This is a genomic window from Nocardioides candidus, from assembly GCF_041321175.1.
Taxonomy (GTDB): domain Bacteria; phylum Actinomycetota; class Actinomycetes; order Propionibacteriales; family Nocardioidaceae; genus Nocardioides.
Window position 1 is genome coordinate 1,071,484 of record NZ_JBGGWC010000001.1, and the last position, 111,775, is coordinate 1,183,258.

107 protein-coding genes, 2 tRNA genes and 2 pseudogenes (2 of these 111 running past the window's edge) are annotated in these 111,775 nt (G+C 71.3%); 59 read left to right on the forward strand and 52 right to left on the reverse strand.

The window, feature by feature from the left end; translation table 11 throughout:
• From nrdR to ACAX67_RS05295, 3 genes are all read left to right on the forward strand, one after another.
• Positions 1 to 245 carry the end of a transcriptional regulator NrdR gene (gene nrdR, locus ACAX67_RS05285; RefSeq protein WP_370702766.1) on the forward strand. The gene continues 250 nt to the left of window position 1, outside the view, so the window shows 245 of its 495 coding nt (coding positions 251-495); the start codon falls outside the window, past its left edge; the stop codon is at positions 243 to 245.
• 123 nt (positions 246 to 368) lie between these two features.
• Positions 369 to 3,263 carry a vitamin B12-dependent ribonucleotide reductase gene (locus tag ACAX67_RS05290; protein ID WP_370702767.1) on the forward strand — a complete coding sequence of 965 codons (2,895 nt, stop codon included), beginning with the start codon at positions 369 to 371 and terminating at the stop codon, positions 3,261 to 3,263.
• Between the two features lie 398 nt (positions 3,264 to 3,661).
• Positions 3,662 to 4,111, forward strand: a complete 450-nt coding sequence (locus ACAX67_RS05295; protein ID WP_370702768.1) for a restriction endonuclease — start codon at positions 3,662 to 3,664, stop codon at positions 4,109 to 4,111.
• 87 nt (positions 4,112 to 4,198) lie between these two features.
• Here the strand turns inward: ACAX67_RS05295 and ACAX67_RS05300 are convergent, their stop codons facing one another.
• The 7 genes and pseudogenes from ACAX67_RS05300 to ACAX67_RS05330 all read right to left on the reverse strand — a co-directional run bounded on the left by ACAX67_RS05300 (position 4,199) and on the right by ACAX67_RS05330 (position 9,442).
• Complete coding sequence (locus ACAX67_RS05300) at positions 4,199 to 5,932, reverse strand: DNA/RNA helicase domain-containing protein (RefSeq protein ID WP_370702769.1); 1,734 nt, start codon at positions 5,930 to 5,932, stop codon at positions 4,199 to 4,201.
• Positions 5,913 to 6,239 carry a nucleotide pyrophosphohydrolase gene (locus tag ACAX67_RS05305; RefSeq protein WP_370702770.1) on the reverse strand — a complete coding sequence of 109 codons (327 nt, stop codon included), beginning with the start codon at positions 6,237 to 6,239 and terminating at the stop codon, positions 5,913 to 5,915. Before ACAX67_RS05305 ends, ACAX67_RS05300 begins: the two co-directional genes overlap by 20 nt.
• A 796-nt stretch (positions 6,240 to 7,035) precedes the next feature.
• Positions 7,036 to 7,326, reverse strand: coding sequence for an RtcB family protein (locus ACAX67_RS05310; protein ID WP_370702771.1), 291 nt, complete (start codon positions 7,324 to 7,326; stop codon positions 7,036 to 7,038).
• Positions 7,327 to 7,432: 106 nt separating this feature from the next.
• A pseudogene (locus ACAX67_RS05315) lies at positions 7,433 to 7,675 on the reverse strand (RtcB family protein); the annotation flags it as partial.
• Between the two features lie 181 nt (positions 7,676 to 7,856).
• Positions 7,857 to 8,093 (reverse strand): annotated as a pseudogene (locus tag ACAX67_RS05320) (RtcB family protein); the annotation flags it as partial.
• 176 nt (positions 8,094 to 8,269) lie between these two features.
• A tRNA-Arg gene (locus ACAX67_RS05325) sits at positions 8,270 to 8,343 on the reverse strand.
• 73 nt (positions 8,344 to 8,416) lie between these two features.
• Complete coding sequence (locus ACAX67_RS05330) at positions 8,417 to 9,442, reverse strand: GIY-YIG nuclease family protein (protein ID WP_370702772.1); 1,026 nt, start codon at positions 9,440 to 9,442, stop codon at positions 8,417 to 8,419.
• A 53-nt stretch (positions 9,443 to 9,495) separates the two neighbouring features.
• Here ACAX67_RS05330 and ACAX67_RS05335 point away from each other — a divergent pair, with 53 nt between their 5' ends.
• From ACAX67_RS05335 to ACAX67_RS05350, 4 genes are all read left to right on the forward strand, one after another.
• Positions 9,496 to 10,449: an ADP-ribosylglycohydrolase family protein gene (locus ACAX67_RS05335; protein ID WP_370702773.1), complete on the forward strand. Its 954-nt coding sequence runs from the start codon at positions 9,496 to 9,498 to the stop codon at positions 10,447 to 10,449.
• A gap of 80 nt (positions 10,450 to 10,529) precedes the next feature.
• On the forward strand, positions 10,530 to 11,297 hold the full coding sequence (locus ACAX67_RS05340; protein ID WP_370702774.1) for a uracil-DNA glycosylase family protein: 768 nt from the start codon (positions 10,530 to 10,532) through the stop codon (positions 11,295 to 11,297).
• Positions 11,298 to 11,473: 176 nt separating this feature from the next.
• Positions 11,474 to 12,298, forward strand: coding sequence for a hypothetical protein (locus tag ACAX67_RS05345; RefSeq protein WP_370702775.1), 825 nt, complete (start codon positions 11,474 to 11,476; stop codon positions 12,296 to 12,298).
• Between the two features lie 103 nt (positions 12,299 to 12,401).
• On the forward strand, positions 12,402 to 13,844 hold the full coding sequence (locus ACAX67_RS05350; protein WP_370702776.1) for a toll/interleukin-1 receptor domain-containing protein: 1,443 nt from the start codon (positions 12,402 to 12,404) through the stop codon (positions 13,842 to 13,844).
• On the opposite strand, the gene ACAX67_RS05355 is transcribed toward ACAX67_RS05350, so the two are convergent.
• Positions 13,818 to 15,389: an NAD-binding protein gene (locus ACAX67_RS05355; RefSeq protein WP_370702777.1), complete on the reverse strand. Its 1,572-nt coding sequence runs from the start codon at positions 15,387 to 15,389 to the stop codon at positions 13,818 to 13,820. The genes ACAX67_RS05350 and ACAX67_RS05355 overlap by 27 nt on opposite strands.
• A 112-nt stretch (positions 15,390 to 15,501) precedes the next feature.
• On the opposite strand from ACAX67_RS05355, the gene ACAX67_RS05360 reads away from it, so the two are divergent.
• Positions 15,502 to 17,076: a thermonuclease family protein gene (locus ACAX67_RS05360; RefSeq protein WP_370702778.1), complete on the forward strand. Its 1,575-nt coding sequence runs from the start codon at positions 15,502 to 15,504 to the stop codon at positions 17,074 to 17,076.
• Positions 17,077 to 17,262: 186 nt separating this feature from the next.
• On the opposite strand, the gene ACAX67_RS05365 is transcribed toward ACAX67_RS05360, so the two are convergent.
• Positions 17,263 to 17,745: a hypothetical protein gene (locus ACAX67_RS05365; protein ID WP_370702779.1), complete on the reverse strand. Its 483-nt coding sequence runs from the start codon at positions 17,743 to 17,745 to the stop codon at positions 17,263 to 17,265.
• A 172-nt stretch (positions 17,746 to 17,917) separates the two neighbouring features.
• On the opposite strand from ACAX67_RS05365, the gene ACAX67_RS05370 reads away from it, so the two are divergent.
• Complete coding sequence (locus tag ACAX67_RS05370; RefSeq protein WP_370702780.1) at positions 17,918 to 19,066, forward strand: N(5)-(carboxyethyl)ornithine synthase; 1,149 nt, start codon at positions 17,918 to 17,920, stop codon at positions 19,064 to 19,066.
• On the opposite strand, the gene ACAX67_RS05375 is transcribed toward ACAX67_RS05370, so the two are convergent.
• The 4 genes from ACAX67_RS05375 to ACAX67_RS05390 form a co-directional block, all read right to left on the reverse strand.
• Positions 19,063 to 19,737: an HNH endonuclease family protein gene (locus ACAX67_RS05375; RefSeq protein WP_370702781.1), complete on the reverse strand. Its 675-nt coding sequence runs from the start codon at positions 19,735 to 19,737 to the stop codon at positions 19,063 to 19,065. The two genes, ACAX67_RS05370 and ACAX67_RS05375, sit on opposite strands and share 4 nt — an antisense overlap.
• A gap of 5 nt (positions 19,738 to 19,742) precedes the next feature.
• A complete protein-coding gene (locus tag ACAX67_RS05380; RefSeq protein ID WP_370702782.1) occupies positions 19,743 to 20,150 on the reverse strand; it encodes a YccF domain-containing protein in 408 nt (135 codons plus the stop codon).
• Between the two features lie 64 nt (positions 20,151 to 20,214).
• Complete coding sequence (locus ACAX67_RS05385; RefSeq protein WP_370702783.1) at positions 20,215 to 20,799, reverse strand: SHOCT domain-containing protein; 585 nt, start codon at positions 20,797 to 20,799, stop codon at positions 20,215 to 20,217.
• Between the two features lie 154 nt (positions 20,800 to 20,953).
• Complete coding sequence (locus ACAX67_RS05390) at positions 20,954 to 22,756, reverse strand: M1 family metallopeptidase (protein ID WP_370702784.1); 1,803 nt, start codon at positions 22,754 to 22,756, stop codon at positions 20,954 to 20,956.
• Between the two features lie 97 nt (positions 22,757 to 22,853).
• On the opposite strand from ACAX67_RS05390, the gene ACAX67_RS05395 reads away from it, so the two are divergent.
• The 3 genes from ACAX67_RS05395 (at position 22,854) to ACAX67_RS05405 (ending at position 26,061) form a co-directional block, all read left to right on the forward strand.
• A complete protein-coding gene (locus ACAX67_RS05395) occupies positions 22,854 to 24,386 on the forward strand; it encodes a serine/threonine protein kinase (protein WP_370702785.1) in 1,533 nt (510 codons plus the stop codon).
• Between the two features lie 11 nt (positions 24,387 to 24,397).
• Positions 24,398 to 25,117, forward strand: a complete 720-nt coding sequence (locus tag ACAX67_RS05400) for an Rv0361 family membrane protein (RefSeq protein WP_370702786.1) — start codon at positions 24,398 to 24,400, stop codon at positions 25,115 to 25,117.
• A gap of 101 nt (positions 25,118 to 25,218) precedes the next feature.
• Positions 25,219 to 26,061 carry a nuclease-related domain-containing protein gene (locus ACAX67_RS05405; protein WP_370702787.1) on the forward strand — a complete coding sequence of 281 codons (843 nt, stop codon included), beginning with the start codon at positions 25,219 to 25,221 and terminating at the stop codon, positions 26,059 to 26,061.
• Here the strand turns inward: ACAX67_RS05405 and ACAX67_RS05410 are convergent.
• Positions 26,049 to 27,125, reverse strand: a complete 1,077-nt coding sequence (locus ACAX67_RS05410; protein ID WP_370702788.1) for an amidohydrolase family protein — start codon at positions 27,123 to 27,125, stop codon at positions 26,049 to 26,051. The genes ACAX67_RS05405 and ACAX67_RS05410 overlap by 13 nt on opposite strands.
• Before the next feature lie 590 nt (positions 27,126 to 27,715).
• On the opposite strand from ACAX67_RS05410, the gene ACAX67_RS05415 reads away from it, so the two are divergent.
• Positions 27,716 to 30,127 carry a putative Ig domain-containing protein gene (locus ACAX67_RS05415; RefSeq protein ID WP_370702789.1) on the forward strand — a complete coding sequence of 804 codons (2,412 nt, stop codon included), beginning with the start codon at positions 27,716 to 27,718 and terminating at the stop codon, positions 30,125 to 30,127.
• Between the two features lie 33 nt (positions 30,128 to 30,160).
• The gene (locus ACAX67_RS05420) at positions 30,161 to 32,323 is read left to right on the forward strand and encodes a molybdopterin-containing oxidoreductase family protein (protein WP_370702790.1); all 2,163 of its coding nucleotides are present in this window, start codon (positions 30,161 to 30,163) and stop codon (positions 32,321 to 32,323) included.
• A 3-nt stretch (positions 32,324 to 32,326) separates the two neighbouring features.
• Here the strand turns inward: ACAX67_RS05420 and ACAX67_RS05425 are convergent, their stop codons facing one another.
• The gene (locus tag ACAX67_RS05425; protein WP_370702791.1) at positions 32,327 to 33,820 is read right to left on the reverse strand and encodes an aldehyde dehydrogenase family protein; all 1,494 of its coding nucleotides are present in this window, start codon (positions 33,818 to 33,820) and stop codon (positions 32,327 to 32,329) included.
• Complete coding sequence (locus ACAX67_RS05430; RefSeq protein WP_370702792.1) at positions 33,817 to 35,442, reverse strand: GMC family oxidoreductase; 1,626 nt, start codon at positions 35,440 to 35,442, stop codon at positions 33,817 to 33,819. Before ACAX67_RS05430 ends, ACAX67_RS05425 begins: the two co-directional genes overlap by 4 nt.
• Positions 35,443 to 35,537: 95 nt before the next feature.
• On the opposite strand from ACAX67_RS05430, the gene ACAX67_RS05435 reads away from it, so the two are divergent.
• The gene (locus tag ACAX67_RS05435; RefSeq protein WP_370702793.1) at positions 35,538 to 36,764 is read left to right on the forward strand and encodes a PucR family transcriptional regulator; all 1,227 of its coding nucleotides are present in this window, start codon (positions 35,538 to 35,540) and stop codon (positions 36,762 to 36,764) included.
• A 41-nt stretch (positions 36,765 to 36,805) separates the two neighbouring features.
• Positions 36,806 to 38,155: a 4-alpha-glucanotransferase gene (gene malQ, locus ACAX67_RS05440; protein ID WP_370702794.1), complete on the forward strand. Its 1,350-nt coding sequence runs from the start codon at positions 36,806 to 36,808 to the stop codon at positions 38,153 to 38,155.
• Between the two features lie 44 nt (positions 38,156 to 38,199).
• On the opposite strand, the gene ACAX67_RS05445 is transcribed toward malQ, so the two are convergent.
• From ACAX67_RS05445 to ACAX67_RS05460, 4 genes are read right to left on the reverse strand one after another with little or no spacing between them, the layout of a single operon-like run.
• Positions 38,200 to 39,333 carry a serine hydrolase domain-containing protein gene (locus ACAX67_RS05445; RefSeq protein ID WP_370702795.1) on the reverse strand — a complete coding sequence of 378 codons (1,134 nt, stop codon included), beginning with the start codon at positions 39,331 to 39,333 and terminating at the stop codon, positions 38,200 to 38,202.
• 2 nt (positions 39,334 to 39,335) lie between these two features.
• Positions 39,336 to 39,917, reverse strand: a complete 582-nt coding sequence (locus ACAX67_RS05450; RefSeq protein ID WP_370702796.1) for a DUF6461 domain-containing protein — start codon at positions 39,915 to 39,917, stop codon at positions 39,336 to 39,338.
• 41 nt (positions 39,918 to 39,958) lie between these two features.
• The gene (locus ACAX67_RS05455) at positions 39,959 to 40,375 is read right to left on the reverse strand and encodes a (deoxy)nucleoside triphosphate pyrophosphohydrolase (protein WP_370702797.1); all 417 of its coding nucleotides are present in this window, start codon (positions 40,373 to 40,375) and stop codon (positions 39,959 to 39,961) included.
• Between the two features lie 9 nt (positions 40,376 to 40,384).
• Entirely contained in the window at positions 40,385 to 41,419 is a 1,035-nt protein-coding gene (locus ACAX67_RS05460) for an ABC transporter permease (protein ID WP_370702798.1), read from the reverse strand.
• Between the two features lie 38 nt (positions 41,420 to 41,457).
• On the opposite strand from ACAX67_RS05460, the gene ACAX67_RS05465 reads away from it, so the two are divergent.
• Complete coding sequence (locus ACAX67_RS05465; protein ID WP_370702799.1) at positions 41,458 to 42,354, forward strand: haloalkane dehalogenase; 897 nt, start codon at positions 41,458 to 41,460, stop codon at positions 42,352 to 42,354.
• A 60-nt stretch (positions 42,355 to 42,414) separates the two neighbouring features.
• On the opposite strand, the gene ACAX67_RS05470 is transcribed toward ACAX67_RS05465, so the two are convergent.
• Positions 42,415 to 43,032, reverse strand: coding sequence for a hypothetical protein (locus ACAX67_RS05470; RefSeq protein WP_370702800.1), 618 nt, complete (start codon positions 43,030 to 43,032; stop codon positions 42,415 to 42,417).
• 22 nt (positions 43,033 to 43,054) lie between these two features.
• On the reverse strand, positions 43,055 to 43,450 hold the full coding sequence (locus ACAX67_RS05475; protein ID WP_370702801.1) for a DUF2237 family protein: 396 nt from the start codon (positions 43,448 to 43,450) through the stop codon (positions 43,055 to 43,057).
• 52 nt (positions 43,451 to 43,502) lie between these two features.
• On the opposite strand from ACAX67_RS05475, the gene ACAX67_RS05480 reads away from it, so the two are divergent.
• Positions 43,503 to 44,048, forward strand: a complete 546-nt coding sequence (locus ACAX67_RS05480; protein WP_370702802.1) for a hemerythrin domain-containing protein — start codon at positions 43,503 to 43,505, stop codon at positions 44,046 to 44,048.
• 33 nt (positions 44,049 to 44,081) lie between these two features.
• Here the strand turns inward: ACAX67_RS05480 and ACAX67_RS05485 are convergent, their stop codons facing one another.
• A complete protein-coding gene (locus ACAX67_RS05485) occupies positions 44,082 to 45,368 on the reverse strand; it encodes an MFS transporter (RefSeq protein WP_370702803.1) in 1,287 nt (428 codons plus the stop codon).
• A gap of 150 nt (positions 45,369 to 45,518) precedes the next feature.
• Between ACAX67_RS05485 and ACAX67_RS05490 the strand changes: the two genes are divergently transcribed.
• Positions 45,519 to 46,286, forward strand: a complete 768-nt coding sequence (locus ACAX67_RS05490) for a methyltransferase domain-containing protein (RefSeq protein ID WP_370702804.1) — start codon at positions 45,519 to 45,521, stop codon at positions 46,284 to 46,286.
• Between the two features lie 48 nt (positions 46,287 to 46,334).
• Here ACAX67_RS05490 and ACAX67_RS05495 read toward each other — a convergent pair whose 3' ends face one another.
• From ACAX67_RS05495 to ACAX67_RS05505, 3 genes are all read right to left on the reverse strand, one after another.
• Positions 46,335 to 46,667 (reverse strand): WhiB family transcriptional regulator, encoded by a 333-nt coding sequence (locus ACAX67_RS05495; protein WP_370702805.1) that lies wholly within the window; start codon positions 46,665 to 46,667, stop codon positions 46,335 to 46,337.
• Between the two features lie 369 nt (positions 46,668 to 47,036).
• Positions 47,037 to 47,531: a hypothetical protein gene (locus tag ACAX67_RS05500; RefSeq protein WP_370702806.1), complete on the reverse strand. Its 495-nt coding sequence runs from the start codon at positions 47,529 to 47,531 to the stop codon at positions 47,037 to 47,039.
• 10 nt (positions 47,532 to 47,541) lie between these two features.
• A complete protein-coding gene (locus tag ACAX67_RS05505) occupies positions 47,542 to 47,910 on the reverse strand; it encodes a hypothetical protein (RefSeq protein ID WP_370702807.1) in 369 nt (122 codons plus the stop codon).
• Between the two features lie 166 nt (positions 47,911 to 48,076).
• Between ACAX67_RS05505 and ACAX67_RS05510 the strand changes: the two genes are divergently transcribed.
• On the forward strand, positions 48,077 to 48,820 hold the full coding sequence (locus ACAX67_RS05510; protein ID WP_370702808.1) for a carbohydrate kinase family protein: 744 nt from the start codon (positions 48,077 to 48,079) through the stop codon (positions 48,818 to 48,820).
• Here ACAX67_RS05510 and ACAX67_RS05515 read toward each other — a convergent pair whose 3' ends face one another.
• Both ACAX67_RS05515 and ACAX67_RS05520 read right to left on the reverse strand, forming a co-directional pair.
• On the reverse strand, positions 48,821 to 49,240 hold the full coding sequence (locus ACAX67_RS05515; protein ID WP_370702809.1) for a hypothetical protein: 420 nt from the start codon (positions 49,238 to 49,240) through the stop codon (positions 48,821 to 48,823).
• Between the two features lie 44 nt (positions 49,241 to 49,284).
• Positions 49,285 to 49,872: a mismatch-specific DNA-glycosylase gene (locus ACAX67_RS05520; protein WP_370702810.1), complete on the reverse strand. Its 588-nt coding sequence runs from the start codon at positions 49,870 to 49,872 to the stop codon at positions 49,285 to 49,287.
• Between the two features lie 55 nt (positions 49,873 to 49,927).
• On the opposite strand from ACAX67_RS05520, the gene ACAX67_RS05525 reads away from it, so the two are divergent.
• Complete coding sequence (locus tag ACAX67_RS05525; RefSeq protein WP_370702811.1) at positions 49,928 to 50,398, forward strand: hypothetical protein; 471 nt, start codon at positions 49,928 to 49,930, stop codon at positions 50,396 to 50,398.
• Here ACAX67_RS05525 and ACAX67_RS05530 read toward each other — a convergent pair.
• The gene (locus ACAX67_RS05530) at positions 50,395 to 51,663 is read right to left on the reverse strand and encodes a phosphodiester glycosidase family protein (RefSeq protein ID WP_370702812.1); all 1,269 of its coding nucleotides are present in this window, start codon (positions 51,661 to 51,663) and stop codon (positions 50,395 to 50,397) included. The two genes, ACAX67_RS05525 and ACAX67_RS05530, sit on opposite strands and share 4 nt — an antisense overlap.
• A gap of 108 nt (positions 51,664 to 51,771) precedes the next feature.
• Here ACAX67_RS05530 and ACAX67_RS05535 point away from each other — a divergent pair, with 108 nt between their 5' ends.
• The gene (locus ACAX67_RS05535) at positions 51,772 to 52,917 is read left to right on the forward strand and encodes a site-specific DNA-methyltransferase (RefSeq protein WP_370702813.1); all 1,146 of its coding nucleotides are present in this window, start codon (positions 51,772 to 51,774) and stop codon (positions 52,915 to 52,917) included.
• A gap of 42 nt (positions 52,918 to 52,959) precedes the next feature.
• Here ACAX67_RS05535 and ACAX67_RS05540 read toward each other — a convergent pair whose 3' ends face one another.
• Complete coding sequence (locus ACAX67_RS05540; RefSeq protein WP_370702814.1) at positions 52,960 to 54,396, reverse strand: WS/DGAT/MGAT family O-acyltransferase; 1,437 nt, start codon at positions 54,394 to 54,396, stop codon at positions 52,960 to 52,962.
• Between the two features lie 142 nt (positions 54,397 to 54,538).
• Here ACAX67_RS05540 and ACAX67_RS05545 point away from each other — a divergent pair, with 142 nt between their 5' ends.
• The 4 genes from ACAX67_RS05545 (at position 54,539) to ACAX67_RS05560 (ending at position 58,896) form a co-directional block, all read left to right on the forward strand.
• Positions 54,539 to 55,837: an FG-GAP repeat domain-containing protein gene (locus tag ACAX67_RS05545; protein ID WP_370702815.1), complete on the forward strand. Its 1,299-nt coding sequence runs from the start codon at positions 54,539 to 54,541 to the stop codon at positions 55,835 to 55,837.
• A gap of 218 nt (positions 55,838 to 56,055) precedes the next feature.
• Positions 56,056 to 57,228, forward strand: coding sequence for an FG-GAP repeat domain-containing protein (locus ACAX67_RS05550; RefSeq protein ID WP_370702816.1), 1,173 nt, complete (start codon positions 56,056 to 56,058; stop codon positions 57,226 to 57,228).
• Positions 57,229 to 57,371: 143 nt separating this feature from the next.
• A complete protein-coding gene (locus ACAX67_RS05555) occupies positions 57,372 to 57,722 on the forward strand; it encodes a hypothetical protein (RefSeq protein WP_370702817.1) in 351 nt (116 codons plus the stop codon).
• Between the two features lie 19 nt (positions 57,723 to 57,741).
• Complete coding sequence (locus tag ACAX67_RS05560; protein ID WP_370702818.1) at positions 57,742 to 58,896, forward strand: DNA polymerase IV; 1,155 nt, start codon at positions 57,742 to 57,744, stop codon at positions 58,894 to 58,896.
• Between the two features lie 81 nt (positions 58,897 to 58,977).
• On the opposite strand, the gene ACAX67_RS05565 is transcribed toward ACAX67_RS05560, so the two are convergent.
• Entirely contained in the window at positions 58,978 to 60,105 is a 1,128-nt protein-coding gene (locus ACAX67_RS05565; protein WP_370702819.1) for a glutamate--cysteine ligase, read from the reverse strand.
• A gap of 33 nt (positions 60,106 to 60,138) precedes the next feature.
• On the opposite strand from ACAX67_RS05565, the gene ACAX67_RS05570 reads away from it, so the two are divergent.
• From ACAX67_RS05570 to ACAX67_RS05585, 4 genes are all read left to right on the forward strand, one after another.
• Positions 60,139 to 61,236 (forward strand): FUSC family protein, encoded by a 1,098-nt coding sequence (locus ACAX67_RS05570; protein WP_370702820.1) that lies wholly within the window; start codon positions 60,139 to 60,141, stop codon positions 61,234 to 61,236.
• A 74-nt stretch (positions 61,237 to 61,310) separates the two neighbouring features.
• The gene (locus tag ACAX67_RS05575) at positions 61,311 to 62,384 is read left to right on the forward strand and encodes a ferredoxin reductase (protein ID WP_370702821.1); all 1,074 of its coding nucleotides are present in this window, start codon (positions 61,311 to 61,313) and stop codon (positions 62,382 to 62,384) included.
• Positions 62,385 to 62,408: 24 nt separating this feature from the next.
• On the forward strand, positions 62,409 to 63,626 hold the full coding sequence (locus tag ACAX67_RS05580; protein ID WP_370702822.1) for a fatty acid desaturase family protein: 1,218 nt from the start codon (positions 62,409 to 62,411) through the stop codon (positions 63,624 to 63,626).
• Positions 63,623 to 64,003 (forward strand): hypothetical protein, encoded by a 381-nt coding sequence (locus ACAX67_RS05585; protein ID WP_370702823.1) that lies wholly within the window; start codon positions 63,623 to 63,625, stop codon positions 64,001 to 64,003. Before ACAX67_RS05580 ends, ACAX67_RS05585 begins: the two co-directional genes overlap by 4 nt.
• Before the next feature lie 312 nt (positions 64,004 to 64,315).
• Here ACAX67_RS05585 and ACAX67_RS05590 read toward each other — a convergent pair whose 3' ends face one another.
• Positions 64,316 to 64,825 carry a DUF402 domain-containing protein gene (locus ACAX67_RS05590; protein ID WP_370702824.1) on the reverse strand — a complete coding sequence of 170 codons (510 nt, stop codon included), beginning with the start codon at positions 64,823 to 64,825 and terminating at the stop codon, positions 64,316 to 64,318.
• 38 nt (positions 64,826 to 64,863) lie between these two features.
• Here ACAX67_RS05590 and ACAX67_RS05595 point away from each other — a divergent pair, with 38 nt between their 5' ends.
• Entirely contained in the window at positions 64,864 to 66,210 is a 1,347-nt protein-coding gene (locus ACAX67_RS05595) for a threonine/serine exporter family protein (protein ID WP_370702825.1), read from the forward strand.
• 3 nt (positions 66,211 to 66,213) lie between these two features.
• On the opposite strand, the gene ACAX67_RS05600 is transcribed toward ACAX67_RS05595, so the two are convergent.
• Together ACAX67_RS05600 and ACAX67_RS05605 are read right to left on the reverse strand one after the other, a co-directional pair.
• Positions 66,214 to 67,056 carry an SDR family NAD(P)-dependent oxidoreductase gene (locus ACAX67_RS05600; protein WP_370702826.1) on the reverse strand — a complete coding sequence of 281 codons (843 nt, stop codon included), beginning with the start codon at positions 67,054 to 67,056 and terminating at the stop codon, positions 66,214 to 66,216.
• Positions 67,053 to 68,582 (reverse strand): flavin-containing monooxygenase, encoded by a 1,530-nt coding sequence (locus tag ACAX67_RS05605; RefSeq protein ID WP_370702827.1) that lies wholly within the window; start codon positions 68,580 to 68,582, stop codon positions 67,053 to 67,055. Before ACAX67_RS05605 ends, ACAX67_RS05600 begins: the two co-directional genes overlap by 4 nt.
• 48 nt (positions 68,583 to 68,630) lie before the next feature.
• On the opposite strand from ACAX67_RS05605, the gene ACAX67_RS05610 reads away from it, so the two are divergent.
• From ACAX67_RS05610 to ACAX67_RS05620, 3 genes are all read left to right on the forward strand, one after another.
• Complete coding sequence (locus ACAX67_RS05610; RefSeq protein WP_370702828.1) at positions 68,631 to 69,224, forward strand: TetR/AcrR family transcriptional regulator; 594 nt, start codon at positions 68,631 to 68,633, stop codon at positions 69,222 to 69,224.
• A gap of 83 nt (positions 69,225 to 69,307) precedes the next feature.
• Entirely contained in the window at positions 69,308 to 69,874 is a 567-nt protein-coding gene (locus ACAX67_RS05615) for an RNA polymerase sigma factor (protein WP_370702829.1), read from the forward strand.
• On the forward strand, positions 69,874 to 70,695 hold the full coding sequence (locus ACAX67_RS05620) for a hypothetical protein (RefSeq protein ID WP_370702830.1): 822 nt from the start codon (positions 69,874 to 69,876) through the stop codon (positions 70,693 to 70,695). The genes ACAX67_RS05615 and ACAX67_RS05620 overlap by 1 nt, the downstream gene beginning before the upstream one ends.
• On the opposite strand, the gene ACAX67_RS05625 is transcribed toward ACAX67_RS05620, so the two are convergent.
• The 4 genes from ACAX67_RS05625 to ACAX67_RS05640 all read right to left on the reverse strand — a co-directional run bounded on the left by ACAX67_RS05625 (position 70,696) and on the right by ACAX67_RS05640 (position 74,409).
• Positions 70,696 to 70,908, reverse strand: a complete 213-nt coding sequence (locus ACAX67_RS05625; RefSeq protein WP_370702831.1) for a hypothetical protein — start codon at positions 70,906 to 70,908, stop codon at positions 70,696 to 70,698.
• A 65-nt stretch (positions 70,909 to 70,973) separates the two neighbouring features.
• Complete coding sequence (rocD, locus tag ACAX67_RS05630; protein ID WP_370702832.1) at positions 70,974 to 72,206, reverse strand: ornithine--oxo-acid transaminase; 1,233 nt, start codon at positions 72,204 to 72,206, stop codon at positions 70,974 to 70,976.
• Positions 72,207 to 72,271: 65 nt separating this feature from the next.
• Complete coding sequence (locus ACAX67_RS05635) at positions 72,272 to 73,684, reverse strand: sensor histidine kinase (RefSeq protein WP_370702833.1); 1,413 nt, start codon at positions 73,682 to 73,684, stop codon at positions 72,272 to 72,274.
• Between the two features lie 2 nt (positions 73,685 to 73,686).
• The gene (locus tag ACAX67_RS05640) at positions 73,687 to 74,409 is read right to left on the reverse strand and encodes a response regulator transcription factor (RefSeq protein WP_370702834.1); all 723 of its coding nucleotides are present in this window, start codon (positions 74,407 to 74,409) and stop codon (positions 73,687 to 73,689) included.
• Positions 74,410 to 74,549: 140 nt separating this feature from the next.
• Here ACAX67_RS05640 and ACAX67_RS05645 point away from each other — a divergent pair, with 140 nt between their 5' ends.
• The 4 genes from ACAX67_RS05645 to ACAX67_RS05660 all read left to right on the forward strand — a co-directional run bounded on the left by ACAX67_RS05645 (position 74,550) and on the right by ACAX67_RS05660 (position 81,237).
• Positions 74,550 to 75,014: a hypothetical protein gene (locus ACAX67_RS05645; protein ID WP_370702835.1), complete on the forward strand. Its 465-nt coding sequence runs from the start codon at positions 74,550 to 74,552 to the stop codon at positions 75,012 to 75,014.
• A 99-nt stretch (positions 75,015 to 75,113) separates the two neighbouring features.
• Positions 75,114 to 79,010 carry an ATP-dependent RNA helicase HrpA gene (hrpA, locus tag ACAX67_RS05650; RefSeq protein ID WP_370702836.1) on the forward strand — a complete coding sequence of 1,299 codons (3,897 nt, stop codon included), beginning with the start codon at positions 75,114 to 75,116 and terminating at the stop codon, positions 79,008 to 79,010.
• A 9-nt stretch (positions 79,011 to 79,019) separates the two neighbouring features.
• Positions 79,020 to 79,637, forward strand: a complete 618-nt coding sequence (locus ACAX67_RS05655) for a hypothetical protein (protein ID WP_370702837.1) — start codon at positions 79,020 to 79,022, stop codon at positions 79,635 to 79,637.
• A 208-nt stretch (positions 79,638 to 79,845) separates the two neighbouring features.
• Positions 79,846 to 81,237, forward strand: a complete 1,392-nt coding sequence (locus ACAX67_RS05660; protein ID WP_370702838.1) for an extracellular solute-binding protein — start codon at positions 79,846 to 79,848, stop codon at positions 81,235 to 81,237.
• A gap of 77 nt (positions 81,238 to 81,314) precedes the next feature.
• On the opposite strand, the gene ACAX67_RS05665 is transcribed toward ACAX67_RS05660, so the two are convergent.
• Both ACAX67_RS05665 and ACAX67_RS05670 read right to left on the reverse strand, forming a co-directional pair.
• Entirely contained in the window at positions 81,315 to 82,586 is a 1,272-nt protein-coding gene (locus ACAX67_RS05665; protein WP_370702839.1) for an HRDC domain-containing protein, read from the reverse strand.
• Positions 82,586 to 83,200, reverse strand: coding sequence for a DUF3000 domain-containing protein (locus ACAX67_RS05670; protein WP_370702840.1), 615 nt, complete (start codon positions 83,198 to 83,200; stop codon positions 82,586 to 82,588). The genes ACAX67_RS05665 and ACAX67_RS05670 overlap by 1 nt, the downstream gene beginning before the upstream one ends.
• A gap of 97 nt (positions 83,201 to 83,297) precedes the next feature.
• Between ACAX67_RS05670 and hemE the strand changes: the two genes are divergently transcribed.
• The 4 genes from hemE (at position 83,298) to ACAX67_RS05690 (ending at position 87,143) form a co-directional block, all read left to right on the forward strand.
• The gene (gene hemE / locus ACAX67_RS05675; protein ID WP_370702841.1) at positions 83,298 to 84,350 is read left to right on the forward strand and encodes a uroporphyrinogen decarboxylase; all 1,053 of its coding nucleotides are present in this window, start codon (positions 83,298 to 83,300) and stop codon (positions 84,348 to 84,350) included.
• A 92-nt stretch (positions 84,351 to 84,442) separates the two neighbouring features.
• Positions 84,443 to 85,855, forward strand: coding sequence for a ferredoxin reductase family protein (locus tag ACAX67_RS05680; RefSeq protein ID WP_370702842.1), 1,413 nt, complete (start codon positions 84,443 to 84,445; stop codon positions 85,853 to 85,855).
• 5 nt (positions 85,856 to 85,860) lie between these two features.
• On the forward strand, positions 85,861 to 86,367 hold the full coding sequence (locus ACAX67_RS05685; protein WP_370703641.1) for an FMN-binding protein: 507 nt from the start codon (positions 85,861 to 85,863) through the stop codon (positions 86,365 to 86,367).
• Positions 86,368 to 86,369: 2 nt separating this feature from the next.
• Entirely contained in the window at positions 86,370 to 87,143 is a 774-nt protein-coding gene (locus ACAX67_RS05690; RefSeq protein WP_370702843.1) for an FAD:protein FMN transferase, read from the forward strand.
• On the opposite strand, the gene ACAX67_RS05695 is transcribed toward ACAX67_RS05690, so the two are convergent.
• Positions 87,140 to 87,928, reverse strand: coding sequence for an NYN domain-containing protein (locus ACAX67_RS05695; RefSeq protein WP_370702844.1), 789 nt, complete (start codon positions 87,926 to 87,928; stop codon positions 87,140 to 87,142). The two genes, ACAX67_RS05690 and ACAX67_RS05695, sit on opposite strands and share 4 nt — an antisense overlap.
• A gap of 41 nt (positions 87,929 to 87,969) precedes the next feature.
• On the opposite strand from ACAX67_RS05695, the gene ACAX67_RS05700 reads away from it, so the two are divergent.
• The 12 genes from ACAX67_RS05700 (at position 87,970) to ACAX67_RS05755 (ending at position 98,216) form a co-directional block, all read left to right on the forward strand.
• A complete protein-coding gene (locus ACAX67_RS05700) occupies positions 87,970 to 89,319 on the forward strand; it encodes a protoporphyrinogen/coproporphyrinogen oxidase (RefSeq protein ID WP_370702845.1) in 1,350 nt (449 codons plus the stop codon).
• Between the two features lie 130 nt (positions 89,320 to 89,449).
• Positions 89,450 to 90,169, forward strand: coding sequence for a hypothetical protein (locus ACAX67_RS05705; protein ID WP_370702846.1), 720 nt, complete (start codon positions 89,450 to 89,452; stop codon positions 90,167 to 90,169).
• Positions 90,170 to 90,216: 47 nt separating this feature from the next.
• Entirely contained in the window at positions 90,217 to 92,268 is a 2,052-nt protein-coding gene (locus ACAX67_RS05710) for a sensor histidine kinase (protein WP_370702847.1), read from the forward strand.
• The gene (locus ACAX67_RS05715; protein ID WP_370702848.1) at positions 92,265 to 92,966 is read left to right on the forward strand and encodes a response regulator transcription factor; all 702 of its coding nucleotides are present in this window, start codon (positions 92,265 to 92,267) and stop codon (positions 92,964 to 92,966) included. Before ACAX67_RS05710 ends, ACAX67_RS05715 begins: the two co-directional genes overlap by 4 nt.
• A complete protein-coding gene (gene hemQ / locus ACAX67_RS05720; RefSeq protein WP_370702849.1) occupies positions 92,963 to 93,688 on the forward strand; it encodes a hydrogen peroxide-dependent heme synthase in 726 nt (241 codons plus the stop codon). The genes ACAX67_RS05715 and hemQ overlap by 4 nt, the downstream gene beginning before the upstream one ends.
• Positions 93,689 to 93,743: 55 nt before the next feature.
• The gene (locus ACAX67_RS05725; RefSeq protein WP_370702850.1) at positions 93,744 to 94,193 is read left to right on the forward strand and encodes a cysteine dioxygenase; all 450 of its coding nucleotides are present in this window, start codon (positions 93,744 to 93,746) and stop codon (positions 94,191 to 94,193) included.
• A gap of 2 nt (positions 94,194 to 94,195) precedes the next feature.
• Complete coding sequence (locus tag ACAX67_RS05730; RefSeq protein ID WP_370702851.1) at positions 94,196 to 94,633, forward strand: rhodanese-like domain-containing protein; 438 nt, start codon at positions 94,196 to 94,198, stop codon at positions 94,631 to 94,633.
• A 21-nt stretch (positions 94,634 to 94,654) separates the two neighbouring features.
• Positions 94,655 to 95,059: a peptide-methionine (R)-S-oxide reductase MsrB gene (gene msrB, locus ACAX67_RS05735; protein WP_370702852.1), complete on the forward strand. Its 405-nt coding sequence runs from the start codon at positions 94,655 to 94,657 to the stop codon at positions 95,057 to 95,059.
• 53 nt (positions 95,060 to 95,112) lie between these two features.
• Positions 95,113 to 95,808, forward strand: coding sequence for a hypothetical protein (locus tag ACAX67_RS05740; RefSeq protein WP_370702853.1), 696 nt, complete (start codon positions 95,113 to 95,115; stop codon positions 95,806 to 95,808).
• 53 nt (positions 95,809 to 95,861) lie between these two features.
• A complete protein-coding gene (locus ACAX67_RS05745) occupies positions 95,862 to 96,563 on the forward strand; it encodes a hypothetical protein (RefSeq protein ID WP_370702854.1) in 702 nt (233 codons plus the stop codon).
• A gap of 31 nt (positions 96,564 to 96,594) precedes the next feature.
• Positions 96,595 to 97,680, forward strand: coding sequence for a DNA polymerase domain-containing protein (locus ACAX67_RS05750; protein ID WP_370702855.1), 1,086 nt, complete (start codon positions 96,595 to 96,597; stop codon positions 97,678 to 97,680).
• Positions 97,677 to 98,216 carry a mycothiol transferase gene (locus tag ACAX67_RS05755; protein WP_370702856.1) on the forward strand — a complete coding sequence of 180 codons (540 nt, stop codon included), beginning with the start codon at positions 97,677 to 97,679 and terminating at the stop codon, positions 98,214 to 98,216. The genes ACAX67_RS05750 and ACAX67_RS05755 overlap by 4 nt, the downstream gene beginning before the upstream one ends.
• On the opposite strand, the gene ACAX67_RS05760 is transcribed toward ACAX67_RS05755, so the two are convergent.
• The 6 genes from ACAX67_RS05760 to pdxY all read right to left on the reverse strand — a co-directional run bounded on the left by ACAX67_RS05760 (position 98,203) and on the right by pdxY (position 102,720).
• On the reverse strand, positions 98,203 to 98,760 hold the full coding sequence (locus ACAX67_RS05760; RefSeq protein ID WP_370702857.1) for a hypothetical protein: 558 nt from the start codon (positions 98,758 to 98,760) through the stop codon (positions 98,203 to 98,205). The genes ACAX67_RS05755 and ACAX67_RS05760 overlap by 14 nt on opposite strands.
• A gap of 9 nt (positions 98,761 to 98,769) precedes the next feature.
• Positions 98,770 to 99,870 carry an ATP-dependent DNA ligase gene (locus ACAX67_RS05765; RefSeq protein ID WP_370702858.1) on the reverse strand — a complete coding sequence of 367 codons (1,101 nt, stop codon included), beginning with the start codon at positions 99,868 to 99,870 and terminating at the stop codon, positions 98,770 to 98,772.
• An 11-nt stretch (positions 99,871 to 99,881) separates the two neighbouring features.
• The gene (locus ACAX67_RS05770; RefSeq protein ID WP_370702859.1) at positions 99,882 to 101,099 is read right to left on the reverse strand and encodes a DUF4032 domain-containing protein; all 1,218 of its coding nucleotides are present in this window, start codon (positions 101,097 to 101,099) and stop codon (positions 99,882 to 99,884) included.
• A 113-nt stretch (positions 101,100 to 101,212) separates the two neighbouring features.
• Positions 101,213 to 101,644: a redox-sensitive transcriptional activator SoxR gene (gene soxR / locus ACAX67_RS05775; RefSeq protein ID WP_370702860.1), complete on the reverse strand. Its 432-nt coding sequence runs from the start codon at positions 101,642 to 101,644 to the stop codon at positions 101,213 to 101,215.
• Positions 101,645 to 101,767: 123 nt separating this feature from the next.
• Positions 101,768 to 101,841 (reverse strand) — tRNA-Thr (locus tag ACAX67_RS05780).
• A 30-nt stretch (positions 101,842 to 101,871) separates the two neighbouring features.
• Positions 101,872 to 102,720: a pyridoxal kinase PdxY gene (gene pdxY / locus ACAX67_RS05785; protein WP_370702861.1), complete on the reverse strand. Its 849-nt coding sequence runs from the start codon at positions 102,718 to 102,720 to the stop codon at positions 101,872 to 101,874.
• A gap of 98 nt (positions 102,721 to 102,818) precedes the next feature.
• Between pdxY and ACAX67_RS05790 the strand changes: the two genes are divergently transcribed.
• Entirely contained in the window at positions 102,819 to 104,471 is a 1,653-nt protein-coding gene (locus ACAX67_RS05790; protein ID WP_370702862.1) for a GMC family oxidoreductase, read from the forward strand.
• Complete coding sequence (locus ACAX67_RS05795; RefSeq protein ID WP_370702863.1) at positions 104,471 to 106,033, forward strand: succinic semialdehyde dehydrogenase; 1,563 nt, start codon at positions 104,471 to 104,473, stop codon at positions 106,031 to 106,033. Before ACAX67_RS05790 ends, ACAX67_RS05795 begins: the two co-directional genes overlap by 1 nt.
• A gap of 89 nt (positions 106,034 to 106,122) precedes the next feature.
• On the opposite strand, the gene ACAX67_RS05800 is transcribed toward ACAX67_RS05795, so the two are convergent.
• Positions 106,123 to 106,566, reverse strand: a complete 444-nt coding sequence (locus tag ACAX67_RS05800) for an Hsp20/alpha crystallin family protein (RefSeq protein ID WP_370702864.1) — start codon at positions 106,564 to 106,566, stop codon at positions 106,123 to 106,125.
• Between the two features lie 101 nt (positions 106,567 to 106,667).
• Between ACAX67_RS05800 and ACAX67_RS05805 the strand changes: the two genes are divergently transcribed.
• Positions 106,668 to 106,991: a MerR family transcriptional regulator gene (locus ACAX67_RS05805; protein WP_370702865.1), complete on the forward strand. Its 324-nt coding sequence runs from the start codon at positions 106,668 to 106,670 to the stop codon at positions 106,989 to 106,991.
• Here the strand turns inward: ACAX67_RS05805 and ACAX67_RS05810 are convergent.
• The gene (locus ACAX67_RS05810; RefSeq protein ID WP_370702866.1) at positions 106,939 to 107,727 is read right to left on the reverse strand and encodes a dioxygenase family protein; all 789 of its coding nucleotides are present in this window, start codon (positions 107,725 to 107,727) and stop codon (positions 106,939 to 106,941) included. The two genes, ACAX67_RS05805 and ACAX67_RS05810, sit on opposite strands and share 53 nt — an antisense overlap.
• Positions 107,728 to 107,755: 28 nt before the next feature.
• Positions 107,756 to 108,463 (reverse strand): uracil-DNA glycosylase, encoded by a 708-nt coding sequence (locus tag ACAX67_RS05815; protein ID WP_370702867.1) that lies wholly within the window; start codon positions 108,461 to 108,463, stop codon positions 107,756 to 107,758.
• Between the two features lie 34 nt (positions 108,464 to 108,497).
• Here ACAX67_RS05815 and ACAX67_RS05820 point away from each other — a divergent pair, with 34 nt between their 5' ends.
• A complete protein-coding gene (locus tag ACAX67_RS05820) occupies positions 108,498 to 108,791 on the forward strand; it encodes a GNAT family N-acetyltransferase (RefSeq protein ID WP_370702868.1) in 294 nt (97 codons plus the stop codon).
• 258 nt (positions 108,792 to 109,049) lie between these two features.
• Here the strand turns inward: ACAX67_RS05820 and ACAX67_RS05825 are convergent, their stop codons facing one another.
• On the reverse strand, positions 109,050 to 110,249 hold the full coding sequence (locus ACAX67_RS05825; RefSeq protein WP_370702869.1) for an alpha/beta fold hydrolase: 1,200 nt from the start codon (positions 110,247 to 110,249) through the stop codon (positions 109,050 to 109,052).
• Between the two features lie 14 nt (positions 110,250 to 110,263).
• On the reverse strand, positions 110,264 to 111,700 hold the full coding sequence (locus ACAX67_RS05830) for an alpha,alpha-trehalose-phosphate synthase (UDP-forming) (RefSeq protein ID WP_370702870.1): 1,437 nt from the start codon (positions 111,698 to 111,700) through the stop codon (positions 110,264 to 110,266).
• A 72-nt stretch (positions 111,701 to 111,772) separates the two neighbouring features.
• Between ACAX67_RS05830 and ACAX67_RS05835 the strand changes: the two genes are divergently transcribed.
• On the forward strand, positions 111,773 to 111,775 hold the start of the coding sequence (locus ACAX67_RS05835) for a sensor histidine kinase (RefSeq protein ID WP_370702871.1). It continues 1,284 nt past the right edge of the window; 3 of the gene's 1,287 nt are visible here — the first part of the coding sequence; its start codon is at positions 111,773 to 111,775; the stop codon falls past the right edge of the window.

Consider the following 111,775-nt stretch of genomic DNA (forward strand, 5'->3'; position numbering starts at 1 on the left):
TCGGCCAGGAGGTCGAGGACCAGCTGCGCCTCGCCGGCAGCCCGGAGATCGCCGCCCACGAGGTGGGCCTGGCGATCCTGGCGCCGCTGCGACAGCTCGACGAGGTCGCCTACCTCAGGTTCGCCAGCGTCTACCGCGGCTTCGAGTCCGCAGCCGATTTCGAGGCAGAAATCGCGCTGATGCGGATGGAGCGAGCGGGCACGGTTGTTGAGAAAGAGGCGACCTTCTCAGCCCCATCGGGCTGACCACAGACCGCCCGGGCAGGGAGTGGGGAAGCTGTCTGCCCGGGCACCAAACTCCGGCTCCGATTCTGTCGGAGCCACGAGCAACACTGGAAACCGACCGCACCCAGCCAGGGGGATTCGCAAGTGACCGAGACCGCCAACTCCGCAACCAGCGCCGCGACCAAGGGGTCGAGCACCGGCCTGAAGATCGAGCGTGTCTTCAGCACCGAGGGCGTGCACCCCTACGACGAGATCACCTGGGAGCGGCGCGACGTCGTCCAGACCAACTGGAAGACCGGCGAGACCGTCTTCGAGCAGCGCGGCGTGGAGTTCCCCGACTTCTGGTCGGTCAACGCGAGCACGATCGTCACGACGAAGTACTTCCGCGGCGCCGTCGGCACCCCTGAGCGCGAGACGGGCCTCAAGCAGCTCATCGACCGCGTCGTCAGCACCTACACGAAGGCCGGCATCGAATACGGCTACTTCGAGACCGACGCCGACGCCGAGCTCTTCGACCACGAGCTGACCTGGCTGCTCGTCAACCAGTACTTCTCCTTCAACTCCCCGGTCTGGTTCAACGTCGGCACCAAGTCGCCGCAGCAGGTGTCGGCCTGCTTCATCCTCTCGGTCGACGACTCGATGGACTCCATCCTCAACTGGTACAAGGAGGAGGGCTTCATCTTCAAGGGCGGCTCCGGAGCCGGCCTCAACCTCTCCCGCATCCGGTCGAGCAAGGAGCTGCTGAGCTCCGGCGGCACCGCGTCGGGCCCGGTGTCCTTCATGCGCGGCGCCGACGCCTCGGCCGGCACCATCAAGTCGGGCGGCGCGACGCGGCGTGCGGCGAAGATGGTCGTCCTCGACGTCGACCACCCCGACATCGAGGAGTTCGTCGAGACCAAGTGGCGCGAGGAGGACAAGATCCGCGCCCTGCGTGACGCCGGCTTCGACATGGACCTGGGCGGCAAGGACATCACGTCCGTGCAGTACCAGAACGCCAACAACTCGGTCCGCGTCACCGACGAGTTCATGCGCGCCGTCGAGGATGGCACCGACTTCGCGCTCCGCGGTCGCAAGACCGGCGAGGAGATCGAGCGCGTCGACGCCCGCGGGCTGTTCCGCAAGATCAGCGAGGCGGCCTGGGCGTGCGCCGACCCCGGCCTGCAGTACGACGACACGATCAACGACTGGCACACCAACCCGGAGACGGGCCGGATCACCGCGTCCAACCCCTGCTCGGAGTACATGTCGCTCGACAACTCCTCCTGCAACCTGGCGAGCCTCAACCTGTTGAAGTTCCTCAAGGAGGACGACACGTTCGACGCGCCGCTCTTCGCGAAGGCCGTCGAGCTGATCATCACGGCGATGGACATCTCGATCTGCTTCGCCGACTTCCCGACCGAGCCGATCGGTGAGACCACCCGCAACTACCGCCAGCTCGGCATCGGCTACGCCAACCTCGGCGCGCTGCTGATGGCGATGGGTCTGGGCTACGACTCCGACGGCGGTCGCTCGATGGCGGCCACGATCACGTCGCTGATGACCGGCACGTCGTACCGTCGCTCGGCGGAGCTCGCCGCGATCGTCGGCCCCTACGCCGGCTACGCCCGCAACTCCGAGGCCCACCAGCGCGTGATGCGCAAGCACCAGGCGGCCAACGACGAGGTGCGCACGCTGCACATCGCCGACGCCCAGGTGCACAAGGTGGCCACCGACGAGTGGGCCAAGGTCGTCGAGCTCGGCAAGACCAACGGCTTCCGCAACGCGCAGGCCTCGGTGCTCGCGCCCACCGGCACCATCGGCTTCATGATGGACTGCGACACGACCGGCATCGAGCCGGACTTCTCGCTGGTCAAGTTCAAGAAGCTCGTCGGCGGCGGCTCGATGCAGATCGTCAACCAGACGATCCCGCGGGCGCTGACGAAGCTGGGCTACGACGAGGAGAAGGTGGAGGCGATCGTCGCCTACATCGCCGAGCACGGTCACGTGGTCGACGCTCCCGGCCTCAAGCCCGAGCACTACGAGGTCTTCGACACCGCGATGGGTGAGCGGTCCCTCAAGCCGATGGGCCACGTCAAGATGATGGCGGCCTGCCAGCCGTTCCTGTCCGGCGCGATCTCGAAGACGGTCAACCTGCCGGAGACGGCGACCGTCGAGGACATCGAGGACATCTACCTGCAGTCGTGGAAGCTCGGTCTCAAGGCCACCGCGATCTACCGCGACAACTGCAAGGTGGGCCAGCCGCTCGCCGACGGTGGCGGCAAGGCCAAGAAGGACGCCGCCGACGCCGAGGCTGCTGCGGCCGACGCCAAGGTCATCGAGAAGGTCGTGGAGAAGGTCGTCTACGCGCCGACCCGCAAGCGCCTCCCGAAGTCCCGCGTCTCGCGCACCACGTCGTTCACCGTCGGCGGTGCCGAGGGCTACATGACCTCGGGCGCCCACGACGACGGCTCGCTCGGCGAGGTCTTCCTCAAGCTCGGCAAGCAGGGCTCGACCCTCGCCGGTGTCATGGACGCCTTCTCGATCGCCGTGTCGATCGGCCTGCAGTACGGCGTCCCGCTCGAGACCTACGTCTCGAAGTTCAGCAACCTGCGCTTCGAGCCCGCCGGCCTCACCGACGACCCCGACATCCGCATGAGCCAGTCGATCATGGACTACATCTTCCGCCGCCTCGCCCTGGACTACCTGTCCTTCGAGGAGCGGTCGATGCTCGGCATCTACTCCGCCGAGGAGCGCCAGCGCCACCTTGAGACCGGCTCCTACGAGCCCATCGAGGAGACCGGCTCCGCGTCCGAGCTCATCGAGAAGCCCGTCGAGGTCCGCGCCGCCGCCGAGCTCGTCGAGGAGGCAGAGGAGGCCGAGATCGTCATCACCGACAAGGCCCCCGACGCCCCCCAGGCCCGGACCAGCGCCGAGCTCCTCGAGCAGATCACCGGGCACGCCGTCGACAGCCCCCTGTGCATGACCTGCGGCACCAAGATGCGGCCTGCTGGTTCTTGCTACGTCTGCGAGGGCTGCGGTAGCACCAGCGGCTGCAGCTGAGGTTCCAGCGCGTACGACGAAAGCGGCGGTCACCGCGTGGCGGTGGCCGCCCTTCCGTCAGTGCGGGGGCGAGGAGCGGTGTGTCGTTCGCGGCGATATGACGCACGTCCTTCGTGACTACAACGTCGGCGGTCCAGACAGCCTGAGTCATGGCCACCATTGCCGATCGGATCCTGGAAGCGATTCGGTTTCGTCCGCTTGACGATGACGTACTTGCAAAGCGCCTCGGAGTGCCCCAACGCCAGTCGATCAATCAGGCAGCGCGACGCCTAGAAGCAGCCGGAGGCTTCAGCGGTACGTCGGGACTGACGGCAAGATTGTTAACGTGCGGTACCGACACCTGCGCCCCGAGGTTCACTAGGGGTTCGCGGGCGAGAAGGGCCTGGAGTACTACCGCGATGCCCGACGTCGAACCGCCAGGTCCTCGTGCAGAGGACCTCCGGATCGTCGCGCGATACGACCAGGGTCCGATCAGCGAGGACGAGGTCAAGGCTGCTGTCAGGGACTACCTAGTCGCAGACGGGTTTGTGGTCGAGGTCGCTTGGGGGCGCTCTCCTGGCATTGACATTGTCGCGACTCGCTCGGACGGACGGCGGCTCGTCATCGAAGTCAAGGCAGAGAAGGGCGTCACGGGCGCTCAGCAGCACAACTACTTCGTCGGGATGCTTGGCGAGCTCGTTCAACGCATGAACGATCCGGCGGCGACATACGGGATCGCCCTGCCCGACAACGGTCAATACCGCGGCCTCGTCAACCGATTGCCGTCCTACGCGCGGGAGCGCCTGGGACTCGTCGTGTTTTGGGTGTCACGTCAGAACGACGCCATCGTCGTAAGGCTCGAGCAATAGGTCCGAAGCATGCCCTGCTCCACCCGTGGGGTCCTCGCGCCATCGGGACGCTGAGGCTTGGCGGCGCCGCTGTGATTCTGCGCTCCGTTACCTGCCACGGGACAGGGGGGAAAGAAATTGGCGAAGGTGCGTGCGCAGCGGCCCGTCAGTGACGTACACGTATGTCCCCAGCATTCCTCGCGTCAACAACACTGCGTAGATGTTCCGGACGTACTGGAGGATGTCGTCGTCGGAGTAGGTGATGCCGAGCATCCGGTTGTTCGTGGTGCCTCGCGGGTCGTGGTAGCTCTGCCGGTCGAAGTAGATGGCACCACGCGCCGGGTCGTAGCGAAGGTCGTTGCCGATGATTACGCCGGCGTAGTTGAGGTCATAGCCCTGGATCGTGTGGATCGAGCCGACCTCCTCGACCGAGGTTGGGGTGTTGACCCAATCGACCTCCGTTGAGTTCCACCGCAGCGCCAAGTCGCCGAGCTGGATGTCGATCGCGCTAGGGTCGCGCTTCGACTTCCAAGGCCAGGCAAAGCCGGCGAGAAGTCGCGCAAGGCCGTGCTCGCTGTTCCGCTGAATGATCTCTTGGCGCATCTTGGCCGGATGGTCGAAGAACCGGAGGTCGTATCCGTCGAAGTGTCGCCGCTCAGTGATCGTGCCCGCGAGGATGCCGCGTACGTACTGGACGTAATCGTCACCAGCGCGGACCCGCATCTGCGAGCTCAGCGGGTAGACGCGGCCGTTGCTCCTGGCGGATTCCACGAGTGCTTGCGTTGCCGCTAGTGGCAGATCTGCCGGCCGGACGGACTGCGCGCCGTCGAGCAGGTACACCTGGTGCTTGCTCTTCATCTCGATCCAATCGAGCTGGGTGATCGAGTAGTCGTCCTCGCCGAACAGGTCGATATTGATCTTGCTGAACATTGTGTTCAGCGGACCGGCGGCTTGGTTCGCTCGCTGGTTGAGCCGGTGAGCCTCGTCGACGATCAGGAGGTCGAACGACTCGGCCGACTGGCCGACTTGGAACGGCGACAGAACCTGGTCTGTCCTGAGTCCTGGCGTCTTACGGAACACGGCCTTGATTGATTGCCGGAGGGACTGTTGCGGTACGACGAGGCCGAAGCGAAGGTCGGTGAGGAGCTCCGGGTAGCCGGGCACGAAAAACTCGGAAAGAAGGCTGTCGCTCTCGGGTGGAGCGCTGACGTCGGCGGTCTTGATGTCGCTGAGAAGCTTCATCAGAAAGATGCCGACTACGGTCTTGCCCGTGCCGGGCGCGCCTTGGATGACGATCCGGCTAGATGCGCCCGACTCTAGATCGTCGAACAAGCCCCGAAGGATGTCCTCTACCGCGATGGCCTGGTCTTGCGTCAGCGCCTTGAAGGGCGACAGCTTGAAGAGGTCTGTGTTCTCGATCTCGCGGAGGGGGCGGGTGAAGGCGCCCCGCCGGCGGAGATCTTCGAATATTGCTTCGAAGGTGCGGCGGTAGCCTGCCCTGCCGTAGTACTCGGCGTTCATGATGCCGTGGTTGCCATTCAGGACCTGGTACTGGCCGTCCCCGGCGAAGAGGCGAATGAGGAACGACTCGAGATCCAGACAGACGGACTTGTTGAAGGTGTCGTCCACCACCACCCGCGCGCCGCGCAGATGCGCCTTCGAGGGCGTCTCCAGGTGTTGCTTGAAGCGGCCGGCGACGTTCAAGGACTCCCCGACGTAGATCTCGTTTGCGTCTGAGAGTGTGTAGACGACTGGCCAGTTCGTGAACCGAGACTCCAGGCGAGACCATGCCGCGATCTCCTCGGCCTTGAACGAGACCTCCTCAATCCGAAAGCTGGTCATACTTGGTGCTCCGCCCCCGAGCCTGATCGACCGGGTACTTCTTACGGGTGACGTCGAGCTTGTCCAGCACGATCTGATCAGGATCCAGCCCGAGACGTGCCGCGAGAAGGTGGCAATACGTCAACACGTCCGCCAGCTCCTCGGCGACCCGTCCGCGGTCCGCGCTCTCGTCCCACTGGAAGCACTCCAACAACTCAGCGGCCTCGATCACCACGCTCTTAGCAAGGTTGGCTGGGGTGTGGAACTGCGCCCAATCACGCTCCTGGACCGCCTCCTGCAGGGCCTCGGCGACCGACCTCTCGTTCATGGTCGCGACCTTAGTCAGAACCATCTTGGCGACAGACCGATTTGAGTCCTTCCTCCCCGAAATGCTTTGGCACCGCCCGGTGGGGAGCCCAACTGTCGGGCCGTGCCCAAGGACCCGGAGACAACCTGTTTGGGTCTTGGGCAGTTTCCCGGACACCGCCGCATCCACGACCTAGCGTCGTCGGTATGAAGCTTCGGCCTACCCGCCTCGCGATTGCTCCGACCCTGGTCGCTGGGCTCATCGTGGCGATCCCGGTCGGGCAGCCGCAGGCCGCAAGCTGACACCCCCGGCTGCGTGTCCGGTGCGGAGTATCGGGAGGTTCACCTCGGGATGGCACGGGGGAACGTGCACCGGATCTTCGACACAAAGGGGCGCAACCTCTTCGAGAACCCGGGTGTGGTTCACAACTCGGCCCGGGAGTACCGCATGTGTGACGCGTTCGCGTCGGCAACCGGGGACACTACGGTGCAGGTCCAGTTCAACAACTACGCCGCCAACGGTGGGCCCCAGCGCGTGGTCTACAAGCAGCACTATTAGGTCTCGCCAGTGCGGTGTTGTCTGGAGTGCGACCTTTACACGCAGGCAACGATTGGTACCCGGACCCGCGCCACCCCTGCTGCGCAACTGCTCAGCAGGGAGGTTCGGCGTGCGGTGACCCTGCGACACCATGTGGGAGCAGTAGGGGATACCGCGACTGCTCGGGTGGCATTCAGCCCTTTACGCACATCAGCGTGGTGAGTTGAGCGACGACCTCGACGAGATCGGTCTGGGCCTCGATGACGGACTCGAGGTCCCTTTAGGCGCCGGGAATCTCGTCGATCACGCCGGCGTCCTTGCGGCACTCCACGCCTGTGGTCTGGGCCTCCAGATCCGCCACGGTGAAGGTGCGCTTGGCCTTCGACCGCGACATCCGGCGGCCTGCGCCGTGCGACGCGGAGCAGTACGACGCCCCGTTGCCCAAGCCGAGCACGACGTACGAGCCGGTGCCCATCGAGCCGGGGATGAGGCCGTACTCGCCGGCGCCCGCCCGGATCGCGCCCTTGCGGGTGACGACCAGGTCGACGCCGTCGTAGGTCTCCTGCGCCACGTAGTTGTGGTGCGCGGAGATCTGCTCGCGGTACTCGACCTCCAGGCCACTCGCGCCGGACCAGGTTGCAGAACAGCGCCATCATGACGGCGCGGTTGCGGGCGGCGTACTTCTGCGCCCAGTAGAGGTCGCGCAGGTAGGCGTCCATCTCCTCGGTGCCGGAGAGGAACACCGCCAGGTCGCGGTCGGGCAGACCGAGGTTGTGCTCCAGGCCCTTGGCCTTGTAGATGTGCCGCTCGGCGATCTCCTTGCCAATGTTGCGCGAACCGGAGTGCAGCATCAGCCAGACCTGGCCTCCGTCGTCGGACGTCAGCTCGATGAAGTGGTTGCCGCCGCCGAGCGAGTCCATCTGCTGCTTGGCCTTCTTCTCGCGGTCCTGCACGTCGTCGTGCAGGCCTCTGAAGCCGGCCCAAAAAGCGGTCCCAGCCGGCGTAGCGGCCGTGGTTGAGCTTGAGGCGGTTCACGTCGGGCATCGACTTGTGAGCCGAGAAGCCGACCGGGATCGCCTTCTCGACCGCGAGCCGCAGCGCGTGCAGGTCGGCGGGGAGGTCCGCGGTCCTCAGCGACGTGCGCACCGCCTGCATGCCGCAGCCGATGTCGACACCGACCGCCGAGGGCGACATGGCGTTCTTCATCGCCACGACCGAGCCGACCGTCGCGCCCTTGCCGAGGTGGACGTCGGGCATGACCCGCAGGCCGTGGACCCAGGGGAGGCGCGAGATGTTGCGGACCTGGCCGACGGCCTTCATCGCGTCAATTGTCGTCATCCTCCTTGGGTCTCGTGACGGTCGCTGCGCGACCTCCTCGACCAACGGTGGTCACGCTGCGCTACGTCCTCGACCAACGGTGGTCCCGCTGCGCGACCTCCTCGCCCAACGGCGGCGGCAGCCTCCTCGACCAACGGCGGTCACCCTGCGCGACCTCCTCGACCGACGGCGGCCAGCACCCCTTGCAGGAGTCGAACCTGCGACCTCCGCTTTCGTAGCGCGGCGCTCTGTCCGGCTGAGCTAAAGGGGCAGGGACGGCGAGCGAAGAGGACGGTAGATGGCGCGCACCAGACCGACCTAGCTGATTCCGAACGGGTGGCGCTTCAGTTCCTGTTCAGGCCGAACTGCCGGGTCATCAGCGCTCGCTTGAAGTGGGCCTCGGCCTTGTCCACCTCGGCGGTCGGCGTTGACGGCCCGAAGACCCGCAGGATGCTCCACTGGAAGTGGCGGGAATGTTCTGCGTCGGCGCCCTTCAGCTCGCGGAGCGCCTTGTTGTTGCCGTGACCGTCGCGGGCATAGGCCGTCCACCTGCTGAGGATGCGTTCGGCGCCGTCTGCTTTGCCGACGTACTGCTTGCCGGTGCTCGTGTCGGTGATCAGATAGATGCCCTGCACGGCTCCCAGCGCCGTGCGCCACGCCTCGTAGCGGGAGTCTTCGAGCATGGTTCTGAGCTCGGAGCGGCTCAGGAGGACGCTGTCGTAGCCCGGGAACGACACGACGTCGGGGTCGGCGATCTCGACGATGGGGAACCCTGCTGCCGATGCCCCCTTCTTCGCCCAGTTGATGGTGTCCTTCGACCACTCGATGACCAGCCGGTTCGCGAGGGAGGACATCACCGTCATCGGGCGAAGGTCGAAGTAGCGGTGAGAGTCCGTCTGCTCCTCGGAGACCTCTCCTCCGTTCTCGAAGGCGCCCCAGTAACGGCAACGACGGCCGCTCTCGGCAAGGAAGTTGAGCCAGAGCCTCGGCTGCTTGCCGTTGAACCTGAGCCCCTGCTCGCGCGCATAGGCCCAGACAGCTTCGTAGCTGGTCTCGCCTCGTCGGAGACCGTCGTCGTTGTACGTATGACGGATGACGAGGACCTCAGCAGGGTCGATGCCGCAGGCACTCATGACGTGGCCGAGGGTCAGGTCGCCTTCGGGCGAGCTCGCACTGGTCATGCAGAGCAGCCTAGGCAGATGACGGTGCAGCCGGTTCGAGCGCCGCTTGACCGGGTCGCTCTGGAGCGCGGCTCTCACGTCAAAGTTCTCCAATGACGCCTGGGTTAGGCGGTTCGGAGGATCGGCACGGTCGCAGCTTGAGGCGGGGACCGTCGTGCCGTCTTCAGAATGAACAAAGTGATCGTCCATGAGTGCGAGTGGAGAGGCCGGGGTTCTGTCGGAGCGTCGACCATGATGGCGACATGACTCCGGAGCAGGTCGACCGCGCTGAAGGTGCTCTGCTGGGTGCCGCGGTCGGCGACGCCCTGGGCGTCCCTTACGAGTTCGGTTCGGCGGAGGTCGGTCGTGACGGCCCGGAGATGCTGGGCGGCGGACTCGGGGACTTCGCGCCGGGGGAGTGGAGCGATGACACAGCGATGCTGTGGTGCATCGCCGACGTTGCGGCGACGGGTGCCGACCTACGGAGCGAATCCGCGCTCGATCAGGTGGCGCGCAATTTCCGTCAGTGGTTCGACACGTCGCCGGCCGACATCGGCATCCAGACCCGGCGAGTGCTCGCCGAAGGCGGTCCCGAGCCAACAGCTGCCGCGTTGGCGGCGACGTCGCACGACCTTCATCGACAGACCGGCCGTACGGCGGGCAACGGCTCCTTGATGAGGACTGCGCCGGTCGCACTCGCCCACCTTGACGACCCGGTCGCGTTGGTCGAGGCGGCGCAACGGGTCAGCCGGCTGACCCACTATGACCCGCTGGCCGGTGACGCTTGCGCCCTGTGGTGCCTCGCGATCCGGCACGCGGTCCTCGACGGCGAGTTCGAGCTGAGGACGGGACTCGAGCTGTTGGCAGGCGACGCTTCCGTGCGATGGGCCGACATCATCGAGGAGGCCGAGCAGAGCGAGCCGGGCAGCTTCACGGACAACGGCTACGTGGTCGTCGCCCTCCAGGCCGCCTGGTCATCGATCGTGCGCACCGATGCCTCCGCGCCCGATCAACACGTCGCGGACACGTTGAGCCGGACGATCGGCATCGGCGTGGACACCGACACGGTGGCGGCGATCACCGGTGCACTCCTCGGCGCGCGTTGGGGGGCGGCGGCCGTTCCGGCTCGATGGCGCGACGCCGTGCACGGCTATCCAGGGATCACGGGCGCAGACCTCGCCGCTCTTGCTCGAACAACCGTGGAGGGCAGGGCATGACCACGCCGACGATCGCGATCGATCGAGGAGCCACCGCTCGACGGATCCGGAAGCTGGAGAGGTACGTCGAGGCCAACCTGTTGTCCGAGGGCAAGTTCATCTGCACCTCGTGCAAGCAGTGTCGAGCCTCCTCTGACAAGGACTACCTGTTCCGCAAAGGCATCATGAGCCACGTCGGACGTCGTTACGACCTCCAGCGCAACGGCCACCCTTTGCGGATCGTGGTCGTCGGGCAGGAGTCCGGGCTGCCGAAGCGCGCCGAGTTCACCGAACGGGTGTCTCTAGAGACGCGCTACCGGCAGACCCTTCAGGTCTCGGGGTTGGAGCGTCGCTTCTACGCCGACGACGGCTTTCCGGGTCGCAACCCGCACATGCGAGGCACGACGACCGCACTGCGACTCCTCATGGGGGTGGGCGCCGGCACCGATCGTGAGAGCGAGTTCATCGAGCCTGCCAACGGTCGGCGTTTCCACCTCTTCGACGGCTTCGCACTCGTCAACCGTCTGCTCTGCTCGACCGGCCCGAAGGACACCAGCACCGGACGCCCGACGCCGACGATGGCCCACAACTGCGAGCGACACTTCAGCGCGACGCTGTCCATCCTCGAGCCCACCATCGTGGTGCTGCAAGGAGGCAAGGTGTCAGCCTGGGCTCGCTCGACATTGCCGCTGGTCAAGGAGCGTTCGCCGCATCTCTACGAGTCGACCCTCGGTGGCAACCGCGTCGTCGTCTGCGCCTTCTCGCATCCATCGGCGCGCGGCGATCAGCGGTGGGGCGAGCGGCCCGATGCGCCGTACGTGAGGGACGTCGTCGAACCGACGATCAAGAATGCCCTCAGGCTCAATTGAGGCGATCACGGAGCCCACCGATTCTGCGAAACCGGAGTCGTAGCCGTCGTCCGGAGGTTAACGTCGGGGCAACCGTGGGGGAGCGGTTCGACGACGACGATGCTCGGGCGCGACGCTCTCTCGGAAGCTATCAACCATGCCGCTCACCCTCGGGTCGAGTGACGTGAGGTCACGCCATGAACGACGACACCGTCCTGCCCCCGCCGCCCCCGGGTGGTCCCGGAGACGGAGCCTCGCACCTCGGCCCGCCGAGGTTCGATCCCTACACCGGTCAGCCGCTCGCGCCGCCGCCAGAAGCGCCCCGGTTCGACCCCTACACCGGGCGTCCGCTCGCTCCGGCGTCGGAAGCTCCGCGCTTCGACCCGGACACCGGCCAGCCGCTCTCGCCGCCGTCTACGCCGGGGATGCCCCCCGCGTCCAACGGACATCGGGCACCGCGTTCGCCGCGACGGAAGGGGCTGATCATCGCGGGCTTCCTGGCGGCGGTGTGCCTGCTGTCCGCCGGTGGCGCAGCCGCGGTCATCCTGTCGAAGCCGTCGGCGGAGGACAAGGCGCACGACCAGCTCAAAGCCGACCAGAAGACCTGTCATGAAGCCGTCGACCCGACTCTCGACGCTCTCGCCACCGTGGATTCGCGACTCGACGTCGGGCTCACGATGGCCGACTACTCGGAGCTGGTCGGTGCGGCCTCGGTCGAGCGCAACCGCCTCGACGAGGACGCCGTCAAGGGGATCGACTTCTGCGAGTCGGCGGTCGAGGGCATCGACGCCGCTCTCTTCTCCTACAGCCTCACCGCGTCGAGCTGGAACGACTGCATCTTCGAGAGCAGCTGTGACCCCGACACCGACCTCGATCTCTCCGAGACCTGGGCCGACGACTCCGAGACCATGGATGCCATCACCCAGGCGCTCGAGGACGGTGAGCCGATCGATCCTGACAGCGACGTCGGGCAGCGGATCGACTTGGTGAGCAGCCTCGACGGCATTTTCGAGGACTCATGACCGCCGGCTGACGGAGTCCGCTCGTCCGCCGAACCCGTGACCACCAGCCGGTCCCGCGGCTATGGTCGCGGTGTCCGGGACCGCCATGAAGTAGGGAAGCACCATGGGGCGCAGGTACAACCCACCGCCGAACTGGCCGAAGCCACCGTCCGGGTGGACACCCCCTCCCGGTTGGAAGCCGGATCCTGCTTGGGGGCCTGCCCCGTCCGGTTGGTCTCTGTGGGTCGATTCCGAGACGAAGCCGCCGCTCAGGATCTTCATCTCCTATCGCCGTAGCGACTGCCAGTCGCAGGCCAATGGGCTGCACGACGGTCTGTCACACCGGCTGCGGGACGCCTCGATCTTCATGGACATCGACTCGATCCCTGCCGGGGTCGACTTCGAGCAGCACATCCGTCGCGAGATCGAGACGTGCGATGTGGTGCTCGTCCTGATCGGTGACAACTGGCTCGATCCTCGTCCGGGGTCGAGCAAGCGCCGCATCGACGAGTCCAACGACTTCGTGCGGCTCGAGATCGAGAACGCGCTCGAGTCGCCGCGGGTCCGGACCATCCCCGTGCTCGTCGAGGGCGCGCGGATGCCGGACATGGAGGAGCTGCCGAAGAGCATCCGGCGGCTCGCGCGCATCAACGCGATCGAGATGGACGACATGCGGTGGAAGTCCGACCTCGAGCGGCTCAGTCGCCTGCTCGTCACCGTGCAGGAGCAGCAGCAATCGGGAGAGCCGCTCGGGAGCCCTGACGTGACGCGGGTCGCGACCGTCGTACGCGAGCCTGCCGCGTCCTCGCGGCCGGTAGCGCAGTATGCGCCGCCACCTCCGCCCCCGCCGGCGGTGGCACACAGCCGACCCATGACCGCGCCGCCACCTCCTCCGACGGCGCAGCGGAGCCCGTGGCAGGCGTTCAACGCCAAGCCGCAGACCGGATGGATCGCCGCGATCCTGCCGCTGGTGACCTGTGGACTCGGCAATTTCGTGCCGCTCCTGCGCGCTGGCCTGCTGCGCCCGCACGATCCTCGCAAGAGGTGGATGCTGATCGGGATCGGAGCGGCTCTGGAGGTGATGGCGATCGTCTCTTTCGTGGTCTTCGAAGCGGCGCCCACCGACAAGGACGGGACGCCGACGGGACCGGTGTCCGGACTGGGAATGGGGATGATCTTCCTGTTCCTCGGGACAGCCGTGACGTTCGGCATCATCTACCGCAACCGACCACCCGAGCTCGACGCGATCGAGGTGGAGATGGCGCGGCGCAACACCCGGGAGCACTACCGGCGGCTCGCCGAGACCAACCCCGGCATGGCGCGCAGCATCAACGTCGGCCGGCCTGACGTGGCCCGTGCGCTCGACGACGCGGGCCTGGTCGACCTCAACATGGTGAGCGCGCAGACGCTGATGCAGTACGGCCGCCTCACCAAGGACGAGGCCGACCGGGTGGTGGAGCAGCGGATGATCGCGGGACGGTTCGTCAACGTCGAGCAGGCCATCACCTCGGCCGAGCTGTCGGAGGGATCGGCGAAGGAGCTACGGGAGCTCGGCGTCGTCACCTGATGGCAGCTGCACCGCGTAGCCGACCCGCGCCAGCATGCTCGGGATCGCCCGGATGGCGTCGCGGTCCTTCTCACGCTCGGGCTCGTCCAGCTCGTCCCAGCTGACGAGGAGCGGGTGGGTGCGCGCGATCGGGTCCTTCGCGCCGGCGCCGTAGGTCCAGCCATCCGCGCGCAGGTCGGCCGCCCAGCGGTCGTGCTCGCGTATCGAGAGCGCGTCGAGCGTCGGGCCGCTGATGCCGAGCGCCGTCGGTGCCTCGCCGTCGTGGAGCGGCACCAAGGTGGCGCCGACCATGCTGAGCGTCTCGGCGACGGACGCGGCGAATCGGCGGTTGGAGACGCGCAGCGACTCCGGGAGCTCGGTCCAGCCGACCAGTGACGGGTTGTGGGCGACCGTGTGGCCCTGGGCGCGCTCCTGCTCGAGGTAGTCGTCGTGCTTCGCGCGGGCCATCAGCTCGATGGCGGAGGCCTGCAGGAAGTCGTCGGCCAAGGACGACGCGGTCGTCGGCACGATCGTCACCCGGTCGGCCAGGTCGCCGAGCAGGTCGAGGAGGGTGTCTGCGGTATCGCCGGTCACCGCGGCCACGACGTGCAGCCGGGGGTCGAGGCGGGCCAGAGCGATGGCGCGCGCCACGCTGCTGTCGGCGCCCCCGTCGGCGGAGCCGCCCACCACGGCGACGGTCGCGTCGGGGTCGTCCAGCTCCAGCTTCACGCCTGCGAGCACGGCCCGGCGCTCCAGGTGCGCGACCACCCGCTCGCGCAGCGAGCCCCCGCCCTCGACGCGGATGCCGGTAGGCCGGCCGCCGGCGCGATCCATGGCGACGTCCACGATGCGGCTCGCGGCGCGGTCCTCGCGGTTGAAGCACTCCACCGACGTGCCCGACGGATTGCGACCGAAGGTCAGCCGGCCGACCTCGAGCCAGAGCGCCGCATCGTCGATCGCGACGTGCACGATCGTGTGTCCGCGCCCCTGCTCGGCCCGGATCGAGCGCACGCGGTCGGCGACGTCGAGACTCACCGCGTCGTTGCCCGTCGTCACGATCACGTGACTTGCACGCTCGACGCGCGCGCGCTCGAGCGTCACCCCCTGGCGTCCGTCGCCGACGACCGTCCGGGCTCCCGAAGCCCGCAAGCCGGGCAGCCGCGGGTGCGCGCGATCCGCCTCGACGACCACCACGCTGTGGCCCTGCGCACGCAGCGCCTCGGCGATGTAGCCCGCCGACGACGACAGCCCGACGACGACCACGTGGTCGCGGGCGAGCAGGGTGATGAGCAACCGCTGGTACTGGTCACGCAGGAACGCCGCCGTCGCCGCCACCGCGGCCGACCCGATCGCGACTGGCGCCAAGAAGCGCGCCACCTCCAGCTCCCACGGCGTCCCGCCCGGTTGCGGCCCGCTGTCGAGGACGAAGAGCTGCAGCGTCCGGTAGAAGGCATCGACCCGCGACATCGACTCCGGACTGGTGCTGTAGGCGATGAAGCCCAGCACCATCGCAACACCGGCGAGCATGCCGCTCCACAGCAACGGACTGGTGCGCAGGGACCGCAACCGCCGTACCTCCCGTCAGACCTGCCGAACTCGAAGACGAACGATACGCAGTGGCCTCCCGAGATCGCTCGTTTCGCGGCGGACTGGCGGGACCGCGACGTACCGTCCGGCCATGGCTCGGAAGAACGACGGCCCTGCGGGGTGCATCGCGGCCGTCATCGTGATCGCGGTCGTGCTGCTGGCGATCTTCTGGCCGTACGTCGTCGCCGTGTGGCTCGTCGAGTCGGCGGGCGGCTCGGATGACTCGTTGACGGCGCGTGTCCTCGGATCGCTGTTCGAGGCCGTCTATCTCGCCATCGTCGCGATCGTGGTGATCGGGCGGCGGTACAAGAAGGAGGCTCAGGTCTCGTCGTACGGCCGCAGCCTCGCCCTCGCCGACGTCCACTCCGACATCCGCGCCGCGGAGGCGCGCATCGCCCTCCTCGAGTCGGTGCAGGGGGTGATGCGCAGTGGTCCTGCCGGTGAGCCGGACGAGCGGATCCCGGCCCGCGAGAGCCTGCTCATGGAGCTGCGCAACGTCGATCTGGTCGAGCCGCGGGTGCAGCAGCGCGGCGCCGTGCCGTGGCCGGTCGCGGTGCGCAACGGATCGCTGCTCGTCAGCGATCGCGCATTCCGGCACGTCTCCGCTCAGGGCAGGGTGGAGTGGCGCCTGGCCAACATCTACGAGCAGTCCGTCGTAGGCACGGACATGATCACGTGGGGAGTGACGAACCGGCAGAAGGTGAGCGGCGTCGGGGGCTCGCCCGCCGTCGTCGATGCCGTCCAGGTGCTCGGAGCATGGGCGGAGGATTACCCGGCGCCACCCGATCGAGCGCTCGCACTGCTGGCCGACCTGCTGCGCGACGCCAAGGGCAGGCTGGAGGACCGGCAGACCGAGCTCGCCAGGGTGCACGCCCGCAAGGACCAGGGTGCCGACGGCGCCGTCGGTACCTTGCACCGCAACCGCGGCATCGTCGCCGGCGTGGTCGGCGTTCTCGTGTTCGGCGGCATGCTCGGCGTCATGTCGGCGTCCGCGTCGGGGGACTCCTCGCAGGAGGCGACCGACAGCTCGGCCGACGACTCGTCGTCCGGCGTCGATCCGTCGCGGCCGGCGAAGCCGGAGCCGTCGAAGGAGCCGAAGGAGCTGAAGTACCTCGTCTCCCACGTCGGCGACGGTGACACCGTGCGCCTGCGCAACGGCGAGGTCGTCCGCCTCGTCGGCATCGACGCGCCCGAGGTGGGAGAGTGCGGCCACGACAAGGCGAGCGACCTGCTGACCGACTTGGTCGAGGGACGACTGGTCTCGTTGACCGAGGCCGACGAGGACCGTGACAAGTACGACCGGCTCCTGCGTTACGTCGACGTCGGCGGCCTCGACGTGGGCCTGCGGCTCATCAAGAAGGGCCTCGCGATCGCGCGCTACGACTCCCGCGACGGCTACGGGCGGCACCCTCGCCAGAAGGAGTACGTCGCCGCCGACCGCGCCTCGAAGGCGTTCACGTGCGCGCCGCCTCCGCCTCCGCCGACACCCAAGCCACCCAAGCACTTCGCCGACCCGCCCTCGTCGAACTGCGCGTCGGGCTACTCGCCCTGCATCCCCGCCTACCCGCCCGACCTCGACTGCGCGGACGTGGACGGACCGATCTACGTGACCGGGAGTGATCCTCACGGTCTGGACGCGGACAACGACGGGGTGGCGTGCGAGTAGCGGACGCTGATGGGCGCGGCGGAGGCACCGCCTGGTAGCAGGACGACCTTTCCCCCATTTGCCCTCGTCGGCTCCGATGTCCGCGGCCGGGCGGCGGCGACGGTCCCGACGATCAACGCCCGATCCGCGGTGGCCCAGGGGCGAAGTCCAGCCTGATCTCTGCTGTGGTGGCGTGGTTTGACGAGCTCAGTCCTCGTCCGCGACGGCCGCGGTCCCGTGCATCTCCCAGACCTGCCTGAGTCCGGCGGTCACCCCCGCCGGCGTACGACGACCGGAGCTGTAGACCTTGCGCCAGCCGAACTCCGGCACCAGCGCCTCGAGCTGGTGGACACCGATCGCGGCCCCGACCGGCACGGCGTCCTGCCACTCGACGTCGACGCAGTGCGTGACGACACCCTGGCGGGCCTTCGCCTCGTCCCAGTGCGGGGCCGGCCAGGGGCGGCTCCGGATGACGCCGCGGGCGACGATGCCGCGGCCCCACGAACCCTGCCGGTAGAGGTACGCCTCGTCGCCGGGCCCGATGTGGTGGACGTGGTTGCCCACACCCCACGTGGTCGCGACCGCCTGCCCGTGCTGGGTCGGCCGGACGATCGCGGCCTCCCACGCCTCCGGGCTCCAGACGTGGGTGTTGTCGGGGCCGGGGTTCCACGTCAGCAGTACGGCGTGCATGGCTCGTTCCTCGGATCTGCCGGCTTCCTCGGGCGGGTGGTCAGGTGCCCGCGGTGGGGCAAGCCAATCAGGCGCGGGGCGTAGGGTCGGCTCACGGGGCGGTCCGCGCCCTCCTCCCGAGGAGTCAACCCATGAGCGACCAGTCGCCGCAGCACCATCCGGCCGAGAAACGATGAGCCTGCTGCGGCTCGGCGTGATCGGCTCGTCGGCGAAGGAGAACGAGTACCGGCTGCCCCTGCACCCGGAGCACATCCCGCACCTGGACGCGGACATCCGGGAGCGGATCACCCTGGAGCACGGGTACGGCGCGCGGTTCGGTGTCGACGACGCCGCGCTCGCCGGACAGGTTGCCGGGTTCGCGTCGCGCGAGGAGATCCTGGCCGACGCGGACGTCGTGCTCCTGCCGAAGCCGCAGCACGAGGACGTCGCTGCTCTCCACCCCGGGCAGGTCCTGTGGGGCTGGCCGCACTGCGTGCAGGACACGGAGCTGACCCAGCTCGCGATCGACCGGGGTCTCACGCTGATCGCGTGGGAGGCGATGAACCACTGGAACAAGGACGGCAGCTATGGCCTGCACGTCTTCCACAAGAACAACGAGCTCGCCGGCTACTGCTCGGTGATCCACGCGCTCGAGCTCGCCGGGCTCACCGGCTCCTACGGCCGCAAGCTGGTCGCGATCGTCATCGGCTTCGGGGCCACCGCGCGCGGCGCGGTCACCGCGCTCAACGCGCACGGTGTGCACTCGGTCGGCGTGCTGACCAACCGGCCCGTCGCCGCGGTCGCATCGCCGATCCACTCCGCGCAGATCCGGCAGATCGAGCAGGCGCCGACCGACGCACCCGGCTACGTCCTCACCGACGAGGGACGCGAGGAGCTGCCGACGTACCTCTCCCAGGCCGACATCGTCGTCAACTGCACGCTGCAGGACCCGAACGACCCGCAGATCTTCCTGCGTACCGGGGACCTGCCGCTGTTCCGTCCCGGCAGCATCATCGTCGACGTGTCGTGCGACGCGGGGATGGGATTCGACTGGGCGCAGCCGACCGGCTTCGACGACCCAACGTTCATCGTCGGCGACAACATCCTCTACTACGCGGTCGACCACAGCCCGTCGTACCTCTGGAACTCGGCGACCTGGGAGAACAGCAACGCGCTGATCCCGTTCCTCCGGCCGGTGCTCGAGGGCCCCTCCGGCTGGGACGGCGACGAGACGGTGCGGCGGGCGATCGAGATCCGCGAGGGACGCATCATCAACCCCGCGATCCTCGCGTTCCAGGGGCGGTCGGCCGAGCCGCCGTACGCGATCGTCCTGCGGCCCTAGCAGTAGCCGAGCATCTCCTGCAGCGCCTTGACCTCGCTGGGATCGACGGCCAGGTCGTAGCGGTACTTCGTGCGGATCCACCGCTTGGCGTACTCGCACTGGAAGTCCTTCCGCGGCCGCCACGCAGCGGGGTCGTCGTCGCCCTTGCTCGCATTCGTCGGACCGTCGACGGCGAGCAGCTCGGAGAGGTCGTTGGCGTAGGTGCGGCGCTCGTCGCCGGTCCAGGCGTCGGCCCCTGACGCCCACGCCTCGGCCAGCGGCACGACATGGTCGATCTGGATCGCCTGGGCCTGGGAGAGGTCCTTGAGGTCGTCGAAGGTCAGCGTCCGGCCGGTGTAGGGGTCGACCCAGGTGCCGGCGAGCACGTCGTGGTCGCAGCCGTCCTGCTGCGCGACGGTGGTCGAGCCGGGCACGGCGTCCCGGAGGAGTACGTCGTCGCGCTGGTTGCAGCCGTTGCCGTCGGTGTCGGCCCAGGCTGATCCGAACGCGTCGCGGTCGTAGTCGACCGGCTGGGTCCTCGGCTCGACCCGCAGCCGGGTCAGGAGCTTCGCCGGGCCGACGGACGGAGGAGCAGGAGAGGACGGGTGCGCTGGTGCGCCGCCGAGGTCGGCGACGGAACAGCTCGCAGCGGTGAGCGACACCGCGAGCACGAGGGCTGTCGCGATCCTCACGCAGGCTAGGCGGCGCCGCTGGCGAAGGCGCTGTTCACGTCCCGGTTGGGCACGATGTCGCGCCCGAGGGGCATCAGGCTGACCTCGATCATCTTGAAGTTGGCCAGGCCGAGCGGGATCCCGATCACCGTGATGCAGAGCAGGACGCCCGTGAACGCGTGGCCGATCGCCAGCCAGATCCCGGAGAGGATGAACCAGAAGATGTTGCCGATCGCGCTGCCGGCGCCGGCGGTCGGCTTCTTCACGACCTGTCGGCCGAACGGCCAGAGAGCGAAGAACCCGATGCGGAACGACGCGATGCCGAAGGGGATCCCGACCACGGTGATGCACCAGAGGATGCCGACGAACATGTAGGCGAGCCACATCCAGAATCCGGAGAGCACCAGCCAGATCAGGTTGAGGAGAGTCTTCACATCAGTGAGTAAAGGTGGTGACCGGCCGGCTGTCCTGGGAACGGCCAACTACGCGTCGCGACGGCTACGAGAGTCCGAGCAGCTTCTTCTTCGCTGCTTGGTACTCCGCCTCCGAGAGGATGCCGGTCTCCATGAGGTCGCGAAGGTTCCGGAGAGAGGTCGCGGTCTCCGGGTTGGACAGGGCATTGATCTGCGCGACGGCGGCGGCGTCGCTGACGGTGGGCTTCATGGACGCCGGGGGAGCGGTGGGCGGGGCCATGAAGGCCTGCTGCTGCACCAGGCGCTCCGAGCCCGCCGCCCGGGCGGCGGTCTCGTGGACCTGCTTGTCGGTCGGGCCCTGGCCGCGGAGGAGGTACACCCCGACGGCGGTGCACACGCAGCCGACCACCAGCGCGACGAAGAAGGTGCCGATCCGGTCGGCCGTGGTGGAGCCGGCGTCGTCCGAGAAGAGCTGCGCCGGGCTCGTCAGGGCGGCGAGGACGCCGACGGCGAGAAGCCCGATGCCCCAGCCCTTGTGGAAGGACGGGGCGGCGAACGGTCGCCGCTTCGGCCGGGTCGCGAGCCATTGCGAGCCGTTCCAGTACCTCGTCCCGCCCGTCTCGGGGTCGGGGTTCCAACCCGGACGGGGGTTGACCTCGTTGACACTCATGCTGTTCCCCATGCCTTGCGGCGATCGTCTGCGTTCGACGGCCGGGATCAGTGGCCGCCGTGGGTGCCGGCTGGTCTCGGCGGCCCGGAGTGAAATCTAGGTCGGTCTAGACCGGCGCGCGGGGGAATCGGCGAATTGCGATGGGTGGGTCGCGCTACTCGACGATCGGCGCCGTGAGGCCCAGGACCTTGTCGATCTGGGCCTGGGCGACCGGGTGGTAGCCGGGACGGGCGATCGCGTAGACCTCGCGGGCGCGGGTGAGGCCGCGGTCGGTCTCAGCGAGCTTCATGTAGACCTTGCGGATGTAGAGGGCGCGGCCGTGGCGGGTGAGGAAGTCGGCCATGGCGCGGTCGACCTCGGGGCGCTCGAAGAGGTAGCCGGCCTCGATGACCTTCTCCAGCCAGGCGGTCGCGATCTCGATGTTGCCGCTGGTGCTGAAGCCGAAGGCGGCGTCGACGTCGTCGAACCGCTCGTGCGGCAGGTCGTCGGGCAGCGCGCGGACGAAGTGCCAGAACTGCTGGCTCACCCAGTCGGCGGTCTCGAGGTCCCCGGCCGGGCGTCCGCCCAGGAACAGGGCGACCTGCTCGTCGACGACGTCGAAGGCGTCGGAGGCGAAGTGCGGCTCGTTGCTCGGCACGCCGGGAGCGTGCACCCACGCCTCGATCTGGAGGTCGTCGTCGGAGAGCCCGGCCGGCTCGAGCAGCTCGGAGCGCAGGTAGGCGAGGAACGTCGCGGTGTCCATCGACTCGAAGGCGAAGCGGTCGAAGTACCCCCGCAGGAACACGTCGAACTTCTCGCGGCCGACGGCCGCCTCGATCATCCGCAGGAAGAGCGAGCCCTTCTCGTAGGGGATCTTCGACGGCCCCTCGTCGGGATCGATGAGGTCGAGCTCGAGCCAGGTGTCGCGCGGCTTCTCCAGCTCCAGCCACTGGTCGAGCTCCTGCCGCCCGAGCCGCAGCAGCATGGAGGTGTAGGCGGCGCCGTACATCTCCTCGTCGATGCGGGTCTCGAAGTAGACGGTGAAGCCCTCGTTGAGCCAGATGTCGTTCCAGGTCGAGTTGGTGACGAGGTTGCCCGACCAGGAGTGGGCGAGCTCGTGGGCGACGACGGTCACCAGCGATCGGTCGCCGGCCAGGAGCGTGGGGGTCGCGAACGTGAGGCAGGGGTTCTCCATGCCGCCGTACGGGAAGCTCGGCGGCAGCACCAGCAGGTCGTAGCGCCCCCAGCGGTAGGGGCCGTAGAGCCGCTCGGCCGCCGCGATCATCTTCTCGGTGTCCGCGAACTCCCAGGCCGCCGCGTCGACGACCGACGGCTCGGCGTACACGCCCGACCGCTCGCCCAGCTCGCGGAACTCGAGGTCGCCGACCGCGAGCGCGATGAGGTACGCCGGGACGGGCGTCTCCATCGCGAACCGGTAGACCCCGTCGTCGGTGCGCTCGGTCGGGTTGGTGCCAGAGCTCATCACGGCGAGCAGGTCCGACGGCACGCGTACGACGGCCTCATAGCTCGTGCGCACGCCCGGGCTGTCCTGGCTGGGGATCCACGTGCGCGCGAGGATCGGCTGGTTCTGCGTGAAGAGGAACCGCTTGCCCGAGGCGGTCTGCTCGGGTGCGAGCCACTGCAGCGCACGGGCGTCACCGGTCGTCGAATAGCGGATGACGACCCGGTCGCGGTCGCCGACCGTGATCGCCAGTCGCTGCCCGAAGATTTCGTCGTGGTCGCCCAGGTCGAACGGGAGGTCCGCGCCCTCGCCGTCGGTCACACCGGCCAGGTCGAGGCGCCAGGTGTCGAGCACCAGGGTGTCGGCCCCAGGGGTGAGGTGCTCGAGGTCGAGCGTCGCCGTGCCGCTGAGCCGCTCGGCGTCGAAGTCGACCGTGAGGTCGAGCGCGACGTGCCTCACGACCACCTCGTTGGGGCGCGCGTAGGAGTGCGGATCAGCGGCGAAGGTGCGAGGCATGGCGCCACGTTAGTTGGCCGTTCCTTCGCCTGCGCGCCCGGTGCCTGGGAGGATCTGCGTCGGTGGTGACGACGACGCGGAGGAGGCTCGGTCGCCGATGACGCACTCGGACGTCGGGTCGGAGCTCGGCGAGCACGACCCGCGCGTGCTCGGACCGTGGCGGGTGTTGCGCCGGCTCGGCCAGGGTGGCATGGGCAGCGTCTATCTCTGCGACGACCGGTCCGGTCGGCTGGCCGCGGTGAAGACCGTCAACACCTGGCTGGTGGACGACGGCGACTTCCGGTCGCGCTTCCGCCGGGAGGTCGCGATCTCGGCGAGGGTGTCGGGCCGACAGGTCGCCGAGGTGCTCGGCCACGACCTCGCTGCACCGACGCCGTGGCTCGCGCTGCGCTACGTCGCCGGGCCCACCCTGGCCGATCTCGTCGCGCGGACCGGGCCGCTGACCGGCGAGCGGCTGCGCGCCCTCGCGGTGGGCCTGATGGAGGGGCTCGAGCTCATCCACGCGGTCGGCATCACCCACCGCGACCTCAAGCCCGGCAACATCATCTGGCACGACGGCGGTCCGGTGATCATCGACTTCGGCATCGCGCGCACGGTGGAGGGCACGGCGATCACGGCCACCGCCCAAGGAGTCGGCACAGCGGGATGGATGGCGCCGGAGCAGATCGTCGGCCACCCTCCTGGCGCACCTGCCGACGTCTTCGCGTGGGCGGCGGTCGTCGCGTTCGCCGCGACCGGGCGCCCGCCCTTCGGGACCGGCCCGATCGAGTCCCTGACCTACCGGGTCATGCACGCGGAACCGAGCCTGCACGGCATCGACCCGGAGCTCCTGCCGATCATCGTCGCGGCACTCCGCAAGGACCCCGGCCGCCGCCCCGACACCGCGACCATCCTGTCGGCGCTCGCCGGCGCGACCCGGATCCCGCTCGATCCGCCCGCTCCCCCGACAGCGGCACCGATGCCGCGGGCGACTGCGCCGGCACCGCCGACCTCGGTTCCGGCGGCACCTCCGGCACCTCGTCGCCGTGGCATCGCGACGGCAGTGGCGATCGTGCTCTCCGCGGGCGTCCTGGGCATGGTCGGGACCTGGCTGGTCATCCGCGGTGACGGCGACGGTGCGCCGTCGTCCACGGCAGCGCTGGAGAGCACCACCGGCTCGTCCTCCCAGGAGTCGAGCAGCACCACGGGGGAGGCGTCCGGGCCGGGCGCCGCTTCTGCGCCGACGAGCGGAGCCGTCACGACGACCCTGAGCCAGGAGATCCCTGCGTACAGGGCCACCATCACGCCGTACACCTCCGACATCGACGACTTCTTCACCTTCATCTCCGACCACCTCCAGGAGGTCGTCACCCTCGACGTCGTCGTGACCGCCCCGGCGGGCGGCGTCGTCGAGGACGCGGTCAGCTACACGCCCGACGAGGAGCCGGCGGTGATGGACATCGCACCGGGTGCGTCAGCCGACAGCTACGGGCTCGACATCGTCATCAACGACCTGGTCACCACGCCCGACGCGGCGATGTACTGGATGAGGGGCGAGATCCACCTGAGCGGGCGTTTCGCGGTCCTGGGACTCGGCGGGATCCATCAGGGGTACCAGTCCTTCGGTCTTCGAGCCAAGCCGATCGACTGAGGAGTCGAGCGATGACCCAGCTGCCCCCGCCTCCGGGGATGCCCCCCCACCCGGCGCGCTCGCGCCGCCTCGGGGTGGTCGTGGCGATCGTCCTGGGCGTCGTCGTGCTGGCGATGGTCGGCGTCACCGCAGCAGCCGTGCTCGTGGTCGTCAAGGCCATGCCCGACGACGAGACCGCCGAGGACGCCGCGAGGGACATCGCCGAGGCGCTCGCGCACGGCGACTACAACGGGCTCTGCGAGATGTACTCCGACGACGCCCGGGCCGAGGCGTTCGATGCCCGGCAGTTCGAGAGCTGCGCCGACATGGCGGAGTGGGAGCGGGTCGCGCACGGGGACGGCGTCGAGATGCGGGTGCTCGACGTCGACCAGGACGGTGACAAGGCGACCGTCACCTACACGGTCCGCTCCGGGCTCGCCGAGCAGACCGACGAGCTGACCCTGGCCCGTCGGGACGGCGAGTGGGAGATGGACGCCGTCGCGGACCTCGACCCCCGCGACCATCCCTCGCACAGCGACCTCGCCGGCCCGCTCGGCACGGTGGTCGGCCTGGACGAGGACGCCGCCGACTGCGTCGCGGACGAGCTCCTCGCCTCCGACCTGACCGACGCCGAGCTGCAGGCCCTCATCGACGACGAGGTCCTCAGCAAGGAGGAGACGCGCCACATGGTCTCGGTCTTCACCGACGCCGCCGCGGCCTGCCACCTCGGGCCGCCGCCGAGCGACGCCTGAGGCGGCACTCGGGAGCGAGGGTCCCGATCGGGGTCCCGGTCTTGGCCCGTTCCGCTGACGATCCCGCCCGCCGTCCTTACCTTGTGCGCGGAGGGAACGACATGGCAGGAGAATCGGCGGACGGCGCCGCGCGCCGGATGAGGGAGAAGGCCCAGCGACTGCAGCACGCTGCCGCGAAGTGGGAGCGGGGTGCCGAGGGCGAGGGCCGGACGGCCACCGCGCTCCAGGGGCTGCCGGCCGATGAGTGGACGACGTACCACGACGTGCGTTGGCCCGGACGGCAGCAGGCGAACCTCGACCACGTCGTGGTCGGCCCGTCGGGCGTCTACGTCATCGACTCGAAGAACTGGACCGGCACCGTCGCCGTGGTCGCCGGCGTGCTGCGGCAGAACGGGCACCGCCGCGAGCGGGAGGCGCTCGCCGTGGCCGACGCCGCGACCGCGGTCGCCCGGTTGGTGCCGTGGGTGCGACCCGAGGACGTCCAGCCCGTCCTCTGCTTCGTCGGCGCGCCCGTGGTCGGCGACGTCTATGCCCACGGCGTGACCCTGTGCAACGTCGACGCGCTGGCCGAGCGGCTCGCGATGCGACCGCACGTGCTGGACGCGCCGACGCGCGAGGAGGTCGCGCGGCAGCTCGGGCAGCGGTTGTACGACGCACCGGCCGCCCCGAGGTCGTCGGCACCCGGGCTCCCGCCCCGGTCCCGGCCCCGGCAGTCGCACCGCCGGACCGCCGGGCCTGCGGTGCTGCCGCGTCTCGTCGGCGTCGCCGTCGCCGTCACCGTCCTCGGCGCGACCTTCACCCATCCCGAGCTCTGCACCAAGCTCGGCGAGGCCGTCGTGAAGATGGTCGTGAGCGACCAGGAGCCGGCGAAGAAGGAACCGGCCGAGAAGCCCGTGCGCCACCGCCCCGACCGCCCGGGGCCGGAGGGTCGTCAGAGCCGGTAGACCGCCATCGCGGTGTCGCGGAAGACCTTGCGCAACAGGTCCGGCCCGTACGGCGCCAGCAGGTCGGCCAGGGCCCCGACGATGACCGGGTAGGGCGCGATCGCCTTGTCCATCGGGTAGTTGGAGCCGAAGAGGAGCCGGTCGGGGCCGAAGACCTCGGTGGTGTGCTGGACGAGCGGGGCCACCTTCTCCGCGATCTCCTCGCGCCCCACGCCCGGGCCGCTCCAGCCGAGCATCGGGAACGCGAGGCCGGAGTGCTTGGCAACGACGTTGCTGTGCGCCGCGAGCGCGGCGAGGCTGTCCTTCCAACGGGCGAGGAGGTCGGAGCGGGCCGCCGCCGTACGTCCCTGCGCCTTGCCCATCGGACCCAGGAGGCCCACGGGCGGCGCGTAGTGGTCGAGCACGATCGTGGTGTCGGGATACTCCGTGGCCAGGGTGCCGACCTCGGCGAGCTGGTCGGAGTAGACGTAGGCGTCGTAGGTCAGACCGCGCTCGGCCAGCGCCGCGAACCCCTTCAGGAACGACGGCGAGGTCATCACACCCTCCTCGTCGATCCAGTTCTTCACGCCCTTGTCGGCGTGCCACGTCGTCATGAAGCGGATGCCACGGAAGCGACCGCTGCGCTCCGCGTGCCGGTCGAGCAGGTCGGCGAACCCGACGTCGCGCGGGTCGGCCTCCGCGACGATCGCCGCGAGCGCCGGGTTGGTGCCGGACCCGAACGGCAGCCCCTCCAGCCAGGCGGTCTCCTCCGAGGGATCCTCCGCGTGCCACCCGCACTGCACGTGTACGGCGGCGTCGACCGCCACGCCGACCGACTCCACGGTGCCGGCCACGTCGGCGGCGTAGTCGGCGGGCAGGTAGGGGCGCGCGGCGTACTGGGCGGTGCGGACCAGCTCGCGGGTGCCCTGGTCGAGCGCCAGCGGGAGCAGCCTCTCCATCAGCCGGGGCGCCCGCTTGTAGAGCGGCGCGAGTCGCGAGGCCTCCCGCGGCGTGGCGAACGGGTCCCACTGGTGGATGTGGGCATCGAGGATGCCGGGGACGATCCCGGACAGGACCTGGGTCATGACGTGCTCCTGCCGTCGCTGCTGCCGCCGCTTCGGGCTCGAACGGGCTCAGGCTCAACCTAGTGGAGTCGTGTGCCTGAGGACTCCCCATGGGTCGGTCTCAGGCACACGACCCGTCGTTGGCGGTCCGCCGAGCGCGGTCGTGTGCCTGAGAACCAGCTCCTGGTCGGTCTCAGGCACACGACGCGTTCTCTGGCGGACCGTCCGCGCGGGGGTGCGGGGGGCGCGCGGGGGCCCCGGGGAATCCCGCCCGCGTGGAGTCGTGTGCCTGAGGACTCCCTATGAATCGGTCTGAGGCACACGACCCGTCGTCGGCGGTCCGCCGAGCGCGGTCGTGTGCTTGAGCACCAGCTCCTGGTCGGCCTGAGGCACACGACCCGTCGTTGGCGATCCACCGAGCCCAGTCGTGTGCCTGAGGACTCCCGATGGGTCGGTCTCAGGCACACGACCCGTCCTCGGGGGGCGAGGGAGGCGAGGCTGCCCGCGCGAGCGGGGATCGGCGGTCTCAGCACGTGCACGATGTGCCGTTCCTGAGTCATGGGCGCCGCGGACTGTTACTAAGGGACTCCCAGCCCTTGCCGAGGAGCCCCATGAAGTCTCTGCTGTTCCGCGGGTCGCTCGCGGCCGTCGTCGGCGCGTCCCTGATCGCTCTCGGATCAGCGCAGGCCGCGCCCGGCGACACCCACACGAAGTCCGCCCGGGCGACGGGTGAGTGCGCGCGCGTCGACAAGCTCCCGGCGAAGGCGCTGCGCCGGTTGAGCCGCGACCGCACCTTCCACCAGGACGAGTGCGGCAAGGGCTACTTCGTGGAGCCGGCCGCGCCACGGACCACAGCCACCAGTGCGGCGCCGGGCCTGGTCTTCCCGACGAGCGAGACGTTCCTGCTCGAGTCGCGGCCGGGCTCGCAGCACACGATCTACCTGAACTTCAAGGGTGGCACCGTCTCCGGCACGCAGTGGAACACGGCGACCGGCGTCGGCTCGATCAGCGTGGCGCCGTACTCCATGGACGCGACCGCGACCTTCTCGGTCGCCGAGCACGCGGAGATGCAGGCCGCCTGGCAGCTGATCTCCGAGGACTACGCGGCCTTCGACGTCAACGTCACCACCAAGGACCCCGGCCTGGCGGCCATCGACCGCAGCTCGGCCGCCGACCCGACCTACGGCACGATGGCGATGGTCACCGCCAACGGCCCGGTCTACGACGACTGCGACCACGCCTGTTCGGGCATCGCCTACCTCGGCGTGTTCGACACCGACTACCAGCACCAGACCTACCAGCCGGCGTGGGCGTTCACCGACGCGATGGACCCGACCGGCGTCGACATCGGCCAGGTGCTCTCGCACGAGATCGGTCACAACTTCGGGCTCAGCCACGACGGCGACGCCACGCACGAGTACCACTCCGGCACCGACCCGTGGAGCCCGATCATGGGCAGCTCGTTCTTCCAGTCGGTGACGCAGTGGTCGATGGGGGAGTACCCCGGCGCCAACAACCACCAGGACGACGTCGACATCATCGCGCGGTCCGCACCGCGGATCCCCGACGACCACGGCAACAACGTGCCGAGCGCGACGCCGCTCGCACCCGGCGCGCCGGTCGACGGCACGATCAGCACCCGACGTGACGTCGACGCGTTCAGCTTCACCGGTTCCGGCAGCACGACGGTCACGGTCGCCCCGAGCGTGTACGCCGACCTCGACGCGCAGCTGACGGTGAAGAACGCCAGCGGCGCGACGGTCGCCACGGTCAACCCGCCGTCGGGCCGGATCAGCTCCGAGATCCCCTCGGGCATGGGCGCGACGTGGACCGCGGACCTGCCGGCGGGCGGGGCGACGTACCGCCTCTACGTCGACGGCGTCGGCACCGGCTCGCCGACCGTTGCCGGCCAGTACAGCGACTACGCCTCGTTCGGCAACTACCAGATCTCCGTCGACACCACCCCGGTGCCGCTCGCCGTGAAGAGCATCGGCGCCAACGACGGCGCGGTCGGCCGGACCTACTCCTCGACCCCGCTGAGCGCCACCAACGGGACCACGCCCTACGTCTTCAGCGCCACGGGCCTGCCCGCCGGGCTGAGCATCAACGCGGCGACCGGTCGCATCAGCGGTACGCCGACGGCGACCGGTTCTCCGACCGCGACCGTGAGGGTCACCGATGCCACGGGTGCGTTCGTCAGCCGCGCGCTGCGGGTCGTGATCCGGCCCGGCACCGCCCTGACCGCGACCACCGTCGACACGCCGCGGGCGACCGTCGGCACCCGCTACGCGGTGACGCCCGCGACCGGCGTGGGCGGCACGGCGCCCTACTCCTACAGCGCCACCGGCCTGCCCGCCGGGCTGACGATCGACGCCACGACCGGCGCCGTCACCGGCATCCCGACCGCAGCGAAGGTGGTCAACTGGGTCGTCACGATCACCGACCAGAAGGGGGCGTCGGTCGTGCGGCGGGGTAGCTTCGGCATCGCGTCGGCCGTGCCGATCTCGGTGATCACCGTCGCCGACGTGCCCGTCGCCGAGGCCACCGTCGCCTACGCGGCCAGCCCGATCCGGGGCGTCGACGGCTACCAGCCCTACACCTACAGTGCGACGAACCTGCCCGCAGGACTGACGATCGACGCGGCCACGGGCGAGATCCACGGCACGCCGACCACGCCCGGCACGAAGAGCGTCACGATCCGGGTGACCGACTCCCACGGCGCCAGTGGCGTCCGGGTGGTCTCGCTGAAGGTCGATTACGCGCCCTTCTTCATCAGCTACCGCAACTTCGCGACGGGCAAGGTCGGCACGGCGTACAACGACCGGGCGGTGAGCGGGTCGGGCGGCAAGCTCCCGTACGTCTACACCGTGACGGGACTGCCCACCGGCCTCGCGATCAACGCCACGACGGGCTACGTCACCGGCACGCCGACGCAGTCGGGCGCCTTCCGGCCCAAGGTGACGGTGAAGGACCAGCGCGGCTACGTGGGCTCCGTGACGGTGAACCTGCAGGTCAATCCCTAGCGGCCGGGTGGTCCCCGGCGCGATGATCGACGCATGAGCGGGGAGACGGTCCCGACCTACTGCCCGTTGTGCGTGTCGCGCTGCGGCGCTCGGGCGACCGTCGAGGACGGACGCCTCCTCGCCCTGGCGCCCGATCCCGACCACCCGACCGGCAAGGCGCTCTGCGTCAAGGGCAAGGCCGCCCCGAAGATCCTCGAGCACCCCGACCGCCTGCTCCACCCGATGCGGCGCACCGGCCCCAAGGGCGGCGACCCGGGGTGGGAGCGGATCGGCTGGGACGAGGCGCTCGACACGATCGCCGAGCGGCTGATGGCCGCGAAGGAGGAGCACGGCGCCGGAGCGGTCGCGTTCACCTCGAGCTCGCCGTCGACCACGGCGATCAGCGACGCGATCGAGTGGGTGCAGCGCCTGAGCCGCGCGTTCGGCAGCCCGAACTTCAGCAACTACATGGAGCTCTGCGGCTGGGGGCGTCAGATGGCGCCGCTCTACACCTTCGGCGCGGCCGTGCCCGGCCGCTACCTGCCCGACCTCGAGCGCGCCGGCTGCATCCTCTACTGGGGCTACAACCCGTCGGTCGCGCGCCTCTCGCACGCCACCAGCACCGCGGCCGCGATCGCCCGCGGCGCGAAGCTGGTGTTCGTCGACCCGCGCAAGACCGGTCTCGCGGCGAAGGCCGACCACTGGCTGCGGGTGCGGCCGGGCACCGACGCCGCGCTCGCGCTGTCGATGACCCAGGTGATGATCGAGAGAGGCTGGTACGACGCCGACTTCGTGCGGGCGTGGACCAACGCCGACGACGTGGTCGACGGCAGGACGGTGTGGGAGATGCTCACCGCCCACTGCGCCGACTACCGGCCCGAGGCCACCGAGGCGATCACCGGTGTGCCGGCCGAGCAGGTCGTCGAGGCCGCCCGCACCTTGTGGGAGTCGCGACCGGTCGCGTTCTACACGTGGAGCGGGTTGGAGCAGCACAGCGGCACCACGCAGACCATGCGCGCCATCAACGTGCTCTACGCGTTGACCGGCAGCCTCGACGTGCCCGGGGGCAACGTGCTCTTCGAGGCCGCCCCCGCGCGACGGATGGACGGCGTCGACCTCGTCGACCCCGACGGTCCACGCGCCGTCGGCCGGGACGAACGACCGCTCGGACCGGCGCGCTTCGGGTTCGCCAGCGGCGAGGACCTCTACACCGCCGCGCTCGACGGACGGATCACCACGGTCATCGGCTTCGGCGGCAACCCCGTGATGGCCCACGGCGACAGCGCTCGCGGCCGCGACGCCCTGGCCGCCCTCGACTTCCTCGCGCACGTCGACCTCTTCATGACGCCGACCGCCGAGCTCGCCGACATCGTGCTGCCCGCGGCGTTCCCGTGGGAGGTCGAGGCCTTGCGGATCGGATTCGAGATCAGCCAGGAGGCGCAGTCGCTCGTCCAGCTGCGGCGGCCCCTGGTGGAGCCGCGGGGCGAGGTGCGGTCCGACCTGCGCGTCGCCTTCGACCTCGCGGTCCGCCTCGGCCTCGGGGACTCCTTCTTCGACGGCGACGTGGACGCCGCGTGGCGTCACCAGCTCGAGCCGACCGGCATCACGCTGGAGCAGCTGCGCGACCGTCCCGAGGGTGTCCGGCTGCCGCTCGAGACGCGGCACCGCAAGTACGAGGTGACCGGCTTCGCGACGCCGTCGGGGAAGGTCGAGCTCTACTCCGCGACCCTGGCCGAGCACGGCTACCCGCCGCTGCCGACGTTCGAGGAGCCGGCGACCAGCCCGCGCTCGCGGCCCGACCTCGCCGAGCGCTTCCCCCTCGTGCTGAGCTGCGCGAAGTCGCTCTTCTTCTGCGAGACCCAGCACCGCAACGTCGCGGCGCTGCGCAAGAGCGCCCCCGACCCGCTCGTGGAGCTGCACCCCGACACCGCCGCGGCGCGAGGGATCGGCGCCGGCGACTGGGTCTCGATCGCCACCCCGCTGGGCAGCGTGCGGGCGCGCGCCAAGCTCAACGCCCACCTCGACCCGCAGGTAGTCTTCGGCCAGCACGGCTGGTGGGACGCCTGCGGGGAGCTCGGCCTGCCCGGCTACCCGCCGTACGGCGAAGGCAGCGCCAACCTCAACCTGGTCCTCGCCCAGACCCCGAGCGACCCCATCAGCGGCAGCTCACCCCTGCGTGCCGCGGTGTGCGAGCTCACGTTGCTCGAGGAGGGGTAGCGGCTACTTCCGGCCGTGCACCAGGGCGATGATCTTGCCGAGCTGCTCCTCGGTCCTCGGCGTCCGCGCGAAGCTCGTCAGCGCCAGCGGCGGGCGGAACCTCTGGCGCACCACCGCATGGGCGTAGCAGAACTCGCGGAGGCCGTCCTCGCCGTGGATCCGGCCGAAGCCCGAGTCGCCCACGCCGCCGAACGGCACCGACGGCACCATCGCGAAGCTGAAGACCGAGTTGACCGCGACCATCCCCGACCGCACCCGCGCGGCGAGCTCGCGCCCGCGCCGCTTGGAGAAGATCGAGGCGCCGAGGGCGTAGCGCGACCCGTTGGTCAGCGCGATCGCCTCGTCCATGTCGGCCACCTTCCGCAGCACCAGCGTCGGCCCGAAGGTCTCCTCGGTCACCGCCGTGGACTCCTCGGGTACGTCGACGAGGAGCGTGGGCTGCACGACGTGCCCGTCCACGGTGCCGCCCCCGACGAGCACCCGTCCGCCGCGGGTGACGGCGTCGTCGATGTGGCGCGTGATGACCGCGACCTGCGAGGGCATCGTGATCGGGCCGACCGGGGCGTCCTCGTCGACACCGGCCCGCAGCGCGGCCACGTGGTCGGTCAGCAGGCGGGTGAAGTCGTCGTACACGTCCTGGTGGACGTAGATCCGCTCGACGCCGATGCAGGACTGGCCGGCATTGGCGATGCCGCCCCAGACCGCGGCGTCGGCGGCCGCCTCGAGGTCGGCGTCGGCGTCGACGAGGAGCGCGTCCTTGCCGCCGCACTCCGCGACGACCGGCGTCAGCGTCTCGGCGCAGGTCGCCATCACCCGCTTGGCGGTCGCGGTCGAGCCGGTGAAGGCGAGCTTGTCGACGCCGGCGCGGCACAGCGCCGCGCCGGTCGAGCCGTCGCCGGTGAGCAGCTGCAGCACCGGCTGCTCGGGCACCACGCGGGAGAACGCCTCGACGAGCCAGGCGCCGACGCCGGGGGTGTACTCGCTGGGCTTGAAGATAACGGCGTTGCCGGCCGCGAGCGCGTAGACGATCGAGCCCATCGGCGTGAACACCGGGTAGTTCCACGGGCCGATCACCCCGACGACGCCGAGCGGCCGGTACTCGACCGTCGCGCCGAGGTGGGTGTTGAGCGCGCCGGTGCGGGTCCGGCGCGTGCCGAGCACCTTCGGGGCCTGCTTGGCGGCCCACGCCAGGTGGTCGAGCACCAGGGCGACCTCGAGGAAGGCGTCGCCGTAGGGCTTGCCCATCTCGTCGTGGATGACGCCCGCCAGCTGGTGGATGCGCCGGGCGATGATGCCGCGGTAGGCGTCGAGGCGCTTGCGCCGCTCCGCGGCGCCGATGCCCTCCCACCACTCGCCGGCGATCCGGGCCCGCTCGACCGCCTCGGCCGCGTCGGCCTCGCCGTGGATCGGGTAGGTGCCGACGACGTCCTGGGTGCCGGGATTGCGGACCTCGAACGTCGCTCCGGTCTCGCGGCCGGTCTTCTGCGTGGTGGTCATCGGGCCAGCTCCTCGGTGCGGTGGGCGGTGGCGCGCGGGAGCGTGGTGCCGCGCAGCAGGTCGGCGGCCTTCTCGCCGATCATGATCGAGGGGGCGTTGGTGTTGCCCCGGGTGATCTTCGGCATCACCGACGCGTCGGCCACACGCAGACCCTCCACGCCGCGCACGCGCAGCTCGGCGTCGACGACGGCGTCGTCGTGCGCGCCCATCGCGCAGGTGCCGACCGGGTGGTAGAGGGTCTGGGTCCACCGGGAGATGTAGTCGTCGATCGCGGCCGCGTCGTCGGCCGAGCGGTTGGCGGGGCCGGTCAGCAGCCGCGCCAGCGGTCCCTGGGCGGCGATCTCCGCGGCCTGGCGGCAACCCGCGCGCACGGCGTCGAGGTCGACCTGCTCCTGGTAGTACGCCGGGTCGAGCTCGGGCTTCCAACGCGGGTCGCTGCCGCGCAGCCGCAGCCGGCCGCGGCTGGCGACGTCGACCAGCACGACGCCGGTCGTGAACATCGCCTCGGTCGGCTCGCGCAGCCCGTTGTCGTAGAAGCCCGTAGGTGCGGCGATGTACTGGATGTCCGGCCCCTCGAGACCGCCGCGCGTCGTCACGAACCCGCCGGTCTCGCCGACGTTGGAGGAGAGTGGACCGCGGCCCGTCGCCTGCCACTGCAGCAGCCGGGGCAGGGTCACGTGGTCGAAGCCGAGGTCCTTGGCCGTCGTGCGCCAGAGCATCGGGACCACCGGGTGGTCGTGCAGGTTGGCGCCGACGCCGCGGAGGTCGACCGCGACGTCGATGCCGACGGCTTCGAGGTCGCCTGCGGGGCCGATGCCCGAGAGCATCAGGAGCTGCGGGGAGTTGATCGCGCCTCCGCTGAGCACCACTTCGGCGTCGGCCCAGGCGCGCTGGATCGTGCCGCCACCGAGGTAGCCGACGCCGATCGCGCGGTTGCCGTCGAGGATCACGCCCGTCACGTGCGCGCCGGTGCGGACGGTCAGGTTGGCGCGGCCGCGGACGTCGTCGCCGAGGAAGGCCTCGGCCGTGGACCAGCGGCGGCCCTTGTGGCAGGTCACCTGGTAGACGCCGGCGCCGATCTGGGTCTCGCCGTTGAAGTCGTCGTTGGCGGCGAGCCCGGCGCTGCGGGCCGACTCGAGCCACGCGGTGGTCGTCGCGTGCGTGTACCGCCGGTCCTCGACGTGCAGCGCGCCGCGCACGTCGTGGAAGTCGTCGGCACCGCGGGAGTTGGCCTCGGAGCGGAGGAAGTAGGGGAGCACGTCGTCGTAGGACCAGCCGACCGCGCCGAAGTCGCGCTGCCAGCCGTCGAAGTCGGCGCGGGCACCTCGGACGTACATCATCGCGTTCATCGACGAGCAGCCGCCGAGCGCCTTCATCCGCGGCCAGTAGGCGGTCTGGCCGCCCAGGCCGGGCTGCGGCGTCGTCTCGTAGTTCCAGTCCCAGCGGGTCTTGAACAGGTTGGGGAAGGCCGCCGGCATGGAGATCTCGAGGGCGTCGTTGGGGCCGCCCGCCTCGAGCAGGAGCACGGTGGTCGTGGGGTCCTCGGTCAGCCGGGCGGCGATCACCGCGCCCGCGCTGCCGGCACCCACGACGATGTAGTCGAAGGACTCGCGCGTCGTCATGACTGGAGTCCAGCACAGATCGGCTTCCGAGGTAACGGGCTGCTGTGCCAGAATCCCGATGCGAAACTGGACCTCTGCACAAAGGGGGAGTGGCGGTGGACACAGTGCTGGCGGAATGGATCCCGCAGTACGTCGCCGAGGCGAGCCGGGCGGACAGCGTCGACGCCTTCGTGAAGCAGGTCGACGACATGATCCTGCGAGAGATCCCCGAGCTGGCCGCGGACCCGCTGCTCGTCGCCGACCTCCACGCCAGCACCCGCACGCAGTACCAGGTCTTCCTGCGCCTCCTCGACCGCGAGAAGCAGGAGCTCCTGCTGCCCCCGCAGGCGGTCGACCTGGCCCTCTCGATCGCCCGCCGCCAGATGGAGCTCGGTGTCCTGCTGAAGGTCTACCGGGTGGCCGCGGCCGCGGTGTGGGAGTACTTCACGGGAGTCGCTGCCGCCGTACCCGAGGACGGGCCCGACCGCACCGACGTCCTCGTCTACCTCTGGGACCACGGCGGCACCTGGATCAACGAGGCGATCGAGAGCCTGATCGGGGTCTTCTACGCCGAGCGCGAGGCGACCATGCACGGCGCGCTGGCGCGGCGCACAGAGACCGTCCACGCACTGCTGCGCGGTGAGGCGCTGCTGCCCGAGGACGCCGAGAGCGTGCTCGACCACCCGATCCGCTCGACCCAGACCGCGCTGGTGCTGTGGTGCGAGGAGGGCACCGCCGACGCGCTCGTCACGCTGAACAGGATGTCGACGGCGATCGGCGCGGCGACCAACGCCGCAGCCCTGACCGTGCCCGCCGGACGGGGCGAGGTCTGGTGCTGGCTCGCGACCACCCGGCCTCCGGACGTCGAGGCGATCGGCGAGGCCATCGAGGGGCTCAAGAAGGCGAACGAGGTGCGGGTCGCGATCGGCACCAGCAGCCGCGGCATCCGAGGCTTCCGCGACTCGCACCGGGAGGCCGTGGCGGCCCAGCGCTACGCGGTCGCGGTCGGGGGCGCGCAACGCACCACCGCCTACGCCGACGTCGAGCTGGCCTGCCTGGTGGCCGGCGACGAGGCCGGCGTGCGCGCGCTCGTCCGCCGCGAGCTCGGGCCGCTCACGGGCGCCGAGCAGGGGCTCGACCGGGTGCGGGAGACGCTGTCGTCGTACCTCGACCTGGGGTGCAACGTCGAGCAGACCGCCAACGCGCTCTTCGTGCACAAGAACACGATCCGCTACCGGCTCGCGCAGGCCGAGGAGCTGATCGGCCATCCGCTCACCGAGCGACGCACGGAGCTGGGGCTGGCCCTGCGCTGCCTGGAGAGCTACGGCGCCGACCCTTCGTGAGCCCGGCTAGGCTCGAAGGTCCCCGATCCCCGAGGAGCACGATGGGTGAGCAACACCGACCGATGGACGTACGTCGGGCGGGGGTGCTGCTGCACGTCACCTCGCTGCCGTCCGGCGACCTGAGCGACGCGCCCGGGTTCGTCGACTTCCTGGCCGACGCCGGGTGCACCGTGTGGCAGGTCCTGCCGCTCGTGCCGACCCACGACGGCGACGGGTCGCCCTACAATTCGCTGTCGGCGATGGCCGGCAACCCCGACCTGGTGGGCGACCTCGACGTGCCCGACGACGGGTTCGCTGAGTGGTCGGCCGCGCAGGCAGCGTGGCTCGACCCCTACGTCGAGTTCGTGGCGCTCCGCGAGCTGCAGGACGGGGCGCACTGGTGGACGTGGGACCCGGCGCTGCGCGATCGCGACGCGGCTGCAGTGGCCGAGGCGCTCGGGGCTGCCGTCGACCGGGTCGACGCGCTGCGGCGCGAGCAATGGGTCTTCGCGCAGCAGTGGGAGCGGGTGCGCGAGCACGCGCGGTCGCGGGGCGTGCTGCTCTTCGGCGACCTGCCGATCTTCGTCTCCCTCGACAGCGCGGACGTCTGGGCGCATCGCGACCTCTTCCAGCTCGACGCCTCGGGTCAGCCGATCACCGTCACGGGATGCCCGCCCGACTACTTCGCCGCGGACGGCCAGAGGTGGAACAACCCCCACTACGACTGGGATGCGATGGCCGCCGACGGCTTCGCGTGGTGGCGCGCGCGGATCGCTCGCCAGCGCGAGCTCTTCGACCTGGTGCGCATCGATCACTTCCGCGGCTTCGAGGCCGCCTGGCACATCCCGGCCGACGCACCCACCGCCCGTGACGGCGCCTGGGTCACGGCGCCCGGCGACGAGGTGCTCTCCGCGCTCGTGGAGACGGCCGGTCCGGGGTCCCTGGTCGCGGAGGACCTCGGCGTCATCACGCCGGCGGTCGACGCGCTGCGGTTGCGCCACGGCCTGCCCGGCATGAAGGTGCTCCAGTTCGCCTTCGACGGCTCGCCCGACAACCCCTACCTCCCCGAGCACCACGGGGAGCAGAGCGTCGTCTACACCGGCACCCACGACAACGACACCACCGCCGGCTGGTGGGCCGAGCTCGACGACGCGACCCGCGCGTCCGTGCGCCGGCACCTCCCGGACCCCGCCGAGCCCATGCCGTGGGCCCTCGTGCGGCTGGCGATGTCGTCGACGGCCCGCCTGGCCGTCGTACCCGCTCAGGACCTACTGGCCCTCGGCAGCGACTGCCGGATGAACACCCCCGGCACCGAGACGGGCAACTGGACCTGGCGCGCCGACCCCGGGTCGTTCGGTGCCGAGCTCGCCGCGCGGCTGGGGGCGTTGGTCGAGGACACCGACCGCGGCTGACGCGACCTGCATCCTCCGCGCGCGGGTCCGATGCGGAGAGCGGCTCAGCCGAGCGCGGCGACGACCGCGTCGACGAGGGCGACCGAGCGCGGGTCGGCCGGCGTCGACGGACCCATCTGACTGACGGTGTAGCCGAAGGCGAAGCCCCGGTCGCGGTCGGCGAAGGCGACGGACCCACCCAAGCCGTAGTGCCCGAACGCACCCGCGCCCGACATCGGGCGGACGGGGAAGGCGAGCTGGAAGCCCGTCCCGTAGCGGGTCTCGTAGCCGGTCACGGCGTCGAGCCCCTCCGACTGCGGTCGCACGGCGTCGGCCAGCACCTCGGGCGAGACCAGCCGCACGCCGTCCACCTCGCCGATCGTCGCCGCGTACATCCGGGCGATCGCCCGGGCGGTGCCCATCCCGTTGCCCGATGGCAGCTGCGCCGACCAGAGGTCGGGAAGGTTGAGCCAGCCGAGCAGACCCTCGGCGATGAAGAACGAGCGGAAGGACAGCGATCCCGGCGTGAGCATGCGCTGGGTCGCCGCGTCGGGCTCGGCGCGGGGTACGGGCAGCAGCATGGGCGCGACCCGCTCGTGCTGCTCGGCGGGGAGGCCGACGTACAGGTCGAGGCCGAGAGGGCGGCTCACGTGCTCGGCCAGGTAGTCGCCGGGCATCTGGCCACTGACCCGCCTGATCAGCTCGCCGACCAGCCAGGCGTGGGTGATGGCGTGGTAGCCGTGGTCGGCGTCCGGTTCCCACGCCGGCGCCTGCGCTGCGAGCTTGGCTGCGGCCGGCTCCCAGGCGACGATGTCGTCGACGGTGAGTCCGCCGTCGAGGTAGGGCACGCCCGCTCGGTGCGCCATCGCCTGCCGGACCGTGATCCGCTCCTTGCCGGCGGCGCCGAACTCCGGCCAGTAGTCGGCCAGCGGTGCGTCGAGGTCGACCTTCCCCTGGTCGACGAGCTGCAGCACGCAGATCGCCATCGCGCCCTTGGTGACCGACGCAACCATCTGCAACGTGGTGTCGGTGTAGGGGCGCCCGACGCCGTCGGCCACGCCGCCGTACAGGTCGACGACGAGCTCACCGCCCACCATCACCGCACAGCCCGCGCCGACGTCTCCGCGCGACGCAAGGTTCTCCTCGAAGGCCTCTGCGACGCGTTCGAACCCGGGGGCGACCCGCCCGACGGGGTCCACGCTCACACCTCGGGGTCGAGCAGGGACGGGCCCCGGAAGAACTGGGCGCCGGCGAGCAGCAGCGCCTCCTGCGAGGTCAGCTCGAGCCCGGTCACGACCTCGGCCATCGCGAGGCCGACCACGAACGCGTCCGCCTCGTCGTTGTCGTCGTGGACCAGCTGGAAGAGCGGCCGCAGCTCGCTGGGTACGGCGGCGGGATCCTCGACCGCAGCCAGCTGGTGCGCGTCGAAGACGACCGCCGCATCGCGCGCGCAGCCGAAGCGCAGCTGTGCGTCGAGGTTGCTGCGGACGACGGCCGCCGCTCCGCCGCCGCGCGACATCGCCCGCAGCGCGTCGGCGGTGGGGTCGCCGTAGCCGGTGTACTCCACGCCCAGCACGCCACCGTCGATCTCGACCAGCGCCCACGCGGCGAAGTCCGACTCGGTCTCGTCGTCCCACGGGTGGGTGACCGGCTCGTGGAGGTCGACGTCGAGCGCCCGCGCGACGCAGTCGCGCGAGGCCCCGGCGACGACGAGCAGCGTCAGCGACTCCGAGTCACCGAAGGAGTCGATGAGGTCGTCGTAGTACTCGATCGTTGCGGCCACGATTCGGAGGGTAGAACCGATTCCGTGCGCCCGCACGCGTACTAGGAAGTCCTAGCTTCACCCATCAGAGCGGCGACCGCAGGGAGTGCCTGCCGGTCGCTCGGGAGCCAGTCGACCGTGTCGAGCTGGTCGGGGCCGAGACGTCGGAGCTCGTCGTGGTCGGCGCTCGCGTGCGGCGTCTCGGTCGCGGTGGCGAGGAAGAGGCGCAGCACGTAGCGCTCCGAGATCGGCCAGCCGGCCGGGTCGCCGACCTCGGGTCCGACCTCGATGCCGACGCCGAGCTCCTCGCGGATCTCCCGCACCAGCGCGGCTTCAGGCGACTCACCGGGCTCGACCTTGCCGCCGGGGAACTCCCACAGGCCGGCCAGCTCGGCCGGCCCGGTGCGGCGGGCGGCGACGACGTACGACGGTCGCTCGAGCTGGTCGACGATGATCGCGCCGACGACGGTCCGGACCACGCGGCGACGCTATCCGTTCTCGGCGTCCGAGGCCGGGCGCTGCCGGGGCAGGCTCGCGACGGCGTTCTTCGCCAGCACCACTCCCAGACCGACGGCGGCGAAGAGGCCGAGCACGACGAACGGCTCGGTGGTCGACGCGTCGGGGAAGTAGAGCGCGTCGCGCACCACCGTCGCACCCGCCCCCGGCGGCAGCAGCTGGCCGACCACCCGGCCCGCCGTCGGCAGCATCTCGGGTGCGATCGACGACCCGGAGATGATGATGCCGAGCGTGAAGTAGAGCATGCCGAGCGAGGTGCCGGCCGGTCCGACGAGGGCGACCGCGGCCGCGATCGATGCGGTGATCGCGAGCGAGATCAGCGCGAACCCCCAGAAGAGCGACCACTTGTCGGCGCCGGCGCCGATCCCGAAGAACGACATCGCGACCAGGGCGACCCCGGCGCTGAGGACGGCGTAGCCGACCAGGAGCGAGGCATGACGAACGCCGTTGAGCAGTGACCGCTCGGTCATCTTCCGCAGCTGGCCGAGCGCGAGCGAGGCGATCGAGCCGCCGAGGGCGAGCGCCTGGATCAGGAAGCCGAGCGAGCTGCCGGCCGAATCGTCCGCCGGCAACGGCACCACGTCGACGACCTTCGGCGGGCCGGCCTTGGTCCCGAGCTTCTCGTAGTAGACCTGGCTGTAGGAGACCTTCAACAGGTTGGCGACCGCCGGCGAGGCCGCGGTGGCCACGTAGAGCGTGGGCTTGCCGCGGACGATCGTGACGCCGCCGTACGCCTCGCGCCGGTCGATCGCCGTGGTGAGCTCGCGCGGGTCGTCGTAGTGGTCGACGGCGAACTGTCCGTCGCTCTCGAGCTGCGCGGTGATCGCTTGAGCCTGTTGCTTCGTCGCGACGAGGCCGACGGGGAGGTCGTGCGGCTGTGGCGAGTGCGCCATCGCGAGGTAGTAGACACCGAGCAGGAGCTGGATGACGGCCCCGGCGAGGGCTATCGCGACCGCGTAGCGGCGGATGGTGCGGGCGCTCGTGGTTTCAGAGGTCGAGACCGTCACGGAGGACAGCGTGGCAGAAACGGCCCTACGCTGCGCGGATGGACGTGCTGCGCACCCCGGACGCCCGCTTCGACGCCCTACCGGGCTACCCGTTCGCCCCGCATTACCTCGACGTGAGAGCCTCCGGCACCGACCCGGTGCGGATGCACTACGTCGACGAAGGGCCGCGCGAGGGGCGGGTCGTGGTGCTGCTGCACGGCGAGCCGTCGTGGAGCTACCTCTACCGCACGATGATCCCGCCGCTCGTCGACGCCGGTCACCGCGTGCTCGCACCCGACCTGATCGGCTTCGGCAGGTCGGACAAGCCGACGGCGGTCGCCGACTACTCCTACCTGCGCCACGTCGAGTGGGTGACCGCGTGGATCGAGGCGCTCGACCTGACCGACATCACCGTCTTCGTGCAGGACTGGGGTTCGCTCATCGGGCTGCGCATCGCAGCGGAGCAGGAGCACCGGTTCAGCCGGATCGTCGTCGGCAACGGCTTCCTGCCCACCGCCGACCGCGGGGTGCCGGTGGCCTTCAGGATCTGGCGGGCGTTCGCCCGCTTCACCCCGGTCTTCCCGGCCGGGCGGATCGTCCGGGCCGGCACGGTGACCACGCTGCCGAAGGACGTCGTCAAGGCGTACGACGCCCCCTACCCGTCCGCGAGGTACCAGGCCGGAGCGCGGGCGTTCCCGGGCCTGGTGCCGACCTCGCCCGACGACCCGGCGGTCCCGGCCAACCGGGCCGCGTGGGAGGTGCTCGGCCGCTGGGAGAAGCCGTTCCTCTGTGTCTTCGGGGCCAACGACCCGATCCTCGGCAAGGGCGACAAGCCGCTCATCGCGCACGTGCCCGGCGCAGCGGGCCAGCCGCACGACCGGATCCGCGCCGGTCACTTCCTCCAGGAGGACGCAGGGCCCGAGCTCGCACGCCGGATCATCGCCTGGGGGGCCTGAGGACCGGAGTCGGCGGGTGCGAGTGGCCCACGGATCACTCCGGCTCCATCGACCCAGCCTTCAGCCGCAGTTGTCGCAGACGCCGGTCGAAGGGATGGCCATGAAGCAGGTCGGACAGACGTTGACGAGGGGCTCGACCTTCTTCGGCGCGGCCGGCTTCGTCGCGCGCGGCGCGCGGACCCGCGCCGGCTTCGGCGGCGGGGCGGTCACGACGGGTGCCGGTGGCGGCGGGGGTGGCTCCCAGCCGGGCGGCTCCGGCGCCTCGATGCCGAGGAGCGCGAGCACCTCGCGGGCGGCCTCGGTCGGACGGTGCTTCGGCGTGGTCACGATGTCGTGCGGCGACGCGCCGCCCTCGAGGAACGTCTGCGCGTCGGGCCGCATCGCGGGCGGGATCCGGCGGTGCCGCCAGCGCGGCGGCGCGGTGCCGCGCTGGGTGATCGTCACCAGGTCGGGTCGCGACCAGGCGACCAGGGTCCAGTCGTTCTCACGGCTGATCGCCCACACGCCCATGGGGGTGTCGCCCGCCTCCCCGGCAGCGTGCAGGGCGATCCGCTCGGGATTGAGGAACTTGCCCTCCACGAGCAGCACGTCGGGCAGCGGGCGGCCGACGGTGTAACCCTCCACACGCAGCGTGCCGGCGGCATCAGCCAGCGGGTCGTCGATCGGATCCGGGGCCACACCCCGACGTTATCGGGCGCGGTCAACCGTCGGACAGCGACCCCGGATCGTCGGGTACGTCGACGGCGTGCTCCTGCAGCACCTCGATCCGGATCACCTCGAGCGCGCGCTCGTTGGTCGAGGCGAGCACGACGGGAGCGGCCACCCCGTCGCCGTACGCCTGCAGCCAGCGCAGCGCCACCACGCACCACCGGTCGCCGGGGCTCAGGCCGGGGAAGCTCCATTCCGGGCGCGGGGTCGAGAGGTCGTTGCCGACCGCCTTCTGGTGGGCGAGGAACTCCTCGGTCATCACCGCGCAGACCGCGTGGAGACCCTGGTCGTCCGGACCGCAGGAGCAGTTGCCGTCGCGGTAGAAACCGGTCAACGGGTCGGTGCCGCAGGGCTCGAGCTCGCCGCCGAGGACGTTGCGTTCGGGCATGCAGCGAGCCTAGGGCCGGATGGACCGCGCTCGCGCCGGGTAGTTTCGCGGCATGGACACCGCGATCAATCTCGGGCGCCCGACGCAGGGCGACGTCATCGACCTCATCCTGGAGGACCATCGGCTCTTCGAGCGGCTGCTGCGACAGCTGCGCGACTCGACCCAGGACCGCGACGCCGTGCGCCAGGCCTTCGCGCACGTGCTCATCGCGCACGGAGAGGCCGAGGAGGAGCTGGTCTACCCGGTGCTGCGCAAGGCCGCCGCCGACGTCACCGAGCACGACGTCGAGCACGGGCACGAGGAGCACGCCGAGGGCAACGAGGCGCTCCTCGCGTTGCTCGAGCTCAAGGGCACCGACACGAAGGCCTTCGACGACGCGCTCGAGGAGCTCAGCAACCTCATCGCCCACCACATCGCCGAGGAGGAGATCTCGATCCTCAGCCCGGCCCGCGAGGAGGTCTCCGAGCGGGTGCGCGCCGACCTCGGCCCGAAGTGGGCGGCCCGCCGCAACGAGCTGGTCGACGAGGGGTGCGGCTCGGTCGACAACGTGCGCCGGATCGTGGAGGCGGCCAAGGAGGAAGGCGTCCTCGACGACTAGCGTCCCGCCGAGCAGCGGTCAGGGGAGTGGCGATCAGGGGAGCGGCAGCATCGTCGAGCCGGCCTCGACCGTCTCGCGACCGACCGTGCGGCGCACGATCGAGCGGTAGCGCCAGATCTGGACGATGCCCAGACCCCAGACCAGGTACTGCGTGCTCATCGCCACGCGGAACGCGCCGTCGGTGTAGTCGTCCGACGAGCCCGGCGTCATCAGGTCGAGCACGAAGCCGATCGCGAAGACGGCGATCAGGGCGGCGACGAACCCGCCGACGTTGATGATGCCGCTCGCGCTGGCCATCCGGTCGGGCGGGTTGGAGGTGCGCGCGACGTCGAACGCGATCATCGAAGCAGGGCCGCCGCAGCCGCACGTCACGACGAGGACCACGAGCAGCCACAGCGGGGCGTCGCCGGGCCAAGCGAGCACGGCGGTCCAGGCGACGATCATCGCCGCGACCGTGGAGAGGGCGATCGTCGAGCGGTGCCACGGGTGGTTGCCGACCAGCCAGCCCAGGACCGGCCCGGAGGCGACGACCGCCACCACGATCACGCTGAGCAGCGCGCCCGCGACCGTCTTCGAGACACCCTCGCTCAGCACGAGGAACGGGTAGCCCCACAACATGACCAGCACGCTGGCGCTGAACGGCGTCGTGAAGTGCACCCAGAAGCCGAGCCGCGTGCCCGGCTGCGCCCACGACGCGCCCAGGCTGGAGAGCAGCGTGAGGCGTGACATCGGGTGGCCGCGGTGGTGGCGCTGCTCGGGGGTGTCGCGCACGAAGAGCAGCAGCGCGGCGAGCAGCACCGGCCCGACCGCGGCGGAGATCAGGTACGCCCTGGTCCAGCCGAGCTCGGAGAGCGCCCAGGTCATCGGTACGGCGGCGGCGATCGACCCGATCTGGCCCATGCTGCCCGTGAGCTGGGTCAGGAGTGGGATCTGGCGGGCGGCGAACCAGGTGCTGACCAGCCGAAGGACGCAGATGAAGGTCATCGCGTCGCCCAGTCCCACGAAGACACGTGCCGCGAGCGCCTCCGGGTAGGTCGTGGCGAGGGCGAAGCCGGCCTGCGCCAGGCTGATCGTGACCACGCCCGCGGTCAGCACCGTGCGCGGTCCGAAGCGGTCGACCAGCAGTCCGACGGGGATCTGCATGCCGGCGTACACGAGGAGCTGGAGCATGGTGAACGCCGCGAGCTGGCTGGCGGAGAGGTCGAACCGCTCGGTCGCGGCCAGGCCGGCGACGGCGAGGCTGGTCCGGTGGAAGACCGCCGTGACGTAGACGGCGAGCCCGACGCCCCAGATCAACCAGGCGCGGCGGGGGGTGGGCACGCGATCGAACGTACCGGTCGGGACCGCCGGGACCTGCGCGGTCTCAGGGTGACTACTCCGGACCGCCCGGCGCGTGGCCACGTCTGGCTACGGATGGCCTGATCTGAACGTGCCATTCCCAGCGCAGCCACCGGGTGCCACCATCGCCGCATGGCGTACTTCGACGTGGCTGCGGATGCCTATGTGCAGTTCATGGGCCGCTTCTCCGCGCCCCTCGCCGAGCAGTTCGCCGACGTGGGGCTGGCCGGTGTGGACCTGGACGCGCGGGTCCTCGACGTGGGCTGCGGCCCCGGCATGCTGACCGCGGTGCTGGCCAAGCGGTGCGGCGAGGCCGCGGTGAGCGCGGTGGAGCCGATGGAGGCCTTCATGGCGGCCACCGCAGCGGCCTTCCCGGCGGCCGACGTGCGCCTGGCGCGCGCCGAGGAGCTGCCCTTCGCCGACGACGTCTTCGGCGCGGCACTGGCTCAGCTGGTCGTGCACTTCATGGGCGACCCGGTGCAGGGTGTGCGCGAGATGGCGCGCGTGACCGCTCCCGGTGGTCGGGTGTCGGCGTGCGTGTGGGACCACGCCAACGAGCGCGGCGCCCTCTCGCCGTTCTGGAAGGTCGTCCACCGGCACGACCCCGGGGCCGAGGGCGAAGGACGGCTCCCCGGCTCCTGGGAGGGCGGCCTCACGGAGATCTTCACCGGGGCTGGCGTGCGCGAGGTCGAGGAGAGCCTGCTGACGGTGAGCCTGGAGTTCGCCACCTTCGAGGAGTGGTGGACGCCGTTCACGATGGCCGTCGGCCCGGCCGGTGCCTACTACCTGGGGCTCAACCAGATCGAGCGGGCCGGCCTGGTCGCTGCGCTCCGTGAGGAGTACGGCGACGGGCCGATGACGGTCCGGGCGAGTGCCTGGACCGCCACCGGCATCGTGTGACGGCGCCGCTGTGGGGCGCCGTCGCACGACGGCCGCGCGGGTCACCCGTCACGCGGCGGTGTCGACCTTCTTCGGAGGCCGGCCCCGCCGCGGCACACCGGCCTGCGGCTTGCCGTTGTCGAGCAGGACACCGCCCCAGACGCCGTACTCGTCGCGCCGGAGGCCGAGCTCGAGGCACAGCTCGCGCACCGGGCAGGCCGCACAGACCGCCACGGCAGCGGCGAGACCCGCCTCGTCGGTCGGGTGGAAGAGGTCGGGGTCGGGGTGGTCCGCGCAGGCCCACACGATCGTCGGGTCGTGCGGCGTCGGCGCGCTGAAGGCGACCGTCACGCCCTTGGTGTCGAACCGGTCCTCGTGGGCCAGGATCTTCCGCTTCGTCATCGCCTTCACCTCCTTGTGTCGTCGGCGATGTGGTGGGTGGGGATGGGTGGGTGCGCGAAAAATGCGAAAGGCCGCTCCCCGCGCGTCAGCGCTGGAGCGGCCCGTGGCCGGTGCACGTGCACCTAGCCGGGCGGCTCCAGCGTGAGCGGCTCCTGACCCTCGGTCCTGCGCGAGGACGTCGGGAGCGGGGAGCCGTTGAACAAGGGGTACCGGTGGGCAGCACCCGTCGCACGGACCGCGCTGCGGTTCGTGTCGATGAGGGTGCGACAGCTGCCCACGTCGTGCTCCTTGCCTGTGCGCGCGAGGACGGCCCTCGCGTGACCACCAGGGTAGGACCCCGGATCCCTCCGGGGCCAACGCTTTACGGGCTCAGATCTCGCGGCTGGCGCCGGGGGCTCCGGGCCCGGGCACCGACCCCGGGGGCGGCGGGCTCAGCTGGCCGGTCCGGATCCAGTCGATCGCGAAGTCGGTGGGGTTCAGCGGGTCGACCATCACGCCGAGCAGGCCGCCGGGCTGGAGCCGCCCGAGGTTCATCGCGGCGACGACGTGGTCGCAGGTCACGACGTACGGCTCGTAGCCGTCGGCGCGCTCGACGCGCGCGGTCACCCGCACCACCGGGGACATGCCGGCGTAGGAGCCGACCTGTTGCGAGGCGGTGACCGTCGCCGTGCCCGGCAGGCCCTCGCCGTTGGTCAGCTGGAGGTGCCGCGACATCCGCAGGCCGAGGTCGGTGTTGTCGGCCGCCTCGCGCATCTGGTTGGGGATGTCGGCGAGCTGGCCGAAGAACGTCGATGGCTTTCCCTGTTGCTGGAGCTGCTGCTGGTTGGCGCGGTACATCCGCTGCCAGTCGCCGAAGATCCCCATGGCGCGGACCTCAGTAGCCGAGGAACTTGCGGAACTGCTGGCCCACCGCCATCGACTGGCCCATCCGGGCCACCCAGCCGTCGAGCGCGGCCTTGGCGTCGGCAGCGGACACGCCCCCCTCGCCGGCGATCGTGATCAGGCCGGCCTCGTCGTTGACCCCGCGGGTCTGGGCCTCCCGCGCCCAGTTGGCGTAGTCCTGGAGGGAGACGCCGTTGATGGGTTCCCAGATCGGGTCGTTCTCGGCGACGGAGCGGGTCGACGGACCGCCCATGATCGCCGGGTCGATCGGGCCGGCGCCCTGGACGTGCACCATCCCAGGCTGACCGGCCTGGGCGGCCTGGCCGCCGAGTGCGTCCTTGGCCTTGCTGAAGAAACCCATGACGTCTCCTTCCGGCCGCAGCGCGACCACTGATCTGCCCTCCGCAGGCGAACGTAGGACGCCCGGCCGGCGCGCGTCCGGCGCCGCCGTCTCAAACCGGTCTCAAACGCCGATCATCCGATCGGGTCATGGTCGACGACCCGGCGGTTGCCCTACCGTGCGCACCATGGCCGATCAGCCCGATCCCCCTGACGAGTGGCGCGTCTACAAGAGCGACCCCACGCCTGATCCCGAGCCTGCCGACACCCCACCGCCCCACGTGCCCTACGGGTCGGGCCCGCACGTGCCGTACGGCGCCGCGCGCGCCCCCGGGTCGGGCGTCCCACCGGTCGTGGCCAGGTCGCGGTCGGTCGCCCCGCGGCTGCTGGTCGTGGCGATCGCCGTGGCGCTGATCGGCGCGGGCATCGCGGGTGTCGCGGCGATCTTCTCGGCGGTCGGCGACGGGATCGGGTTCGGTGGGATCGACGCCAAGGACCCCGACGACTTCGCGGCCCTCATCGACAAGCTCGAGGAGGAGAAGGGCACGACGGTGGTGCAGGAGGTCAACTTCTACACCGACTACATCATCGTCTACATGCCCTACACCGACGACCCCGGTGACGACCGGCAGATCAGCTACACCTGGCGCGGCCACGACCTGGAGGAGTGGACCCGGGGCACGTCGACCGAGCCGACCTTCGACCTCGAGGACATCGACCCCGAGGTCATCGACGGGATGTGCGACCCGGTGCTCGACCTGGCCGAGGAGGCCAAGAAGGACGACTGCTACGTCTTCCTGGACAGGCCCGAGGACGGCCAGGCGTGGTTCCGGGCGTCGGCGAGCGACGACTTCGGACGGTCGGTGCAGGTCACCTACGACAAGGACGGCAAGGAGCTCGAGCGCACCTGCAACGGTCTCCCGTGCACCTGATCAGGCGCTGAGCGCGTCCAGCTCGTCGAGCGGGACCGGCAACAGCCGCTCGTCGTTCGCCGCGTGCACCACCTCGCACGGCACACCGGCCAGCCGCGCCGCGGTGTAGAGCGCGGCCGCCCACAGCCGGTCGGTGCGGTCGAGGCCGCCGCGCCCCGGGCGCGTCCGCAGGAAGGCGACCCGACCACCCGGCACCTGGTCGGTCGTCCACTCCTCGAGGAGGTCCTGCAGTTCCGGCGCGGACGGGTCCGGAGCCACCATCCGCGACGGTGCAGGGACCTCGATGAGGGTCTTGTGCGGACGGCCGTCGGGATGGAGGAACACGACCCACAGGCTGGTGCGCGTGAAGCCCAGCGGCTCCATCATCGCACGCCACGTCTGCTCGAGGTCGCTCTGGGTGGTGATCGGTGCGTCGGTCATGGCGCCACCCTGCGCTCCGCGCGACCACGGCGGGAGGGGGTGGATCAGTTGTCCACAACGCCGGCGGCACGGGCCACGTCGCCGTACGCCCTCGCCAGGCTGGCGACGGTCTCGTGCGCGTTGAGGCCGCTCGGGTTCGGCACCACCCACAGCTCGGCGGGTCCGAGGGGCTCGGGCTGCCGTCCCATGACGGCCTTGGGACGACCGAACGCCGTGCGGTAGGCGGTGATGCCGGCCACCGCGACGACGCGCGGCCGCAGTCGCTCGACGAGGGCACGGAGTGCCGTGCCGCCCGCCTCGAGCTCCGCCCTGGTCAGCTCGGAGGCCTTCGCCGTCGCGCGGGGGGCCAGGTTGGTGATCCCGATGCCGCGGGCCCGCAGCGCGTCGCGGTCGGCATCGGTCATCCCGGCCGCGGGGTCGATGGGCTCGAGGATCACCCCGCCCTGGAGCAGGGCGGGGTAGAAGCGGTTGCCGGGGTGCGCGAAGTGGGTCTGGGTGGCCGCGGTCCAGAGGCCCGGGTTGATGCCGACGAACAGCAGCCGCAGCTCCTGGTCGGGCGAGGTCGGCAGCAGGTCGGGCACGACCGCGTCGCGGAAGGAGTCGAGCTCGGCCCGGGAGAAGGTACGGCGCACCGCCCCATCCTGCCCGGGACGGAACCGCGCACCGCGCGCTACCGTCCCAACCACCATGAAGCCTCTTCTCGGATCGCTGGTCCTCCTCGGTGTCCTCACCGCGCTCGCGGGCTGCGACGGCGACGCGGACGAGAGCGCGTCGGACCCGGCGACCGGCACGTCGTCGTCGTCAACGACCGCCGGCGGCGCCGAGGTCGTCGCGATCGTCGGCGGCAGCGCGGCCGGGGGCGCCGTCGGTCGCTCGATCACCGTCCTCGACACCGCTGAGGCGCAGCGTGACTTCCTCCACCAGTTCCGGTCACCGGTCTTCGCCCACGACGTCCGGGCCGCGATCCGGGCCCACCCACCCGCGGAGGGCCGGGTGCTCGGGGCAGTCGTCATCGACGTCTCCTGCGACGTCCCGCCGTCGGCGACGGTCGAGGAGGTCGACGGGCAGTACGTCGTCACGCCCGGCAAGGTCGCGAGCCCGCACCCCGAGTGCTACGCCGCCGTCACCAGCGTCGCGGTCGTCGACCTGCCGGCCTAGGGGTTGTAGCTCACCACGAGCCCGTTGGGCACCGACCTCAGGAAGCCGTCGGACGGGGTGTTGATGACCTTCAGGTGCCCGCGCTTCTGCGCGGCGAGGGTGGTCGAGCCGCCCCCGTCGAGGTTGAGCGCGTCCTCGGCGCCGAGGCGCTTCATCATGTTGGCCAGCTCGAGCATGGTGTAGCCACGGCTGAAGGTCTGCCGGCCGTCGACGACCAGGATGATGATCTCCTTGGTGTCGCGGTCGACGCCGACCGCCGTACGCGGGTGCATCTCACCGTCGTCGCTCACCGTCGGCTGGCGCTTCTTCAACAGCAGCGAGTTGCCGGTGAGCGCCATCCGCACCTCGCCGTCGAGGTGGCGGCGCACCCGGACCGTCGAGCCCACCGTGAGCTCCGCGAGTCGGCGTGAGGGCAGCGCACCGCGGGCGACGATGAGGGTGCCCTGGATGCGGGTCCGGTTGGGCAGGGTGGTGCCTGTCGCCACGACCTCGTGGTCGACGACCCGAACCCAACGCACGTTGCGGGTCTGCAGGTCGGTCCAGCCCCAGCCGGCCGAGCGGCCGAAGCGCCAGTCGTAGATGCCGGTGCCGTCGACCTTCACGCGCGCGGAGTTGTAGTTGGTGACGTCGATCTCGGGATGTCCGACGACCTCGGCGACCATCGGCAGCTCGCCGACGTGCCACTTGCCCTCGGTGTTCTGGGAGATCGCGTTGTTCCAGCCGGAGTCGAGGGCGTTGAGGAGCAGGCCGTTGCGGTCGCGGCCGATGCCCAGCGGTGCGCCGGTGTCACTGATGTCGTAGAAGTCGCCGTTGGTGCCGGCGATCACGCCGGGGGTGCTGCTCAGCATGTCCGGCACGGGCTGCACACGGCGGGTGCGGGTGCCGTGGGCGACGTCGACGCTGATCCCTGGGGTGCGCCACTTGACGCGGGTGACGAAGTAGCGCACCGGCCCGCGCGGCGTACGCGCGTCCCAGCCGGTGATGGTGACCCCCGGGGCGGGGGAGTAGTCGAGCCGCTTCGTGCGGGAGATCAGGGCTCGCTGGCCGGGCTCGACCGGCGGGGCGATCTCACCCGGGACCTGGTCGGACGTCTGCCACGTGTGCGGGTCGTCCGGGTCGGGCTTCGGGCCCAGCTCGTGCACGGACGTCGCGCCTGCCTGCTCTGCCGCAGGCGGCCCGGCCGGATCGTCGTTCTTGACGAACACCAGGGCGCCGGCGGTCGCCAGCAGGCACAGCACCAGAATTTCGGGGAAGCGGCGCAGCATGTCTGCCAGGTTAGGAAAGCCGAACCCCGGTCTCCGGGAGGCTGCGCCCATCGGCGTGGCAGGTCGGGCCTGCCGCCCGCCGGGCCGAGGAGCGGCGATGATGGCGGAGTGCCGGAGCCGTGGAACACCTTCGCCGAGGGCGACAACCTCGACGTGATCCGCACCCTGCCCGCGTCATCGGTCGACCTGGTCTACATCGACCCGCCCTACAACACCGGCAGCACGTTCGCCTACCTCGACCGGTTCGCCGACCATGCGGCCTGGGTGACGATGATGCGGCCGCGACTGCAGGAGGCCCGGCGGGTGCTGGCCGACACCGGCGCGATCTTCGTGAGCATCGACGACAAGGAGGCGGCCCATCTCCGGCTGCTCCTCGACGAGGTCTTCGGGGAGGCCTGCTTCCTCGCGCAGGTCGTGGTGAACCTCAATCCCAAGGGCCGCCAGCTCGGCAACGGCTTCGCGACCTCTCACGAGTACCTCCTCGTCTATGCGAGGGACGCGCGCCTCTGTGCCCTCGACGCCTCGAGCCCGGATCTCGTCGTCGAGGCCGACTTCCCGCTGGTGGCCGATGACGGCCGCCGCTACCGACGCCTGCCCCTGCGCAACACCAACAAGAAGTTCAACCCGCTGACGGCGCCCACGCTGCACTTCGCGATCTGGGGCGACCCCGACACCGGCGCCGTGCGCACTGCTCCGTTCGACGGTGCGGTCGAGATCAAGCCGGTCTTCGGCGACGGCTCACCCGCGGTCTGGCGCTGGTCGCGACCGCGCATCGACGAGCGTCCCGACGACCTGGTCTGCCGCAGGGTCCGGGGCGTCGCGGGCGACCGGGTCGACGTCTTCCAGCGCGACTGGCGCCACCCCGTCGGCGGGCGGCGCAAGAAGCTGCGGACGATCTGGCTCGCGGAGGAGGTCGGCTCGACCGACACCGCCGTCGCGGAGCTGAAGGAGCTGGTCGGGAAGGTCTTCGAGTCGCCGAAGCCGACCGGGCTGGTGCGGAGGATCCTCGAGACGATGCCCGACGACGCGCGGGTGCTCGACTTCTTCGCCGGCAGCGGCACGACCGGGCACGCCGTGGCCCTCGCGAACGCGGCGGACGGCGGTCGTCGTACCTGCTTGTCGGTCAACAGCGCCGAGCCGGTCCGGCCGGGGTCCCACGCCGACCTCGCCGGCTACCGCACCGTCGCCGACGTCACCCGCGCTCGCCTGCGGGCGGTGGCGGAGCGGATCGGCGGCGGCTTCACCGAGTCGTAGTTGTGAGAGTGACCCAGGGGTCACTCTCACAACTACGGGGCGTCAGATTCCCGCGGCCTTCTCGAGCGCGGCGAGCTCGTCGTCGAGGAAGGTGAGCAGGCGCTGCAGGTGCGGGACCGTGCGGCGGCAGCCGGTGATGCCGAAGCCCATGTTGCCGTCGTAGGAGGTGCACGTGATGTTGAGCGCCATGCCGTTGATCGGGATCGACAGCGGGTAGTTGCCGACGAGCTTGGCGCCGTTCCAGTAGTGCGTGGTCTTGGGACCGGGCACGTTGCTGATGATCAGGTTGTACGGCGACCGGATGATGCCCTGCATCTTCAGTGCCGGGCCGAGGATCGCCGGGGCCTGGCCGATGGCGCTCATCGCGAGGATCTGGGTCGGCGTCAGCGACTTTAGCGCGTCCTTGCCGTCCTTCATCGACTTGCGCACGGCCTTCAGCCGGTCGGCGGGGTCGGCCTGGTCGGTGCCGAGCCGCGCCATGACGGCCCCGACCGCGTTGCCGCCGTCGGCGGAGGGCAGGTGCGACTCCTTGGCCTTCAGCCCGATCGGCACCATCGCGACGAGCGGGGTGTCGGGGAGCGCGTCGTGCTCGAGCAGGTAGGTGCGGATCGCGCCGCCGCACATGGCCAGCACGACGTCGTTGATGGTGCCGCCCGTGGACTTGCCCACGGCGCGGATGCGCTCGATCGGCCAGTCCTGCGCGGCGAACCGGCGCGCGCTGGTGATGTTGCGGTTGAACATCGTGCGCGGCGTGTGGAGCGACAGTGTGGAGGTCTCGTTGCGCACGCCCTTCGAGAGCGTCTTGATGAGCGCACCGGGCATCCCCGCCGCCTCCGCGGTGACCCCGAGGGCGGTGCGCAGCGCGTCGGCGGGCAGGCCGGACAGGGTGCGCGCCGCGTCGGTCGCCGGGGTGTCCGACTCCGGCCTCGGCCTCGTGCGGATCGCCCGCTTGGCCCACGGCGCCGCCATGTCGCGCTCGTCGGGATCGGTGGACAAGGTGCTCTGCATCAACCGCATCGCGGAGATGCCGTCGACGAGCCCGTGGTGGATCTTGGTGTACATCGCGACCCGGCCGTCGGCGAGGCCCTCGATGAGGTGCGCCTCCCACAGCGGACGCTCCCAGTCGAGACGGGTGCTGTGCAGGCGGCTGCACAGGTCGAGGAGCTCGCGGACCCGGCCGGGGCTGGGGAGCGCGTTGTGCCGGACGTGGTGCTCGATGTCGAACTGGTCGTCCTCGCGCCAGAAGAGCTGGCCGGCCGTCTTCACCGACCGGTGGGGGTGCTTGTGGAAGAGCGGCATGACCTCATCGGCGCTGCTGATGGACGCCTCGTAGAGCTCGCGCACGAAGTCCGGGCCCGCGTCCTCCGGCTTCTCGTAGAGCTGGAGGCCACCCACGTGCATCGGCTGGTTCCGGCTCTCCGCGAGCAGGAAGGCCGCCGACGCGGGATCGATCGGCCTGGGCTTCGGCACTGAGACCACGGGGGCACCTTTCGTCGGTCCTGGGCGCCGATCCTCCCGCGCGGACCCCGCGGCCACAAGGGACCGCCCGGGGGACGGTCGTCGACGGGCCGCTCCGGGGGAGCGCGCATGAAGTACTGCGTCCGGTGGAAGGATGCCGCGCGTGAGCAACGTTCGGCCGCCGGCGCCACCGCCCCGGCCCGTCGCGCCACCGCCACCGCCGTCGCCCCCGCCTCCGCGCGGCGGCCTTCTGGGGCTGTGGGTCGGCCTCGCGGCGCTCGTCGTGCTCGTCCTGGGAGCGGCCGTGACGGTGGTGGTCCTCCAGCCGTGGGAGGACGACCCGATCGGCATGGTCGAAGGGGGGAACGGGGCCGACGCGCCGCCTCCCACCAGTTCGGTGGGCCTCCCGAGCCCGACCACCCCGCCCACGACCTCGGCGGCGCCCACGGCACCGAGTGGGCCGACAGACCCGCAGGACGACCCGGTCACCGCCGACCTCGACGGTGACGGGCTCGGCGACGCCGTCGCGGTGGTGGGTGTGCGGGGCGCGGTCACCCGGGTGCTGCTGACCAGCAACGGGAAGGGGTTCACGCCGAAGGCGGAGCCGCTGACGTCGTACCCGGACAGCACCTGGGCCGACTTCGACGGCGACGGCGGTCTCGACCAGGTGTCGTGGTCCTACCGGCTCGACGGGACCCTGGTGCTCACCTCCGACGATCTCGCGATCGGCGAGCAGGACCTGAGGCTCCGTCTCGACCGGCGGCAGCCCTACGCGACGCTCAAGGCGGGGGACTTCGACGGTGACGGCGTCGCCGACCTGATCGCCTACGGAGCGGTCGACCCGACCCACGTCGCCCTCTGGGTGCTGCGCAACACCGGCGGGCGCTTCGGCGCGCCGCAGCGGTGGGGCGCGATGGGAGGGACGACGTACTCCCTGACGACGGTGCTGCCCGCGGACTTCACCGGTGACGGGATCGACGACGTGGTGGTGCGGGTGCCCGTGTCCGCGTCGCGTCGTCATCAGCCCGTACGTCACGGCTTCGCGCTGCTCGCGTCGTCGGGCTCGGGGTTCGTGAGGGGTCCGCTCGAGCGACCGACGCCGTTCGCGGACGACGCGGACGCCGTCGTCGGTGACTTCGACGGCGACGGACGGCCGCGGATCCTGCTCCTCGGCGGCGACGACGGCCTCGCGGCGCAGTCGCTGCGCGTGCGTGGCACCCGTGTCGTGCGCGATCCGCGTCACGACGTGGCGGCCGGCGGGCCGGGCGACGTCGTGGACGCAATGGTGTCCGACGTCGACGGCGACGGCGCCGATGAGGTCGTCTACACCGCTGCGCGGGAGGGTTCGTACGACGGCTTCCGGGTGCTGGGGCTCGGCCGTGGCCGGCCGGACGGCCGGTGGGCAGCGACGCCGCACTGTCGCGGAGGCGGCTGCACCCTGTACTTCGAGAACGGTTACTGAGGAAGGGACCTGACATGACGACTGGCGGAGGCTCGGCGACGCCACCGGGTTGGTATCCAGGCGGACCTGGTGGGCCGGGCGCACCCGGTGGGCCGGGTGCACCGGGTGCACCGGGTGGGCCCGGTGGACCTGGCTGGCCGGCGTTCCCGCCCCCGCCGCCCGGTCCGCCTCCGCCGCCGCGTCGGTCCGGGCTGCTCGCGCTGTGGGTGGCGCTCGGGGTGGCGGTCGTCGTCGTGGTCGCCGTGATCACGGCGTTGCTGGTCGTCCAGCCCTGGTCCGGTGACGACTCGGCGGGCGGTGACGGTGGGACGACGGGCTCCACCGGGACCGAGGGCTCCTCGGGATCGACCGGCTCTCCCGGCCCGACCGACGGGGCCGGGCAGGCGGTCCGGGGCGACCTCGACGGCGACGGCCGCGGCGACGTGCTGGGCCGCTTCAACGGCGACTCCGAGCAACGGTTGACACTGACCAACGCGGACGGGTCGTTCGAGGTCGCGCGTGAGGGCGTCGCCGAGGAGGAGCACCTCGTCGTGGCCGACTTCGACGGCGACGGGAGCAACGACATCGGGTCGTGGACCGACGACAGCGGCACGCTGCGCCTCGAGGTCCCCGACACCGCGCTCCCGGCGCTCGCGCAGGACTTCGAGCTGTGGTTCAAGGTGCAGCAGGTCAACGCCGTCTTCGGCGATTTCGACGGCGACGGGCTCGTCGACGTGGCCGCCTACGGGCAGCAGCACCGCAGCCAGGTCTCGGTCTGGGTGCTGCACAACAACGGGGCCGGGTTCGACCCGCCGCAGAAGTGGGCCTCCCTCCCCAACGCCACCTACGGCTCGACGGTGCTGATCCCCGGCGACTTCAACGGCGACGGCAGTGACGACGTGCTGGCCGTCGTACCGGACCAGCCGCTGGCTGCCGGCGAATTCGACGACTACTACTGGTACGGCGACTTCGGGGTCGTGCCGCTGCTCGCGGAGCCCGACACCTTCGGGCGCGGCGGCATCACGACGGTCGACACGCAGCTCTACGACCAGGAGTACGCCGTCGGCGACTTCGACGGCGACGGCAAGGACACCCTGGTCGCCGACGACTACCTCAACAGCTCGTTCGTCCTCTACGAGTACGACGGCGACGGGCTGCGACCGACGGGCGCGACGCTCGACTACTCGATCTCCGGCGACGGCGTGATGGACGCGCTGGCGGTCGCCGACCTCGACGGCGACCGGCGCGACGACCTGGTCTTCACCAGCGTCGACGTCGACGACTACAGCTTCTTCGGCGCCTGGGTGGCGAGCGCGGACGACAGCGGCGGCCTGGCAGCCCCGCAGAAGTGGTCCGACCTGCCGGACTGTCCGACCGACTACTGCGAGGTGGACTACTTCCCGTCGGCGTAGCGGGTGACCGGCAACCGTCCACAGGCCGTGGCGTGCGGGTCGCTCTCCACAGGCGGACCTCGCGGACCGGCCTCCCGTCGGGCACCGCTCCTAGCGTGCCTGCCGTCGCCGGAACTCGTCCGGCGCGATTCTCGGGAGGTCCGATGATCCGTCTTGCCCGCCTGTTGCTCCTCGCCCTGGTGCCCGCCCTGCTCGCGGGAAGTGGCGCCGTCGCGTGGGCGTCGTCGCCGCACGCGACCCCGCACGACCCCGAGCCCTACGTCCCGCCCGCCCGCACGATCGTCCAGGTCGACGGCGACGCCGCCAACGGCTTCAGCATCAAGCACTACGACGGGTCGTGGACCTCGCCCCCGACCGACTCCGAGACGATCGCGGAGTGCAACGAGTACGACCGGCGCATCCAGCGAGTGCGCTGCCGGGTTCGGGCGCGGGCCTGGTCGCACGCGCTCGACGGCTTCAAGCAGACGACGCTCTACTACCGGTTCCGGGGGTAGTGGCTGGCACCATCGACGCATGACCGGTCCGGCGCGGTGGGTGCTCCACGTCGACCTCGACCAGTTCATCGCTGCGGTCGAGGTGCTGCGGCGCCCCGAGCTCGCCGGGCAGCCGGTGATCGTCGGCGGTCGCGGCGACCCCACCGAGCGCGGGGTCGTCGCGACGGCCTCCTACGAGGCGCGTCGCTTCGGCGTCGGCTCCGGCATGCCGTTGCGCACGGCAGCGTCGCGGATGCGCAAGGCGGGCGTGGAGGCCGTCTTCCTGCCGCACGACGCCGCCGCCTACGACGAGGCGTCGGCCCGCGTGATGGAGGTCGTCCGCCGCGTGGAGTGGGGCGGGGCGCCGGTCCTGGTCGAGGTGCTCGGCTGGGACGAGGCGTTCGTCGGTGCGGCGCCGGGCCACGGTGACCTCGACGACCCGGTGGCGGTCGCCGAGCGCATCCGGGCGGCGGTCCTCGAGTCGACCGACCTGCGCAGCGCGGTCGGCATCGGCGCCAACAAGCTCCAGGCCAAGCTCGCGACGGGGTTCGCCAAGCGCAGGGTCGAGGGCGCGCTCGCCCGGGAGGCCGGCTCGGGGATCGGCGAGGAGTCGGGCCCGGGCGGCCAGGAGCGCGGGCTCGGCACCTACACGATCAGCGACGAGACCTGGTACGACGAGATGGGCACCCGTCCGACGACCGCGCTGTGGGGCATCGGGAAGAAGATCGCCGCCCGGCTGGCCGCGCTCGGGGTCGAGACCGTCGAGGACCTGGCGCGCGCGGACCCGGAGCAGCTCGCCGCCCACCTCGGCCCGACCACCGGCCCGTGGCTGCGGCGCCTCGGCCGCGGCGTGGCCTCGGACGAGGTCGACCCGACGCCGTACGTCCCGCGCGGGCACGGCCGGGAGGAGACCTTCCAGGAGGACCTCACCGACTGGGCCGACGTCGAGCGCGAGGTCGACCGCATCGCCCGGCGGGTGGTCCTCGACATCGCGGAGGCCGGTCGGCCGGCGGTGCGGGTCGAGCTGAAGATCCGCTTCCGTCCGTTCTTCACGTTCACCCGGAGCCACAAGCTGAAGGAGCCGAGCGCGGACCCCGACCTGCTCGCCCGGGAGGCCGTCGCCCTCCTCGACCGCGTCGAGAAGGACCGTGCCGTCCGGCTGCTCGGTGTCCGGTTCGAGATGACCCCGCCCTAGCCGACGTCGCGCGGCACGTTGCTCTGACCGACGTTGCAGCGGCCGGTGGCGACCGTGCAGACCCCTATCTCTGCCAGGGATCTAGAGCGAGGCGCGGAGCTCCTGGACGACCGAGTCCACGACCGCGACCAGGTCGCCGTCGGTCCGCTCGGCGACCGCGCGCTGGCGTTGGTACGACGCCCCCCGGCGGGGGATCTCGAGCACCGAGGCGAGCTCGGCGGAGCAGCCGAGGCGCTCGGCGACGGGCTCGAGCCGGACGACGAGGTCGGCGAGGTCGTCGGTGACCAGCCGCTCGTTGGAGGCGGCGTCGAGGATGACGATGGCGTCGACGCCGTACCGGGCGGCACGCCACTTGTTCTCCTGGACGTGCCACGGCGGCATCGTGGGGAGCTGCTCGCCGGCGGCGCAGCGCTCGTCGAGCCAGACGACCAGGCAGTGCATGAGGGCGACGAGGGCGCCCATCTCGGTGAGGGTCGAGACGCCGTCGCAGATGCGGTTCTCCAGCGTCCCGTGGGCGACCGCGGGGCGCACGTCCCAACGGATCTCGGTGAGCTCCTCGATCACGCCGGTGACCTTCTGGTCGTGGACGAAGGCCTCGAACTCCTCCCAGCGCTCGAACTGGAAGGGCAGGCCCGCGGTCGGCAGCTGCTGGAACATCAGCGCCCGGTTGGACGCGTAGCCGGTGTTGACGCCGGCCCAGATGGGGGAGGAGGCGGAGAGGGCCTGGAGGTGGGGATACCAGTTGAGGAGCGCCGACAGCACGGGCAGGACCCGCTCCTGCGCGGGCATCCCGACGTGCACGTGCACGCCCCAGATCAGCATCTGCCGGCCCCACCACTGGGTGCGGTTGATGAGCTCCTCGTAGCGGTGGCCCTCGGTCAGCTGCTGCGCCGTCCACGACGCGAAGGGATGGGTGCCACCGCCGAAGAGGTCCAGGTCGAGCTCGTCACAGGCGGGGACGACGTACTCCAGCGTCTGCCGCAGGTCGGCGATCGCCTCGGGCACCGTGTGGCACACGTTCGTCACCACCTCGACCGTGTTGCGGAGCAGCTCCTTGTGGAGCCGACCCGGGTCCGGCATCCGCGCCTTCGCGCGGGCGAAGAGATGGGCGGCCTCGTTGCGCAGGTCGCGCGTGCGGCGGTCGACGAGGGCGAACTCCCACTCCACGCCCAGCGTCGGCTCGGGAGATCCGTGGAAGTCGATCCGCACGGGGCCAGCGTTCCACATGACACGATCGGTGACGTGGACACGCCCCTGGACCGGATGTGGACGCGCAGCCGGATGTCGGTGCGCGGGCGGGTGCAGCGCTGGCGCTCCAAGGGATTCGCCGTCGCGCAGTGCGCGGTCGCGGCCGGCGTGGCGTGGTGGGTCGCGACGGAGGTCCTCGGCCACGTCTCGCCGTTCTTCGCGCCGATCGCCGCGGTGGTGTCCCTCGGGACGTCGTACGGTCAGCGACTGCGTCGCGTCGTCGAGGTCGCGTTCGGCGTGGCCATCGGGGTGTTCATCGCCGACCTGCTCGTGCGCTGGATCGGCACGGGGGCGTGGCAGCTCGCGTTCATCGTGGCGCTCGCGATGTCGGCCGCGCTGCTGCTCGACGCGGGCATCCTCTTCGTCACCCAGGCGGCGGTGCAGTCGATCGTCGTGGCGACGCTCGTCCCCGATCCCGACGCCGCCCTCACCCGGTGGACCGACGCGCTGGTCGGGGGTGCGGTCGCCCTCGTGGCGGCGACCGTCGTGCCAGCGGCGCCGCTCCGGCGGCCGCGCGAGCAGGCGGCCGCGGTCGCCCGCAAGACCGCGGAGCTGCTGCGCGCGGCGAGCCACATGATGGTCGACGGCGAGCCCGACCCCGCGCTCGACCTCCTCGCCGACGCGCGGGCGACCGACCGGATGATCCGGGAGCTCCAGGCGGCGGCGGAGGAGGGCGTGTCCGTGGTCGCCTCCTCGCCGTTCCGCGTGCGGCACCGCGAGGGCATCCGCCGGATGGTCGAGCTCGTCGACCCGCTCGACCGGGCCCTGCGCAGCACCCGCGTGCTCGTCCGGCAGACGGCCGTAGCGGCCTACCGACACCGGCCGGTGCCGTCGTCGTACGCCGACCTCACCGCCGATCTCGCGCTCGCCGTCGAGGCGGTGGCCGACGAGCTCGCCCAGGACCGGATGGCCGTCGAGGCCCGGCCGGCGGTGCTCGCCGTGGGCGACGCGACCGGCCTCGTCGAGCGCGCCGAGTCCCTGTCCGGTGACGCGATCCTCGCCCAGCTGCGCTCGATCGTGGTCGACCTGCTGCTCGTCACCGGCATGGGCCAGCTCGAAGCGACGGACGCGTTGCCGCCGCCGCAACGGTGACGAGCAGCACTACCCGACCAGATCAAGAACATCCGTCTTGACCTTGTCAGTGAACGCTTGTTCTCTTAGTTGGCATGGCGACCACGATCCCGTGGGAACGGGTGCGGCAGGGTGCGTCCAAGCTCACGACGCCGCTCCTTCCCGACGACTACCTGCGACTGCTCAATCCCCTGTGGAGCTCTCGCGAGCTCCGCGGCAGGATCGAGAAGGTCATCCCTGAGACCGAGGACGCGGCCACGCTGGTGATCCGGCCGGGCTGGGGCTGGCACTACGACCACCGCCCCGGTCAGTACGTCGGCATCGGTGTCCAGGTGGAGGGCCGCTTCCAGTGGCGCTCCTACTCGGTCAGCTCGCCGCCCGAGCGGTCGAGGGGCACCATCTCGATCACCGTCCGCGCGATGCCCGAAGGGAAGCTGTCGAGCCACCTGGTCAGCGGCCTCGAGCCCGGCACGATCGTGCGGCTCGCGCTCCCCGAGGGCGACTTCGTGCTGCCCGACCCGCCGCCCCAGCAGATGCTGTTCCTGGTCGGCGGCAGCGGTGTGACTCCGGTGATGGCGATGCTGCGGACACTCGACCGCCGCGGCTCGATGCCTGACGTGGTCATGCACTACTCCTCCCCGACCGAGGACCGGATGATCTTCCGCGAGGAGCTCGACGAGCTCGAGCAGAAGCACGACGGCCTCACCGTGCACCGGCTGCACACCGACACCGACGGCATGCTCGAGATGAGCGACCTCGACAACATCTGCCCCGACTGGCGGGAGCGCGAGACCTACGCGTGCGGGCCGGGTCCGATGCTCGACGCCATCACCGAGCACTTCAAGGAGCAGGACCTCGAGGAGAAGCTGCACCTCGAGCGGTTCTCGCTCGAGCTCGGCGGTGAGGGTGGCGAGGGGGGCACCATCACGTTCCAGAACTCCGGCAAGACCGTCGAGGCCGACGGTGCGACGACCGTGCTCGAGGCCGGCGAGGAGGCCGGGATCGGCATGCCCTACGGCTGCCGGATGGGCATCTGCCACACCTGCACGCTGACCTTGATCAAGGGCAAGGTGCGCGACCTGCGCAACGGCGACGAGTACGGCAGCCCCAACGAGCCCGTCCAGACCTGCGTGACCGCCGCTGTCGGCGAGTGCACGCTCGACATCTGACTCCACAACGACAGGAGAGAACACATGGCGATCTCGGACGTCCGGGAGTACACCCACCTGACCGACGACGAGGTGGAGCAGATCGGGCGCGAGCTCGACGCGCTCCGCAAGGAGATCGAGGAGTCGCGCGGCGCGTCCGACGCGGCCTACATCAACCGCATGATCAAGATCCAGCGTGCGCTCATGGCCGCCGGCCGGGTCACGCTGATCGCGGGCACCCAGCTCAAGGAGACCCGCAAGCCCGCCTGGGTGCTGGGCGCCGGTCTGCTCGGGATGGGCAAGATCCTCGAGAACATGGAGATCGGCCACAACGTCATGCACGGCCAGTGGGACTGGATGAACGATCCCGAGATCCACTCCTCCAACTGGGAGTGGGACACCGCGCAGCCGGCCGAGCAGTGGAAGCACTCGCACAACTACATCCACCACCAGTTCACCAACGTCCTCGGCTACGACAACGACATCGGCTACGGCATCCTCCGGATGGCGCGCGAGCAGAAGTGGTCGCCGTACAACCTCGGGCAGCCGATCTACAACAGCCTGCTCGCGACCCTCTTCGAGTGGGGGGTGGCGCTGCACGACCTCGACATCGAGCGGATCCGCAAGGGCGAGAAGGATCCGAAGGAGATGAAGCGGCAGCTCAAGCAGATCTTCCGCAAGGGCCGCAACCAGGTCCTCAAGGACTACGTCGTCTACCCGGCGCTCGCGGGCAAGCAGTGGAGGTCGGTGCTGACGGCCAACGTCACGGCCAACATCATGCGCAACCTGTGGTCCTACATGATCATCTTCTGCGGCCACTTCCCCGACGGTGCGGTGCACTTCACCGAGGAGGAGATCGAGGACGAGTCGCGCTCGGAGTGGTACCTGCGGCAGATCCTCGGCTCCGCCAACTTCGAGGGGAGCCGGTTGCTGCACATCATCTCCGGCAGCCTGGGCTATCAGATCGAGCACCACATCTTCCCCGACCTGCCGAGCAACCGTTACCCGGAGATCTCCGAGCGAGTGCGGGAGCTCGCCGCCAAGTACGACATCCCGTACACGACCGGTCCGCTCTACCGCCAGTACGGCCAGGCGTTGCGCACGATCATGAAGCTCTCGCTGCCGAACAAGATGACGAAGAGCGACCAGCCCGAGGCGCCGACGCCGCCGCACGACCGCCGGCGCAAGTCCGACGAGGAGCGCCCCTCGCGCCGCACGGAGCTCGGAGGGTGGTCCCGCTCGCACTCCGAGGCACGCGGATGAGCGCGATGCAGACGCCGCACGGCATGACCGGCCCGTTCGCCTGGGACCCGTCCCCCGAGGGCGGTCTGGGCGAGCTGGTCGGTCGCCGGGTGACCCAGTGCGCGCTCAGCCGCATCTGCGGTGTGTGCGCCGAGTCGCTCGGCCGGCCGATCGTCTTCGTCGGGACGCCCGAGGAGGTGGGCCGCAACGCGTTCCACACCCCGCCGCTCCACGCGGAGTGCGCCGAGGCGCTGCAGCGCGACCCGGGCGCCGACGCGGACTGGCAGGTCGTCGCGACGGCCGGCTTCGAGTTCGTCCGCCCCGCGAAGGAGGACGTCGACCGCCGCCCGACCTTCCAGCCGAACTCCCTCCTCGACGCGCCCTCGGTGGTCGAGTAGTCCGAGCTGACCAGGGTCGCGGGCCTGGGGTGGGTGGGTACGTTGCGGGGTCTCGTGACGGTCGCTAGCGCGACCTCCTCGACCAGCGGGCGCGCTGCATTTGTCGAGTAGTCCGAATGCGGGGTCTCGTGACGGTCGCTAGCGCGACCTCCTCGACCAGCGGGTGTGCGGGGTCTCGTGACGGTCGCTGGCGCGACCTCCTCGACCAGCGGGTGCGCGGGTCTCGTGACGGTCGCTGGCGCGACCTCCTCGACCAGCGGGTGCGCGGGTCTCGTGACGGTCGCTGGCGCGACCTCCTCGACCGGCGGGTGGCTACTCGAGGAGGGAGCGGAGCCATGGCAGGTGGCTGCCGTCGTACGGCGGCGTGGCTGCGCGTACGGCGGCGAGCACGTCGGCTGCGGAGCGCTCCGCCATCGTGACCACCTCGGGCGGGTAGTTGAAGGCGATCTGGTGCTCGGCGAACTCGTCCTCGTCGTCGAGGAGGATGGTGCCGTCCTGGCGCTTGATGACGTCGAGGTCGAGGTCGACGGCGCGCAGGGTGGTGCCGTCCCAGACGGGAGGCGTGGACATGTCGACGTAGATGGCCGCCTGCGCGTGCTCGTCGTTGAAGCCGGCCAGGTGCGCGGCGCCGCCGGCGGGAACGAGGGTCACCGCGGAGAAGGTCGCGACGAACTCCATCCCGGGCCGGGAGTAGAACGTCCCGCGCGGGCAGCCGAGCCACTCTCCGTGCTCGTCGGAGCCGAGGTAGCGGCCGTCGTACTCCCAGTGCGGGCGGTCGCCCCACTTCGACATCACGACGCGGATGGGCTGGCCGGGAGTCACGTGCTGCTGTCTACCAGAGACGTGCCAGCATGGCGCGCATGGCCGACGCGAGGGAGCTGACCCAGCGACTCGACCTCTGCCTCCGCGTCGGCGAGATGCTGCTCTCCTCCGGCGCCGGTGCTGCCGACGTGACCGCGACGATGAGCGCCCTCGCGAGCGCGCTCGGCGTGCGGCGCACCGTGGTCGACGTGACGTTCACCCAGCTGGCGATGAGCGCGCAGGCGGAGCCGGACGAGCCGGCCATCGTGCAGATCCGCTCGGTGACGCAGCGCGAGATCGACTACGAGGACCTGACCCGCACCGACCACCTCGTCCGCGAGGTCGTGTCGGGCCGGATGGAGCTGAAGGAGGCGCGGGCCGAGATCGCGCGGATCGCGAGCTCTGGCCACGCCCGGCCGCGCTGGGCGGCCACGCTGGGGTCCGGTGTGAGCTGCGCCGGGATCGCGATCATGCTCGGCGGCGACGCCCTGGTGACGGCGGTCGCGTTCGTCGCCGCCGTCGCGATCGTGCGGCTCCAGCTCGCGATGTCGCGCCGCCGGCTGCCGTTCTTCTACCAACAGGTCGCCGGCGGGGCGGTCGCCACCGTGCTCGCGGCGGTGGTCACCCGGTCCTTCGAGTCGGTCGTGCCGGTCGACGCGTCCTTGGTGGTGACCGCCAACATCGTGATGCTGCTGGCGGGCATCGGCTTCATGGGCGCGATCCAGGACGCCCTGTCCGGGTTCTACGTGACCGGCGGGGCTCGGATCCTGGAGGCGATCCTCGCGACGGCCGGCATCATCGCCGGCGTCAGCGGCGGCATCAGCCTGGCGTCGGCGATCCGCTTCCAGCTCCCGGCCCTGGAGCCGGCCAGGTTCGACCTGACGTCGGTGAGCGTCGCCGCGGTCGGTGCGGGGATCGCCGCCTCGGCCTTCGCCTACGCCTCCTACGCCCCCAAGCGGATCCTGGCGCCGCTCGGCGTCCTCGCCGCGGTCGCCATGGCGATCAGCCAGACCATCGACCTGCAGGACGTCGGGAGCCCGTGGGCGACCGGCCTCGCGGCGTTCGTGGTCGGACTGGTGAGCTACACGATCGCGGGCCGGATGCGGGTGCCTCCGCTGGTCGTGGTCGTGCCCGCGGTGGTGCCGATGCTGCCCGGGCTGTCGATCTACCGTGGGCTCGCGCTGCTCGGTGAGGCCGAGCGCGGGTTCGTCGCCAACGGCCTCCTCGCGATGGTGACCGCCGCCTCGGTGGCGATCGCCCTCGCGGCCGGCGTGATCCTGGGTGAGTACGTCGCCCAGCCCGTCAAGCGCGAGGCGCGACGCGTCGAGGGCCGGCTCGCCGGCCCCCGCCTGGTCGGCGTGACCCGGGTCCGCCGGCGGCGCCACGAGGCGCCGCCCGCCGATTGAGCCTCAGACGATCGTGGCCTTCTTCGGCAGCACCCGCTTGGACCCGAACGCGATGACGTCCTGGTAGCGGGAGCCCGCGAGCTTGCCGAAGGTGTGGATCGCGTGCGCGTCGAGACCGACGAGCACCCGGGCCTGGTTCTTCCTGATGCCCTTGACGATGATCTCGGCGGCGCGCTCGGGCGTCATCCGCGCGAGCTTCTCGTCGAACAGCTTGGCCGTGGCGGCCTTGTCCTCGTGCTCGGAGACCCGGGCGTTGCGCGCGATCGCGGTCTTGATGCCGCCGGGGTGGACGGCGGTGACGCCTACCTTGTGCCCCGCCACGAGCATCTCCTCGCGGATCGCCTCGGTCATCCCGCGCACGGCGTACTTCGACGCGTTGTACATGCTCTGGCCGGGCATCGAGACCAGGCCGAAGAGCGAGGAGATGTTGACCAGGTGGCCGTCACCGGACTCGATCAGGTGCGGCAGGAAGAACTTCGAGCCGTGCACGACGCCCCAGAAGTTGACGCCGATGATCCAGTCGATGTCCTTCATCTCCAGGTCGACGAAGTCGCCGGCCAGCGCGACGCCGGCGTTGTTGACGACGACGTTGACCTTGCCGAACTGCCCGACCACCGCGTCGGCGTACGCCTCGAAGGCCGCACGGTCGGCGACGTCGAGCCGGTCGCCGCGGACCTCGGGCGACCCGGCCTTCTCGGCGAGCGCGACGGTCTCGGCCAGGCCGGACTCGTCGACGTCGGAGAGGGCGAGCCGCGAGCCCTGCCCGGCGAGGTTGAGCGCGACCGCGCGGCCGATGCCCGAACCCGCACCGGTGATGACGACGACCTTGTCCTTCAGGGACTTCATGCGAGTGCCTCCTCGGCAACAGGGGTGGAGAGCGCGGCGACGTCGTACGCCTCAGCGTCGAACTTTGACAGATGGCGGCGGAACGTAAAAGTCTGTCCGGGCCAGAGCGTGGTGTTGTTGCCGAACTTGTCGAGGTACCAGCTCGCGCAGCCCCCGGTCGTCCACACGGTCGGCTTCATCCGCTCCTGGACCTCGGCGGTCCACGCGGCCTGCGCCTCGGCGGTCGGCTCGATCGCGCCCAGGCCCTCGCGGCGCATGGCGCGGGCGGCCTCGACGACGTAGCGCACCTGCGACTCGATGATGAAGATCATCGAGGAGTGACCCAGGGCGGTGTTGGGGCCGACGAGCTGGAACAGGTTGGGGAAGCCGTGCATGGTGGTGCCCTTGTACGCCGCCATGCCCGCCTCGCCCCACACGTCGGCCAGGGTGCGGCCCTCGCGTCCGGTGATGTGCTGGGCGATCGGCGGCTCGGTGACGTAGAAGCCGGTCGCGACGACGAGCACGTCGATCTCCCGCTCCTGGCCGTCGGCCGTGACCACGGCGTTGCCGGTGACCTTGGCGATCGGGTCGGTGACGAGGTCGACGTTGTCGGCGGCGAGCGCGGGGTACCAGGCGTTCGAGATCAGGATCCGCTTGCAGCCGGCGCGGTAGTCGGGGGTGACCTTGGCGACCAGCTCGGGGTCGGAGATCGCCTTCGCGATGTTCTTCCGGCACTGGCGCTCGACGACCTGGAGCAGCTGCGGGAAGCGGGTGAAGGCCGGCGCACGGCCCTCGAGCTGGGCGTAGACGGCGGCGCGCGCCGCCCGCTGCAGGCCGGGGACCCGGCGGAAGGCGGCCTTCTCGAGCGCGGTGAAGCGGCGCTCGTTGCGGGGGATGATCCAGTTCGGCGTGCGCTGGTAGACGTCGACGTGGCCGAGGTGGCCGACGATCTTCTGAAGCTCGGGGACGAGCTGGACCGCCGAGGCGCCCGTGCCGATGACCGCGACCCGCTTGCCCGCGAGGTCGACGTCGTGGTTCCACCGCGCCGAGTGGAAGATCTCGCCCTGGAAGCCGTCGATCCCGTCGATCTCGGGCAGGCGCGGCTCGGAGAGGCCGCCGGAGCCGGAGATGATCGTGCGGGCGGCGTACTGCCCGCCGGTCGTGCTGACCTGCCACCGCTGCGCGCTCGCATCCCACCGCGCGTCGAGGACGGCGGTGTCGAAGACGAAGCGGTCGAGCACCTGCGCGTCCTCGGCGACCTTGCGGGTGTACTCCCAGATCTCCTGCTGGGGGGAGTAGACCTTCGACCAGTCGGGGTTGAGCGCGAAGGAGTAGCTGTAGAGCTGGCTGGGGACGTCGCACTCCGCGCCCGGGTAGGTGTTGATGTGCCAGGTGCCGCCGACGTCGCTGTCCTTCTCGATCACGACGAAGTCGCGCTCGCCGGCCTCCTGCAGCTTGATGGCGGCGGCCAGGCCGGCGAACCCGGCGCCGACGACGAGGTGGTCGACGAGGATCGGCTCGGGAGAGGGTCGGCTCTTCTTGGGCATGGCACGACGGTATTGGCGCTATTGAACTTTCGTCAATAGAGTGGCGTTGTGACCGCCACCACCCGGACCCGCCTCACGCCCGAGGAGCGCCGCGAGCAGCTGCTTGAGCTCGGTCTCGAGCTCTTCGCGGGCCACACGATCGAGGAGATCTCGATCGACCGCCTCAGCGAGGAGGCCGGCGTCTCGCGCGGGCTGCTCTACCACTACTTCGGCAGCAAGCAGGGCTTCCACGAGGCGGTGATCCAGCGTGCCGCCGACGACCTGGTCGCGCAGACGGCGCCGCCCGAGGGGGACGACCCCATCGCGCAGCTGCTCGCGTCGCTCGCGGCGTACGTCGACTACGTCATCGCCAACCACGCGGGCTACCGCTCGCTGGTCCGGGCGGCCGCCGGTGGCAACGACGCCGTGCGCGGCATCTACGAGCGGGCGCGTGCGGAGATGATCGACCGGACGTTCGAGACCGCCGGCGCCGAGACCTTCATCCAGGACACGCCCCTCACCCGACTCGCCGTGCGGGGCTGGGTCGCGTTCGTCGAGGACGCGGTGCTCACCTGGTGCGACGACCCCACCGGGGTGTCGCGCGACCAGCTCGTGCAGCTGGTCACCGACGCGCTGCCGGCGATCGTGGCCACGCTCGCCTGAGACTCGCGAGGGAACCCGCTGGCGGGTGCCGGACATGAAGGGGCATGGAGGCGACCCGGCTCGGGATCAGCGAGAGTGGGCAGGTGACCGACGACGACCTCGCCGGTCGGCTGCGATCGGGCGACCCGGAGGCGATGGGGGAGATCTACGACCGCTACGCCGACCGGATCTACGGCTTCTGCTTCCGCCGCACGGCGTCGTGGTCGCTCGCCGAGGACGCGATGGCGGCGGTCTTCCTCGAGGTGTGGCGGGTCCGCAGGCGCGTGGAGACGTACGGCGGCGAGCTGCTGCCGTGGCTCTACGGCGTCGCGGCCAACGTGTGCCGCAACAGCCTGCGCGGCCAGCGTCGGCAGGTCGCGCTCCGTGCCAAGCTGCACGCCGTCGACGGCGACGCGAGCGTCGCGGACCCCGCTGACCGCGTCGCCGCCCGCGTGGACGACGAGCGCCGGATGGCCGACCTCCTCCACGCCGTCGCGCTCCTGGGCGAGCGCGACCGCCAGATCCTGATGCTCGTCGCGTGGGACGGGCTCACCTACCAACAGGCCGCCGAGCTGCTCGGCGTCCCCGTCGGCACCGTGCGCAGCCGGTTGTCGCGATCCCGCGCCCGGCTCGCCGAGCTGATGCGCCCCGACGACGAGAGGCCCGAGTGATGGACCAGCAGATCCCCGACCGACCGCTCCCCGACGACGTGCGCGCCCGGCGCCGCGTCGAGCTGATGACATCGATCGGCTCCGGTCACGAGCACCGCCGCCGCTGGCTGGTGCCCGCCGCCGCGGCGGCCGTGGTCGCCGGGCTCGTCGGCGGTGGGTACGCCGTCAGCCGGGCCGCGAACGACCCGGCGCCCCCGCGCTCGGAGCGTTCGCTGGAGGTGGCCGGCAGCGGGGAAGCGACGCCGTCGGTGGCGCCGTCGGCCACGTCGACGACGGACTGCGGCGACATCACCACGGCGCAGCTCGAGAGGTCGCTGCGCCGTCACGCGCGCCAGCCGGTCTGGGAGGACCCCGCGATCGCGCCGGTGCTCGCCTCCTACCGCGACATCGTCGCCCGGCACCTCGATCCTGCGGGGCAGCACCTGCAGCGCGACGTGAGCGGAGTGCAGATGGGCGGCTCCATCCGCTGCGGCGTCTCCTCGCTGGGCACGAAGCTCGGGTGGACCGTCGCGGGCGAGGACGGCGAGGGCATGGTCCAGGTCGAGGTCAACCGGTCCGCGCACGGCAGCCAGGTGGCGATGAGCCTCGACGGGTGGGAGCCGGTCCCGTCCGGCCTGCCCGGCGTCACGAGGGCCGAGGTGGCGCGCGACGGCGGCCGGACGGCGGTGCTCGTGACCCGCGCCGACGGTCTCGTCGTCGGGATCATCGCCGACCCGTTGTTCGGCAACAACTCGCTGACGCCCGTCAGCGACCTCGACGTCTCGGTCGACGACCTGGTCGCGACCGCGGCCGACCCGGACCTCGCGCTGCCCGCGTCGTGACTACTTCGAGGGCTTCGGGGTCTTGCACTCGACCTTCGGGTTCACGCCCACGTAGTTCAGGGGGCCGGCGACGACGGTCAGTGCCGTGTCCGCGAACGTGCGGCAGCTGACGTCGCGGTCACCACTGAAGTAGCCGCGTTGGAAGGCCGCGACCAGCCCGATGATGAGCCAGATCGCGACGATGATGCCGCCGATGCCACTACCTCTTCGCATGTCTCCTCCTGCACGCTCCGCGAGGAGGAGTTACCCCGAGGGCCGTTGGCCAGCCCTACCGATCCTCAGGCGAGTACGGCGGCCAGCTGGTCGATGCCCCAGTGGAGGTCGTCCTCGGTGATGACCAGCGGGGGAGCGAGGCGGATCGTCGAGCCGTGGGTGTCCTTGGCGAGCACGCCGCGGGCCATCAGCCGCTCGCAGACCTCGCGGCCGGTGCCGATGGCGGGGTCGATGTCGATGCCCGCCCAGAGGCCGCGGACGCGGAAGCCGACGACGCCGTTGCCGACCAGCGCGGCGAGCCGGTCATGGAGGATCGCGCCGAGCTCGGCGGCGCGGTCCTGGTGCTCACCGGTGGCGAGCATCTGGACGACCTCGTGGCCGACTGCGCAGGCGAGCGGGTTGCCGCCGAAGGTCGAGCCGTGCTGGCCGGGCTTGAGGACGCCGAGCACGTCGCGGTTGCCGACGACCGCCGACACGGGCACGATGCCGCCGCCGAGCGCCTTGCCGAGGACGTAGAGGTCGGGCACGACCCCCTCGTGGTCGCAGGCGAAGGTCCGGCCCGTGCGGCCGAGGCCGGCCTGGATCTCGTCGGCGGCGAAGAGCACGTCGTGGCGCGTGCACAGCTCGCGCACGCCGCGCAGGTAGCCCTCGGGCGGGATGACCACGCCGCCCTCGCCCTGGATCGGCTCGATGAGGACAGCCACCGTGTCGGGGGTGATCGCGGCCTCGAGGGCCGCCAGGTCGCCGTACGCCACCGTGTCGAAGCCGGGCGTGAACGGACCGAAGCCGTCGCGTGCGTCGGGGTCGTCGGAGAAGCCGACGATGGTGGTCGTGCGGCCGTGGAAGTTGCCGCTCGCGACGATGATGCGGGCCCGGTCGGCGGGCACGCCCTTGACCTCGTAGCCCCACTTGCGACTCACCTTGATGGCCGTCTCCACGGCCTCGGCGCCGGTGTTCATGGGGAGCACGAGCTCCTTGCCGCACAGGTCGCCGAGGGCGGCGCAGAAGTCGGCGAACGTGTCGTGGATGAACGCGCGGCTGGTCAGCGTCAGCTTGTCGAGCTGGGCGTGGGCCGCTGCGACGAGGCGCGGGTGGCTGTGCCCGAAGTTGAGGGCGGAGTAGCCGGCGAGCAGGTCGAGGAAGCGGTTGCCGTCGACGTCGGTCATCCACGCGCCCTCGCCGTGGGCGAGCACGACCGGCAGCGGGTGGTAGTTGTGCGCCGTGCGCGCCTCGGCGCGCTCGACCTCGATCGGCGTGGCGGCCGTGGTCGCGCTCGTCGTGCCGGTGGTGATGCTCATGTCCCGCCCTCCTCGATGCTCGTGCCCTCTGGCGAGCCTGTCAGCACCCTGTCTACCACGGATTGTCAGACAATCTGGAATTGCACCCGGATCGCCGTGCGGCCGGGCTCGCTGCTGAGCGTCACCGTGCCCCCGTGCGCCGTGACGATCGCCTGCACCAGGGCCAGGCCCAGGCCCAGGCCACCCTCGCGGTGGCGGGACACGTCGCCGCGCGAGAACCGCTCGAACGCCACCGGCAGGAGGTCGGGCGGGAAGCCCGGGCCGTCGTCGCGCACCTCGAAGCCGTGCGGGTCGACGGCGACGGTGACCGTGGTGCCGGCGGGTGTGTACTTCCGGGCGTTGGTCAGCAGGTTGGTGATCACCTGGTGCAGCCGGTCGGCGTCGCCGACGACCTCGACCGGCAGGTCACCGTCGAGCTCGAGGTGCCAGGCGTGGTCGGGCGCGACGACGCGGGCGTCGGCGACCGCCTCGAGGAGCAGCCGGGTGAGGTCGACCGGCTCCTGGGCGAGCGGCCGGCCGGCGTCGAGGCGCGCGAGCAGCAGCAGGTCCTCGACGAGCGCGGTCATCCGCGCGGCCTCCTCCTCGACCTTGGCGAGGGCGGTCGAGGTCGCCTCCGGGTCGTTGCGGCGGCGCGCCAGCTCGGTGTAGCCCGCGATCGTGGTCAGCGGCGTCCGCAGCTCGTGGGAGGCGTCGGCGACGAACTGCCGGACCTGCTGCTCGCTGCGGTGCCGTGCCTCGAGGGACGACTCGACGTGCTCGAGCAGGGTGTTGAGGGCCTGGCCGACCTGGCCGACCTCGGTGTCGGGGTCGGTGAGCCGCTCCGGCACGCGGGCCAGCTCGCCCACCGCACCGGACCCCAGCGGCTGCTCGGCCACCGAGTGCGCGGTCGCGGCCACGTCGGAGAGCGGGCGGAGCTGGCGTCGTACGACGGCGCTCCCGGCCAGCGCGGCCGCGACGACCGAGAGCAGGGCCAGCGCCAGCTCCCAGCGGATCAAGGAGGCGACCGCGGCGTCGACGTCGTCGGTCGGGAGCCCCGTCACGACGTCGCCGTCGTCATCCACGGCGACGCGGTAGTCGCCGTAGCCCGGCACGTCGACCTCGTGCACGTGGCCGTCCGCCGGCACGTCCTGCAGGAGGTCGACGGCGGAGGAGCTGATCGACGTCTGGTCGTCGGGCCCGTCGCCGAGCACGAAGCCGTCGTCGCCGATGACGACGATCGTCCCCGGCTCGTGGTTGCCGACGGCGCGGATGAGCCCGTCGTCGCTGGGCTGGCCGTCACCCGGCTGCGGGAAGTCCCGGAAGTCGTCGGGCGGCGCGACTCGGTGGGTGGAGCTCAGCACCTTCGCGTCGAGCTGGTCGGTCAGGTAGTCCTGCATCACCACGGTCGTCGCCGTCGCGAGGAGCGCTGACACGACGGCCACCAGCGCGACGGCCGTCAGGACCAGGCGGCTCGAGAGGGTGCGGGGCAGGACGCGCACGTTCAGCTCGCCGGCTTGAGCACGTAGCCCGCGCCGCGCATGGTGTGGATCATCGGGTCGCGCCCGGCGTCGATCTTGCGGCGCAGGTAGGAGATGTAGAGCTCGACGACGTTGGCCTGGCCGCCGAAGTCGTAGTTCCACACGCGGTCGAGGATCTGGGCCTTGCTGAGCACCCGTTTGGGGTTGCGCATGAGGAAGCGCAGCAGCTCGTACTCGGTCGCCGTGAGGTGGATCTCCTCGCCGGCCCGCACCACCTCGTGGGAGTCCTCGTCGAGGGTGAGGTCGCCGACCGTGAGCAGCGAGTCGCCCTGGGTCACGGCGAGTCCCGCCCGTCGTACCAGCGCACGCAGGCGGGCCACCAGCTCCTCGAGGGAGAACGGCTTCGTCACGTAGTCGTCGCCCCCGGCCGTGAGGCCGGCGACCCGGTCCTCGACGGCGTCGCGGGCGGTCAGGAAGAGGACGGGTACGGCGGGCTCGGCCGCCCGGATGCGGCGCAGCACCTCGAGCCCGTCGAAGTCCGGGAGCATCCAGTCCAGCACGACGACGTCGGGCCGCTCGGCCTTCGCCGCCGCCACTGCCCTGGTGCCGGTGTGGGCGACGTCGACGTTCCAGCCCTCGTAGCGCAGCGCCATCGCGATCAGCTCGGCGATGTTGACCTCGTCGTCGACGACGAGCACCCGCACGGGGGAGCCGTCGGGGCGGGTGAGGTCGTCCGTCTGCGTCATGTGCACAGTCTGTCGCCGCACCCTGTGCGTTTCCTGTGAGCGGGATGTGGGCGCGGCGTGGGCCCGCGGGGCCGTTGGTCACGGCTGTCGCGTTGGTCCTGCACAGGTCGGCCACAGGATCGCGGGCGACCGTCTGCCGCATGAACGAACACGACGACAACGACCAGGACCTCACGCCGGCCGCGCCCATCGAGCCCGTCGAGGTGCCGCCCGCCGCCACCGCGGCCGCGCCGCCCGCCGAGGTGAGGACCCCGTGGCGCGATCGGGTCTTCCGGGTCCGCTCGGTGGCAGCGGTCGCCGCCGCCGGGGTGATCCTCGGTGCCGCCGGCGGCGCGGTCACGACGGCACTGGTGACCGACGGCGACGGCGGTGACCACCGGCGGCCGCCCGAGATGGGGCAGCTCGTGCCGCAGGGAGGGATGCCCGCCGTACCCCCGGGACAGCGGGAGGGCTTCCCCGGAATGCCCGGCCAGGACGACGACTCCGACGACGACGGCGACCTCCCGGTGCCGCCGGGCTCGGACAGCGACTCGGGCTCCGACAGCGGCTCCGACAGCGGCTCCGCCAGCGGCTCGGGGTCGGACAGCAGCTACTCGCAGGGCTGAGTCCGGCACTGCGGCGGAGCGCGGACCGCGACGCATCGGGCACCCGGTGTCGCTAACGGTTCGCGCCCGTCGCGGCACGCGGGGGAGAATGTCCCCGCCGTGAAGATCACCTACCCGCCGGAGCTGCCGGTCAGCGCCCGACGCGACGACATCGCGCAGGCGATCCGTGACCACCAGGTCGTGGTCGTGGCCGGCGAGACCGGGTCGGGCAAGACGACCCAGCTCCCGAAGATCTGTCTCGAGCTGGGCCGCGGGGCACCGGACGACAACGGGCGCCGGCGGATGATCGGGCACACCCAGCCCCGCAGGATCGCCGCCCGCTCGGTGTCGGAGCGCATCGCCGAGGAGCTCGGCATCGAGCTGGGCGACGTGGTCGGCTACCAGGTGCGGTTCACGGACCGTACGTCGAAGGCCAGCCGGCTGAAGCTGATGACCGACGGCATCCTCCTCGCGGAGCTGCAGCGCGACCGGATGCTGCGGCGCTACGACACGATCATCATCGACGAGGCCCACGAGCGCAGCCTCAACATCGACTTCCTGCTCGGCTACCTGCGGCAGCTGTTGCCGAGACGACCGGATCTCAAGCTGATCATCACGAGCGCGACGATCGACCCCCAGCGGTTCGCCGAGCACTTCGCCGACCGTCGCGGCGAGCCCGCGCCGATCATCGAGGTGTCGGGGCGCACCTACCCCGTCGAGATCCGCTACCGCCCGCTGGTCTCGACGGGCTCGACCACCGACGACCCGGCGGACGACGAGGGCGAGCTGATCGTCCGCGACCCGACGGAGGCGATCGTCGAGGCGGTCAAGGAGCTGTCCGCCGAGGGACCCGGCGACGTGCTCGTCTTCCTTCCGGGTGAGCGCGAGATCCGCGACACCGCCGAGGCGTTGCAGCCCCTGGCCGAGGGACCGCGCGGGGTCGACGTGCTCCCGCTCTACTCGCGCCTGTCCGCCGCCGACCAGCACCGCGTCTTCGCCCCCGCGCGGGACAGCCGGCGCCGGATCGTGCTCGCCACCAACGTCGCCGAGACGTCGCTGACCGTGCCCGGCATCCGCTACGTCGTGGACACGGGCGTCGCGCGGATCTCCCGCTACTCCGCGCGCACCAAGGTGCAGCGGCTGCCGATCGAGCCGATCAGCCAGGCCTCGGCCAACCAGCGGTCCGGCCGGTGCGGCCGGGTCGCGGCCGGCATCGCCGTCCGGTTGTACGGCGAGGAGGACTTCGAGTCCCGACCGGAGTTCACCGACCCGGAGATCCTGCGCACCAACCTGGCCTCCGTCATCCTCCAGATGACCGCGCTCGGGCTGGGCGACATCGCGCGGTTCCCGTTCGTCGAGCCGCCCGACCGCCGCAACGTGCAGGCCGGGCAGCAGCTGCTCGAGGAGCTCGGCGCGACGCGGGGCGAGCGGCTCACCAAGGTCGGGCAGCGGCTGGCCCGCCTCCCGGTCGACCCGCGGCTCGGTCGCATGCTGATCGAGGCCGAGCGGCTCGGCTGCGTGCGCGACGTGCTCGTCATCGTCGCCGCCCTGTCGCTGCAGGACCCGCGCGAGCGGCCGAGCGCGGACCAGCCCGCCGAGCGGGCGCGCGCCGACCAGGCGCACGCGCGTTTCAAGGCCGAGGGCTCGGACTTCCTCACCCTGCTCAACCTCTGGCGCTACCTGCGCGAGCAGCAGCGCGAGCTCTCGGGCAGCGCCTTCCGACGGATGTGCAAGCGGGAGTACCTCCACTACCTGCGCGTGCGCGAGTGGCAGGAGTTCCAGAGCCAGCTGCGCCAGGTCGCCAAGGAGATGGGTTTCGAGACGCGCGACGCTCGTTCCTCGCGTCGCGCTCCTCAACCAGCGTCCTCGGAGAGCGGGGGAGCGCCCTACGACGCCGACGGGATCCACCAGGCCCTCCTCTCCGGCCTGCTGAGCCACATCGGACTGCTCGAGGAGCGGGAGCGGGCGCGTCCGGGCCAGAAGCAGCAGCGCCGGCCCGGTCCGCGCGAGTACCTCGGCGCGCGCGGCGCGAAGTTCGCGATCTTCCCCGGCAGCGGTCTCGCGCGGAAGAACCCGCCGTTCGTGATGTCCTTCGAGCTCGTCGAGACCGGCCGGCTGTGGGCGCGGCAGAACGCCGCCGTCCAGCCCGAGTGGGCCGAGCAGCTCGGCGGTCATCTCGTGAAGCGGACCTACTCGGAGCCGCACTGGTCGCAGAAGCGGCAGTCGGTGATGGCCCGCGAGCGCGTCACCCTGTACGGCGTCCCGCTGGCCGCCGATCGCCTCGTGTCCTACGGCAAGGTGGATCGCGAGCTGTCGCGCGAGCTCTTCATCCGCCACGCGCTCGTCTACGGCGAGTGGTCCACGCGCCACCAGTTCTTCCACCACAACCGCCGGTTGCTGCAGCAGGCCGAGGAGCTCGAGCACCGCGCCCGACGGCGTGACCTGGTCGTGGATGAGCACACCCTCTTCGACTTCTACGACGCGCGCGTCGGGGCCGAGGTCGTGAGCGGCGCGCACTTCGACCAGTGGTGGAAGACGACCCGCCGCGACCGGCCCGACCTGCTCACCTTCGACCCGGCGATGCTCACCCACGACGCTGCGGCCGAGGTGACCGAGCAGGACTACCCCGAGCACTGGGTTGCCGACGGCGGCCTGACCTTCGGCCTGGCCTACCACTTCGAGCCCGGCGCGGCCGACGACGGCATCACCATCGACGTGCCCGTCGCCGTGCTCAACCGGGTCGGCGACGAGGACTTCTCCTGGAACGTCCCCGGTCTGCGCGAGGAGCTGGTCACCGAGCTCCTGCGCAGCCTGCCGAAGCAGCTGCGGGTCAACTTCGTTCCCGCACCCAACACTGCCCGCGCCTTCCTCCAGCAGGTCCCGGCGGGCGAGGAGCCGCTCCTCGACGCGCTCGAGCGCTACCTGCGCTCGACGACCGGCGTGCACGTCCCGCGCGACGCGTGGGGCCTGGCGCAGCTGCCCGCACACCTGCGGCCGACCTACCGCGTCGTCGACGACACCGGGCGTGAGCAGGCCCGTGGCAAGGACCTCGCGGCGCTGAAGGCGCCGCTGCGACCGCGATTCGAGAAGGCGATGGCCGAGGTCGCCGCCGACAGCGGAGTCGCCCGCACCGGCGAGCGGACGTGGGTGTTCGGTGACGTCGCGGCGACCGCGACCTGGACCCGCGCCGGCCACGAGGTCGAGGCGTTCCCCGGGCTGGTCGACGAGGGCACGACCGTCGGCCTCCAGGTGTTCGGCTCGGCCGAGGAGCGCGACGCGCGGCACCGGCTCGGCGTGGTGCGACTGCTCCTGGGCGAGCTGGGGGACGCCCCGCTCGCCGGCCTGCTCGACGGCCTCTCCAACGAGGAGAAGCTGCGGCTCACCGGCACGTCGTACCCCACCGTGCAGGCGCTCCTCGCCGACTGCCTGCGCGCCGTCGTCGTCGACGCCGTCGACTCCGTCGACTCCAGGGCGGGGGAGGGCGGGGTCGTCCGGACCCAGCAGCAGCACGACGCCCTCCTGGCCTCGCTGCGCGCCGATGCTGCCGCGGCGGTCCGCGGGCTGGTCCCCGACCTGCTCCGCGTGCTCGACGCCCACCGCGAGACCGACCGGCTCCTGAGCGGCCGTGCCGAGCTGCTCCTGCTGCCCGCGCTCTCCGACCTGCAGGCCCAGGTCGGCCGTCTCTTCGCGCCGGGCTTCGTCGGTGAGGCCGGCGCTCGTCAGCTGCGTCGCTACCCCGTCTACCTCGCGGCCGCGCGCCGTCGCCGCGAACAGCTCGGTGAGAGCGGCATGGCCGTCGCGCGTGACCGCGAGTGGCTCGACCGCGTGCTGCCGCTGCAGGAGGCCTACCTGCACCGGATCGAGGCACTGCCGGCCGGCCGGCCGCCCTCGGCCGCGCTGCGGCAGGTGCGGTGGCAGCTCGAGGAGTTCCGCGTCTCGCTGTGGGCCCCGCAGCTCGGCACGGCCGGCAAGGTGAGCGACGTCCGCATCCGCAAGCTGCTCGACTCCGGGTCGTAACCTGTCGGCGTGGCTGACCAGTCGAGCGGGAAGGGACGACCGCACCACCGACCCGCGCCCCGCACGGCGGACTTCTTCGCCGCGTTCGCGGGCGGCGACGCCGACCCGGAGCGGTTGCGCGAGGCCGGCGACCGCGCCGCGCACCTGCTGGTGCGGGGCGCCCGTGAGAGCGGCGACGCCGACGTGGCCGACCGGCTCGTCCACCTGGCCGACACCGAGGGCATCGAGGCCATCGCCGAGGTCTGGTCTGGGTCCACGCCCGACTCGCTCGCCGGCTGCCTGTGGCGGCTCTACCTGCTGCGCTCGTGGGTCTACGCCGACCCGGCCGGCGTGGCCCGCGAGTTCGAGGCGGGGCGCGCCTCGGCGCAGGTCGCGCGCGTCGTCGCCGGCGTCGCCGACCCGCCCGGGCCCGACCAGCTCCGGGCGATGATCGACGAGGTCCTCGGGGGCATAGCGCGCGGCGACTTCGCCGACGTGCTCTTCCGCGCCGCCGCCTTCGCCCGCGTGGTCGCCACCGGGCGGGCCGGCCTGCCCGGCACGAGCGACGTCGGCGTACGACGGATGCTCGGCCTCGCCGAGCAGCTCGAGGCGGCCGGCCATGTGGAGCTGGCCCGCGGCTTGGGCTGAATCCCTGTGCCCGGCCCACTACAATGGGGACTCGAGTGCGCCGGGTCGCGGCAGCCCCGGGTCCCAAAATTAGCCGCTACGAGCGGCCACGCGCCGTGAGGCGCTCCCGGCCCGGTGCACTCGACGAAGCCTCCTCGCGCGTCCTCGCCTTTACCGCTGGGTAAGGTGGCCGCCGGTACGGGCCGCCCACGGACAGGAGACCAACGCGATGAGCAGCGCCGCGCGCTTCGACTGGCGCACCACAGCGGCGGTCGTCGTCGTGGCGGTCAGCGTCGTGGTCGGGATGGTGCTCTACTCCAACGGTCACGACCCCAAGCCGAAGCGTCCGAGCCACGGCCCGGTCAGCACCAGCCAGGGCATGGCGCGACTGGTGTTCGCGGTGTGGGGCAACGATGCCGAGGTCGCGGCCTATCGCAAGATCGTCGCCGACTACAACGAGACGTCGAAGGTCGTCGACGTCCACGTCGAGGCCTGGCCCGACGCGGCGTCCATGCTGGCCGACATCCGCTCGGGCGAGGTGATCCCCGACCTCTACCTGCTACCGCGCGACGACCTTGCCGAGACCATGGAGGCCAAGCGGAACCGGCCGGTGCTCGACCTGCTCGACGCGCGCGGCATCGCCTTCGGCGACGAGTTCCAGCGCGGTGCGATCTCGGCCTTCTCCGCCGACGACACGCTCCAGTGCATGCCCTACAGCACGTCGCCGATGGTCATCTACTACAACACCGACCTGGTGAACTTCGAGCGGATGGCCGCGCGCGACCTGCCGGTGCCGCCGGAGGACAAGGAGTACTGGACGCTCGACATGTTCCGCGCCGCCGCGACCTTCGCGAGCCGGCCGCGCAAGGGCACCAAGGGTGTCTACATCGAGCCGAGCCTGACCGGCATCGCCCCGTTCGTCTACGCCGGCGGCGGCAAGCTCTTCGACGACGACCGTGACCCGACCTCGCTCGCCCTGGCCGATGGCGACGCGTCCGACGCGATCGGCAAGACGCTCGAGGTGCTGCGTGACCCGACCATCACGTTGAGCAACAAGGAGCTCCAGTCGGAGTCGCCGCTCGCCCGGTTCAAGGACGGGAAGCTCGGCATGATCGCGGGCTACCGCGACCTCACCCCCGAGCTGCGGTCGGCCCAGGGCCTGCACTTCGACGTGATGCCGATGCCCGAGCTCGACGACGACGCGACCATCGGCGAGCTCAACGGCGTGTGCGTGGCCGAGGGACCGCAGGAGCGGGTCGAGCAGTCCGCCGACTTCCTCGTCGATCTCCTGAGCGACGACGCCGTCGCCACCCTCGCGGAGACCGGCTACGTCCAGCCCACCAAGATCGACGTCAGCTTCTCCGACGCCTTCCTGCAGCCCGACCAGCAGCCCGCCAACGCGCGTGGCTTCGTCGACGCGACCCGCTCGATCGTGCTGCCGCCGCTCATCCAGGTGTGGCCGCAGCTGGAGTCCGCGGTCGACCCCGACATCGAGCGGCTCTTCACCCAGCCGCGGATCGACGACCTGGACGCCGAGCTCAGCGCGATCGACGAGAAGTCGCAGCCGGTCCTCAAGCCGGAGGAGCCCAGCGACGGACCCAGCGGGTCGGCGACCCCGTAGTCCGCAGCTCCTCGCGGGGGGTAGTCCCCCACCTTCGGCACCCGAATTCGCCGAAATGAGGTGCCGAACGTGGGGGACTATCCCGCTTTCGGCGCCTCAGCGTCGAGGACGGCCCGCGCCAGGGCGGGGGCGGTGAGCCCGATCTGCCAGCTCCGGGCGCCGTAGCCACGCAGCTGGTCGATGAGGCGCTCGAGCAGCTCGACCGGGTCGCGGGTGGAGGGCGGCTCCCACATGGCCCGCCGCAGGTGGTCGGGCGTCAGCAGGTTCTCGGTCGGGAGCTGGTGCTCCTCGGCGAGTGCGGAGACCGCGGCCTTGGCGATCTCGAGCCGGCGGGCGGCGACCGGGCTCTTCTCCGCCCATGCCCGGGGCGCGGGCGGCCCGTCGCCGCGAGGCGTGCGGCTGGGCAGCTCCGACTCGTCCATCTCGGCGGCGGCGCGGAGCGCGTCCAGCCAGATCGGGGCGAACCGGGACGCGCCGCGGCCGTGGAAGCCCTGGGTCGACATCAGCGCGCTGCGGTTGGTCGGCATCGCGGTGGCCGCCGCGACGATGGCGGAGTCGGGGATCAGTCGTCCGGGGGTCACGTCGCGCTCGCGGGCGAGCTGGTCGCGCGCCTCCCACAGCGCCCGCACGGCGCCGAGGGCGCGGCGGCCGCGGACCTTGTGCAACCCGGACGTACGGCGCCAGGCGTCCACGCGCACAGCCGGCTCGAAGGAGCGCAGGTTGTCGAACTCCTGGCGCGCCCAGTCGTCCTTGCCCGCCTCGACGAGCTGGTCGGCCAGCAGCTGCCGCAGCTCGACGAGCACCTCGACGTCGAGGGCGGCGTACTCCAGCCAGGGCTGGGGCAACGGGCGCGTGGACCAGTCCACGGCCGAGTGCTCCTTCTTCATCCGCGCGCCGAGCAGGGTCTCGACCAGCGTCGCGAGCCCGACCCGCGGGTAGTTCAGCAGCCGCCCCGCCAGCTCGGTGTCGAAGAGCGCCGCCGGGGTGAGGCCGATCTCGGCGAGGCAGGGCAGGTCCTGGGTGGCCGCGTGCAGGATCCACTCGGCGTCGCCGATGGCCTCCTGCAGCGGTGCCAGCGTGGTGAGCGGGATCGGGTCCACGAGCCCGGTGCCCGCACCGACCCGGCGCAGCTGCACCAGGTAGGCGCGGTTGGAGTAGCGGTAGCCGGACGCCCGCTCGGCGTCGATGGCGACCGGGCCGCTGCCCGCGGCGAGCTTGGCGGCGTAGTCGGCGAGCGCCTCGTCGGTGTCGATGACGGGCGGCAGTCCGTCGGCCAGCGCGAGCAGCGCGACTTCGGGCTCCGGCTCGGGGAGGTCCTCCTCGGGCTCGGTCGTCGGTGACTCCGCCATCAGATCGCGGAGCCTCGCTGGCCGCGCCGCGACGGCATCACGGCGACGCCCTCGGGCACCGGCTCGAGACCGCCGGCGGTGCAGAGGAGCTCGCCCCACGCCTCGACGTGCGCGGCGAGGTCGGGCGCGTCGGTCGGGGTCCAGGAGGCCCGCAGCTCCAGCTGCGCCGAACCGCCGTCGCCGGCCATCGTGCCGTAGCTCTCGGTGGCGACCCGGGTCACCGTCCCCGACAGCATGGAGTGCGACGCGCCGTGCGACTCGAGGGCGTCGGTGAGCCAGGTCCAGCCCACGTCGGTCAGCAGCGGGTCGGTCGCCAGGTCGTGGTCGATCTCGGCGCGGCAGTAGGCCACGCAGCGGAAGGTGCCGTCCCAGGCGTCGTTGCCGGCGGGGTCGTGCAGGAGCACGATCCGGCCGGTCGCGACCTCCTCGTCGTCGAGGGTCACGTCGGCGGACAGCGCGGTGGCGTGGGGGGCGATGCGCTGCGGCGCCGGCATCTCCTCGCAGAAGACCTCCGGGCGCAGGACGGCTGCGCGCATGCTCGCCACGGCGGCGCTGAACTCCGGGGGCTCACCGGCCGCGCCGGACCCCTGGTGCGACTCCTGGCGGGCGACCATAGGGCCCACCATAGGAGACGCTGACGGGATCGGAACCGCGGCGCGCCGCCCCGCCGATGTGCGCCGCACGCGCGCGACCTGAGAACCTGTGCACGATATGGGTGAGCAACACGACCTCAGCGACAGCGCGTTCCTCAAGGCGGTCCGCGGCGAGCCGGTGCCGCACACGCCGGTGTGGTTCATGCGCCAGGCGGGCCGGTCGCTGCCGGAGTACCTCGCGCTCCGCGAGGGCGTCGGCATGCTCGAGTCCTGCATGAACGCCGAGCTGGTCACCGAGATCACGCTCCAGCCGGTGCGGCGGTACGGCGTCGACGCCGCCATCTTCTTCTCCGACATCGTGCTCCCGCTGAAGGCCGTCGGGGTCGACCTCGACATCAAGCCGGGCATCGGACCCGTGGTCGCAGAGCCGGTGCGGACCATCGCCGACGTCGAGGCGATCCCCGACCTCACGCCCGACCACGTGCCGTTCATCACCGAGGCCGTGCGCACGCTCGTCTCCGAGCTCGCCGGCACCAACGGGGGCACCCCGCTCATCGGGTTCGCCGGAGCGCCGTTCACCGTGGCGTCGTACCTCGTCGAGGGCGGGCCCTCCAAGGAGCACGCCAGGACGAAGGCGCTGATGTTCGGTGCGCCCGACGTCTGGGACGCGCTGATGCGCAAGATCGCCGGCATCTCGGCGGCGTTCCTCGAGGTCCAGGTCGCGGCGGGCGCCTCGGCGATCCAGCTCTTCGACTCGTGGGCAGGCGCGCTGACCCCCGCCGACTACGCGCGGTTCGTGATGCCGCACTCCGCCGCGGTCCTGTCCCGGATGGGGGAGCTCGGCGTGCCGCGCATCCACTTCGGGGTCGGCACCTCCAACCTGCTGACCCTGATGGGCGAGGCGGGCGCCGACGTGGTGGGTGTCGACTGGCGCACGCCGCTCGCCGAGGGGATCGCGCGCGTCGGCGGGCGGGCCGTGCAGGGCAACCTCGACCCCACGCTGGTCTTCGCGCCGACCGACGTGATGACTGCGCGCGCCGCGGAGATCATCGAGGCCGGTCGCGCGGCCCACGGCCATGTCTTCAACCTCGGTCACGGGGTCATCCCGTCCACCGACCCCGACCAGCTCGCACGGCTGACGGACTTCGTCCAGTCCTACCCGCTGGGCTAGGCGGAGCGCTCACAGGAAGCCCACAGGTCGGCGACAGGGCCGTCCTACCGGGACGGCGCAGGCTCGGGTCGTCCGACCGACCTGGAGGCCCCGTGAGCACCTGGCAGACCGCGCCACCCCCCGCGCCGCCGCGCACCCGTCCGGCGGTCCGTCCCCGCACGGCTGCGTACGACGAGGGCGTGCGTCTCGCTGCCGGGCTCGCCCTCTGGGCGGGCCTGCTGCTCGTCGGCTACTGGTGGGTGCAGGACGGCGGCGTGACCGACGTCAGCACCCCTGGTGACGCACTGACCAGCATCGGGCGCCTGAGCGGGCTTGTCGGCTCGGTGCTCCTGCTCGCGCAGGTGCTGCTGATGGCACGGGTCCCGGTGCTCGAGCGTGCCTTCGGCCAGACCCGGCTCGCCGAGCTGCACCGCTGGGTCGGCTTCACCTCGATCAACCTGGTCGCGCTCCACGTCGTGACCGTCACCTGGGGCTACGCCTCCGGCTCGCTCGGCGCACTGCCGCGCACGATCTGGGACCTGACCTGGGACTACCCCGGGATGCTGCTCGCGGTCGCCGGCGCGGCCTGCCTGGTGATGGTCTCGGTCACCAGCGTGCGGATGGCGCGACGCCGGCTGCGCTACGAGTCCTGGCACCTCCTGCACCTCTACGCCTACCTGGGGGTCGGGCTCGCGCTACCGCACCAGCTGTGGACCGGCGCCGACCTCACCTCCTCGGGCACGAGGACCGCCTTCTGGTGGACCGCGTGGGGCGCGAGTGCGGCCGCCGTACTGCTGTGGCGCGTCGCGCTCCCCGCGGCCGTCAACCTGCGCCACCAGCTGCGGGTCGTCGGTGTCGTGGCGGAGGCGCCCGGCACCTGGTCGGTCCACCTCGCCGGCCGCCGGCTCGACCGGCTGCGCGCGGAGCCGGGGCAGTTCTTCCAGTTCCGCTTCCTCGGTCGTCCGGGGCGCACCCGGGCGCACCCCTACTCGTTGTCGGCGGCCCCCGACGGCCGCAGCCTGCGGGTCACGGTCGCCGACGCCGGCGACGGCAGTGCGGCCGTCGCCACGCTGGCGCCCGGCACCCGGGTGCTGGTCGAGGGGCCGTACGGCCGGCTCACCCCTCGCGCTCGCGAGGCAGGTCGGGTCGCCCTCATCGGCGCGGGCGTGGGCATGACGCCGCTCCGCGCGCTGCTGGAGGGCATGGACTACGCGCCGGGCGAGGCGTTCTACGTCGAGCGCTGCAGCACGACCGGGCTGTTCGCCGACGAGGTCGACCGGATCGCCGAGGCGCGCGGCGCCGACGTGCTCCGGCTGCGCGGTCCGCGCCGCGCGCCCGACTCGTGGCTCCCGCCGCTGAGCCGGCCGGTCGACGACGCGACCGCGCTGCGGAGCTGGATCCCCGACATCGCGGAGCGCGACGTCTACCTGTGCGGCCCGGCCGCGTGGACCGACCTGGTCCGCCGGTCCCTGGCGGCGGCGGGTCATCCGTCGAGCCGCCTCCACGTCGAGAGCTTCGGGTGGTGAGTGAGATGCGTCGGATCGTCCTGTGGTTCGCCAGCACGGTGACCGCGGTGGTGCTGCTGTTCGGCTACCACACCTCGACCAGCGGGTCGGAGGTCAGCAGCGCGGCAGCGCCGCCGATCGTCGGCTCGGTCGACACCTCGTCGGACTCGAGCAGCACCACGTCGGGCTCGAGCAGCTCGTCGGGCTCGGGCGGCAGCTCGTCGGGATCGACCGGCAGCTCGTCGGGAGGCGGTGCGACCTCGACGGTGTCGGGGGAGGCGGCCGACACGCGCTACGGCCCGGTGCAGGTGACCCTGACCGTGCAGGACGGAGCGATCGTGGCGGTGGAGGTGCCGGAGTACCCCGCCGGCGACGGTCGCGACATCGAGATCAGCTCCTACGCGCTGCCGATCCTGGTGCAGGAGACCCTCGACGCGCAGAGCGCGTCGATCGACATGGTGAGCGGCGCGACGTACACCAGCGCCGGCTACCAGCAGTCGCTGCAGAGCGCGCTCGACCAGGCAGGGGTGTGACGGTGCGGCGCCACAGCTTCGAGGTGATGGGCACCGTCGTCAGTCTGGCCCTCCGCGGGAGGCACGAGGAGGGTGCGGCGGCTGATGTCGCGTGGGCCGCGGTGCAGGACCGGCTGCGGTGGGCCGACGCCACGTTCAGCACCTACCGTCCGGACTCCGTCGTCAACCGGTGGGGCCGTGGCGAGCTCGCGGCGCGCGAGGCGCCCCGGGAGCTGGTGGAGGTGCTGGGCCTCGCCGAGGAGGCGCGCACCGCGTCCGGGGGCGCGTTCGACATCCGGGCGGTCCGGTCGCCGTACGGCGGCGGGCCCGACCCGTCCGGCGTGGTGAAGGGGTGGGCGGTCCAGCGGGCGGCGGCAGTCCTGGAAGGTCTGGCCGACACCGACTACTGCCTGGCCGCCGGGGGCGACCTGGTCTGCCGCACCCGAAGGGCGGGCGCGGCGCCGTGGCGGATCGGGATCGAGGACCCGGACGACCCGTCCCGGACGATCGGGGTGCTGCAGATCGCCAACGGTGCGGTCGCGACGTCGGGGACCGCCCACCGCGGAGCGCACGTGGTCGACCCGCGGACGGGGCGCCCTGCCACCGGGCTGCGCCAGGTGACGGTGGTCGCGCCGACGCTGATCGAGGCCGACATCGAGGCCACCGCCGCGTTCGTCCTCGGCGGCGGGGGGATCGAATGGCTGCGGGCGCGGGGGCGGACCGGGCTGGCCGTGACGAGCACCGAGGTGCTCCCGTTCGGCCCGCCGGAGGTGGCCCGGCTCGGCCGGCCCGCCTAGTCCTTGCCCTGGGCCTTCGTCGCCGACTTCTTGGCCGACGCCTTCGAGGTCGCCGACTTCTTGGCGGCCGCCTTCTTCGCCGTGCCCTTCAGCCGCACCTGCTGGCTGCCGCCGCTGCCCTCGACGGTCAGGTAGGGCTGGGCCTGCAGCAGGGCCGAGAGCTTGGCGTGCCCGTAGAGGCGCGGGTCGAAGGAGGTGCTGGCGGAGCGCAGGTAGTTGCCGAGGGCGCTGACCGAGACGGCCCCGTCGTCACCGGACGCGGCGTTGATCGCGCGCGTCAGCAGGCTCTGGAGGTTCGGGAGCGGCGTCTCCTCGGTCGGCGACCGCTCGGCGTCCGGCGTCGGGTCGGTGCCCAGCACCTCGAGGTAGATGAAGCGGTCGCAGGCCGCGACCAGGGAGGCCGGGGTCTTGCGCAGCCCGAGCCCGTAGACGGTCTTGCCGGACTCGCGGAGCCGGGTCGCGAGGCCGGTGAAGTCACTGTCGCTCGACACCAGGGCGAAGGCGTCGACGTTGCCCGTGTAGAGCAGGTCCATGGCGTCGATGATGAGCGCCGAGTCGGTCGAGTTCTTGCCGGTCGTGTAGGCGAACTGCTGCTTCGGTGCGATCGCGTGCTGGTTGAGCTCCCTCTTCCAGCCGCTCAGCTGGGGCGTCGTCCAGTCGCCGTACGCCCGCTTCACGGTCGCGACCCCGTAGGAGGCCAGCTCGTCGAAGAGGGCTGCGGCGTGCTTGGGGGAGGTGTTGTCGGCGTCGATCAGCACGGCGAGGCGCGCATTGGGCTCGGACATGCGGTTCATCATCGCGTGTCGGCGTCTGCGACGCTGGACCCGTGCGACGCGTGATCGTGGTGGGCGGTGGGATCAGCGGCCTGACCGCGGCTCGCGACCTGGCCGAGTCGGGCCACGAGGTGCTCCTGCTGGAGGCGACCGACCGGGTCGGCGGCAAGCTCCGCAGGGGCGAGGTCGCCGGGGTCTCGGTGGACGTCGGCGCGGAGGCGATGGTCAACCGGCGTCCGGAAGGCGTCGGCCTCGCGCAGGCGCTCGGCCTCGAGGTGGCCCACCCGACCGCCGCGACCTCCCGGGTCTGGACCCGCGGCGCCCTGCGCCCGCTCCCGCGCACGCTGATGGGCGCTCCGCTCGACCTCGACCAGCTCGAGGCCTCGGGCATCCTCTCCCCCGAGGGCGCCGCGCGTGCGCACGCGCAGCGGCTCCCGCAGGTCGAGGGCGACGTGTCCGTGGGTGACCTCGTCGCACAGAGGTACGGCGACGAGGTGGTCGACCGCCTCGTCGAACCCCTGCTGGGCGGTGTCTACGCGGGTCACGCCCGGGCGATCTCGGCGCGCGCCGCCGTACCGCAGCTCGTCGAGCTGCTGCTGCGGCACGAGGTCGTCCTCCCCGCAGGCCCGACCACCGCCGAGTCGCCGGTGTTCGCCGGCGTCCCCGGCGGCATGTGGCGCCTCGTCGACGCGCTGGGGTCGGCTCTTGCCGCGACGGGCCGGTTCGGCCCTCGGACCGGCACGGTGGTGCGGGAGGTCCGTCGTACCGCCGACGGCTTCGCGGTCGTCACCGACGCCGGTGTGGAAGCGGCCGACGGCGTCGTGCTCGCGACGCCCGCAGCGCCCACGGCGAGGCTCCTGGCCGACCTCGCTCCGGCGGCCGCCGCCGAGCTTCGCGCCATCGACTACGCCTCGTCGGCCCTGGTGACGCTCGCCTTCGAGGCCACCGCCGACGTCCGGGCGTCGATCGACGTCGGCGCGTCGGGCTTCCTCGTGCCGCCGGTCGACGGTCGCGCGATCAAGGCGGCCACCTTCTCCTTCGCGAAGTGGGACTGGGTGCGCGCCGCCGGCGGCGACCTCCTCGTCCTCCGCACCTCCCTCGGCCGATTCGGGGAGGAGCAGACCCTGCAGGTCCCCGACGACGAGCTCGTCCGCGCCTCCCTCGCCGACCTCGCCGAGGCGACCGGGCTCACCGCCCGCCCGGTCGACGCGGTCGTGCAGCGCTGGGGCGGTGGCCTCCCGCAGTACGCCGTCGGGCACCTCGACCGCGTCGCCCGGATCCGTGCGGACGTCGCCACGGTCCCCGGCCTGGCCGTCTGCGGTGCGGCCTACGACGGCGTCGGGATCGCGGCCTGCATCGGCTCCGGCCACGCCGCCGCCCGCGTCGCGTCGTTGCCAGAGTGACCCAGAGGTCACTCTCACAACGACGACCCCCGTGTCCCGCGAGGTGTGCCCTCCTGTCCCTGGGGGCCGGGACACTGGGACCGGCAACCTCGGGTCATCGCAACCACGAACCCCCCGAGAGGACACCGCGATGACCACCCACGTCACCACGCACAACCCCGTCCGTGCGGACCTTCCCGTCCCTGACCGCGCCCCCGCGACCGCCCCGGCCGACCGCCGCTGGGCGTTCGCCGGCATCGGCGCCGGCCTCGCCGGCATCGGCACGATCGTGACCTCGTCATCGATCAACGGCGTCTACGACAAGGACCTGGTCGGCCACCCGGACCAGATCGCCGACAAGATCGCCGACCAGGCGCCGTACATGTTCGCCTTCCACTCGATCACGATGCTCGGCGCGCTCCTCATGGTCGTCTTCGCGGCCGGTCTCTTCGGGCGCCTCAAGGCCGCCGTCGGCGTGACCACCTCGACCGTGGTCGCCCTCGCGGGTCTCCTCGGCACGGCCGTCGTGTCGGTCATGGGAGCCGGTCTCGACACCGAGTTCATGATGTCGCTGAGCTTCGACCGCGACTCCGTGGACGACTACAACGTCGCCCACTACAACCACTGGATCGGCACGATCCCGTGGCTGTGGGTCCTCGCCGGGCTGGCTGGCCTCGCGCTCTTCGCGATCGCCAAGCAGGGCGGCGTGCCGCGCTGGATCGGTCGCGTCGGCCTCGTGCTCGGCGGCCTCACCGCGTTGTTCGGCGTCTCGCCGCTGGAGTACATCTCCGGGATGTTCGGCGCCCTCCTCGTGCTCGTCGTCGCGATCGGCTTCGCCTTCGGCGACCGCGCCTTCCGCGGCAACCGGTGATCGCAGAAACCAACCCGGGCGGCCCGGCCGCGCACCACAATGACCCGGTGCCGGACCGGCTGCCCGACCGTCGGACCCCGACCGCCCGCGTGGCGGTCGGGGTCCTCGTCGTGCTCGGCGCGGTCATCCTCGGGCTGGCGGTCCGGCTCGACGTCGGCGCCGACCCCGACGGCGCAGGGGCCACGCTGGCGGCGGGCTGGGGGTCGACGTACTGCCTGCTCGGCGCGGTGCTCGCCGTGCTCGCGGCGGTGATCCTCGTCCACCGGCCCGACCAGGGCTTCGGCTGGGGAATGGCGTGGCTGGGGCTGTTCTGGTCGGTGGACGGCCTGAGCCAGTCCTACGTCCGCTTCGCGATCAGCAGCGACGACGCGCTCGACGGCAGCAACCTCGCGCTGTGGTTCCTCAACCGGGTCGGTGCCTACCTGCCGCTCAGCCTGGCGCTCCTGCTGCTGCTCTTCCCGGACGGTCGGTTCCTGCCCGGCCGCGGCCGGGTCGTCGGCTGGACCACCACGCTGACGATGGCGGTGGCGGCGACCATCGTCGTGATCTCGCCCGCCCACGGTCTGCCCGACGTGCGGCTGCCGGCCGAGATCGACCTCGACGCCGGATCGGTGCCGATCCCCGACGCGGTCATCGCGGTCGCCAACCCGATCTGCCTGTTCGTCTCGGTCGCCGGTCTGCTCGTCTCGATGATCGCGGTGGTCGTGCGCTACCGCCGGTCGCAGGGGCTCGAGCGCGACCGGATGCGTTGGCTGGCCTGGAGCGTGATCGCGATGGCCCTGGTGCTCGTCGTGTCGGCGGGCCTGGAGGTCGACCACCTCAACGACGCCGCGCTCTTCGCCGTCATGGCGCTGCCTGCTGCGGCGATGACGATCGGGATCGTCCGGCCCGGCCTGGTCGCGATCGACGACCTGCTCGTGCGCACCCTCGTGTGGACCGTGCTCGCGGCGACCATCCTCGCCGCCGACGTCGCGGTGATCGCCGTGCTCGACGCGCTCCTCGGCGACGCGATGCAGCGCCGCCAGGTGGTGCTCGTCGTGCTGCTGCTGTCGGTCGTGCTCTACGCGCCGCTGCGGCTCCGGCTGCTGCGCGTGGTCCAGCGGCTGCTCGTCGGCCGGCGCCAGGAGCGGTACGACGCCGTGGCCGGTCTGGCCTCCACGCTCGAGACCACCGACGAAGGCCCCGAACAGCTCGCCGCTGTGGCGCAGGCGGTGGCGAGCGCGTTCGGTGTCGCGTACGTCGGCGTGGAGGTCGACCGGGGCGGGGGCGAGAAGCTCCTGGCGACCTACGGCGAGCGGCCCGCCGCCGTACGCCTCCTGCCGATCAGCTACCGCGAGGCGGAGGTCGGGCGGCTCGTGCTGCCTGCGCGCGGGCTGCGGAGCCGCCTGAGCGCGCGCGACGAGCGCCTCCTCGGCGACCTCGTGCGGCAGGCGGCCACCGCCGCCCGCACGAGCCGGCTGGTGGAGGAGGTCCAGGAGAGCCGCGAGCGGCTCGTGACGGCGCGGGAGGAGGAGCGGCGCCGGATCCGGCGCGACCTGCACGACGGCCTCGGTCCCGCGCTGAGCGGGGTGGTGTTCCAGCTCGACGCGACCCGGATGCGCGTCGGGTCCGACCCGTCGGCCGCGCAGCAGGAGCTCGCCACGATCAGCGAGCAGGTGCAGACGATCGTCGCCGACGTACGCCGGCTGGTGCACGACCTCCGCCCGCCCGCCCTCGACGACAGGGGACTGGTCGGGGCGCTGCGCCAGCAGGCCGACCGGCTGGAGCTGCCGCTCGACGTGCAGGCGCCCGACCTCGACGGCCTGCTGCCGGCCGCTGTCGAGGTCGCCGCCTACCGGATCGTCGGCGAGGCGCTCACCAATGTGGCCCGCCACGCGCGCGCCCGTCGGGCGTGCCTTCGGCTGGAGCTCGTCGACGACACCCTCCACCTGGAGCTCGCCGACGACGGCGTCGGCATCGACGCGGAGCGCCAGGCGGGCGTCGGCCTCGTCGGGTTGCGCGAGCGTGCCGCCGAGCTCGGCGGCACGGCCGAGGTCACGTGTCCACCCACCGGCGGCACCGTCGTGCGCGCTCGGCTGCCCCTGAGGAGTGCCTCGTGACCGACATCCGTGTGCTGGTCGTCGACGACCACCAGATCGTGCGCGACGGGCTGACGGCCCTGCTCGGCGCGCTGGACGGGGTCGACGTCGTCGGTGCGGCCGCCGACGGTCGCGAGGCGATCCACCTGGTGGGGGAGACCGCGCCCGACGTGGTGGTGATGGACATCCAGATGCCCCTCCTCGACGGCATCGAGGCGACCCGGTTCCTCGTCGGGCGGGATCCGGCGCTCCGGGTCCTCATGCTCACGATGAACGAGGACGACGACACGATCCTCAGCGCGATCCGGGCCGGTGCGTGCGGCTACCTGCTGAAGGGCGCCGGCGCCGCCGAGGTGCACAACGCGATCCGCACGGCCGCCGGGGGCGGCATGGTGTTCGGTGCCTCGATGACGGCGCAGGTGGCGGCGCTGCTGGCGACCGGGACGTCCCGCGAGGCGGCCGACGAGCCGTTCCCGGACCTCACCGAGCGTGAGCGCTCCGTGCTGCGGATGGTGGCGAGCGGCCGCTCCAACGACGACATCGCCGGCGAGCTCTACGTCTCCAACAAGACGGTGCGCAACACGGTCTCGGCGATCTACGCCAAGCTCGGCGTCTCCGGCCGTGCGGACGCCATCGTCATGGCGCGCGAGGCCGGCTACGGACGGGGCGCCGGGGCGCCTCGCACCTCGTCCGGCGGCGGAGCGACAATGGAGGCATGAGCGACCCGCAGGCGGAGATCAAGTCCAACGCCGCCAAGATCAACGAGCTCAACGACACGATCCGCTTCACCATGTGGTCGGTCTTCAGGCTCGAGCGTCCGATCGGCGACGACGACGTGCAGCGCAAGGCCGAGGGCGAGGAGGTCGAGACGTTGCTCGCCGAGCTTGCCGCCGACGACGTCGTCGTGCGCGGTGTGTACGACGTCGCCGGCCTCCGTGCCGACGCGGACCTGATGGTGTGGTGGCACGCGCGGACGAGCGAGCAGCTGCAGGCGGCATACCACCGGTTGCGGCGCACGGCGTTCGGCTCCCGCCTCGCACCGGTGTGGTCCCAGATGGCGCTGCACCGTCCGGCGGAGTTCAACCGCAGCCACCTGCCGGCCTTCCTGGCCGACGAGCGGGCGCACGCCTACGTCGCGGTCTACCCGTTCATCCGCTCCTACGAGTGGTACCTCCTCGAGGACGCCGAGCGCCGTCGCCTGCTCGCCGAGCACGGCCAGATGGCGCGCGACTACCCCGACGTGCGCGCCAACACGGTGCCGTCCTTCGCGCTGGGCGACTACGAGTGGATCCTCGCGTTCGAGGCCGACGACCTCACGCGCATCGTCGACCTGATGCGCCACCTGCGCGGGTCGGAGACGCGTCGCCACGTGCGCGAGGAGGTGCCGTTCTACACCGGCGCCCGCGTCGACATCGGCGACCTCCTGGCGCGCCTGCCCTGACCTACACCGGGTCTGATTGTTTGGAAAGTCTAGCGACTTAGTGCACTATTGGGGGATGACCCAGCTCTCCGTCCTCCCCCTGCTCGAAGTGGTGCGTGACCACGCCGCCGACCGCGACCTCCTCGAGCTGATGGACCCGCGGCCCACCGAGCGCACCTGGGCCCGGCTGCTCCGCACCGAGGACTACGAGCTCTGGCTGATCGCGTGGCCCGCCGGCGCCGCGACCGACTGGCACGACCACGGCTCCTCCTCCGGCGCGTTCACCGTGCTCCGCGGCGCGCTCACCGAGCACACCTTCGACGGTGGTCTCCAGCTGGTCCGCCACGAGGTCGGGGACGGCAAGGCGTTCGGTGCGGGCTACGCCCACGACGTACGCAACGACTCCGACCGCCCTGCGCTGTCGCTGCACGCCTACTCGCCGCGCCTCTCGACGATGACCCGCTTCCGCTTCCGGGGCGACCGGCTGGAGGTGCTCGGTGTCGAGCGCGCGGGGGAGGAGTGGTGACGGTGGCACTCGCTAACGTCGTCGCCATGCACCCCGCGCGGCAGTACGACGGCGTGGACGCCCTGCTGGCCGACGCCCGCTCCCGCCTCCGGCGGGTCACCCCGCGCGAGGCGTTCGCTGCGATCACGTCGCGCGACGCCGTGCTCGTGGACATCCGTCCGGCCGCCCAGCGCGCTCTCGAGGGCGAGGTCGCGGCGTGGCTGCCGGTGCTCCTGGTCGAGCGCAACGTGCTGGAGTGGCGCTTCGACCCGCGCAGCGACGCGCGGCTCCCCGGGACGTCCTACGACCTGCCGGTGATCGTGCTCTGCCAGGAGGGCTACACGTCCTCGCTGGCAGCCGACGCGCTTCAGAGCCTCGGGCTGCACGGGGCGACCGACGTGGTCGGCGGGTTCGCCGCGTGGCGGGCCGCAGGGCTGCCGCTCGCAGGTGTCGCGGCGTGAGTCGGTGGGTAGCCTCGGAGCATGACCTACAACGTGGAGAAGACCGACGAGGAGTGGCGCTCGGAGCTCTCTCCTGACGAGTACGCCGTGCTGCGCAAGGCGGGCACCGAGCGCGCCTTCACCGGCGAGTACACCGACACCGAGACCACCGGCGTCTACCGCTGCAAGGCCTGCCAGGCCAAGCTCTTCGAGTCCGACACGAAGTTCCACTCCGGGTGCGGCTGGCCGAGCTTCTACCAGCCCATCAGCGAGACGATCGAGTACATCGAGGACAAGACGCACGGCATGGTCCGCACGGAGGTGCGGTGCGCCAACTGCGGCTCCCACCTCGGCCACGTCTTCCCCGACGGCTACGGCACGCCCACGGGCGACCGCTACTGCATCAACTCGATCAGCCTGACGTTGGAGCCCAAGGACGAGGCCTGACCGACGTCGCCGAACCCGGGACGGCGGGGGCCGTCCGGACCTACCGTTGCGAGATGGTGAAGTCGTCCGTACGCGCCCGGATCGCCGGCACGATCGCCCTGGCCGCGGCGAGCGCGCTGCTGCCGGCGGCGCCGGCCTCGGGGACCCCCGTCGACGGTGAGGTCAGCGCGGGTGCGTACGCCCTCGGCGGCGGCGCCTGCGAGGTCCAGACCGCGAGCGACGGCAAGGTGACGTCGACCTTCCAGCCCGGCGACGGCGGCCGGACCGCCACGTCGACCGCCGACTTCCTGGCGCGCGACGGCGGCGACCGCGAGAGCGTGCACGGCCACAGCGAGACCAGCTCGACAGGCGTCGCGGTGGCCCGCGACGGCGCTCTCGGCAAGGTCACCTTCACCGCCCAGCAGCAGGTGACGATGACCGACGACCGGGCCTCCGACTGCGGCTTGCGCATCGTGGACGACACCCAGGCGGAGGCGCTGGTCCGGGTCAGGCGACGTGGCCGGCTGCGCATCGCGTGGGAGTCCGGCGGTGCGGGCGTGATCGAGCAGATCCTCGTCTCGCGCAACGGCACGTTGAAGTTCAACGACTTCCTCCCGGGCGAGCAGGGCACCGCCAGCATCCGGGTGGGGCGGGGACGGTTCCGGATCTACACGCACTTCTCCACGCGGGTCGGCGAGGACGAGGTGGCGACCCACGACACGGTGACCCGGAAGGGGGACTACTCCACCGTCGTGACCTTCCGGCGCTGAAGTAGAGGGTCAACCCCGAGGCGCAGGGCAGCGAACCGACCTACTGTGTGCAGATGACCCCCAGCACCTCGGCCCGCCGCGCTGCGGCCGCGTTCGCCCTCGTCACCGCCGGCGCCCTCCTGCTGCCCGCCGCCCCCGCCTCGGCCGCACCGCCCGTCGACGGCGACCTCGGCGCCTTCGCCTACGGCAAGACCAACGTGTCGGGCTGCACCGCGCACCCCGGGCCCACCAACGAGCAGAAGACGTTCTCGTCGACGAGCGGCAAGCGCACGGCCTCGGTCGCGCGCAGCTTCCGCGGCGAGAACAGCGGGACCGTCAGCGCGCGCGGGCGCGTCGAGAACTCGACCTCCGGTGTCGCCGATGCCGACAACGGGGCTTTCGACACGGCCACCTTCACCGCGACGCACCTGGTCCGGGTCAACGACACCAACCCCGGCCTCGACTGCCACCTCGGGGCCCTTGCCGACTCCCAGTCGAGTGCGGTGCTGAAGGTGAACCACAACGGCAGGGTGAGGATCGAGTGGGACCGGGGGAGTGCGGGCCAGATCGAGCAGATCTTCGTCTCCCGCAACGGCCACACGATCGTCGACAAGATGCGCCCTTCGGCGCACGGCAGCACCGGCTTCGACGTGCACTCCGGCACCTACGACGTCTTCGTCCAGTTCCTGACCCGGGTCAACGAGACCGACCTCCCCGCCGGGACGTCACTGACCAAGCACGCCCACTTCAAGGTCGCCTTCGACTACCACCACTAGGCGGTCGGCGCCGACGGCTAGGGTCGGCGCCATGGCGAAGTCGGTGACGGCGGAGGTGCAGGCGGGCGACCGGGCGGTGCGCATCTCGAGCGCCGACCGGGTGATCTACGAGGCCACCGAACGCACGCCCGAGGTGACCAAGCTGATGGTCGCCGAGTACGTCGTCAGCGTGGCCGACGGCCTGATGCGGGCCCTGCGCGAGCGACCCACCGCGTTGGAGCGGTGGCCGAGCGGCGTCCGGGAGGGCTTCAAGCTCGCCACCGGGCCCACCGACAAGGATGCCGAGGCGTTCTACCAGAAGCGCGTGCCCAAGGGGGCCCCCGACTACCTGGAGTCCGTCGGCATCACCTTCCCGTCCGGCCGCACGGCCGACGAGATCTGCCCGACCGAGATCGCGGTGCCGGTCTGGTGCGCGCAGATGGGCGCTCTGACCTTCCACCCGTGGCCGGTGCGCCGCAGCGACGTGGACCACCCCGACGAGCTGCGCATCGACCTCGACCCGCAGCCCGGCACCACCTTCGCCGACGCGGTTCGCGTGGCGGGTGTCGCGCGGGAGGTGCTCGAGGAGCTCGGCATCCGCGGTTACCCGAAGACCTCGGGCAACCGCGGCATCCACATCTACGTCCGCATCGAGCCGCGCTGGACCTTCGAGGACGTCCGTCACGCCGCGATCGGCTTCGGGCGGGAGCTGGAGCGGCGCGATCCGGGCGTGACGACCGCGTGGTGGAAGGAGGAGCGCGGGGAGCGCATCTTCGTGGACTTCAACCAGAACAACCGCGACCGCACCATCGCGTCGGCGTACTCCCTCCGGCCGATCCCGGGTGCGCCTGTCTCCACCCCGATGACCTGGGAGGAGCTGGCCGGCGTGACGGACCCGCGCGACTACAACCTCTTCACGGTCCCCGACCGGGTGGAGGACGGCGACCCGTGGGCAACGATCGACGACGAGCACTTCTCGCTCGAGCCGTTGCTCCGGCTCTGGGAGGAGCTGCCGGGCGGCGAGCTCAACTTCCCGCCCGACTATCCCAAGATGCCGGGAGAGCCGCCCCGGGTGCAGCCGAGCAAGAAGGTCGCCGAGCACTGGGACGAGGACGGCAACCGGGTCGACGATCGATGAGCGAGGACCAGCGCATGGCCCGCAACGTGGAGGAGCCGCCGAAGTCGGGGCCGGCCGGTGCGGCCCGTTGGGCCGCCTACCTCGACTGGATCCGCTCGGAGATCAGTGCCGCGGTGCTCGCCCTGACCGCGGAGGAGCAGCGCGCCTCGATGGTGCCGTCGGGCTGGACGCCGGTCGAGCTGCTCAGCCACGTCCTCCACATGGAGCAGCGGTGGTTCGTCTGGGGGTTCCTCGGCGAGAGGGTCGCCGACCCGTGGGGCGACTGGGACGTCGACGAGCCGTGGGACGAGACCGTCGACGGCCGCTGGCAGGTGCCCGCCGACGTCACCGCGGAGCAGCTGGCCGAGCGGCTGGAGCAGATCGGCGCGCGCACCCGGGAGGTGCTGACGTCGTACTCCCTCGAGACGCTCTCCTCGCCTGGTGGCCGGTTCGCCGACGACCCGCCGAGCCTGGAGTGGATCTGCTTCCACGTGCTGGCGGAGTACGCCCGGCACGCGGGTCACCTCGACATCGTGGTCGAGCTCAGACCCCGCTGATCCCCTCGCCGCCACCGGCCTGCTCGTCGAAGTTCTCGTGCTCGAGCAGGTGCAGCACCGGCACGCCGAGCTTGCGGCGGGCGCGGGAGGTCCAGTCGACGTGGAAGAACTCCGCGACGACGTGCGGGCGGGTCAGCACGATCGCCTCGCGGCCGTCGACCTCGGCGACCTTGCTCGCGAGGGCGTCGATCGGCGGGTCGGCCAGCACCGTCGCGCTGCCGACCACGGCGCCCGCGGCACGGAGCTCGTCGCACGTCGCGGCAAGGTCCTGGTCGGCCTGGTCCTGCTGCTCCTCGCGCAGCGACGCCAGCTCCTCGGGGCTCGGGGTCATGGGCGGCGCCAGCAGGTCGGCCCCTCCGATCGCGCCCAGGGACGCCTCGACGGCTGCAGCGGCATCGACCAGGGGCATCAGCACGTGGTAGACGACCGGGGCATCGAAGTCGGCGTGCAGGGAGCGCACCTGCGCTGCGTCCGCGGCCGTGAGCGGCTGCTCGACCAGAAGGACGACGTCATACGACTCGGGCCCAGCCGACACAGGTTCCATGCCCCGATCTTATGCACCCAGGACGTCGGAGAGGTCGTAGGAGACGGGCTGCTCGAGCTGCTCGTAGCCGCAGGACTCAGGGTCGCGGTCGTCGCGCCACCGCTTGAAGTGGGCGGTGTGGCGGAAACGGCGGCCCTCCATGGCGTCGTACTTCACCTCGACGACGCGCTCGGGCCGCAACGGCGTGAAGGAGAGGTCCTTGCCGGCGCTCCACCGGCTCTGCGTGCCGGGCTGGCGACCGGGGTTGGCGACGAGGAACTCCTGCCAACGCCCCCACGGGTGCTCCTCGATGGGTACGACGAGCGCCTGCAACTCCTGCCACAGCTCGGCGCGTCGCTTCTCGGTGAAGCTGGCGCTCACGCCGACGTGCTGGAGCTCGCCGTCGTCGTAGAGGCCGAGGAGCAGGCTGCCGAGCAGGGGTCGCTCGGGGGTGCTGGTCTTGTGCGGTCGCATGCCGGCGACGACCACGTCGGCGGTGCGCTCGTGCTTGATCTTGAGCATGGTGCGCGCGTTGGGCTGGTAGGTCGCGCCGAGCGGTTTCGCCACCACCCCGTCGAGCCCGGCTCCCTCGAACTGGTGGAACCACTCCTCGGCCACCGCCGGGTCGGTGCTGGTGCGGGTGAGGTGGCAGGGGCCGTCGGCCGGCAGGTCGGCCAGTGCCTCGACCAGCGCCGCGCGTCGCTCGGAGAACGGCCGATCCATCCACGACTCGTCGCCCAGCGCGAGCAGGTCGAAGGCGACGAAGCTCGCCGGGGTCTGCTCGGCGAGCAGGTTGATGCGGCTCGCGGCGGGGTGGATCCGCTCCTGGAGCACCTCGAACTGCAGCCGGTCGCGGCCGTCGGTGGGCAGCGCGACGAAGATCTCGCCGTCGAGCACGCACCGCGCGGGGAGCTGCTCGCGCGCGGCGACCACGAGCTCGGGGAAGTAGCGGGTCAGCGGCTTGGTGTTGCGGCTCGCGAGCTCGACCTCGTCGCCGTCCTTGAACACCAGGCAGCGGAAGCCGTCCCACTTGGGCTCGAAGCTGAGGCCGCCGTACTTCTCCGGGTCGGGCACCCCGGACACGGCCTTCGCGAGCATCGGCTGGACGGGAGGCATCACGGGGAGGTCCACGAAACGTGAGACTAGTCGGAGGCGACCAGCTCATCGGGGCGCTCCGGGAGCACCGTGGCGATGTAGTCGGCGGCGGACTCGAAGATGTCGACCTCGTGCCCGGCGCGCTCGGACAGGAACCAGCGGTGCACCAGCACCTCGTGGAAGAACTCGGGGGGCTCCAGCTTGCCGCGCTGGTCGGCGGGCAGCATCCGGACGAGGGGCTCGTAGACGTTGACGAACCACCGGTTCGCGACGACCGCCCGGTCCTCGCGGCCGAGGTCGTGGTGGGCGGTGTAGGCCGCGAGGTCGTTGAGGAGGCGCCGCGCCTGGGCGTCCTCGACGCCGAGCCCGGTCAGCGCCTGGAGCTCGCGGCTGTGGTGGCCGGCCTCGACGACCTTCGGCTGGATGCGGACCACGTCGCCGCCGAGGTCGGTGACGATGTCGAGCTCGTCGACGTCGAAGCCGAGGTCGTTGAGCCGCTCGATGCGCTGCTCGATGCGCCACATCTCCGCGCTGCCGAACTCCTCCTCGGCGGTGAGCTCGCGCCACAGCGCGTCGTAGCGCTCGGCCAGGAGGTCGACGATCTCGTGCGCGCGGACGTCGGGATCCAGCTCCTCGCCGGCCTGCAGGTCGAAGAGCTCGGCGAAGACGTTCTCCCCGGCGACGGTGAGGTCGTGCTCGCGCATCCGGGCGGAGAGCGTCGGCTGGAGCTCCCCGGTCTCGGCGTCGACCAGGTAGGCGGCGAAGCCCCCGGCGCTGCGGCGGAAGAGGACGTTGGACAACGACACGTCGCCCCAGTAGAAGTCGGCGAGGTGCAGTCGCACGAGCAGCACGACGAGGGCGTCGACCAGCTCCGGCAGGTTGTCCGCACCGAGCCCGTGCCGGAACAGGCTGCGGTAGGGGAGGGAGAACTGGAGGTGCTCGGTGAGCAGCGCAGCCGGCAGCGGCTCGCCGTCGGGTCCGGTGCGACCGGTCACGACGCCGCGCGGCTCGACCGTCGGCAGGTCCATCCGGCGCAGGTCGCGCAGCAGCCGGTACTCCCGCAGCGCGATGTCCGGCTCGGTCTCCTTGACCGCGAGCGTCTGCCGGCCGGCGCGCACGATCCGGACCACGTGGCGGGAGAGGCCGCGGGGGAGCGGTACGACGAGGTCCTCGGGCCATTCCTCCAGGGGAGTCGACCACGGGAGCGTCAGCAGGGCCGCCTTGTCTGCCGGCCCGGCCCGGCTGGCGACGACGTGCAGCGCCATGACCTGACCGTACGCCGTCGCGCCCGATTAGTCCTCCTGGCCTGCGCCAGCCACTTCGCCACCGAGGTGAGGGTCGGGGCCGACGACGTCACGTCGGCCGCCTGATCGACACATCACGGCTCCAGCAGCACCGCGCCCTTGCCTCCGCGCTCGCCCGCCACGTCGTCGGGATTGGAGAGCCAGCAGCTCTTCATGCTCAGGCAGCCGCAGCCGATGCACCCGTCGAGGCGCGCGCGCAGCAGCTCGATCCGCCGGATCTGCTGGTCGAGGCGTGGGCGCCAGTCCTTGCTGATCCGGTGCCAGTCCGACTTCGTCGGCGTCCGGTTGTCCGGCAGGGTGGCCAGCGCGTCGGAGACCTCCTCGAGCGACAACCCGACCGCCTGCGCGGCCCGGATGAAGGCCACCCGCCGCAGCGTCGACTGCTCGTAGCGGCGCTGGTTGCCCGTCGTACGCGTCGAGTGGACCAAGCCCTTCTCCTCGTAGAAGCGGATCGCGCTCGTCGCCACGCCCGCCCGCTCCGCGAGCTGCCCGATCGTCAGCGTCATGTGGTGATCGTGCCGTGCGCGGTCGCACAGTTCAAGCGAGGTTGAAGAACCGGATCGTTGGAGTCGTGTGCCTGAGAGCCCGCGATGGGACGTTCTCGGGCACACGACTGCGGTCACGAGGGGAGCCGCGTGTCGGATTTGAACCGACGCCCCTTCGCTTACAAGGCGAACGCTCTGGCCAACTGAGCTAACGCGGCAGGCGCCTTCCGGCGTCCGCGTCATCGTAGTCAGCGCAGGCGTCGAGCACCGAACCGAGCAGGGGGATCGGCGATGGCGTCCTGGGACGCGATGATCTGCAGCTCGCGGGTGCCGGCGGCCAGGGTCGCCTCGAGTACGGCGAACACCGCGTTGGTCGTCCGCTCGAGGGCCGTCGCCGCCGAGCCCGTGTCCAGCAGGTGCGCGAGGTAGAGGGCGGCGGTGAGGTCGCCCCCGCCGTTCGGGCTGATCGGCAACAGGGGAGTGGTGACCGCCCACGCGCCCTCGTCGGAGACCGCGACGACGTCGATCTCGTCGGCGCTGCCGGAGGAGACGACGGAGGTGACCAGCACGTCGCGGGGGCCGGTCGTGCGAAGCGCGTCGGCGGCGTCGAGCACCTCGTCGACCGACGTCGTCGTGCGCCCCGTCAGGAAGTCCAGCTCGAAGTGGTTGGGCGTGACGATGTCGGCCTTCGGCACCACGGAGTCGCGCAGGAACTCCGGGATCCCGGGCCGCACGAAGACCCCGCGGCCGACGTCGCCGATAACCGGGTCGCAGCAGTAGACCGCGTCCGGGTTGAGCGACTTCACCTGCGCGACGGCATCCAGGATGACCGCGCCCATCGCCGGGTCGCCCTGGTAGCCGGAGAGCACCGCGTCCGCCGAGCCGAGGACGCCGCGATCCCCGATCCCGGCGATCACCTCGGCGACGTCGGCGGCGGCGAAGACCGGCCCGCGCCACGCGCCGTACCCGGTGTGGTTGCTGAACTGGACGGTCGCCACCGGCCACACGTCGTGGCCGAGGCGCTGCAGCGGGAAGACCGCGGCCGAGTTGCCGACGTGGCCGTAGGCGACGGAGGACTGGATCGACAGGATGCGCACCCCTCAGATCCAACCACCGCGGCGAATATGAAACCCTTTCGTAACAGAACTAGAACGCGTTACAGTTGCCCGACCGCAGCACGTCGAAGGGGACACTCATGGCCAAGCGCAGGGAGCAGCGCAGCAACGAAGCCGACTACGTCGTCGTCGGATCGGGGAGCTCGGGGTCGATCGTCGCCGCCCGCCTCGCGCAGTCGGGAGCGAGCGTCATCCTGCTCGAGGCCGGCAAGAGCGACGAGCAGATGCTCACGAAGATCCCCGGGATGATCGGCCCGATGCACGCCGAGCCGAAGCTCAAGAAGCTGAACGACTGGGGCTACTACTCGGTGCCGCAGGACGGGCTCGACGGCCGCAAGATGCCGACCCCGCGCGGCAAGGTCCTCGGTGGGTCGAGCTCGGTCAACGGCATGGTCTACGTGCGCGGCAACCGCGCCAACTACGACTCCTGGGCGGCGGAGGGCAACACCGGCTGGAGTGCCGACGAGGTCAACGAGGCGTTCAAGCGCTACGAGGACTTCGAGGACGGCGAGAACGACTACCGCGGCGCCGGCGGTCCGATCCGGATCACCCGCAACAAGACGCCGCAGGAGGCCACCGCCCAGTTCATCCAGGCGACCGCCGACACCCTCGGCGTGAAGGTCCTCGACGACTACAACGCCGCGGAGCAGGAGGGCATCGCGCGGATGCAGCAGAACGCCGCCGACGGCCTCCGCTACTCCTCGGCTCGCGGCTACATCCACCACCTGGCGCCGCAGACGCTCGAGGTGCAGACCCGGGTGCAGGCCACGCGCATCGTCATCGAGAACGGCCGTGCTGTCGGCGTCGAGGTCACCGACCTCGACAAGAAGACCGGTCTAATCGCGACCACGCGACGCATGATCCGCGCCGGCAAGGAGGTCATCGTCTCCGCCGGGTTCGTCGGCAGCCCGCAGCTGCTGATGCTGTCCGGCATCGGTCACGCCGACCACCTGAGCAGCGTCGGCATCGACACCGTCGCGGACCTGCCGGTCGGCGACAATCTGCACGACCACATGTTCCACGCGCTGACCTTCCACGTGCCGGGTGTCGGTCACCGGGGCACGCCGTTCTACTTCGGCAAGGGCCTGCTCAAGGAGAAGACGCGCGGCGGCTCGTTCCTCGCCAACTCCGTCTTCGAGTCGGTCGGCTTCGTCCGCACCTCGCTGGCCGGCGACGGCCCGCCCGACCTCCAGCTCCACATGCTGCCGTGGTCCTACCCGACCCCCAACCAGGACGCACCCGTCCGGCACGAGGTCGACCCGCGCCCCAGCATCACCCTGCTCGCGACGCTGATCTACCCCCGCAGCCGCGGGACGCTGCGGCTCGCAGGGTCCGACCCGCTCGCCGCGCCGCTCATCGACTGCGGCTACCTCCGCGAGCCCGACGACGTCACGGTCCTCGCCGAGGGGTCCGAGATGGTGCGGGAGATCATGGCCGCGGCCGCGTTCGGCGGCGGTGTCAAGGAGGAGATCCACCCGGGGACCGACGTCACCGGGCTCTCGCTGCGCGAGGCGCTCAAGCAGCGCGCGACCTCCGTCTACCACGGTGTCGGCACCTGCCGGATGGGCGTGGACGAGCGCGCGGTCGTCGGCCCGGACCTCAGGGTCCGCGGCATCGACGGCCTGCGGGTGGCCGACGCCTCGATCATGCCGTCGATCACCGGCGGCAACACGAACGCGCCGTGCTACATGATCGGCGAGAAGGCAGCCGAGATCATCCTCGGCGGTCAGTGATGGGTACGCCGACACGCCCCGCCGGTCTCACCGACGCGTTCCTGGAGGCGCTCGTCGCCAGGGTGCCCGGGTCGTCCGGTGCGACGTGGAAGCTCACCGAGGTCTACACCGGAGAGCTGCTCGTCGAGCTGCCGCAGTCGACGCCGGAGGACATCGAGCAGGCGTTCGCCGAGGCGCGGAAGGCCCAGGCGCTGTGGGCGCAGTGGCCGGTGAAGAAGCGGCTCGAGGTCTTCGACCGGGCACACACCCTGCTGCTCGACAACGCGCTGACCACGACCGACCTGATCCAGGCGGAGAGCGGCAAGAACCGGCGGATGGCGGTCGAGGAGACCTGCGACCCGCCGATGATCATCAGCCACTACCTGAAGCGCGCGGCCAAGCTGCTCGCCCCGAAGAAGCGCGGCGGCCCGATCCCGTTCCTCTCCTCCTCGACGGAGGTGCACGTCCCGAAGGGCGTGATCGGGATCATCGCGCCGTGGAACTTCCCGTTCGCCACCGGCCTCTCCGACGCCATCCCGGCACTGATGGCCGGCAACGCGGTGGTCGTGAAGCCGGACAACAAGACCGCGCTGAGCCCGCTCTACGGCATCAGCCTCCTCGAGGAGGCGGGTCTCCCCAAGGGCCTCTTCCAGGTCGTCTGCGGCGAGGGGCCCGACGTGGGCCCGACCCTCATCGACAACGCGGACTACGTGATGTTCACGGGATCGACGGCGACGGGCCGCGTGATCGGCGAGCGCGCCGGGCGCAACCTGATCGGCTGCTGCCTCGAGCTCGGCGGCAAGAACCCGATGATCGTGCTCGACGACGTCGACGTCGACGAGTGGGTGGAGAGCGCCACCTTCGGCGTGTTCGGCAACACCGGCCAGATCTGCATGCACATCGAGCGGATCTACCTGCCCGACGGGCGCTACGACGAGCTGAAGGACGCGTTCGTACGACGCGCCGCCAACCTCGAGATCGGCGCGGCCTACGACTTCGGCCCCGAGATCGGGAGCCTGGTCTCGCCCGACCACCGCGACCGCGTCGCCGCGCACGTCGACGACGCCGTCGCCAAGGGAGCGACCGTGCTGACCGGCGGCAAGGCCCGCTCCGACATCGGTCCGGCGTTCTTCGAGCCGACGGTGCTCGAGGGCGTCACCAAGGACATGCTGGCCGGGCGGACGGAGACCTTCGGCCCCGTCGTCGGTCTCTACCGCTACCGCACGGTCGACGAGGCGATCGCACTGGCCAACGACACCGACTACGGCCTCAACGCCTCGGTCTGGAGCGGCGACATCGCACGCGCCGAGGCGGTCGCGGCGCGCATCGACTCGGGCAACGTCAACATCAACGACGCCCTCGCCACGGCGTACGCCTCCAAGGGCACGCCCTCGGGAGGAGTCAAGAGCAGCGGCGTCGGGGCGCGCCACGGCGACCAGGGACTGCTCAAGTACACCGACGTGAAGAACGTCGCGGTCCTCAAGAAACAGGTCTTGGGTGCCCGCCCGGGCCAGGACTACGATGCCTACGTCAAGCAGATGCTCCAGTCCCTGAAGCTGATGCGACGACTCCGCGTGCGCTGACGCCCCCCGAGCCGCACGCGGAGCACCCGCTCCGGGGCTGGGCTTCACCTTCCTCGGGGCGGGTGCCAGGGCCGCGTGCGTGACGCGGGTCAGGCCTCGATGGCCTGGGTCTCCCTGGTGGGTGCGGTCCCGGCGATCTCCACCTTGCGCGGCTTGGCCTTCTCCGCGACCGGCACGACGAGCCGCAGCACGCCGTTGTCGTAGCCGGCCTCGACGTGGTCGAGATCGAGGTTGTCACCGAGCACGAGCTGGCGGCTGAACTGGCCGTGGGTCCGCTCGGAGGCGAGCCGCTGCCAGTCGCCGTTGCCGGCCACGCGCTCGGCCCGGATCGTCAGCACGTTGCGCTCGACGTCGATGTCGATGCTCTCGCGCGCGACCCCAGGCAGGTCGAACTCGACGACGAACCGGTCGCCCTCGCGCCAGGCGTCCATCGGCATGACGGCGGGTCGGTTGGTCGTGCCCATGCCGCTGCCGAGCAGCTGGGCCGTCAGGCGGTCGAGATCACGGAACGGGTCGGTGGTGCGCAGCAACATGGTGTCCTCCTTCGATGTCAGCGGGCGTCGCCCGCGGTTCGATACCTGTAATAGCAGTTATAGATTACCTGCTCCGCTACGATCAAGCCCGAGGAGGAGAATTGTCGGGCGATCACAGCAGGGGCGTCTACGCCATCTCGGTAGCGGCCGAGCTGGTCTCGATGCAGATCCAGAACCTCCGCGTCTACGAGCGGCGCGGACTCGTCGAGCCTGCACGCACAGCCGGCGGCTCCCGCCTCTACAGCCGCGACGACATCGAGCGGCTGCACCGCATCCGCGACCTGCTGGCCGACGGCCTCAACCTGGCGGGCATCGCGCGGGTCGTCGAGCTCGAGGCACAGGTGCGCCGGCTCGAGGAGGAGAACGCGGCGCTCAGGCGACCTGCAGCGAACGCTTCGACAGGCCCATCCAGAAGCCGTCGATGACCTGCGCGCCGGGCGTCCCGGGGTCGCTGGCCGCGCCGAGGGTGACGAAGAGCGGACTGTAGTGCTCCACCGTCGGGTGCGCGTAGGGCATGCCCGGCGCCTTGGAGAGGTACGACGCCAGCTCGTCGACGTCACCGCGAGCCAGGGCCTCGCCGGCCCATGCGTCGAAGTCGGAGGACCACTGCGGGACCTTCGCGTCGATGCGCCACTCGGTGAGGAACGGCAGGCCGTGGGTGAGGAAGCCCGACCCGATGATGAGCACGCCCTCGTCTCGGAGCGGGCGCAGCCGCTCGCCCAGCCGGAGCAGCCGCTCGGGGTCGTGGGTGGGCAGTGACATCTGCAGCACGGGGATGTCCGCCTCGGGGTACATGATCCGCAGCGGCACCCAGGCGCCGTGGTCGAGACCGCGCGAGGCGTGCTGGTGGACGGGCTCGGTGTGCGGCATCAGCTTCGCGATCCGCTCCGCGAAGGCGGTGGTGTCCGGCGTGCGGTAGGTCATCCGGTAGTACTTCGCGTCGAAGCCGCCGAAGTCGTAGACCAGCTCGGCTCCGCTCGCGCTGAGCGAGACCGGCGCCGACTCCCAGTGCGCGCTGACGATCAGGATCGCCTTGGGGCGAGGGAGGTCGCGGGCCCAGGAGGCGAGCTGCCCGGACCAGATCGGGTCGTCGAGCAGCGGCGGAGCGCCGTGCCCGATGTAGAGCGCGGGCATCCGGTCGGGGGCCTCGATTGCGGTCATGTCCACCTCAATAGTTGAGAGTTCAACTTTATTCCACGTCGGCGGGCAGGGACCAGTCGACCGGTCGTCCACCCTGCTCGACGAGCAGCGCGTTGACCTTGCTGAACGGCCGCGACCCGAAGAAGCCGCGGCTGGCCGACAGCGGCGAGGGGTGGGCGGACTCGACGGCGGGGATCGGCCCCAGGTGGGTCTTCAGCGTGCGGGCCGCGTTGCCCCAGAGTACGGCGGCGAGCGGGGCCCCGGCCTCTGCCCGCCGTACGAGCGCCTCGATCGCGCACGCCGTCACGTGCTCCCAGCCCTGTCCCTTGTGCGCGTCGGAGCGGCCGGGCTCGACGGTGAGCACCCGGTTGAGCAGCATGACGCCCTGTCCCGTCCAGGCCGTGAGGTCCCCGTGCGGCGGTGGCACGACGCCGACGTCGTCGGCGAGCTCGCGGTAGATGTTCGCCAGGCTGCGGGGGATCGGACGCACGTGGGCGTCGACCGCGAAGCAGAGACCGATCGGGTGGCCCGGCGTCGGGTAGGGGTCTTGCCCCACGACCAGCACGCGTACGTCGGCCAGCGGCTGCCGGAAGGCGCGGAAGACGTGTTCGCCGGCCGGCAGGTAGGAGCGGCCGGCCGCCAGCTCGGCGCGGAGGAACTCGCCCATCGCCGCGATCCGGTCGTCGACCGGCGCGAGCGCCTCGGCCCAGTCCGGAGCCATCAGTCCCTTGTCGACCAGTCCCGCGAGTGCGCCCACGGCGCCATTGTGCCCGCGTCCTAGGCTCGCCGGTATGAGTGATTCCGAGGGCACCCAGGTGGCGAACAACCGCGAGCGCAGCCAGTTCGAGATCCATGTCGAGGACGGACGGCTGGCCGGCCTGGCGCGCTACCGCGGGAGCGAGGGCGTCCGCGAGTTCTTCCACACCGAGGTCGGCGACGACTTCGAGGGGCAGGGCATCGGCGGCAAGCTGGCTCGCGCAGCGCTGGACGAGACCCGGTCCGAGGGCCTGAAGGTCCTCGCGACCTGCCCGTTCATCAAGGGCTGGATCGAGAAGCACCCCGACTACCAGGATCTCCTGGCCTAGGTCCGCGCCCGGCCGCCGTCCGGCAGAAATGCCAAACGGGGCGCCCCTCTCCCTCCCAGGGGCGCCGCCAGTTGGCTAGCTCCGACGCGGGCCACGAAGAAAATCGCTGGACCACCGGCGGCGCAGAGCGCCTGCCTGGTGGGCTCCCTCCAGGGTGTCTCCCTGGCCCGCGTCGGTAAGTAGAACTCTAGGAGGGCGACCACCCTTCGCGGATCGGACGGCCGGTCCGTTGTCCTAGTCACAATTGACCAGTTCGGGCTACTTCTTGAGCGCGCGCGAGGCCGACGAGGTGTGCCGGCGGGTGCGGTTGGTGCCGATGGACGCCCCGGTTGTCGCCGCGGGCGCGGACTTCTCCTTCGACCCCGGCGCCTCCGGCTCGGTCGACCACTGGGTGATCCACTCGTCCATCACGACCCAGGTGCTGCCGCGCGCGGCACGACCGGTGAGCATGCCGAGGTGCCCTCCCGGGACGATCTCGAAGCGGACCTCCTTCGACCCGCTGAGCAGCGGTACGACGGCCTTGACCGCGTTGACCGGCGCGATCCCGTCGACGGCACCTGCGAAGACCAGCACCGGCACCTTGATGTCGGCGAGCCGGATGGTGCGCTCGTCGAGGTCGAACTCGCCGGTCGCGAGCTGGTTGCCCTTGGCGAAGCGGTGGTAGAGCTGCCCGAACGTCCGCCCCGGGTAGGCGATCATGTTGTCGGTGAACCGGTCGACGGCCTCGATCTGCGCGAGGAACTCGGCGTCGTCGATGTGCGTGGCCAGCGCGAGCGGCTTGGTGACCAGCTTCTGGAAGGACGAGAGCTGGAAGGCCCACTTCACCAGCGGTTTCGGGGCACCGCCGAGCAGCTGGTAGCCCTTCGTGATCGGGCCCTTGCCGTTGACCCAGTTGAGCAACGGCCGCAGCGGCGCCACGAGCGGCACCTGGGAGACGTCGATCGGCGAGCCGACCGCGGTCAGGGAGGCGATCGGGAGGTCCGGGCTGTCCGCCGCGGCGAGCAGGCTGAAGATGCCGCCGAGGCTCCAGCCGATGACGTGCACCGGCCGCCCGCCGGCGTGCGCGGACACCTCGCGGACGGCGGTCGGCACGACCTCGTCGATCCAGTGCTCCATGCCGAGGTTGCGGTTCTTGAAGGAGACCTCGCCGTACTCGAGGAGGTACGTCGGCCGCCCGCCCGTCACGAAGTGCTCCACGAGCGAGCACCCGCGGCGCAGGTCGTAGCAGATCGCCGGAGCGGCGAGCGGCGTCACCAGCAGCACCGGGTCGCCGGTCTCCTTGACCGTGCCGGAGGGCCGGTAGTGGTAGACCTCGCGGAGGGTCCCGTCGTCGATCAGCGTGCGCGGCATCGGGCGCAGGTCGGCGAGGCCGCCGTAGAGCACCTTGTGCGCGACGTTGCTGGCTGCGGAGACGACCTGGTCTGGCCCCGGGATCAGGCGCATGGGGAGCAGATCCATGCGCGAAAACTACCTCAGGATCGCCGCGGCGGGCGCGGGTGCTTGGTGTGTGGTCCGACGTCCTCCAGCTCGGTCATGAAGCTGGCGGCCCAGGCCTTCACGTCGTGCTGGCGGATGGTCCTCCGCATCGCGCGCATCCGGCGCGACAGCTCCTTCGGATCGGCCTGGTAGGCCTCGAGCAGCGCGGTCTTCATGCCGTTGATGTCGTAGGGGTTGACCAGCCAGGCCTGCTTGAGCTCGTCGGCCGCACCGGCGAACTCGGAGAGCACGAGGGCCCCGTCGTCCTCGACCCGGCAGGCGACGTACTCCTTGGCGACCAGGTTCATGCCGTCGCGGTAGGGGGTGACGACCATGATGTCGGCGGCGCGGTAGAGGGCGGCCATCTCCTCGCGCGGGTAGGAGGTGTGGAGGTAGCTGATCGCCGGACGCCCGATCCGTCCGAGGTCGCCGTTGATGCGGCCGACCAGGCGCTCGATGTCGTCGCGCAGGATGCGGTACTGCTCGACCTGCTCGCGCGAGGGCACCGCGACCTGCACGAAGACGGCGTCCTCGACGTCGAGGTGCCCGTCGCGGATGAGCTCGCTGAACGCGCGGAGCCGGGCGTAGATGCCCTTGGTGTAGTCGAGCCGGTCGATGCCGAGGAAGATCCGCTTCGGGTTGCCGAGCGCGTCGCGCAGGGCCTCGGCGCGGTCGACGACCTGCTCGGACCTGGCGAGCTCCTCGAAGCCCGCGGAGTCGATGGAGATCGGGAACGCCGCGGCCCGCACCGTGCGGCCGTCGGGGAGGTAGACCAGGTCGCGGTGGGTCTTGTGGCCGACGCGCTGGCGCACCAGGCGGACGAAGTTGGCGGCGGCCTCGGGCAGCTGGAAGCCGATCAGGTCGGCCCCCAGCAGGCCCTCGAGGATCTGGCGGCGCCACGGCAGCTGCTGGAAGAGCTCGGCCGGCGGGAACGGGATGTGCAGGTAGAACCCGATGCGCAGGTCCGGACGCAGGTCGCGCAGCATCTGCGGCACCAGCTGCAGCTGGTAGTCGTGGACCCAGACCGTGGCCTTCTCGGCCGCCAGCTCCGCGGCCTTCTCCGCGAAGCGGCGGTTGACCTTGACGTACTCGTCCCACCACTCGCGGTGGAACTCCGGCTTCGCCACGACGTCGTGGTAGAGCGGCCAGAGGGTGCCGTTGGAGAAGCCCTCGTAGTGGCCCTCGATCTCCTCCTGGCTCATCGACATCGGGACGAGCGAGAGGCCCTGGTCCTCGAACGGCTTGAACTTCTGCCCGACGCCGCCGGGCCACCCGATCCACACGCCGCCGCCGTGGGTGCGCATCACCGGCTCGATGGCGGTCACCAGGCCGCCGGGCGAGCGCCGCCACGTCTTGCGTCCTGACGGCAGGGTGACCCTGTCCACCGGGAGCCGGTTGGCGACGATCACGAGGTCGTGGGCCACGCTGTTCACCTTAGTGGGGAGGGACGAAGTGTCGGGTTGGCTGGATGGTGGCGCGCCGATCGTCCTCATAGCGTCAGGGCCATG

What these genes read in the sequence shown, in the direction of transcription:
- ACAX67_RS05525 (WP_370702811.1), top strand. Translation starts at nt 49,928, where the DNA reads ATGAAGCCTCTTCTCGGATCGCTGGTCCTCCTCGGTGTCCTCACCGCG.
- rocD (WP_370702832.1), bottom strand. Translation starts at nt 72,206, where the DNA reads ATGAGCATCACCACCGGCACGACGAGCGCGACCACGGCCGCCACGCCG.
- ACAX67_RS05645 (WP_370702835.1), top strand. Translation starts at nt 74,550, where the DNA reads ATGAACGAACACGACGACAACGACCAGGACCTCACGCCGGCCGCGCCC.
- ACAX67_RS05640 (WP_370702834.1), bottom strand. Translation starts at nt 74,409, where the DNA reads ATGACGCAGACGGACGACCTCACCCGCCCCGACGGCTCCCCCGTGCGG.
- ACAX67_RS05820 (WP_370702868.1), top strand. Translation starts at nt 108,498, where the DNA reads ATGAGTGATTCCGAGGGCACCCAGGTGGCGAACAACCGCGAGCGCAGC.
- ACAX67_RS05595 (WP_370702825.1), top strand. Translation starts at nt 64,864, where the DNA reads ATGGCCGACGCGAGGGAGCTGACCCAGCGACTCGACCTCTGCCTCCGC.
- ACAX67_RS05555 (WP_370702817.1), top strand. Translation starts at nt 57,372, where the DNA reads ATGATCCGTCTTGCCCGCCTGTTGCTCCTCGCCCTGGTGCCCGCCCTG.
- ACAX67_RS05480 (WP_370702802.1), top strand. Translation starts at nt 43,503, where the DNA reads ATGGACACCGCGATCAATCTCGGGCGCCCGACGCAGGGCGACGTCATC.
- ACAX67_RS05810 (WP_370702866.1), bottom strand. Translation starts at nt 107,727, where the DNA reads ATGACCGCAATCGAGGCCCCCGACCGGATGCCCGCGCTCTACATCGGG.
- hemE (WP_370702841.1), top strand. Translation starts at nt 83,298, where the DNA reads ATGGGTGAGCAACACGACCTCAGCGACAGCGCGTTCCTCAAGGCGGTC.
- ACAX67_RS05495 (WP_370702805.1), bottom strand. Translation starts at nt 46,667, where the DNA reads ATGACGAAGCGGAAGATCCTGGCCCACGAGGACCGGTTCGACACCAAG.
- ACAX67_RS05385 (WP_370702783.1), bottom strand. Translation starts at nt 20,799, where the DNA reads ATGAGTGTCAACGAGGTCAACCCCCGTCCGGGTTGGAACCCCGACCCC.
- ACAX67_RS05425 (WP_370702791.1), bottom strand. Translation starts at nt 33,820, where the DNA reads ATGACCACCACGCAGAAGACCGGCCGCGAGACCGGAGCGACGTTCGAG.
- ACAX67_RS05295 (WP_370702768.1), top strand. Translation starts at nt 3,662, where the DNA reads ATGCCCGACGTCGAACCGCCAGGTCCTCGTGCAGAGGACCTCCGGATC.
- ACAX67_RS05625 (WP_370702831.1), bottom strand. Translation starts at nt 70,908, where the DNA reads ATGCGAAGAGGTAGTGGCATCGGCGGCATCATCGTCGCGATCTGGCTC.
- malQ (WP_370702794.1), top strand. Translation starts at nt 36,806, where the DNA reads ATGGGTGAGCAACACCGACCGATGGACGTACGTCGGGCGGGGGTGCTG.
- ACAX67_RS05475 (WP_370702801.1), bottom strand. Translation starts at nt 43,450, where the DNA reads ATGCCCGAACGCAACGTCCTCGGCGGCGAGCTCGAGCCCTGCGGCACC.
- ACAX67_RS05465 (WP_370702799.1), top strand. Translation starts at nt 41,458, where the DNA reads ATGGACGTGCTGCGCACCCCGGACGCCCGCTTCGACGCCCTACCGGGC.
- ACAX67_RS05345 (WP_370702775.1), top strand. Translation starts at nt 11,474, where the DNA reads ATGAACGACGACACCGTCCTGCCCCCGCCGCCCCCGGGTGGTCCCGGA.
- msrB (WP_370702852.1), top strand. Translation starts at nt 94,655, where the DNA reads ATGACCTACAACGTGGAGAAGACCGACGAGGAGTGGCGCTCGGAGCTC.
- ACAX67_RS05695 (WP_370702844.1), bottom strand. Translation starts at nt 87,928, where the DNA reads ATGTCCGAGCCCAATGCGCGCCTCGCCGTGCTGATCGACGCCGACAAC.
- ACAX67_RS05420 (WP_370702790.1), top strand. Translation starts at nt 30,161, where the DNA reads ATGAGCGGGGAGACGGTCCCGACCTACTGCCCGTTGTGCGTGTCGCGC.
- soxR (WP_370702860.1), bottom strand. Translation starts at nt 101,644, where the DNA reads ATGACGCTGACGATCGGGCAGCTCGCGGAGCGGGCGGGCGTGGCGACG.
- hemQ (WP_370702849.1), top strand. Translation starts at nt 92,963, where the DNA reads ATGAGCGACCCGCAGGCGGAGATCAAGTCCAACGCCGCCAAGATCAAC.
- ACAX67_RS05800 (WP_370702864.1), bottom strand. Translation starts at nt 106,566, where the DNA reads ATGTTGCTGCGCACCACCGACCCGTTCCGTGATCTCGACCGCCTGACG.
- ACAX67_RS05505 (WP_370702807.1), bottom strand. Translation starts at nt 47,910, where the DNA reads ATGGGTTTCTTCAGCAAGGCCAAGGACGCACTCGGCGGCCAGGCCGCC.
- ACAX67_RS05745 (WP_370702854.1), top strand. Translation starts at nt 95,862, where the DNA reads ATGACCCCCAGCACCTCGGCCCGCCGCGCTGCGGCCGCGTTCGCCCTC.
- ACAX67_RS05685 (WP_370703641.1), top strand. Translation starts at nt 85,861, where the DNA reads ATGCGTCGGATCGTCCTGTGGTTCGCCAGCACGGTGACCGCGGTGGTG.
- ACAX67_RS05620 (WP_370702830.1), top strand. Translation starts at nt 69,874, where the DNA reads ATGGACCAGCAGATCCCCGACCGACCGCTCCCCGACGACGTGCGCGCC.
- ACAX67_RS05365 (WP_370702779.1), bottom strand. Translation starts at nt 17,745, where the DNA reads ATGCACGCCGTACTGCTGACGTGGAACCCCGGCCCCGACAACACCCAC.
- ACAX67_RS05350 (WP_370702776.1), top strand. Translation starts at nt 12,402, where the DNA reads ATGGGGCGCAGGTACAACCCACCGCCGAACTGGCCGAAGCCACCGTCC.
- ACAX67_RS05335 (WP_370702773.1), top strand. Translation starts at nt 9,496, where the DNA reads ATGACTCCGGAGCAGGTCGACCGCGCTGAAGGTGCTCTGCTGGGTGCC.
- ACAX67_RS05755 (WP_370702856.1), top strand. Translation starts at nt 97,677, where the DNA reads ATGAGCGAGGACCAGCGCATGGCCCGCAACGTGGAGGAGCCGCCGAAG.
- ACAX67_RS05575 (WP_370702821.1), top strand. Translation starts at nt 61,311, where the DNA reads ATGGCGACCACGATCCCGTGGGAACGGGTGCGGCAGGGTGCGTCCAAG.
- ACAX67_RS05400 (WP_370702786.1), top strand. Translation starts at nt 24,398, where the DNA reads ATGACCCAGCTGCCCCCGCCTCCGGGGATGCCCCCCCACCCGGCGCGC.
- ACAX67_RS05490 (WP_370702804.1), top strand. Translation starts at nt 45,519, where the DNA reads ATGGCGTACTTCGACGTGGCTGCGGATGCCTATGTGCAGTTCATGGGC.
- ACAX67_RS05510 (WP_370702808.1), top strand. Translation starts at nt 48,077, where the DNA reads ATGGCCGATCAGCCCGATCCCCCTGACGAGTGGCGCGTCTACAAGAGC.
- ACAX67_RS05370 (WP_370702780.1), top strand. Translation starts at nt 17,918, where the DNA reads ATGAGCCTGCTGCGGCTCGGCGTGATCGGCTCGTCGGCGAAGGAGAAC.
- ACAX67_RS05395 (WP_370702785.1), top strand. Translation starts at nt 22,854, where the DNA reads ATGACGCACTCGGACGTCGGGTCGGAGCTCGGCGAGCACGACCCGCGC.
- ACAX67_RS05605 (WP_370702827.1), bottom strand. Translation starts at nt 68,582, where the DNA reads ATGCCCAAGAAGAGCCGACCCTCTCCCGAGCCGATCCTCGTCGACCAC.
- ACAX67_RS05770 (WP_370702859.1), bottom strand. Translation starts at nt 101,099, where the DNA reads ATGGCGCTGCACGTCGTCGCCAGCCGGGCCGGGCCGGCAGACAAGGCG.
- ACAX67_RS05305 (WP_370702770.1), bottom strand. Translation starts at nt 6,239, where the DNA reads ATGAACGAGAGGTCGGTCGCCGAGGCCCTGCAGGAGGCGGTCCAGGAG.
- ACAX67_RS05390 (WP_370702784.1), bottom strand. Translation starts at nt 22,756, where the DNA reads ATGCCTCGCACCTTCGCCGCTGATCCGCACTCCTACGCGCGCCCCAAC.
- ACAX67_RS05665 (WP_370702839.1), bottom strand. Translation starts at nt 82,586, where the DNA reads ATGGCGGAGTCACCGACGACCGAGCCCGAGGAGGACCTCCCCGAGCCG.
- ACAX67_RS05790 (WP_370702862.1), top strand. Translation starts at nt 102,819, where the DNA reads ATGGCCAAGCGCAGGGAGCAGCGCAGCAACGAAGCCGACTACGTCGTC.
- ACAX67_RS05415 (WP_370702789.1), top strand. Translation starts at nt 27,716, where the DNA reads ATGAAGTCTCTGCTGTTCCGCGGGTCGCTCGCGGCCGTCGTCGGCGCG.
- ACAX67_RS05500 (WP_370702806.1), bottom strand. Translation starts at nt 47,531, where the DNA reads ATGGGGATCTTCGGCGACTGGCAGCGGATGTACCGCGCCAACCAGCAG.
- ACAX67_RS05410 (WP_370702788.1), bottom strand. Translation starts at nt 27,125, where the DNA reads ATGACCCAGGTCCTGTCCGGGATCGTCCCCGGCATCCTCGATGCCCAC.
- ACAX67_RS05760 (WP_370702857.1), bottom strand. Translation starts at nt 98,760, where the DNA reads ATGGAACCTGTGTCGGCTGGGCCCGAGTCGTATGACGTCGTCCTTCTG.
- ACAX67_RS05740 (WP_370702853.1), top strand. Translation starts at nt 95,113, where the DNA reads ATGGTGAAGTCGTCCGTACGCGCCCGGATCGCCGGCACGATCGCCCTG.
- ACAX67_RS05585 (WP_370702823.1), top strand. Translation starts at nt 63,623, where the DNA reads ATGAGCGCGATGCAGACGCCGCACGGCATGACCGGCCCGTTCGCCTGG.
- ACAX67_RS05405 (WP_370702787.1), top strand. Translation starts at nt 25,219, where the DNA reads ATGGCAGGAGAATCGGCGGACGGCGCCGCGCGCCGGATGAGGGAGAAG.
- ACAX67_RS05750 (WP_370702855.1), top strand. Translation starts at nt 96,595, where the DNA reads ATGGCGAAGTCGGTGACGGCGGAGGTGCAGGCGGGCGACCGGGCGGTG.
- ACAX67_RS05600 (WP_370702826.1), bottom strand. Translation starts at nt 67,056, where the DNA reads ATGAAGTCCCTGAAGGACAAGGTCGTCGTCATCACCGGTGCGGGTTCG.
- ACAX67_RS05660 (WP_370702838.1), top strand. Translation starts at nt 79,846, where the DNA reads ATGAGCAGCGCCGCGCGCTTCGACTGGCGCACCACAGCGGCGGTCGTC.
- ACAX67_RS05330 (WP_370702772.1), bottom strand. Translation starts at nt 9,442, where the DNA reads ATGGACGATCACTTTGTTCATTCTGAAGACGGCACGACGGTCCCCGCC.
- ACAX67_RS05430 (WP_370702792.1), bottom strand. Translation starts at nt 35,442, where the DNA reads ATGACGACGCGCGAGTCCTTCGACTACATCGTCGTGGGTGCCGGCAGC.
- ACAX67_RS05670 (WP_370702840.1), bottom strand. Translation starts at nt 83,200, where the DNA reads ATGGTCGCCCGCCAGGAGTCGCACCAGGGGTCCGGCGCGGCCGGTGAG.
- ACAX67_RS05580 (WP_370702822.1), top strand. Translation starts at nt 62,409, where the DNA reads ATGGCGATCTCGGACGTCCGGGAGTACACCCACCTGACCGACGACGAG.
- ACAX67_RS05725 (WP_370702850.1), top strand. Translation starts at nt 93,744, where the DNA reads ATGACCCAGCTCTCCGTCCTCCCCCTGCTCGAAGTGGTGCGTGACCAC.
- ACAX67_RS05825 (WP_370702869.1), bottom strand. Translation starts at nt 110,249, where the DNA reads ATGGATCTGCTCCCCATGCGCCTGATCCCGGGGCCAGACCAGGTCGTC.
- ACAX67_RS05560 (WP_370702818.1), top strand. Translation starts at nt 57,742, where the DNA reads ATGACCGGTCCGGCGCGGTGGGTGCTCCACGTCGACCTCGACCAGTTC.
- ACAX67_RS05515 (WP_370702809.1), bottom strand. Translation starts at nt 49,240, where the DNA reads ATGACCGACGCACCGATCACCACCCAGAGCGACCTCGAGCAGACGTGG.
- ACAX67_RS05705 (WP_370702846.1), top strand. Translation starts at nt 89,450, where the DNA reads ATGACCACCCACGTCACCACGCACAACCCCGTCCGTGCGGACCTTCCC.
- ACAX67_RS05360 (WP_370702778.1), top strand. Translation starts at nt 15,502, where the DNA reads ATGGCTCGGAAGAACGACGGCCCTGCGGGGTGCATCGCGGCCGTCATC.
- ACAX67_RS05795 (WP_370702863.1), top strand. Translation starts at nt 104,471, where the DNA reads ATGGGTACGCCGACACGCCCCGCCGGTCTCACCGACGCGTTCCTGGAG.
- ACAX67_RS05300 (WP_370702769.1), bottom strand. Translation starts at nt 5,932, where the DNA reads ATGACCAGCTTTCGGATTGAGGAGGTCTCGTTCAAGGCCGAGGAGATC.
- ACAX67_RS05530 (WP_370702812.1), bottom strand. Translation starts at nt 51,663, where the DNA reads ATGCTGCGCCGCTTCCCCGAAATTCTGGTGCTGTGCCTGCTGGCGACC.